Below are 110,138 nucleotides of genomic sequence, written 5' to 3'. Positions count from 1 at the left end.
GGTCGAGGATATCCATGGTGCGCGGATGCAGCTCGCCCGAATCCTTGTGCAGGAAGAACGGGATCGGCACGCCCCAGCTGCGCTGGCGGCTGATGCACCAGTCGGGACGATTGGCGATCATGTCGTGCAGCCGCGCCTTGCCGTTCTCGGGGTAGAAGCTGGTCTGTTCGATGGCTTCGAGCGCCGTCTGGCGCAGCGTCTTGGGCGCCTTGTCCTTGGTGAACACGCCTTCGCCTTCGTCCATGCGCACGAACCACTGCGCGGCCGCGCGGTAGATCACCGGCGTCTTGTGGCGCCAGCAGTGCGGGTAGCTGTGGGTGATGGTCTCGGTGGTCAGCAGGCGGTTGGCATCGCGCAGCGCGGCGATGATCACCGGCACGGCCTTCCAGATGTTCTGGCCGCCGAACAGCGGGAAGTCGGGCGCGTAGCTGCCGTTGCCCTGCACCGGGTTCAGGATGTCGTCGTACGCCACGCCGTGTGCAATGCAGGAGTTGAAGTCGTCCACGCCGTAGGCAGGCGACGAGTGCACGAGGCCCGTGCCGTCGGTGGCCGTGGCGTAGTCGGCCAGGTACACGGGCGACAGGCGCTGGTAGCCCGCATCCACGTCGTACAGCGGGTGCTCGAATTCGAGCCCGCCGAGCTTCTCGCCCTTGACCGTGGCCAGGACCTTGCCGTCGAGCGCATAGCGCGTCATGCACATCTCGACCAGCGAGTTGGCGAGGATCAGCAGGCCGCGCTCGGTGTCGACGAGCGAATACTCGATCTCGGGGTTCAGGTTGATCGCCTGGTTGGCCGGGATCGTCCACGCAGTGGTGGTCCAGATCACGGCGAAGATGTCGCCGAGGATCTGGTGGTCGGTTTCGAAGGCCGCGAGCACCTTCGCGCGGTCGTGCGCCTTGAAGGCGACATCGAGGGTCTGGCTCTTCTTGTCGGCGTACTCGATCTCGAACTCGGCCAGCGACGAGCCGCAGTCGAAGCACCAGTACACGGGCTTCAGGCCGCGATAGACGAAGCCGCGCTCGATCACGCGCTTGAAGGCGCGCAGCTCGCCGGCCTCGTTGGCGAAATCCATCGTCTTGTAGGGATGGTCCCATTCGCCCAGCACGCCGAGGCGCTGGAAGTCGGCCATCTGCTGGGCGATCTGTTCCGTGGCGTAGGCGCGGCTCTTGGCCTGCATCTCGTCGCGGCTCAGGTTGCGGCCGAACTGCTTCTCGATGGCGTTCTCGATCGGCAGGCCGTGGCAGTCCCAGCCCGGCACGTAGAGCGCGTCGTAGCCCTCGAGCTGGCGCGCCTTGGTGATCATGTCCTTCAGGATCTTGTTGACCGCGTGGCCCATGTGGATCTGGCCGTTGGCATAGGGCGGGCCGTCGTGCAGGATGAACTTGGGCGCGCCGTGACGCGCGTCGCGCAGGCGGTGGTAGCGACCTTCGTCGTTCCATTCCTTGACCCAGCCCGGCTCGCGCTTGGGCAGGTCGCCGCGCATCGGGAAGGGGGTATCGGGCAGGTTGAGGGTGGCGCGGTAGTCGGTGGGGGAGGGAGCGGCAGCGTCAGACATGTTGGGGTGCGAAACAGAGGGGCTTCGACAGGCTCAGCCCGAACTGCACGAAGCGGTCGGTGCGGAAGAAAAGCCGTTCGCCCTGAGCTTGTCGAAGGGCGGCAGCACGGTGCGTGCAGGGCTAAATTCGGTCGCGCGTGGTCTGGCGGTGGGTTTCGGCGTGGGTCGATGCGAAGAACGCACGTGCGTCGCGCCCATCCTTGGCGATGCCCGCAGTCAGGGCCTCGAGGCTGGTGTAGCGCAATTCGTCGTGCAGTTTGTGCAGCAGTTCCACGCGCACGATTTTACCGTAGGCCCCTTCGGACCCCAGATGCGAGGGCCACTCGAGGCAGTGCGTCTCGAGCAGCACCCGGCCCGCGTTGACGTCGTTGGCGTCGAGCGAGGGGCGCACGCCGAGGTTGGCCACGCCGGGCAGCGGCCGGTCGGCCAGTCCGTGGACCAGCACCGCGAAGATGCCGCTGGCGGCCGGTTTCCAGTGCTTGAAGCGCATGTTGAGCGTGCGAAAGCCGTCGTCCTGGCCCGGGGCCGAGGCGCCGAGCGCGCGGCCGAGCTTGCGGCCGTGGACCACGTGGCCCGAGATCGCGTAGGGGCGACCGAGCAGCATCTGGGCGTCGGCCATGCGGCCTTCGGCCAGTGCATCGCGCACGGCCGAACTCGAGACCCGCAGGCCGTGCACCTCGTAGCTGTTCATGCGCGCGACGTCGAAGCCGCGCGCCTCGCCGGCCGCATCGAGCATGGCGTAGTCGCCCGCCCGTTTGGCGCCGAAGCGGAAGTCGTCGCCCACCAGCACATAGCGCGCGCCCAGACCGTCGACCAGCACGTTCTGGATGAATTCCTCGGGCGACTGGCTCGCGAGCCGCTGGTCGAAGGGCAGCACGATGGTCTGCGTAACGCCGCAGGCGGCGAGCTCACCAAGCTTGTCGCGCAAGGTGCCGATGCGCGCCGGCGCCAGTTCGGGCTTCTTGGTCAGCGCGGCGAAATAGTCGCGCGGATGCGGCTCGAAAGTGAGCACGCAGCTCGGCAGGCCGCGCTGGCGCGCCTCAGTCTGCAGCAGCGCCAGCATGGCCTGGTGGCCGCGGTGGACGCCGTCGAAATTGCCGATCGTGAGGGCGCAGGCCGGAGCCACGCCCGGATGCCGGAAGCCGCGGAAAACCTGCATCTGTAGTATCTTTTTGATAGCGCCTTTTGCCCGTCGAATGGGCGGATCAGGCCGTTTTGTCACAAAGCCGGTATATTGTGACTCAGTGCGTCGCCGCAAGGGTCTCCGACCCGCTCCGTGTCGCTGGTCTTTTTCCGTGTTTCTTTCGTTTTCGAGGAGGCGTGTGGTGAAGGTCTTGAAGCTGTCGGCCCAGGGGCTGCCCCAGTCATGGATATCGCTCGAACAGGCGGTGATCCACTATGCGGCGGACGAAGTCCGCTGGGAGGTGGGCGCGCAGGTCGCTGTGTTCCGTGGCGGGCACAACGCCATCACCGGCGAGCAGTCGCAGATCGCGATCAACAGCATCATCGGCACCAAGGGCGTGCCGCGCATCAACCCCTTCCACCAGCGCCCGGGCCTGACCAACAGCAAGCTGTTTGCGCGCGACCGCAACGTCTGCGCCTATTGCGGCGGCCATTTCCACGAGGACGAGCTCACGCGCGAGCACATCATCCCGTTCGCCCAGAAGGGCATCGACAACTGGATGAACGTGGTCACGGCCTGCAAGCCCTGCAACCACCGCAAGAGCAGCCGCACGCCCGAGCAGGCGAACATGCCGCTGCTGTACGCGCCCTATGTGCCGAGCCTCTGGGAAGACTTCATCCTGCGCAACCGGCGCATCCTGACGGACCAGATGGAGTTCCTGATGGCGCACCTGCCACAGTCCTCCCGGTTGCACGACAGCTGAGCCGGCGCTTCAACGCTTCCAGCCGGGCGGCCGCTTCTCGATGAACGCCTGCACCCCTTCGAGCGCGCTCTCGTCCATCATGTTGCAGGCCATGGTCTGGCTCGCATCGGCCAGCGCGGCCTCGATGCCGGTCTCGAGCTGCCGATAGAACAGGGCCTTGCCGAGCGCCAGCGCCCGGCGCGGCTTGGCGACGATGCTGGCCACCAGCGCCTCGACCGCCGCGTCCAACTCCGTTGGGGCCGCGACGCGGTTGACGAGACCCTTGTCGCGCGCCTCGTCGGCACCGATGAACTCGCCGGTCACGAGCATCTCGAAGGCTTCCTTGCGCCCGAGGTTGCGCGACAGCGTGACGCTCGGCGTGGCGCAGAACAGGCCCACGTTGACGCCGCTGACTGCGAAGCGCGCCTCGCTCGAGGCCACCGCCAGATCGCACACCGCCACCAGCTGGCAGCCGGCGGCCGTCGCGATGCCATGCACGCGTGCGATCACGGGCACCGGAAGCCGCTGCAGCGACAGCATCATGGCGCCGCAGCGCGCGAAGAGCCGCTCGTAGTAGCCGAGCGAAGGTTCGGCGCGCATTTCCTTCAGGTCGTGGCCGGCACAGAAGGCCTTGCCGGTGGCCGCGATCACCACGGCGCGCACGGTGTCGTCGGCCGCGGTGGCGGCGATCGCCTGCTCGAGTGCTGCGAGCATATCTTCGGACAGCGCGTTGAACGCCGCCGGCCGGTTGAGCGTCAGCGTGACCACGCCGCGCGCATCGCGCACGCTGAGCACGCAGGGGGAGGGAGCGGTGATGTCGTTCATGGCCTCGTGCCTCGTCTCAATAGGTCAACTCGAGCACGGTCACATGCGCCTGCGCGGCGGGCCAGCTGAGGCCGGTGATGCGCTCGCCATTGAACTCGCCGGTCACGGCGCGCTGGGGCTCGGCCGCGGCGAGCCGCAGTCTCGACGACGACACGCCCGAACCTCGGGGCGGCACGCCCGGTGGCGGGCTCTGGCCGTCGAAGCGCATGGTGTCGCGCTGGGCGTCGAAATAGCCGCGAGGCCGCGTGAAGACCACGACCGCCTTGGCGTTGGAATCGGCCGGCGTGAGGCGCTCCGGGCGCAGGTTCACGACCAGGCTGCTGCGCGGGAACGGACTGCGGTAGATGTGCGTGGTGCCGTAGCCCGGTGCTGCGAGAACGAACTCGTAGGCCGTGTCGCCGCGCGCCCTGAAAGGGCCCCAGCGGCCGTCGGCGCCGATGTTCTTGCTGTGCACGGCCTCGCCGCGCCGTGCGCCCGTGGCCGGATCGACGGCATGCACCGTGACCTGTGCGCCGTTGAGCGCGATGTTCTCCGCCCCGATGGCGCGGCCGTCGAGCACGACCTGCGCCTCAGGCGCCACCGCCGCGCTGCGCGGCGCCTCGCCGGTAAGAAACTGCCAAGTGGCCGCGAAGGCCGCCGGCGAGAACGAGGTTTCGCGGTGATCGACGCGCGGCAGCACCACGTTGGTCGCGCCCTTGAGCGCGGGACCATCGAAGCCGATGTTCGTCGGCTGGCCCGGCGCGCCGATCCAGAGGCCATCGGGCTGCGCGTATTTGTCGTTGTTGTCGGAGCGCAGCGTGAGCCACTGGACGCCCGGCGTGACCTCTTCTCCGTTCGGCCCCTTCGGCGCATTGAGCTGCTGCATGAAGCCCGAGAGTCCCGAGAACTCGTTGTTCTCGCGCAGGCCCTTCACGGCCCAGATTCCGTGCGCGGGATTGCCGCCGAGCACCACGTGGCTCACCACGGCTGCGCCGCCGCCGTTCTGCACGTAGTTGCGGATGGTGTTGCCGCCGCGCGAATTGCCGATCAACACCACCTTGGCCGCGCCGGTGGCTTTCAGGACCCGCTCGACCTGGGCCTTGAGTAAGGTGGCCGAATCGGTGGTCGAACTGCGGCCCGGCTGCGCCACGGCATCGTCGTCGCGCGCGAGGGGGTAGGGCTGGTCGATCGCAAAGAGGCGCTCGCGCGGCCAGCCGTTCGATTCGAAGCGCCAGAGGGTGGTCTGCCACAGCGCGGCCGAGTCGCCGTTGCCGTGCATGAAGACGATCGGTGGGCGTTCGGCATGCGAAGGCGAGGGCGTAGTGGCGCAGGCGGTCAGCATGGCAGTGGCGACGAGCCCGAGGGCAAGGAGGGTGCGGCGGGATGGCATGTTTTGCGTTCCTGGCAGGTCCAAGTGAAAACGCCCGCCGGCGCAGGGCGGGCGGGCGTCGATGCTATGAGAGAAATACCTTCAGGCGAAGACCCCGGCCGTGTCCTGCATGCGCGCGGAGACTTCGCCCAAGTGGTGCAGCGAGTCGCCGAAGGTCATCTCGAGCTGGGTGAGCTTGCGGAAGTAGTGGCTGCCGATGTATTCGTCGGTCACGCCGATACCGCCATGCAGCTGCACCGCATTGGCCGCCACGAAGCGCATCGACACACCGAGCTGGTACTTCGCGCGCGCCATCGCCTGCCGGCGCTCGTCGGCTGGGGCTTCGAGCTTGAGCGTGGCGTAGTAGCTCATGGAGCGTGCGAGCTCGAGCTGCATCTTCATGTCGGCCAGCCGGTGGCGCAGCGCCTGGAAGCTCGCGATGACGACGCCGAACTGCTTGCGCTGGTTCATGTATTCGACCGTGAGCGCCACGGTCTTGTCCATGATGCCAACCGCTTCCGCGCAGGTGGCGGCGATGCCGACATCGACCGCGTATTCGAGCACCGGCAGGCCATCGGCCGCGATCAGCGTGGCATCGGCCTTGTCGAACACCACTTCGGCGGCGCGGCTGCCGTCCTGCGTGCCGTAGCCGCGCGCTTCGACGCCGCTCGCGCTGCGCTCGACCAGGAACAGGGCGATGCGACCGTCGGCCTGCGCCGGCACGATGTAGGCGTCGGCTTCGTCGCCCACGGGCACCACGCTCTTGGCGCCGCTCAGCGACCAGCCGTCACCGGCCTTCACGGCCTTGGCCTCGCACACGTCGAGGCGGTAGCGCGCCTTGCGCTCCTGGTAGGCCAGCACCACGATGGCCTGGCCGCCGGCGATACGCGGCAGCCAGTTGTCCTTGAGCTCCGCTGGGGCGTGGCCGCCGAGCACGGCGCCGGCGATCAGCGTCTGCACGAAGGGCTCCAGCACGATGCCGCGGCCCAGTTCTTCCATCACCACCATGCCGGCCACCGGGCCCATGCCCAGGCCGCCGTCGTCTTCGGGGATGTAGAGGCCGCCGAGGCCCAGCTCGGCGAGTTCGTCCCAGGCCTCGCGCGAGAAGCCGCCCTTGGCCTCGATGCCGCGGCGGCGTTCGAAGTCGTAGCCCTTGTCGACCCACTTGCGAACGGCGTCGCGCAGTTGTTCCTGGTCGTCGGTGAAATTGAAGTCCATATTCTTGTCTCCTCAGCCCAGCACCGTCTGGGCGACGATGTTGCGCTGAACTTCGTTGGAACCGCCGTAGATGGTGGTCTTGCGCATGTTGAAGAAGGTCGATGCGAGCGGCGCCAGGGCCGGGTTGCCGCCGGGGAAGTCGCCCTGCCAGCCGGCCTCCATCGCCTCTCGGATCAGCGGCAGCGAGTAGGCGCCGCCCGCGAGCATCATCAATTCGCTGTAGCGCTGCTGGATCTCGCTGCCGCGGATCTTGAGCAGGCCCGCGACGTCGAGCGAGTTCTTGCCCGACGTGGCGGCCGACAGCACACGCAGCACCATCATCTCGAGCGCGACGATGTCCACTTCGAGCTTGGCGATCTCGTCGCGGAAGCGCATGTCGTCGTAGACGCCTTCGCTCTTGGCGATGCGCTTCAGGCGCTCGAGTTCGCGCTTGGCGCGGTTCACGTCGGCGATGTTGGTGCGCTCGTGCGAGAGCAGGTGCTTGGCATAGGTCCAGCCCTTGTTCTCCTCGCCGATCAGGTTCTCCGCGGGCACCTCGACGTTGTCGAAGAACACCTCGTTCACTTCGTGGCTGCCGTCGAGCAGCTTGATCGGACGCACCGTCACGCCGGGCGACTTCATGTCGAGCAGCAGGAAGCTGATGCCGGTCTGGGGCTTGCCCTCGTTGCTGGTGCGCACGAGGTTGAACATCCAGTCGCCGTACTGGCCCAGCGTGGTCCAGGTCTTTTGTCCATTGACGATGTACTTGTCGCCCTGGCGCTCGGCCTTGGTCTTGACCGAGGCGAGGTCGGAACCCGAGCCCGGTTCGCTGTAGCCCTGGCTCCACCAGACCTCGCCGCTGGCGATGCCGGGCAGGAAGCGTTTCTGCTGCTCGGCATTGCCGAAAGCCATGATGACGGGCGCCACCATGACGGGGCCGAACGGGATGATGCGCGGCGCACCGGCCAGCGCGGTTTCTTCCTCGAACAGGTGGCGCTGGATGGCGGTCCAGCCCGGGCCGCCGAATTCCTTCGGCCAGCCGTAGCCGAGCCAGCCCTTCTTGCCGAGGATCTTGGCCCAGCCCTGCAGATCGTCGCGCGTGAGTTCGAGCGCGTTGTGCACCTTGTGCGAAATCTCTTTGGGAAGGTTCTCTTTGACCCATGCGCGAATTTCTTCGCGGAACTTCTGTTCTTCGGGCGTGAAGCTCAAATCCATGCGTGCCTCGCTGTGTTGAACGGTCGGCGCCATCGCGGCGATGGCGGCCTGTCTCCGGAACCCGGAGTTTTAGCACGGTCGTGCTGTGAACTGGTGTCCGCGCGGCGACAAGTTGTGTGCCGCGGGCGGTGAGCGCCGAACACAGATAATCCCGCCCTCCCATGAAGAACATCGTGATCCTGATCTCCGGCGGCGGCTCCAACATGGCGGCCATCGCGCGCGCCGCGGAACGCGACCGCTGGACCGAACGCTTCGGCGCCCGCGTGGCGGCGGTCGTGAGCAACAAGGCCGATGCGGGCGGGCTCGCGCTTGCCCGGGCGCACGGCATCGCCACTGCCGTCGTGCCGCACCAGGCATTCGCCAGCCGCGAGGCTTTCGACGCGGCCCTGGCCAGTGAGGTCGATGCGCATTCGCCGGCGCTGGTGGTGCTCGCGGGCTTCATGCGCATCCTGACGCCGGGCTTCGTCGACCGCTATGCCGGCCGGCTGGTCAACATCCATCCCTCGCTGCTGCCGGCGTTTCCGGGGCTCGACACGCACCAGCGCGCGATCGATGCCGGCTGCAAGGTGGCGGGCGTGACGGTGCACCAGGTCACGAGCGAACTCGACCACGGCCCGATCCTGGCGCAGGCGGCGGTGCCGGTGCTGCCCGGCGACACCGCCGGCGATCTGGCAGACCGCGTTCTGGCGCAGGAGCATCAGTTGTATCCACGCGCCATTGCCGGGTGGCTGGCAGATACATCGAGACGCATTCGTTAAGAATTGTTTATATTCGCGGTTTTCGGGAGCCCCACTTGAAAACCCCATCGCTACTGCTGGCCGCCACGGGCGCCATTCTGCTCACCGCCTGCGCCGCGCCCGGCTCTGCGACGGCGCCTGCGTCCGCAGCACCACCCGAGCCGGTCTTTCAATGCAACGCCGACGGGGCCCGCTTTGCGGTGGGCCAGCAGCTGTCGCCCCAACTGGAAGCCGCGGCCCGTGTGCGCGCAGGTGCCGGCACCTCGCGGGCGCTGAAGCCGGGTGAGGTGGTGACGATGGAACTCAACGGCGGACGCCTCAACCTCGATGTGGATGCGCGCGGCCGCGTGACCGACGTTCGCTGCGGCTGAAGCAGCGCAGCGCTCCGGGGCCGAGCCACTTAGGCGGGGGCGAAGCGGGGGCGGCGGACACCGTCGATTTCGACGGTCTCGCCGAACATCGCCGCGGGCCGGACCCAGAGCCCGCCGGCACCATAGAGCGCACGGTAGAGCGTCATCGGCTCCAGTGTCTCGCTGTGCCGGACGGTGCCCAGCACCTCGTATTCGCCGCCCTTGTAGTGGCGGTAGCGGCCCGGAGGCGTCTCGATCAGCGGGGGCAGGTTGTCGTCGTCGTGGGTCACTGCGTTGCTTTCTTTCTTCGGATGGTGGGCGATTCTCCATGGCACTCGGCCGGCTTTCGACGGCGCGGCTGAGACAATGGAGGCATGCACCCCAAAGCCCTGTTGGAGGCCGCCGCCGATCTGGTGGGCCTCGTCCTGAAATTCGATCACCCCGCCGACCAGGTCGTCTCGCGCTTCTTCCGCGACCACCGCGAACTCGGCCCGCGCGAACGCGCCACGCTCGCCGAGACGGTTTACACGGTGCTGCGCAAGAAGCTCCTGTTCGACCACCTCTCGCCTTCGGGCAGCGGCTCGAAGGAGCGCCGCATGGCGATCCTGGGTTTCCATGGCCCGCGTGATTTCCTGAAGAGCGCGCTCAACGACGTCGAGAAGCGCTGGCTCGACAACTGCGACGCCGTCAAGCCCGACGACCTGCTCGAGCGCCACCGCCACAACCTGCCCGAATGGCTGGTCACACCGCTGAAGGCCCAGGCGGGCGACGGCTTCTGGGCGTTGGCCGAAAGCCTGCAGCAGCCCGCGCCGCTCGACCTGCGGGTCAACGCCCTGACCGACAAGCGCGCGGAGGTGAAGGCGGAACTGGCCAAGGCCGGCGTTCCCTCGCAGGCCACGCCGTTCTCTCCCTGGGGGCTGCGCATCGACGGCAAGCCGGCCCTGACCAAGCTGGAGGCCTTTGCCCGCGGCGCCATCGAGGTGCAGGACGAAGGATCCCAGCTGCTGGCACTGCTGCTCGACGCCAAGCGCGGCGAGATGGTGGTCGACTTCTGCGCCGGCGCGGGCGGCAAGACGCTCGCGATCGGCGCCACGATGCGCAGCACCGGCCGGCTCTATGCTTTCGACACCTCGGCCCACCGGCTCGACGCACTCAAGCCCCGGCTGGCGCGCAGCAAGCTGTCCAACGTGCACCCCGCAGCCATCGCCCACGAGCGCGACGACCGTGTCAAGCGCTTGGCAGGCAAGATCGACCGCGTGCTGGTGGATGCGCCCTGCTCAGGGCTTGGCACGCTGCGCCGCAATCCCGACCTGAAATGGCGCCAGTCGCCAAAATCGGTCGAGGAACTGACGGCCAAGCAGACTGCCATCCTGCAGAGCGCCGCTCGCCTGGTGAAACCGGGCGGGCGGCTGGTCTACGCGACCTGCAGCGTGCTGCCTGAGGAAAACGAGGCCATTGCCGAGGCTTTCGGTGCCGCCAATCCCGATTTCGTGCCCCAGGACGCCGCCACGCTGCTGCAGGGATTGAAGGTCGAAGGGGCCGAGGGCCTCTGCGCCGGCGGGCCCGACGGCCATCGGTACCTTCGACTGTGGCCCCACCGCCACGCCACCGACGGTTTTTTTGCCGCCGTATGGAACCGTAAATAGGTGTTGCACTCCAAATCAGGGTAATTCTGCGCAATTGCAGAAGGACAAAAGGCCTCGTTTTGGCCTTGGCGCCTTAAAATTGCGTCTAACTGAATAGGCGGCACCTTCGTGCGGCCATGGAGCACCAAACTCAATGTGGATTCCTGACTCTGCCGTTGTGAGCGCGGCCATCGACTGGCTCGGACACGGCTTGTGGAACCTGACATGGTGGCAGATCGTGTTGTACACGCTCGTCACCACGCACATCACGATCGCCGCGGTCACGATCTTCCTGCACCGCACGCAGACCCACCGGGCCATGGACCTGGGGCCGATCCCTTCGCATTTCTTCCGCTTCTGGCTGTGGCTCGGCACCGGCATGGTGACCAAGCAGTGGGTGGCCATCCACCGCAAGCACCACGCCAAGTGCGAGACCGTGGACGATCCCCACAGCCCGCAGGTCAAGGGCATCGACGAAGTGCTCTGGCGCGGCGCCGAGCTGTACCGTGCCGAATCGAAGAACAAGGACACGGTCGAGCGCTACGGCCACGGCACGCCCGATGACTGGATCGAGCGCAACCTCTATACGCGCTACAGCTGGCAGGGTGTCGGCCTGATGCTCGTGCTCAACTTGGCGCTGTTCGGCGTGGTGGGCCTGTCCGTCTGGGCCGTCCAGATGCTCTGGATCCCGATCACTGCGGCCGGCATCATCAACGGCATCGGCCACTACTGGGGCTACCGCAACTTCGAGGCGCCCGACGCCAGCCGCAACGTGTTCCCGTGGGGCGTGATCATCGGCGGCGAAGAGCTGCACAACAATCACCACACCTATCCCACCGCGGCCAAGTTCTCGGTCAAGAAGTACGAGTTCGACATCGGCTGGGTCTACATCCAGATGATGCAGGCGATCGGCTGGGCCAAGGTCAAGAAGCTGCCGCCGAAAATGCAGCTCGGCGATATCCGCCCCGTGGCCGACGAGAAGACGCTCGAGGCGGTCATCGCCAACCGCTACGAAGTGATGGCCGGCTATGCGCGTGAAATGCGCCGTGTGACCAAGGCCGAACTCGCGGCGCTCAAGACCAAGGGCGGCGACATCTCGGTGCTCAAGGCGGCCAAGAACTGGCTCCATCGCGACGACGACAAGGTGCCGCCGTCAGCCCGCACCCACCTGGTCCAGGCGCGCGCCGCCCACCCGGTGATCGACAAGATGGTCACGATGCGCGAAGAGCTGCGCCAGCTGTGGCTCAACACCTCGCAGTCGCGCGAGCAACTGGCGGCCGACCTGGCAGCCTGGTGCCACAGGGCCGAAGCCAGCGGGATCGCGGGCCTGCGCGAGTTCTCGACCCGTCTGCGCTCTGCGCACGCCTGATCGCGCGGCACGGTTTTCGATACCGCCGTTGATCAAAGAAGCCGACCTTGGTCGGCTTTTTTTGCGCCCACAGCACACACAGGCAACAAAAAACCCGCTGGGTGAGCAGCGGGTTCTTCGTGAGGGGAGACCGGGCCGAATTACTTCAGCTTGATTTCCTTGTATTCGACGTGCTTGCGTGCCTTCGGGTCGAACTTCATGATCGACATCTTTTCAGGCATCGTCTTCTTGTTCTTGCTGGTCGTGTAGAAGTGGCCGGTACCCGCGGTGGATTCCAGCTTGATCTTTTCGCGTCCGCCTTTGCTCGTTGCCATGATTCAGCTCCTTAAGCTTGGCCGCGTGCACGCAGGTCTGCGAGCACGGCGTCAATGCCGTTCTTGTCGATCAGGCGCAGCGCGGCGCTCGAAACACGCAGGCGAACCCAACGGTTTTCAGTCTCGACCCAGAAACGGCGGTATTGCAGGTTCGGCAGGAACCGGCGCTTGGTTTTGTTGTTGGCGTGGGAAACGTTGTTTCCGACCATCGGGCCCTTGCCCGTGATATCGCATACGCGTGCCATGAGGACACTCTTTCTTGAACAGCTGGCACCGGCGCAATCAGGGCGATTGCAGACTCAGGTGTTTTGCAGCTTGACCTCGCCAGAAACGGGTGGCGGTACCCCGGCTTGCCGTAAAAATCACTACAGGCCCACAACAGCCCCTTCCGGGAGACTGTGGGCCTGATTCGGCAAAGCCTTGGATTATAGCCCTTTTGGGCTCAGCACCACCAGCGCGGCGCACGGCACCGCTCTCAGAGCGTGCCGTCCTGCTCCAGGAAGCGCTGGGCGTCGAGCGCGGCCATGCAGCCCGTGCCGGCGCTGGTGATGGCCTGGCGGTAGATGTTGTCCTGCACGTCGCCAGCGGCGAAGACGCCGGGGATGCTGGTCATCGTGGCAAAGCCCTGCAGGCCGGAGCGGGTCAGGATGTAGTTGTCCTTCATTTCCAGCTGGCCCTGGAAGATGTCGGTGTTGGGGTGGTGCCCGATCGCGATGAAGCAGCCCTTGAGGTCGATCTGCTCGGTCGCCCCGGTCTGCGTGTTCTTGATGCGGATGCCCGTCACGCCCGAGTCGTCGCCGAGCACCTGGTCGAGTTCGCTGTGCAGCTTGAGCACGATCTTGCCTTCGGCAACCTTTTCCTTGACCTTGTCGATCAGGATCGGCTCGGCGCGGAACTTGTCGCGGCGATGCACGAGCGTGACCTTGTTTGCGATGTTGGCGAGGTACAGCGCCTCTTCGACGGCCGTGTTGCCGCCGCCGATCACGCAGACCTCCTGCTCGCGGTAGAAGAAGCCGTCGCAGGTGGCGCAGGCGGAAACCCCGCGGCCCATGAACTTCTGCTCTGATTCGAGGCCCAGGTACTTCGCCGAGGCGCCCGTGGCGATGATCAGCGAGTCGCAGGTGTAGGTGCCGCTGTCGCCCGTGAGGGTAAAGGGGCGCTTGCTCAGGTCGACCTTGTTGATGTGGTCGAAGACGATCTGCGTCTTGAAGCGTTCGGCATGCTCCAGGAAGCGCTGCATCAGCTCGGGGCCCTGCACGCCGTGCACGTCGGCCGGCCAGTTGTCGACCTCGGTGGTGGTCATCAGCTGGCCGCCCTGGGCGATGCCCGTGATGAGAAGGGGCTGCAGGTTCGCGCGTGCTGCGTAGACCGCGGCGGTGTAGCCGGCAGGGCCGGAGCCCAGGATCAGGACCTTGGCGTGTTGGGTGGCGGACATAGGGTGATGAGTAGAAAACCTAGGATTTGCGCTGCGTCAGCGTGTACATTTTCAGGGTGGTACCGTTAGGTAGGGAGTATCACCGCCCGGTTCAACACCGGGTGCACGGTGTTTTCAATGGGCGCGATTGTAGTAATCCATCAATCTCACAAATAGCGATGGGGCTGCAGGCGCCGTATCAGGGATCGATCGATGTCAATGCTGTCCAATCTTGAGCTGCTCAGACGCGTTCCGCTGTTCGCTTCGCTGACACCTTCACAGTCAGCGAGCATTGCGGACACGATCATCAAGAAGCGCTTCAAGCGCGCGGAGATGATCGTTGAGCAGGGCAAGAAGTCCGATGCGCTCTACATCATCCTGACGGGTCGCGCGCGCGTGACCAGCGCCGACAACCGCGGCCGGGAAGTCATTCTCGCGACGCTGCACACCGGCGACCACATCGGCGAGATGAGCCTGATCGACGACGAGCCGCATTCGGCCACGGTGCGTGCCGAGGTCCAGTGCGACGTGCTCATGCTCGACCGGGAGGCCTTCGCACGCTGCCTGCCCGAGAACTCCTCGATGGCCTACAACATCATGCGCGGGCTGGTGCAGCGCCTGCGCCATGCCGACCGCAAGATCGAGTCGCTGGCGCTCATGGACGTCTACGGACGCGTGGCACGGTCGCTGCTCGAGTTCGCCACGGCAGACGGCGCCGGCAATCTCAAGGTGCGCGACAAGATCTCGCGCCAGGATCTCGCGAAAATGGTGGGTGCCTCGCGCGAGATGGTGAGCCGCGTGATGAAGGACCTGGAGGAGCGCGGCTTCGTCCAGACCCAGGACGACGGATCCATGATCGTCAAGGAGCGGCTGCTGTCGCTGGCGTGAGCCGCGGCCCGGCCGGGGCCTTTTGTTGTAGTGTTCAGCCATCCAGCTGCCGCTTGTCGGGCCGGGTGCCGCGTTTTTCATGACCTATTCGCTCAATACGCTTCAATCTTCTTCCGCCGACGAAGGGCAACCCGTGCGCATGCGCGCCCTGCGCTTCGCACACGAGATCACGCTGGTCGCGGGCTTCGCCGCGTTGCTGTTCTGGCTGCTGGCGATGCTGAGCTTCACGCCGTCCGATGCAGCCTGGTCCACATCGGGCACGGGGGGCGAGGTCAAGAACTGGGGCGGCCGCATCGGTGCCTGGCTGGCCGATGGCAGCTACTTCCTCGCGGGGTATTCGGTCTGGTGGTGTCTTGCGGCAGGCCTTCGCGCATGGCTGTCGTCGCTGGCCCATTGGCTGCGGGGCGGTGAACCCGCAGCCGGCGACCAGCCGGTGCGCGGCCGCTTCAACCGCAGCCGCATCGCGTTCTGGTTTGGCCTGCTGCTGCTGCTGTCCGCGAGCGCGGTGCTCGAATGGTCGCGGCTGTACCGGCTCGAATCCCATCTTCCGGGGTCGGGCGGCGGCGTGCTCGGCTACCTCGTCGGGCCCACCAGCGTGCGCTGGATGGGTTTCACCGGCTCGGCGCTGGTGGCCATCGCGGCGGGCGTGATCGGCTCGGCGCTGGTGTTCCGCTTCTCCTGGACCCAGATCGCCGAGCGCATCGGCGCGCGGGCCTATTCGCTTTTCGAGTGGCGCCGCGAGAAGCGCGAGCTCGCTGCCGACATCGCGATGGGCAAGCGGGCCGCGCGCGAACGCGAAGAGGCCGAAGACCTGCCGTTCTCGCGCACGGGCTCCGACGCGGACGAACCCGAGCCACTGGTCGGCGACGAAGAACTGCGCATCGAGCCGCGTCCGAAGCGCCGCGCGGCCTCGCCGCCGGTGCAGATCGAACCCGCGCTGGCCGAGGTGCCCAGGAGCGACCGCGTCGCCAAGGAGCGCCAGAAGCCGCTCTTCAAGGAACTGCCCGACAGCAAGCTGCCGCAGGTCGACCTGCTCGATGCCGCGCAGGTGCGCCAGGAAACGGTGTCCGCCGACACGCTCGAGATGACGTCGCGCATGATCGAGAAGAAGCTCAAGGACTTCGGCGTCGAGGTGCGCGTGGTGCTGGCCTCGCCGGGCCCCGTCATCACGCGCTACGAGATCGAGCCCGCCACGGGCGTCAAGGGCTCGCAGATCCTCGGCCTCGCCAAGGACCTTGCGCGTTCGCTCTCGCTGGTGTCGATCCGCGTGGTCGAAACGATCCCGGGCAAGAACTACATGGCGCTCGAGTTGCCCAACGCCAAGCGCCAGTCGATCAAGCTCAGCGAGATCCTCGGCTCGCAGGTCTACAACGAAGGCAAGTCGATGCTCACGATGGGCCTCGGCAAGGACATCATCGGCAACCCCGTGGTGGCCGACCTCGCGAAGATGCCGCACGTGCTCGTGGCCGGTACCACCGGTTCGGGCAAGTCGGTCGGCATCAACGCGATGATCCTGTCGCTGCTCTACAAGGCCGAGGCGCGCGACGTGCGCCTGCTCATGATCGACCCGAAGATGCTCGAGATGTCGGTCTATGAAGGCATTCCGCACCTGCTCGCGCCCGTGGTCACCGACATGCGCCAGGCCGCCCACGGCCTCAACTGGTGCGTGGCCGAGATGGAGCGCCGCTACAAGCTCATGAGCAAGCTCGGCGTGCGCAACCTGGCCGGCTACAACACCAAGATCGACGAGGCCAAGGCGCGCGAGGAGTTCATCTACAACCCGTTCAGCCTCACGCCCGACGATCCCGAGCCGCTCAAGCGCGAGCCGCACATCGTGGTCGTGATCGACGAGCTGGCCGACCTGATGATGGTCGTCGGCAAGAAGATCGAGGAGCTCATTGCCCGGCTGGCGCAGAAGGCACGCGCGGCGGGCATCCACCTGATCCTTGCCACGCAGCGGCCCAGCGTGGACGTTATCACCGGCCTCATCAAGGCGAACATTCCCACGCGCATCGCGTTTCAGGTGTCGAGCAAGATCGACAGCCGCACCATCCTCGACCAGATGGGGGCGGAGGCGCTGCTCGGCATGGGCGACATGCTCTACATGCCCAGCGGCACCGGCCTGCCGATTCGTGTGCATGGCGCCTTCGTGAGCGACGACGAAGTGCACCGCGTCGTGGCTTACCTGAAGAGCCAGGGCGAGCCCGACTACATCGAGGGTGTGCTCGAAGGCGGCACGGTGGACGGCGACGGCGACATGCTCGGCGACGGCGGCGATGCCGAGAAGGACCCGATGTACGACCAGGCGGTGGAGGTGGTGCTGAAGAACCGCAAGGCCAGCATCTCGCTCGTGCAACGCCACCTGAAGATCGGCTACAACCGCGCCGCGCGGCTCGTCGAGGACATGGAGAAAGCCGGCCTGGTGAGCGCAATGAGCGGCAGCGGGCAGCGCGAGATCCTGGTGCCGGCGCGCGCTGAATAGCCGGCAAAGGCCTGCTCGTCCCGCCGTTACGCGCTGACATGCCGGTTGCAAACTCCGCGCTAGCGTTGCAAAACTTCATCGAACCCCGCACATGGCGCCACGCGCCGCGGGGTATGGTCATGCCAACGCGGTTCGCGTGCTGAGGAATCCCAAATGAAAATTCGTCACTGGCTGTTGATCGGCCTTCTCTGTTCCGCCAATGCCTGGGCCGGCGGCCTCGAAAGCCTCGAGACCTTCGTCAAGACGGTGAAATCGGGCCGCGCCGATTTCACCCAGACCGTCACCGCACCGCCGCGCGACGGCCAGCCGGGCCGCGCCAAGACCTCGAACGGCACCTTCGAATTCCAGCGTCCCGGCAAGTTCAAGTTCGACTACCAGAAGCCTTTCGCCCAGACCATCGTGGCCGACGGCAAGACGCTCTGGCTCTACGACGCCGACCTCAATCAGGTCACGCAGCGCGCGCAGTCGCAGGCGCTGGGCTCCACGCCCGCTGCGCTGATCGCCGCGGCGCCCGACCTGCGTGCACTGCAGGCCGACTTCACGCTCGAAGCCGCGCCCGAACGCGACGGCCTCCAGTGGGTCAAGGCCACGCCCAAGAACAAGGACGGCCAGCTGCAGCACGTGCAGGTCGGCTTCCAGGGCGATGCGCTTGCCGCGCTCGAAATTCTCGACAGCTTCGGCCAGCGTTCGGTGCTCAAGTTCAGCAAGGTCGAGGTGAACCCGGCGCTCGCCGCGGACGTGTTCGACTTCAAGGCGCCCGCGGGGGCCGACGTTCTCAAGCAGTAGCAGTCGAAGCGCAACCCACCCATCCAGCAAGCAGGTTTGGCCACCTCGTCGCACCAACCCCTCGCCGAGCGCCTGCGTCCGAAGACGCTCGGCGAAGTGATCGGCCAGCAGCACCTGCTCGGCCCAGGCATGTCGCTGCGCATTGCGTTCGAATCGGGCCAGCCGCACTCGTGCATCCTCTGGGGGCCGCCCGGCACCGGCAAGACGACGATCGCGCGGCTCATGGCCGACGCCTTCGATGCGCAGTTCCTCAGCATCAGTGCCGTGCTCGGCGGCGTCAAGGACATCCGCGAGGCTGTCGATCGCGCCACGGCGGTGCGCGACGGTCTCGAGCAGCGACGCACCATCGTCTTCGTCGACGAGGTGCACCGCTTCAACAAGAGCCAGCAAGACGCCTTCCTGCCGCATGTGGAGTCGGGCCTTTTCACCTTCATCGGCGCCACCACCGAGAACCCGTCCTTCGAAGTCAACTCGGCACTGCTTTCGCGCGCCGCGGTGTACGTGCTGCAGCCGCTGACGGAGGCCGACCTCAAGCAGATCGTGGGCAAGGCACAGGCGATCGGGGCGGTGCCTGCGATCGAAGACGCCGCAGTCGACCGGCTGATCGCCTACGCCGACGGCGATGCGCGGCGCCTGCTCAACACGCTCGAGACGCTGGCTGTAGCGGCGCGCGCCGAGAAACTGGTCCAGATCAACGATGAATGGCTGTTGCGCGTGCTCGGCGAGCGCATGCGGCGTTACGACAAGGGCGGCGAGCAGTTCTACGACACCATCAGCGCGCTGCACAAGTCGGTGCGCGGCAGCGATCCCGATGCCTCGCTCTACTGGTTCGTGCGCATGCTCGACGGCGGCGCCGATCCGCGCTACATGGCGCGGCGGCTGATCCGCATGGCGAGCGAAGACATAGGCCTGGCCGACCCGCGCGCGCTCCGGCTGGCGCTCGACGCGGCCGAGGTCTACGAGCGGCTCGGCACGCCGGAGGGCGAACTCGCGCTGGCCGAATGCGTGGTCTATCTGGCGATCGCGCCCAAGTCGAACGCGGTCTACAGCGCGTACAACGCGGTGCGCGCGCTGGTCAAGAAAGACAGCACGCGCCCGGTGCCGATGCACCTGCGCAATGCGCCGACCAAGCTCATGAAAGAGCTCGACTATGGCAAGGGCTACCGCTATGCGCATGACGAGGAGGGTGGTTTCGCCGCCGGCGAGCGCTACCTGCCCGACGGCCTCGAGGGCCAGGTCTTCTACCAGCCCGTCGAGCGCGGCCTCGAGATCCGCATCGCAGAAAAGCTGCGCGAACTGCGCCGGCGCAACGCCGGGCGCGAAGACTGATACGCGTTCGTCAACGGCGCGCCGCGCCATGCATGACTTCACACGCATACAGCATGGCGTGAGCGGGTAAACCCCGTACGGCGTGCACCAGAACGAAGCTGGTGGATGCTTACAATCCCGCCCACAAATCAGCCAGCGGCACATGCTGGCTGGTTTTTTGCTTATCAGGCCAAGGCGCCCAACCGGTGCCACGGTGGGTGAACTGCATCCGCGACGGGTGCGACAAAAAGGGAACGCGTTATGGAAATATTGCTGCAGCAGATCATCAACGGTCTGGTCCTCGGCAGCATGTATGCCTTGATAGCCTTGGGCTACACCATGGTGTACGGCATCATCAACCTGATCAACTTTGCGCACGGCGAGGTGCTGATGGTGGGCGCGCTCACCAGCTGGACCATCATCGGCCTGATGCAGGAATCGATGCCCGGCGCGCCCGGCTGGCTCGTCCTGATCATCGCGCTGGTCATCGCCTGCGTGGTGGCCGCCACGCTGAATTTCGTGATCGAGAAGGTCGCCTACCGACCGCTTCGCAACAGCCCCAAGCTCGCGCCGCTGATCACCGCCATCGGCATGTCGATCCTGCTGCAGACGTTGGCCATGATCATCTGGAAGCCCACCAACAAGGCCTATCCCAACCTGCTGTCGACCGACCCCATCCATGTGGGCGGCGCGGTGATCTCGCCCACGCAGGTCATGATCCTCAGCGTCACGGCCTTCTCGCTCGTGGTGCTGATGTGGCTCGTCAACTACACCAAGCTCGGCCGCGCGATGCGCGCCACGGCCGAGAACCCGCGCGTCGCGGCGCTCATGGGCATCCGGCCCGACATGGTCATCTCGGCCACCTTCATCATCGGCGCGGTGCTCGCGGCCATCGCGGGCGTCATGTATGCGTCCAACTACGGCATTGCACAGCATTCGATGGGCTTCCTGCCCGGCCTCAAGGCCTTCACGGCGGCGGTGTTCGGAGGCATCGGCAACCTGGCCGGCGCGGTCGTCGGCGGCATCCTGCTGGGGCTGATCGAAGCCATCGGCTCGGGCTATATCGGTACGCTGACTGGCGGTGTGCTCGGCAGCCACTACAGCGACATCTTCGCCTTCATCGTGTTGATCGTCATGCTCACGCTGCGACCCTCGGGGCTGCTCGGCGAGCGCGTGGCGGACCGGGCCTGAGGAGCAGCACACCATGAAGAACAGCAAAAACCTCGCGCTCTACATCCTGGGCGTCGTCGCGGTGCTCGCACTGCCGATCCTCCTGCAAACCCAGGGCAATGCCTGGGTGCGCATCGCCGACATCGCGTTGCTCTACGTGCTGCTCGCGCTGGGCCTGAACATCGTGGTGGGCTATGCCGGCCTGCTCGACCTTGGCTACGTCGCCTTTTTTGCGGTCGGCGCGTACCTCTTCGCGCTGATGGGCTCGAGCCACCTGTCCGACACCTTCCCGTGGTTCAAGGCCATGTTCCCGAACGGGCTGCACACCTCGCTGCTCATCGTGATACCCCTGGCGCTGCTCGTGGCCGGCGTGCTCGGGGTGCTGCTCGGTGCGCCCACGCTGAAGCTGCGCGGCGACTACCTTGCCATCGTGACGCTGGGTTTCGGCGAGATCATCCGGGTGTTCCTGAACAACCTGGACCACCCGGTCAACATCACCAACGGCCCGAAGGGCATCACCTCGATCGACTCGATCAAGTTCTGGGGGCTCGACCTCGGCAAGTCGTTGAAGTTCGAGGGCTTCACGATCTCGTCGGTCACGCTGTACTACTACTTGTTCCTGGCCCTGGTCGTCGCCACCGTGATCATTTCGCATCGGTTGCAGGTGTCGCGCATCGGGCGCGCCTGGATGGCCATCCGCGAGGACGAGATCGCGGCCAAGGCCATGGGCATCAACACCCGCAACATGAAACTGCTGGCCTTCGGCATGGGCGCGAGCTTCGGTGGCGTGTCGGGCGCGATGTTCGCGTCGTTCCAGAGCTTCGTTTCCCCCGAATCGTTCAGCCTCATGGAGTCGGTGATGATCGTCGCCATGGTGGTGCTGGGCGGCATCGGCCACCTGCCGGGCGTGATCCTCGGCGCGGTGCTGCTGGCGGCACTGCCCGAGGTGCTGCGCTACGTGGCCGGTCCGCTGCAGACGATGACCGACGGGCGGCTCGATGCCTCCATCCTGCGCCAGCTGTTCATCGCGCTCGCGATGATCGGCATCATGCTCGTGCGGCCGCGCGGCTTGTGGCCCTCGCCCGAGCACGGCAAGACGCTGAAGAAGAAGGGCGGCGTGCCGGTCGATCCGGCGCACGCCACGGTGGCCCCCGGCTCGCTGCAGACGCATGCGCCCGGCATCGACACGCCAGCCGACGAACTGCCCGGCGATGCTTCGCGTCCCATGTCGATCAATCCCTGACCAAGGAGAAAAAGACATGACGACAGACACCATCCTCGAAGTCCGCGGCATCTCCAAGCGCTTCGGCGGCCTGCAGGCGCTTTCGGACGTGGGCATCACGATCAAGCGCGGCCAGGTCTACGGCCTGATCGGTCCCAATGGCGCCGGCAAGACGACCTTCTTCAACGTGATCACCGGGCTCTACACGCCCGACAGCGGCAGCTTCGAGCTGGCCGGCAAGCCCTACCAGCCCACGGCGGTGCACGAAGTCGCCAAGGCCGGCATTGCGCGCACCTTCCAGAACATCCGCCTGTTCGCCGAGATGACGGCGATCGAGAACGTGATGGTCGGGCGCCATATCCGCACCCATTCGGGTGTGTTCGGCGCCATGCTGCGCACCCGCTCGTTCAAGGCCGAGGAAAAGGCCATCGCCGAACGCGCGCAGCAGCTGCTCGACTATGTCGGCATCGGCAAGTTCGCCGACTACAAGGCGCGTACGCTGTCGTACGGCGACCAGCGCCGGCTGGAAATTGCACGCGCGCTGGCCACCGATCCGCAGCTCATCGCGCTCGACGAACCGGCCGCCGGCATGAACTCGACCGAGAAGGTGCTGCTGCGCGAGCTGATCGACCGCATCCGCAAGGATGACCGGACCATCCTGATCATCGAACACGACGTGAAGCTCATCATGGGCCTGTGCGACCGCGTCACCGTGCTCGACTACGGCAAGCAGATCGCCGAAGGCACGCCCTACGAAGTGCAGAAGAACGAAAAGGTCATCGAGGCCTATCTCGGGACGGGAGCCCACTGACATGAGCACGACTGCAAGCATGAGCGACGCCACGACCACCACGCCCTCGACCACGAGCGCCGCGGCGCAAGCCAAGGCGGCGGGCAAGACCCTGCTGAAGGTCTCGGGCCTGCGCGTGGGCTACGGCGGCATCCAGGCCGTGAAGGGAGTCGATTTCGAAGTCCGCGAGGGCGAGCTGGTCTCGCTGATCGGCTCGAACGGCGCCGGCAAGACCACGACCATGAAGGCCATCACGGGCACGCTGCCCGCGGGCGCCGGCAGCATCGAGTTCCTGGGCCGCAGCATCAAGGGCCGCGGCGCGTGGGACCTGGTCGGCGAGGGCCTGGTGATGGTGCCCGAAGGCCGCGGCGTCTTCACGCGCATGACGATCACCGAGAACCTCCAGATCGGCGCCTACATCCGCAACGACAAGGCCGAGATCGCCGCCGACATGGAGCGCGTGTTCGTCACCTTTCCGCGCCTGCGCGAGCGCAAGGACCAGCTCGCGGGCACCATGTCGGGCGGCGAGCAGCAGATGCTCGCCATGGGCCGCGCGCTCATGGCCAGGCCCAAGGTGCTGCTGCTCGACGAGCCCACCATGGGCCTGTCGCCGATCATGTGCGACAAGATCTTCGAGGTGGTGCAGACCGTCTCGGCGCAGGGCGTGACCATCCTGCTGGTCGAGCAGAACGCCAATCGCGCGCTGCAACTGGCCGACCGAGGCTACGTGATGGAGTCGGGGCTCATCACCATGGACGGTGATGCCAAGGCGCTGCTGCGCGACCCGCGCGTGCGCGCCGCGTACCTGGGCGAATAGACCGGTTCCAGCGCCAGGCGGCCGCCTCCGGGCGGCCGTTTTCTTTGGGGCGTCAGTCCACCTTTGCGCCGGTTGCCTTCACGACGCCTTCGTATTTCGAGAGTTCGCTCTTCATGAACGCCCCGAACTGCTCGGGCGTGTTGGCGACCGGTTCGGCCAGCAGCGAGGCGAAGCGGGTTTTCGTCTCGGGCGAATTGAGCGCGGCCACGAATGCCTGGTTGAGCTTGGCGAGCACATCCTGCGGCGTGCCGGCCGGTGCGACCAGGCCCCACCAGGTGTCGATCGAGAAGCCCTTGAGCGTGTCCGACACGGGCGGCACATCGGGCATCGCGCTGCTGCGCTGCAGGCTCGTGACAGCGATGGCCTTGAGCTTGCCCGAGCGGATGTTCGGTGCCGCCGTCGCGAGGTTGTCGAAGTTGAAATCGACCTGTCCCGAGAGCAGCGCCAGCTGCGCCGGATTGCCGCCGTTGTAAGGGATGTGCAGCGCGAAGATGCCGGCCTGCTTCTTGAACAGCTCGCCCGCGAGGTGCCCTGCGCTGCCGTTGCCGCCGCTGCCGTAGTTGAGCTTGGCAGGGTTGGCCTTGGCGTAGCGGATCAGGTCGGCCACGGAATTGATGTTCAGGCGCTTGGCGGTGTCGGCATTCATCACCAGCACGTTCGGCACCCGCACCATCTGCGTGACCGGTGCGAAATCGGTCGCCGCATTGAACGGCATCTTGCTGTAGAGCCACGGGTTGACCGCATGCGTGGCCGTGGCGGCGATGCCGATCGTGAGCCCGTCGGGCGCCGCCTTGGCCACCGCGTCGGCGCCGATGTTGCCGCCTGCACCCGGCTTGTTGTCGATGATGACCGTGCCCAGGCTGTCCTTCACGCGCTCGGCGAGCACGCGCGCCGTGATGTCGATCGGGCCGCCCGGTGCATAGGGCACCACGAGGCGGATGGGGCGCTGCTGTTGCGCCGTGGACTGGCCGGCGGCAAGGAGCGTGGCGGTTGCGCACAGCGCAAGGAGGAAGTGTCTCGTCTTCATTTTTTCTCGTTTCGGGTGATTCGAATTCCCCGGCAGACCAGGGCAGGGCAAGCCGAAGACGCTCAGGGCAGGGCCTTGTCGGCTTCGGTGGTGAACGCGTCGGCGAAGAACTCGTCCTCGGGGAGGCCGGCCATCCCGACGTAGTCGTGCTTGGCCGATTCGACCACGATCGGTGCGCCGCAGGCATACACCTGGTGGCCCGACAGGTCGGAGAAATCTTCGAGCACCGCGCGGTGGACGAAGCCGGTGCGGCCGGTCCAGTTGTCGTCGGGGGTCGCATTGGACACCACGGGCACGTAGCGCAGGTTCGGCATCTCGGCCAGCTGCGCGCGCATCCAATCGTCCATGTAGAGGTCCTCGGGCCGGCGGCCGCCCCAATACAGCGTGGCGGGCCGCTCGATGCGCTTGAACTTCATGTGCTCGAGCAGCGCCTTGATCGGCGCGAAGCCCGTGCCGGAGGCCAGCAGCACGATCGGCTTGTCGGAGTCCTCGCGCAGGAAGAAGCTGCCGTAGGGGCCTTCGATGCGAAGGATCTCCTTCTCCTTCATCGTATTGAACACGTGGTCGGTGAACTTGCCGCCCGGCAGGTGCCGCAGGTGCAGCTCGATCCCCGTGCCGGGTTCGGCCAGCGTGTGCGGCGCATTCGCCATCGAATAGCTGCGGCGCACGCCGTCGCGCAGGATGAACTCGACGTACTGGCCGGCATGGAACTGCAGCGGCTCGCCAGCCGGCAATTGCAGGCGGAGCTTCATCACGTCGTGCGACAGCTGCGTGAGCGCGAGCACGCGCACCGGCATCTTGCGGATCGGCAGCGCGCCGGCTTCCGTGACCTGGCGCGACTCGAGCACCACGTCGCTCTTCGGATGGGCGCAGCAGGTCAGCACGTAACCCGCAAGCTGCTCCTCGGCGCTCAGCGCCTTGCTCTGGTGCGGACCGAGCTCGACCTCGCCCGAGAGCTTGCGGCACTTGCACGAGCCGCAGGCGCCGTCCTTGCAGCCATACGGCAGGCCGATGCCCTGGCGGATGCCCGCAGCGAGAATGGTTTCGTCGCCATGCACCACGAAGTGACGCCCACTGGGCTCGACGGTGATGGAAAAGCCCGCATCGTGCGGCGCTGCAACAGTCATCGGTATTCTTCGGCTTCTTTCAGCCTGGGTCTGAAAAAGGGAAAGGAACCCGGATTTTGCCTTCAATCAATAGCCCTTCCGGCGCGCTGCCGGCGCGCTTCCGGCGTGAGCGCCTGCTGATCGTCGGTTGCGGCGACGTGGGCCAGCGCGTGGCGGGCCGCCTTGCTGGCCGCCTGCAGCTGGTAGCGCTCACTTCATCGGCCGACCGGGTGCCCGCGCTGCGTGCCGCGGGCATTCGACCGCTGCAGGGCAACCTCGACGACCCGGCGAGCCTGCGCCGCCTGGCCGGCATCGCCACCCGCGTGCTGCACCTGGCCCCGCCCGCGCGCGACGGCGGCGCGGCCTGGTGGCGCGACCTGCGGACCACCGCGCTCGTGCGTGCGCTGCGGCTGCGCACGGCGCCGGGGGCCCTCGTTTACGGCTCTACCAGCGGCGTGTATGGCGACTGCGGCGGCGCCCGCGTGAGCGAGACGCGCGCCGTGCAGCCCGACACGCCGCGCGCCCACCGTCGCGTGGACGCCGAACGCGCCGTGCGATGGCTCGGCCGCAGTGCGGGCGTGCGCGCGAGCATCCTGCGCATTCCCGGCATCTATGCGCCCGACCGCGTGGGCGGCACGCCGCGCCAGCGGCTCGAACGCGGCACGCCCGTGTTGCGGCGCGAGGACGACGTCTACACGAGCCACATCCACGCCGAGGACCTGGCGCGCGCCTGTGTGGCGGCGCTCTATCGTGGCCGGCCGCAGCGCGTGGTGCACACCGCCGACGACACCGAGCTGCGCATGGGCGACTACATCGACCTCGCGGCCGATCTCTACGGCCTGCCGCGCCCGCCGCGCGTGGCGCGCGACGAGGCCGAGCGGCAGCTGCCGGTGCAGCTCTTGAGCTTCATGGGGGAATCGCGCCGGCTCGACAACGCGCGGCTCAAGCGCGAGCTGCGGGTGCGGCTTGCGCATCCGACGGTGCATACCGGGCTGATTGCACGGGCGTCCGGGTGTAGTTGACCTCCACGGCAAGCGCTTCGTCTCCCGCGGGCGTGATGTTGAACATGCGGATGTTCAGGTGCTCCGGGTCGGGCTGCGACAGCTCGGTGCGCCAGCCCCAGCGCGGGCCTCCAGGGCCCTCGCCGTAGCTGCCCAGCGCGCCAAACCGTTCGACGTCGACGCGGCCAGTGCTGAACATGATCGATGTGCCGGTGCCGAAGCTCTCGCCCCAGGCGCACTCGAAGGCGTTGTCGTCGAGATGGTAGGCCCACAGTGCGACGCCCTCGAAAGGCGCGCCACTGCAATGGCCCTCGTATTCGTGCAGCAGGAACCTGCCGCGGCCGACCAGCCGGATACGCCCGCGCTGCACCGATTCCTCGGCCAGCTTTTCGGGCTCGTACCACAACCGGAAACGGCCTTCCCAATCGCCGACCATCGCAGCGAGACGGTGGTGCACGCCGCCGGGCGCAGCGGAACGTTCGAACATTTCCTTGCTCACGGAACCTCGCTTGGTTGGTGCCCGGGGCCGGAATCGAACCGGCACACCTTTCGGTGGGGGATTTTGAGTCCCCTGCGTCTACCAATTTCACCACCCGGGCACATCCGGAAGGAAGCCCAAAATTATGGCACAGTGCCTGCCATGAACTATCCGACGATCGAAGACGCCATCGGCAAGACGCCGTTGGTGGCATTGCAGCGCATCGACGCGGCCGAGAACGCCAGGCGCGGCAATGTGATTCTCGCCAAGCTCGAAGGCAACAACCCCGCAGGGTCGGTCAAGGACCGTCCGGCCCTCTCGATGATCAAGCGCGCCGAGGAGCGCGGCGAGATCAAGCCCGGCGACACGCTGATCGAGGCCACGTCGGGCAACACGGGCATCGCGCTGGCCATGGCCGCGGCCGTCAAGGGCTATCGCATGGTGCTGATCATGCCGGAAGACCTCTCCGTCGAGCGCGCCCAGACCATGAAGGCGTTCGGCGCCGAGCTGCTGCTCACGCCCAAGAGCGGCGGCATGGAATACGCGCGCGACCTCGCCGAGCAGATGGTCGCGCAGGGCAAGGGCCGGGTGCTCGACCAGTTCGCCAACCCCGACAACCCGCGCATCCACTACGAGACCACAGGCCCCGAGATCTGGGCCGACACCCAGGGCAAGGTCACCCATTTCGTGAGCGCGATGGGCACCACGGGCACCATCACCGGCGTCTCCCGTTTCCTGAAGGAAAAGAACCCCGCGGTGCGCATCGTCGGCGCGCAGCCGGCCGAGGGGTCGCGCATTCCGGGCATCCGCAAGTGGCCGACCGAATACCTGCCCAAGATCTACGACGCGAGCCGGGTCGACGAGGAAATCAGCGTGAGCCAGGACAACGCCGAAGAGTTGTGCCGGCGCCTCGCGCGCGAGGAGGGCATCTTCGGCGGCATCTCCGCGGCAGGCGCGCTATGGGTGGCGCTCGAGGTGGCCAAGACCGTCGAGAACGCCACCATCGTCTTCGTGGTGTGCGACCGCGGCGACCGCTATCTGTCCACCGGCGTGTTCCCGGCCTGAACCCGATGGTCCACCCCAAGTTCTGCCAGGCCTGCGCCACCCCGCTCGAATGGATCGCGCTGATGGAAGACGGCGGCCCGAAGGAGCGGCTGCGCTGCCCGTCGTGCGGCCACACGCACTGGAACAACCCGACGCCGGTGCTCGCGGCCATCGTCGAGTACCGCGGCCAGGTGCTGCTGGCTCGCAACGCCGCCTGGCCCGCGAAGATGTATGCGCTGATCACGGGCTTCATGGAAGCCGGCGAGACGCCTGAAGAAGGCATCTCGCGCGAGGTCAAGGAAGAAACCAACCTCGACGTCAGTGCGACGAAGCTCGTGGGCGCCTATGACTTCCAGCGCATGAACCAGATCATCATTGCCTACCACGTGGTGGCCGACGGCGAGGTGAAGCTCTCGCCCGAACTCGTGGACTACCGCCTCTACGACCTGCCGGCGCTCAAGTGCTGGCCTGCAGGCACCGGCTACGCGCTGGCCGACTGGCTGCGCACGCGCGGGCACGAGCCGGTGTTTTTTACCGCGGCCGAGAACGAAGAGCGGCGGCGCGGCCTCGTCCTGCCGCCCGAGGAGCCCAAGACCCATGCAGATTGATCGCGAACTCGACACGCGGGGCCTGAACTGCCCGCTGCCCATCCTCAAGGCCAAGAAGTCGCTCAACGACATGGCGAGCGGCCAGTTGCTCAAGGTCGTGTCGACCGACCCAGGTTCCCTGCGCGACTTCCAGGCCTTTGCGCGGCAGACCGGCAACGAGCTGGTCGAGCAGCAGACGGTCGGCAGCGACTTCATCCACGTGCTGAAGCGGCGCTGACCGCCAAAGAGAAGGGGCCCCGCGGGGCCCCTTTCCGTTTCAGAGCTCGAGGCTCTTGAGGTATTCGCGGAACTGGCCGCCGACCTCGGGGTGCGCGAGTGCCAGTTCCACCGAGGCCTGCAGGAAGCCTTCCTTGCTGCCGCAGTCGTAGCGCGTGCCCTTGTAGGCATAGGCGTAGACCGCTTCCTTCTTCATCAGCGCGGCGATGCCGTCGGTGAGCTGGATCTCGCCGCCCGCGCCCTTGGGCTGGTTGCGTATTTCGTCGAACACACCGGGCGTGAGGATGTAGCGCCCCGCCACGCCAAGGCGCGACGGCGCGTCCTCGGGCTTGGGCTTCTCGACCATGCGGTCGACCTTCACGAGGTCGTCGCCGATCGATTGGCCGGCCACGATGCCGTAGCGCTTGACGTGTTCCAGCGGCACTTCCTGCACGGCGAGCAGCGAAGCGCCGAGCTTTTCGAAGGCGGCCGTCATCTGCGCCAGCACCGGCTCGCCACCTGACGGGCCGACCATCAGGTCGTCGGCCAGCAGCACGGCGAAGGGCTCGTTGCCCACCAGGTGCTCGGCGCAGAGCACCGCATGGCCGAGGCCCAGCATGCGAGGCTGGCGCACGTAGGAGCAGGTCATGTCGTCGGGCATCACCGAGCGCGCGATGTCGAGCAGCGCGGTCTTGCCGCTGGCTTCTAGCTGGCTCTCCAGTTCGTAGGCGGTGTCGTAGTGGTCTTCGATGGCACGTTTGTTTCGGCCAGTTACGAAAATCATGTCGCGAATGCCCGCTGCGTAGGCTTCCTCAACCGCGTACTGGATGAGTGGCTTGTCGACAACCGGCAGCATTTCCTTTGGCTGCGCCTTGGTGGCGGGCAGGAAGCGGGTGCCGAACCCGGCAACGGGGAATACGGCCTTGCGGATGCGTGTCGAGGGTGTGGGCATGGACAGTTCGGGCGTTTGTTCGTTCGGTTGAAGAAGAAGGTTTACGGTCGAAAAGCGGCATCTAAATGCCGCCTTCTTATGCTAAACCCTGCCCGAATTGACATGTGTCAGCCGAGGCGCACAAGTTGGTCGCGCAAACGCTCCAATGTGGCGCTGAAATCGGCCAGCCGCTTGCGCTCCTGGTCGATCACCGCGGCCGGCGCCTTCGCCACGAAGGCCTCGTTGCCGAGCTTGCCGTTCACTTTCTGGACCTCGCCCTCGACGCGCGCGATCTCCTTGCCGATGCGCAGCTTCTCGGCGGCCTTGTCGATCTCCATGTGCAGGCACAGCCGCGCCGTGCCCACCACCGCCACGGGCGCAGCCTCGGCGGCCGCGGCCCACGCGGCCTCGTCGTCGAAGACCTTCACTTCCTTGAGCTTGGCGAGCGCCTGCAGCACTGGCGCCGCATCGCGCAGGAACGCCGCGCCCTCGGCATCGTCGGCCACCGCGTAGAGCGGCAGGCGCGTGGCGGGCGACACGTTCATCTCGCCGCGCAGCGTGCGGCAGGCGTCCACCAGCGCCTTGAGCCGCGCCACGTGCGCCTCGGCGGCCTCGTCGATCTTGGCGGGCTGGCTCTGCGGATAGGCCGCCACCATGATCGATTCGCCTTCGCGCCCGGCCACCGGCGCCACCTTCTGCCAGAGTTCCTCGGTGATGAACGGAATGATCGGATGCGCGAGCCGCAGCAGCGCCTCGAGCGTGCGGATCAGCGTGCGGCGCGTGGCGCGCTTCTGCGCATCGTCGCCGGTCTGGATCTGCACCTTCGCGATCTCGAGGTACCAGTCGCAGAACTCGTCCCAGGCGAACTGGTAGATCGCGTTGGCGACGTTGTCGAGCCGGTATTCCTCGAAGCCCTTGGCCACTTCGGCCTCGACGCGCTGCAGCTGCGACACGATCCAGAAGTCGGCGCGGCTGAACTTCAGGTAGCCGTGCGCCGGTCCGCCCACCGCGCATTCTTCCTTCGTGTGTTCGCACAGGCCGCAGTCCTGGCCTTCGCAGTTCATCAGCACGAAGCGCGTCGCGTTCCAGAGCTTGTTGCAGAAGTTGCGGTAGCCCTCGCAGCGCTTGCTGTCGAAGTTGATGTTGCGCCCGAGCGAGGCGAGCGAGGCAAAGGTGAAGCGCAGCGCGTCGGCACCAAAGGCCGGGATGCCGTCGGGAAACTCCTTCTGCGTGTTCTTGCGGACCGCCGGTGCGGTCTCGGGGCGGCGCAGGCCCTGCGTGCGCTTGTCGAGCAGCTCGGGCAGCGCGATGCCGTCGATCAGGTCGACCGGGTCGAGCACGTTGCCCTCGGACTTGCTCATCTTCTTGCCCTGCGCGTCGCGCACCAGGCCATGCATGTACACGTCGCGGAACGGCACCCTGCCCGTGAAGTGCTTCGTCATCATGATCATCCGGGCGACCCAGAAGAAGATGATGTCGTAGCCCGTGACCAGCACGCTCGAAGGCAGGTACAGGTCGAGCTCTGGCGTCTTCTCGGGCCAGCCGAGCGACGAGAAGGGCACCATCGCCGACGAATACCAGGTGTCGAGCACGTCCTCGTCGCGGCGGAGTTGCTTGCCCGGCGCCTTGGCCTGTGCCTCGGCCTCGTCGTGCGCCACGTACACGTTGCCGTCCTCGTCGTACCAGGCCGGGATCTGGTGGCCCCACCAGAGCTGGCGCGAAATGGTCCAGTCCTGGATGTTCTCCATCCAGTGGTTGTAGGTGTTGACCCAGTTCTCGGGCACGAAGCGCACTTCGCCCGACCTCACCACGTCGATGGCCTTCTGCGCGATCGACTGGCCGTCGGCGCCGGGCCGCGTCATCGCCACGTACCACTGGTCGGTGAGCATGGGCTCGACCACCGCACCCGAACGCGTGCAGCGCGGCACCATGAGCCGGTGCTTCTTGATCTCGACCATGAGCCCGAGCGCCTCGAGATCGGCCACCACGGCCTTGCGCGCCACGAAGCGGTCCATGCCGCGGTACTTCTCGGGCGCGTTCTCGTTGATGGTGGCGTCGAGCGTGAGGATGCCGATCACCTCGAGCTTGTGGCGCTGGCCGACGGCGTAGTCGTTGTAGTCGTGCGCGGGCGTGACCTTGACCACGCCGGTGCCGAATTCCTTGTCGACGTAGTCGTCGGCAATGACCGGAATGAGCCGCCCCACCAGCGGCAGCCGCACGCGCTGGCCGATCAGGTGCCGGTAGCGCTCGTCTTCCGGGTGCACCATCACGGCCGTGTCGCCGAGCATGGTCTCGGGCCGGGTGGTCGCCACGGTCAGCGTGCCGCTGCCGCCTTCGAGCGGGTAGGCGATGTGCCAGAGGAAGCCGTCTTCCTCTTCGCTTTCGACTTCGAGGTCGCTGACCGAGGTCTTGAGCACCGGGTCCCAGTTGCCCAGGCGCTTGCCGCGGTAGATCAGGCCTTCTTCATGGAGCGCGACGAAGGTCTGCGTGACCACCTTCGAGAGGTCGTCGTCCATCGTGAAGTACTCGCGGCTCCAGTCGACCGTGTCGCCCATCCGGCGCATCTGGCGGGTGATGGTGTTGCCGCTCTTTTCCTTCCACTCCCAGACCTTGGCGACGAAGTTCTTGCGCGCCTCTGCCGGCGTCGGGCCCATGTCGTGGCGGCTGATCTTCTGTTCCTGCAGCTGGCGCTCCACCACGATCTGCGTCGCGATGCCGGCATGGTCGGTGCCCGGCACCCAGAGCGTGTTGTCGCCCTTCATGCGGTGGTAGCGCGTCAGGCTGTCCATCACGGTCTGGTTGAAGGCATGGCCCATGTGCAGCGTGCCCGTCACGTTGGGCGGCGGCAGCTGGATCGCGAACGACTCGGCACCGTCCTTGGACTGCTGCGTGCCGCGGAAGCCGGCACGGGCGTAGCCGCGCTGCTCCCACTCCGGGCCCCAGTGCGCCTCGATGGCGGCGGGTTCGAAGGATTTGGACAGGCTCTCGAGGCCGGGCTGGGCAATGGGGGAGGTGGGTTCGCTCATGGCAAATGCAAAACGGCACCCTCGGGTGCCGCTGGTGACAGGGTGGGATTGCCGGCGATTTTACCGGCCGGCTACGCATCACGATGGCGCTGCGTTCCGCCCGCATTGCACGAGGGATGGCCGGCCTCGCCCAGGGCACCCGCGGAACCGGCTTCGCCGGGCCGCCGGGTGCGCCCCCCGGTGGGGGGAGGCGCCGCAGGCGCTTCGGGGGGCTTCCATTCCGGCAGCCACTGATAATTCCGGCATGCTGTTCCTGCTCTCCCCCGCGAAGTCGCTCGACTACGACACCCCCGTTCCCGCCGAGATCCCCGCCACCATTCCCCATTTCGAGGCCCCACGCGGCCCCTCTGCCGAGCTGGTCCGGCTGCTGCGCGAGAAGTCGCCGCAGCAGATCTCCGAACTGATGCACCTCTCGGACAAGCTCTCGGCCCTGAACGTGGCGCGCTACCAGGCCTGGTCCGGCAAGAGCACGCCGAAGAACGCGCGCCAGGCGGCCTTCGCCTTCGACGGCGACGTCTATGGCGGCCTCGATGCGCGTTCGTTCACTGCCGCGCAGCTGGCCTGGGCGCAGGCGCACGTCTGCATCCTCAGCGGCCTGTACGGCGTGCTGCGCCCGCTCGACCTGCTGCAGCCCTACCGCCTCGAAATGGGCACGCCGCTTGCCAACCGGCACGGCAAGGACCTGTATGCCTTCTGGGGCACGCGCATCGCGGAGCTTCTGAACGAGCGCCTTGTGGCGGACCGCACCCCGGTGGTGGTCAATGTGGCGTCGCAGGAGTACTTCCGCTCGGTCGACCTGAAGGCGCTCAAGGCGCGCGTGGTCGAATGCGTGTTCGAGGAATGGAAGACCGACCGCTACAAGATCGTGAGCTTCCATGCGAAGCGCGCGCGCGGGCTGCTCGCGCGCTGGGCCGTGCTGCACAAGGCCGCCACGCCGCGGGCGCTGGAAAAATTCGACCTCGAGGGTTATGGTTTCGACGCGCAGGCATCCCGTGCCGAGCGGCTCGTTTTCAGGAGGAAGACTTGAGATGTCACAGGCGATCAGTCCCGAGCTGAAGGAATGGCTGGTGTCGCAGCTTGCGGCAGGGCACTCGGTGCCCGCGCTGCGCGCGTCGATGCGCGAGGCCGGATGGCAGGACGCGGCCACCGACCTCGCACTCGCGCAGCTCGAGACGGGCTTTCCCTCGCTCGAAGCCGTGCAGCCGCCCCGGCGCACCGAAATGCCCGGCCCCGACCTCGAGGGCGCGCCGCTCTACATCGACGTGGGAGACCGCCGCGTGCAGGTGCTGCAGACACTGCAGCATCCGCGCGTCGTGGTCTTCGGCAACCTCGTGTCGCCCGAGGAGTGCGAGACCCTGATCGCCGCGGCGCGGGTGCGACTCGCGCGCTCGCTCACGGTCGAGACGCGCACCGGCGGCGAAGTGCTGAACATCGACCGCACCAGCGAGGGCATGTTCTTCGAGCGCGGCGAGAACGAATGCGTCGCGCGCCTCGAAGCGCGCATTGCCCGGCTGCTGCGCTGGCCGCTCGAATTCGGCGAGGGCCTGCAGATCCTGCGCTATGCGCCCGGCGCCCAGTACCGCCCGCATTTCGACTACTTCGACCCCGACGAGCCCGGCACGCCCACCATCCTCAAGCGCGGCGGCCAGCGCGTCGCCACGCTCGTCATGTACCTGCAGGAGCCCGAGCAGGGCGGCGCCACCACCTTCCCCGACGTGGGCCTCGAAGTGGCGCCCGTGCGCGGCACCGGCGTGTTCTTCAGCTACGACGCGCCCGACCCCGGCACGCGCACGCTGCATGGCGGCGCCCCCGTGCTCGCGGGCGAGAAATGGGTCGCGACCAAGTGGCTGCGCGAGCGCGAATTTCGGTAGGCGCATGAAAGTTCGCGCCAATGGCCTGCAGATCGAGGTCGACGACACCGGCGGCGAGGGCCGCCCCGTGGTGCTGCTCATCATGGGCCTCGGCATGCAGCTCATCGGCTGGCCGAACGAGTTCGTGCAGGGGCTCGTCGATGCGGGCTTTCGCGTGGTGCGCCACGACAACCGCGATGCCGGCCTGAGCGAGGGCTTCGACCATGCCGGCACCGGCAACGTGGTGTGGGAAACCATCCGCCACCGCCTCGGCCTGCAGGTGCGCTCGGCCTACACGCTGCAGGACATGGCGCGCGATTCGCTCGGCGTGCTCGATGCACTCGGCATCCCGCAGGCGCATGTCGTCGGCGCCTCGATGGGCGGCATGATCGCCCAGCACCTTGCGGCCGAGTGGCCCGAGCGCGTGACCCGCCTCGTGAGCATCATGAGCTCCAGCGGCGCGCGCGGCCTGCCGGGGCCGCGCAGCGACGTCGCGGCCATGCTTCTCAGGCGTCCGCTCGGCGGCGGCGAGGCCGACCTCGTTGCGCACAGCGTCCGGCTGCTCAGGCTCATCCAGAGCCCGACCTATCCGCAGAGCACCGAGGCGCTTTCCGAGCGCCTCACCTTCAGCATGCGGCGCGCCTACCGGCCGTCCGGCATCTTCCGGCAGATGCTCGCGATCGGTGCCGATGCCGGCCGGCCTCAGCTGCTTGCGCGCATCAAGTGCCCCACGCTGGTGCTGCACGGCGAGTCCGATGCGCTGGTGCCGACCGCCTGCGGCGTGGACACCGCCAAGCGCATCCCGGGTTCCCGGTTCATCGGCATTCCCGGCATGGGCCACGACCTGCCGCCCGAGGTGTGCGCCATCCTCGTCAACCATATCGCGCCGTTCCTGAATGTGGCGCTGGAGCACCCCACACCATGAGCCTCGACAACATCCCCCCCAACGCCGGTTCCGGCCCCAACACGCCCGAGCAGTCGCAGCTCGGCCGCGCCTCGGACTACGCCGACAAGTACGACCCCACGCTGCTGTTCCCGATTCCGCGGGCCACCCAGCGCGAAGCCATGGGCATCCAGGCCGGTGCGCTGCCGTTCTTCGGCGCCGACCTCTGGACCGCGTTCGAGGTCAGTTGGCTCAACCTGCGCGGCAAGCCGCAGCTCGCCATCGCGCACTTCACCATTCCCTGCGAGACGCCCAACATCATTGAGAGCAAATCGTTCAAGCTCTACCTGAACAGCTTCAACAGCAGCCCGTTCGCCAACCTCGAGGCGGTGCGCGACCGGCTGCGTGCCGATCTGTCCGAAGCGCTCTGGCGCGGCAGCGGCCAGGCCGCTGGCATCGGCGTGAAGCTGCTCGCGCCCGACATGTTCGACCGCGAGCCGGTGCACGAGCTCGACGGGCTCGACCTCGACCGCCTCGACATCGAGTGCACCCACTACCAGCCCGCGCCCGAGCTGCTGTCGAGCGACACCAGCCAGCCGCCCGTGAACGAGACGCTCACGAGCCGGCTGCTCAAGAGCAACTGTCTCGTCACCGGCCAGCCCGACTGGGGCAGCGTGCAGATCCGCTACAGCGGCCCCGCCATCGACCAGGCCGGGCTGCTCGCGTACATCGTGAGCTTTCGCAACCACAACGAGTTCCACGAGCCCTGCGTCGAGCGCATGTTCACCGACATCTGGAAGCGCTGCGGGCCGAACAAGCTCGCGGTGTACGCGCGCTACACGCGCCGCGGCGGGCTCGACATCAACCCATTCCGCACCAGCTCGCCGCAGGCATTGCCGGCGAACGTACGCACCGCGCGGCAGTAAACCCCGCGCGCATCCCGAGAGCCCGCTCGCCTTGTCCGCCGACCTCAAGTCGCTGCGCCTCTTCGCCGCCGTGGCCGACCACGGCAGCATCAGCGAAGGTGCCAAGCGCTGCCATATCGCGCTCGCCGCCGCGAGCAAGCGCATTTCCGACCTCGAGGCGCGCGCGAAGCTGCCGCTCCTGGTGCGGCATGCGCGCGGCGTCACGCTCACTTCGGCCGGCCACGGCCTCTTGCTGCATGCGCGCGCCGTGCTGTCGGCGCTCGACCGGCTCGGCGCCGAGTTCGACGACTTCCAGAACGGCGTGGCGGGCGTGGTCAGCATCACCGCCAACGCATCGGCCATTGCGCAGTTCCTGCCGGCGCAGATCGGCTCGTTCCTGCGGCTGCACCCGGTGCTCAAGATTGACCTGCAGGAGCGTGCGAGCACCGAGGTAGTGAAGGCCGTGCAGGCCGGCCTGGCCGACATCGGCGTGATCGAGGGCCAGACGCCCGCCGAAGGCCTGGAGTGCCTGCCCTACCGCAGCGATGAGTTGGCGGTGGTGGTCGCACGCGACCACCCGCTCGCGCGGCGCCGGCGCATCGGCGTGGACGAAGTGCTGCGCCACGACCATATCGTGGTGCGCGAAGGCACGGCGCTGCACCGGGTGATGGTGGCCGCCGCGCTCGAGGCGCAGGTGCCGCTCAAGGTGCGCATGCAGGTGGGCAGCTTCGACATGGTCTGCCGCATGGTCGAGCAGGGCGTCGGCATCGGCCTGCTGCCCTATGCGGCGATCCTCCCGCAGCTGCAGATCCTCAAGCTGCGCTGCCTCAAGCTCGATGCGCCCTGGGCCGCGCGCCGGCACCTGCTGTGCGTGCGCCGGCTGAACGAGCTGACCGTGGCCGCGCGCTCGGTGCTCGACCACCTCGGTCGGCCCGACTGACGCCGCGCCGACGCCGAGCCTTCGCGCCGCACGAAGGCTCGCGCTCGCCAAAAAAGAATTGTTCTCCCGCGGCCGCCGCGCAAAGATGCGTGCAAACCAAAGGAGACATGCACTTGAAGATCGTTCGCGTCAGCGCCACGCCACTGAACATTCCCGTCACCATCGACGTGGTCGGCCTCAACAAGCAGACATCGCTGTCGCTGTGCCTCACCGAGATCGAGACCGACACCGGCCTCGTCGGCCACGGCATGACCGCCATCACCGAGGAAGAGATCATTGCCGCCGCCGTGCGCGACGTGGCCGGCCCGGCGCTCATCGGCGAAGACCCGATGGCCACCGAGCGGCTCTGGGAGAAGCTCTACTGGCTGCTCTCGCCGCGCGGGCAGACCGGCTATGCGAGCCACACCATCGCCGCGCTCGACATCGCACTGTGGGACCTGAAGGGCAAGGCGCTCGGCCAGCCGCTGTGGCGCCTGTTCGGCGGCGCGCGCGCCAAGGTGCCGGTGTATGCCACCTTCGGCTTCGGCTTCTTCGAGCGCGACCAGCTTGCCGCCGCCGCGAAGCTGTGGGTGTCGCAGGGCTTCCAGCGCCTGAAGATGACCGTCGGCAACCACGCGCTCGCGCGCCGCGACGAGCCGCGCCCGCTCGACGAGGTGATCGCCGAGGACGTGCGCCGCGTCGCCGCCGTGCGCGAGGCCGTCGGCCCCGACGTGAAGCTCTACGTCGACGCCAACTGCGGCCTCGACCTGTTCCATGCGAGCGAACTCGCGCAGCGCATCGAGCCCTACGGCATCAGCTTCTTCGAGGAGCCGCTGACGCAGAACGACGTGCGCCAGATGGCGACGCTGCGCAGCCGCACGCGCATTCCGCTCGCCTGCGGCCAGAACGAAGGCCTGGCCTTCCGCTTCCGCGACCTGCTGGTGAACCAGGCCGCCGACGTGCTGCAGCCCAATGTGACGATCTCGGGTGGCTATTCGCAGTGCCTGAAGATCGCCGGCATGGCCGCGGCCTTCAACGTGCCGATCGACAACGGCGGCGCCTGGCCGTTCCACAACATGCACCTGCATGCGGGCGTGTCGAACGGCGGGCTGGTCGAATACCACTATGTGGCGGTGGAGATGCTCAAGCAGATCTTCGACGGCCTCCCGGTGCCCGAAAACGGCTGGCTGACGCTGCCCGAGGCACCGGGGCTCGGCTTCTCGCCCAATGCCGACCGCGTGCGCGAACTCGCCAAGCTGCCCACCTCCGGCGGCAAGGGCAAGGCATAGGAAGGACGCCCCCCGTTGCGCCTTCGGCGCTTCCCCCCACTGGTGGGCGCACCCGGCAGCCGGGCAAAGCCCGTTCCGCGGGTGCACTTGAATAGAGCCGCGCAGACGGCATTGACAGAAAACCTGGAGACATGATGAAAGCTAGAGAAATCACTCGCCCCGCCCGTCGCCACGCCTTGCGCACGGCCACGGCCCTCGGCCTTGCGACCTTGCTCGCGGCTCCCGCCGCCTGGGCCCAGAAGTACCCCGACAAGCCGATCCGGCTCGTGGTCGGCTATTCGGCCGGCGGCGGGGTCGATGCGGTCGCGCGGCTGCTCGGCACCCGGCTTGCCACCGTGCTCGGGCAGCAGGTGCTGGTCGACAACCGCACCGGCGCCACCGGCATGATCGCGGCCGAATTCGTCGCCAAGTCGGCACCCGACGGCTACACGCTCATGATGGGCGACAGCGCGCTGCTGGCCGCCAAGCTGCTGCAGCCCAGGGCCTCGGTCGATCCGCTCACCAGCTTCAGGCCGGTGGCGGGCGCGTTCGTCTCGCCGCTGATGATCGTCACGGGCAACGACTTTCCGGCCAAGACGCCGGCCGAATTCGTCAAGGAGCTCAAGGCCCGCCCGGGACACTACTCCTATGCCACCTCGGGCGTCGGGACGGTGCATCACCTGGGCTTCGAGATGCTCAAGCAGACCAGTGGCAGCAAGGTGGTGCACGTGCCGTACCGCGGCGCCGCGCAGATCGTGCCCGACGTGGTCGGCGGCCAGGTGCCGATCGGCGTGGTCAGCGCCACGGCCGGCATGGCGCAGGCCAAGGCCGGCAAGCTGCGCGCGATCGGCCTGATGAACACCGCGAAGCTCGAGGGCGCCGAAAGCGTGCCCGCAATGGCCGACGCGCTGCCGGGCTTCGACGTGGCGCCGCGCATCTTCGTGCTCGCGCCGGCCGGCACGCCCGACGAGGTCGTCGAGAAGCTGTCGGCCGCGGTCAAGGCCGTGCTCGACACGCCCGAAGCCGCTGCCGCGGCGACCGCCCAGGGCACGCTGCGCGCCTATGCCACGCCAGCGCAGCTCGGCAAGGACATGGCCGAGGAGACCAAGCGCTGGCAGCGCATCATTGCCGAGCAGGGCATCGTGGCCGAAGGCAAGTGATGATGGCCGTGCCCCACCTCGGCCTCATCGTGCCACCGGCCGCCGGCGCCGTGCCGGTGGACGGCCCGCTGCTCTACGGCGAGCGCATCCGCTTCAGCGCGCTGGGCCTCGGCCTCGGCGAGATCTCCACGCGCGGCTACACCGAGGTGATCGACACCGTGGTCGAGAAGGCCGTTGCGCTCAAGGCCGAGGGCGCGAGCGCGGTTTCGCTCATGGGCACCTCGCTGAGCTTCTTTCGCGGCGCGGCCTTCAACCGCGAACTGCAGGCCGAGATGGCCCGCGCCACCGGGCTGCCCTGCACGACCATGAGCAACGCCATCACCGGCGGGCTGCGCCACCTGGGCGTGCGCCGCGTGGCGGTGGCCACGGCCTACATCGACGAGGTCAACGCGCAGTTGCGGCGCTACCTCGACGACAGCGGCTTCGAGCCGCTCGCGCTCGAAGGGCTGGCGATCTCCGACGTGCAGGCCGTGGGCCAGGTGCCCACGCAGGTGCTCGTCGACCTGTGCCTGCGCGTGTTCGATGCGCAGCCCGGCGCGGACGGCATCCTGATCTCGTGCGGCGGCCTCGTCACGCTCGACGCGGTGCGCGAAGTCGAGGCGCGGTTGTCGGTGCCCGTGGTGTCGAGCTCGCCTGCGGGCTTCTGGGACCTCGTGCGCACGGCGGGGCTCGATGCGCGTTCGCCGGGGCAGGGGCGGCTGTTCGCCTGAAAGTCAGCCCAGCCATCGCGCCATGCGCGGCGTGGTCTCGAGTGCCCACACGCGCCCGCACAGCGCCTTCGCCTCCTCGGCGGTCACGCCTTCGCCGTACTGCGCCAGCCGCTGCATCTTGTCCTCGATCTCGGCGCGGCTCAGGCTGTTGCCCGGGTCGCCCTTGGGCTCGTCCAAGCGGCCGTGCAGCGTGCGGCCGTCGGTGGTGCGCACGCTGACCTTGCCGATCCAGCGCCCGGGATAGGCCGCATCGACCTCGGCGTCGAGTGCCATCGCCACCTTGTCGCGGAAGGCAGCCACCTCGTCGGCGAGAAAGTCGCGGTCGAACTCGCCGAGGCCTGCGCGGCCATGCACCGCGATCAACCCGAGCACCGTGCCCATCGAGAACTTGGCCTGGTGCACCGTGGCAGGCACCGCCACGCGCCCGAGCACGTCGATGGCGCCCTGGTGCACGTGCGCGGTCACGTGCGACACGTCGGCCGGGCGGAGCCCGTGCGCGGTCATCACCTGCAGCAGCGCGTCGGCTGCGGGATGCGTGTGGCGGCACGAGGCGTGGTACTTGAAAGAGGTCTCGGCCAGCGCCCAGCGCATGCCGAGCCGGTCGACGAGCCGCGCCGGATTGGCATCGCTCGACATGCCCGCCGCCAGGCCCTGTGCGCCTTCGAGGATCTTCTCGGCGCCCGTGAAACCGTCCTGCGCCAGGTAGGCGGACATCAGCCCGCTCGCGGCCGCATGCGCGCAGTGCAGTTGCTTGGAGTCCGCCGCGTCGCGCAAGAACTCCCAGAGGCCGGCCGACTGCGTGCCGGCCGAGCCGAAGGCGTGGAGCATCTGCGCGGGCGTGAGCGCGAGCAGGTTACCCACGGCCGCCGCGGCAGCGAGCGTGCCGGCCGTCGCAGTGGTGTGGAAGGTCTTGTAGTGCGAGCGCCCAAGGAACTCGCCCACGCGGATGCCCACCTCGTAGCCCGCGACCACCGCCGTGAGCAATTGCGCGCCGCTCGCGCCGAGGCTCTGCGCCACCGCGAGCGCGGGCGCGATCACCACCGCCGCCGGATGGAACACCGAGCCGTTGTGCACGTCGTCCTGCTCCACGAAGTGCGAGGCCGCGGCATTGACCAGCGCCGCGAACACCGGCGACGTCGTGCGGCGCGAGGTCAGCAGCTCGCTCGGCCCTTCGGCCGGTCCCATGGCCAGCGCGAAGCGCTCGATGCTGCGCACCGGCCGCGCGGCGCGTGCCGCGAGCACCGAGCCGAGCCAGTCGAGCACCAGGTCCTCGGTACGGCGCAGCACGGGCGCGGGAATGTCGGCAAGCTTCAGCTCTGCCGCGAAGGTCGCGAGCACCTGGCTGGGATGGTCGATGGTGGCGGAAGTCATGAAGGAGAGTCAAAAAGACCGCGGCAGCCCGAGCATGTGCTCGGCCACGTAGCTCAGGATCAGGTTGGTCGAGATCGGCGCCACCTGGTAGAGCCGGGTTTCGCGGAACTTGCGCTCGATGTCGTATTCGCAGGCGAAGCCGAAGCCGCCGTGGAACTGCAGGCAGGCGTTGGCCGCCTCCCAGCTCGCCTTGGCCGCGAGGTACTTCGCCATGTTGGCCTGGGCTCCGCAGGGCTCGCGCGCATCGAACAGTCGGCATGCTTCGTAGCGCATCAGGTTCGCGGCCTCGATCTCGATGAACGCCTCGGCGATCGGGAACTGAACGCCCTGGTTCTGGCCGATCGGGCGGCCGAACACCACGCGTTCCTTGGTGTAGGCGGTCACGCGGTCGATGAACCAATAGCCGTCGCCGATGCATTCGGCCGCGATCAGCGTGCGCTCGGCGTTGAGCCCGTCGAGGATGTACCTGAAACCCTGGCCTTCCTCGCCGATCAGGTTCTCGACCGGGATCTCGAGGTTCTCGAAGAACAGCTCGTTGGTCTCGTGGTTCACCATGTTCGGGATCGGGCGCACCGTCATGCCCTTTCCGATCGCCTCGCGCAGGTCGACGATGAAGATCGACATGCCTTCCGATTTCTTCTTCACCTCGGCGAGCGGCGTGGTGCGCGCCAGCAGGATCATCAGGTCCGAATGCTGGATGCGCGAGATCCAGACCTTCTGGCCGTTGATGACGTAGCGGTCGCCCTTGCGTACGGCGGTGGTCTTGATCTTCGTCGTGTCGGTGCCGGTGGTGGGCTCGGTCACGCCCATCGACTGCAGCCGCAGGTCGCCGCTCGCGATGCGCGGCAGGTAGGCGCGCTTCTGGGTCTCGCTGCCGTGGCGCAGCAGCGTGCCCATGTTGTACATCTGGCCGTGGCAAGCGCCCGAGTTGCCGCCCGAGCGGTTGATCTCTTCCATGATGACCGACGCCTCGGTGAGCCCGAGGCCGGAGCCACCGTATTCCTGCGGGATCAGCGCGGCCATCCAGCCGGCCTTGGTGAGCGCATCGACGAACTCGGCGGGATAGCCGCGCGCCTCGTCGACCCGGCGGAAGTACGCGTCGGGAAATTGCGCGCACAGCCCGCGCACCGCATCGCGGATGTCGGGAAAGTTCTTTTGGTCGTTGGCGTGGGTCATCGGCTTCGGTGTGGGTGGATGCTCCGAATCTATGCCGCTGCGCCCCTTCGTGGTTCAGCGATTGCGGAACCCAGCCTTCGGAAATTGCGAATGCCGGCGGTCGATTCGGACCTGTCCTGCATGCGCCCGCGCCGCCGTCCTCCAGCGCGGCAGCGGCCGTCTGGCGCATCGTTCATCGGCACTAAATACAGCGAACGCTGGCTGAAAAAGGAAACAACACCATGGCAGACGACCTGAGCAAACGCGGCCCGCAGGACCGCAGCCGCATCAACGTGAACGAGCCGCACGAGGTGCGCTACTGGACCCAGACGCTGGGCGTGACCGAGGCGCAGCTGCGCTCGGCCGTGGCGGCGGCGGGGGTCGAAGTGAAGGACGTCCGGGTCTACCTCGGCAAACCATAACCGTAGGCACGCTCCTACACCTGGCGCCGGGAGCGGGCACGATACTGCTTGCCTCTTCTTCGCTTCAGGACGCGCAACGTGAACGTGCCCCTTGCCGCGCCTCGCACCCCGGTGCGGGCCCACCCGAACATCGGCGCGGAGCCTTCTTCGGCTCCCCACGCGCGATGAAGGCCTCGCCCGGGGCCCGTAGCTGGATCGCCGCCGGCGTGCGCCACGAACTGCTGACGCGCGCGCTGCCCGCCTTGCGCCACGACATGGCCGCCCCCGTGTCGGTGATGCGCATGGCCCTCTTGATGCTCAAGCGCCAGGTCGGCGCGCCCACGATCGACGCCGCGGCGTGCGAGGAGCGCGTCGCGCTCATCGACCACCAGATGTCCGAACTCGTCGAAGGCATCCGCTCGCTGCGCGACTGGGAACTCGCCACCGCCGACGACGGCATCACGCGCAGTGCGCTGGTCGCCCAATGCGTCGGCCTGATGCGCGCAGCCTTCGACATGCACGGCATCACGCTCGACGTCGATCCGGCGCTTGCTTCAGGCACCGACGAGACGCGCTGGCCGCAGGGCGCGGCGCTGCGCTATCTGTTCCTGGGCGCGCTCGGCTACTTGCACGACGGCGAAACCGAGACCGGCGCGATCCGCATCGAAGCCCGCGGTGACGATGCGCTGTGCCTGGTCGGCACGCCGCGCGCATCGGGCGCCACCAGCCCGGTGCTCGATGCGCACCGCGCCCCGCGCGCGCTCGCCATCGACGCCATCGCGCTGCAGAGCCTGGCCGACGACCTCGGCTACACCGTCGCGCTGGAACGTGACAGCGTCTGCATCTCCCTCGCGGCCGGCTGAGTCTTTCTGCGCGCGGCGGCCTTGCCGTTGCTGCGACTCGCGCGAAGCTCCCGCGCCAAGCGCAGCCGGTTCAATCGCAGGAACGCGAGCAACCGCTGCTCCGGCGCATGGAGGCCGCGCGTGCGGCCGGCCGTCGCGGTGCGCGCGGACATCTGGCGCAGCACCTCGGCCGACGGATCGCCCTCGGCGCCCGCGAGCGCGCTGCCGAGTGCGAGCACGGCCGGATGCACGTACGCCTTCTTGCACACAGCCGGCGTGTTGCCGAGCTGCTTCGCGACCGCCGCCAGGATCTCCTTGGCCGTGTAGCGGCTGCCGTCGGCGGCCGCACGGCCGGGCTCGCAGGCAAGCCGCGTCAGCTCCAACGCCTGCACCGTGCCGTGCCAGGTGCGGAAGTCCTTGGCGGTGAAGCGCTCGCCGGGCGAGGCTTCGGCCAGGTAGTCGTTCACGTCGGTCGACGAGACGCTGTGCAGCGTGCCGTCCTCGTCCTGGTACTGGAACAGTGCCTGGCCGGGCAACTGCTGGCACTGGCGCACCACCTTCGCGACGCGCGGATCGTCGAGCTTCGCCTCATGCATCACGCCGCTCTTGCCGCGAAAGCGCAGATTCAGCGCTGCACCCTTCACCGCCACATGCCGGTTGCGCAGCGTGGTGAGCCCGTAGGAGCGGTTGCTTTGCGCGTATTCCTCGTTGCCCACGCGCAGCAACGTGGTGTCGAGCAGCCGCACCAGCGCCGCGAGCACGCGGTGCCGGCCCGGCGCACCATCGCCGCCGCCGTCCTGCAGGTCGCGTGCCACGCGCGCCCGGATGCGCGGCAGCGCGAGCGCGAAGGCTTCGAGCCGCTCGAACTTGGTCTCGTCCTTGTGGAGGCGCCAGTCGGGGTGGTAGCGATACTGCTTGCGCCCACGTGCGTCCATGCCGGTCGCCTGCAGATGGCCGTTCGGCAGCGGGCAGATCCACACGTCGGTGTAGGCCGGCGGAATCGCCAGCCGGCGGATGCGCGAGAGCTCGTCGGCGTCGCGCACCCAGCGACCTTCGGGATCGCGATAGCGGAAGTGGTCGCCATGCTTCAGGCGCTGGATGCCCGGCATGTCGGGGTTCACATAGACGAGGCCGTTGGCGATGGACGCGGCTGTGGGTGCCGGTTTCGAGGGCGGGGCGGTCGAGGAGGTCGGTTTGGAGCGGGCCGGCATGGGGGTTGCGTGGTGGCGTACCCAGCGCTTGTGCCTGCACCGACAATGGGCGCCTGTAGGACGCCGCAATCGCGACCGGTGCGATTGCGGCGCTTTCGTCTTCATTGGAGTTCCCGAAAAATGATGTCTGTTCCTCGACTGGCCGCCGTGTGCGCTGCGGCACTGTTCGCCGCCGGCTGCGCCGCACCCACCGCATCGACCGCGCCCGTGCCGCCCGCGCGCACGGCCGCGGCCGCACCGATCAAGGTGAAGGTTTTCGTGGCCGCCATGTTCGAGATCGGCCAGAACAGCGGCGACCGCGCGGGCGAGTTCCAGCACTGGTACGAGCGCTACTGGAAAGGCGCCGCGCCCATCGCCGTGCGCGGCGCGCTGCAGCCGGCCTACTGCAATGCCGACGGCGTCTGCGGTGCGGTGCTCGGCATGGGCAAGGTCAATTCATCGGCTTCGATGCAGGCCATCCTGCTCGATCCGCGCTTCGACTTCTCCGAGGCGTACTACGTGATCTCGGGCGTGGCCGGCACGCCGCCCGCGCGCGGCACCATCGGCGAAGTGAGCTGGGCCACCTGGCTCGTCGACTACGACCTCGGCCACCGCTGGGCGCCCGAGGAGAACAAGCCCGGCGAACCCACCTTCATGCCGCGCAAGGGCTACGAGGAATACCGCCGCTTCAAGCTCGACCCCGACCTAGTCGGCTGGGCCATGAAGCTCAGCGCGAACACACCACTCAAGGATTCCGACAGCGCGCGCAAGTACCGCCTGCGCTACCCCGATGCCGCCGCGCGGCGTGCGCCCTTCGTGGGCACCGGCACCCACATGACCGGCGACACCTTCTTCCACGGCCCCGGCATGTCGAAGCAGGCGCAGTACATCGCCAAGCTCTACGGCGCCGACGACTACGTCATCACCGAAATGGAAGCTGCCGCGATCACGCTGGTGATCCAGCGCAGCCACGGCACCGGCCGCGTGATGAGCCTGCGCGGCGCCGTCAACTTCGACCAGGGCAATCCGAACGAGACCACGCTGCAGCACCTCGACCCGGCGCCCGGCGAGACGGCCGGCGGTTTCGCCGAGACGGTCGAGAACATCGCGCTCGTGGGCACGCGCGTGGTCGACCACATCGTCGCGAACTGGCCGCGGTGGCAGCGCGGCGTGCCGAAGCCCTGAGCGCGCTCAAGGCGGCTGCAACGGCTGCAGGTGCCAGGTCACGTTGAAGTCGAACGGCGTCCATCGGCTCACCGTGACGCCCGCCTGGCGCAGCGCGCGGCCGGTCCAGGTGTTGCAGGTCTCGAACAGGTGATAGCCGCCTTCGGCCTCGTAGAACGCGTCGTCGTTGCCGTAGTGCGCACCAGCGATGGGCGTGGCGCGGCCTTCGGCCAGCGTCGCGCGCACGTAGCCGACAAGCCGCGCGTACTGTGCCTGCGAAAGCGGCAGGTGCCAGGCATTGCCTTGTAGCTGGGCACGCGTGAGATAGGTCACGTGGAGCAGCGCGCGGTTGCCGCCGAGCAGGGCGCCGAAGGCGCGCGGCACGGTGAGATCGGCCCAGGTCGGCGTGTGCAGGTAGAACTCGCGGTCGCCCCAGCCGATGGCGACGAACTCGGCCTCGGGCGCCACGGCCTTGAAGTGCGCCGGCGGAAAGAGCTGATCCCAGTCGATGGTGGCCGAGCGGATTGGGAAGACCAGGTCGGTGTGCACGCCGTTGCTCAGCACCCAGGCCTCGACCGCGGGCGGCTGCGTCGGCACGCGCGCAGCCGGGTTGGCGGGCCAGAACATCAGCGCGCAGGCCGCGGCCACGTAGAGCCCTGCAACCATCACCAGGCCCGACAGCAAGAACGCGACGCGCCGGAGCCAGCGTGCCATTGCAGGTCCGCTTCTCAGAACAGCGACGCGGTGGCCGACACGGCGGCACCGGCGGCGGTAACGGCGCGTGGCGTGGCACTGCCCGGCGCCGCCAGCGCCTCGGCGCTCCCGGCCTTGGCCAGCGCGCCCACGCGCACGCCCAGCAGGCGCAGTGGCCGTTCGAGCGGCACGCGCTTCAGGCACAGGCCGCCCGTGTGGCGGATCGTCTTCGCATCGTTCGTGAAGCGGTCGATGGTCTGGTCGCGCGTGGCGATCTTGAAGTCGTCGTAGCGCAGCTTGATGCCGATGGTCTTGCCGACGTAGCCCTTGCGCTGCAGGTCCTCGGCCACCTTCTCGCACAGGTGGGTGAAGATCGCGCCGAGCTCCGCGCGGTCGCGCACCGCGTGCAGGTCGCGCTCGAAGGTGGTCTCGCGGCTCATCGAGACCGGCTCGCTCTCGGTCACCACCGGCCGGTTGTCGCGGCCCCACGCGACCTCGTGCATCCAGGCACCGGTCGACTTGCCAAAGTTCTCGATCAGCCAGCCCCGCTCGCAGGCGGCGAGCTGGCCGATGGTCTCGATGCCCAGGCGCTTGAGCTTCTCGTCGGCCTTGGGCCCGATGCCGTTCACCTTGCGGCAGGGCAGTGGCCAGATGCGCGTCTGCAGGTCGTCCTCGAACACCACCGAGATCCCGTTGGGCTTGTTGAACTCGCTCGCCATCTTGGCGATGAGCTTGTTGGGCGCCACGCCGATCGAGCAGGTCAGCCCGGTGGCGTCGAAGATGGCTTTCTGGATCAGCCGCGCGAGCGTGCGGCCGCCCTCGCGCTGGCCGCCGGGCACGTCGGTGAAGTCCATGTACACCTCGTCGACACCGCGGTCCTCCATCAAGGGCGCGATTTCGGCAATGACCTTCTTGAAGGTGCGCGAGTATTTGCGGATCTCGTCGAAATCCACCGGCAGCAGGATCGCCTGCGGGCAGAGCTTGGCGGCCTTCATGAGGCCCATGGCCGAGCCGACGCCGAACTGCCGCGCCGGGTAGGTGGCGGTGGTGATCACGCCGCGGCCCACGTAGTTCTTGAGCCGCGCGAACGCCTCCACCGGAATGTCGGCCAGCGTGCCGCCGGGCGGCAGGTTGCGCATCGCCTCGTCGACGCTGCGGCGGCCGCCGCCGATCACCACCGGCAGGCCCCCGAGCTGCGGATAGCGCAGCAGCTCGACCGACGCGAAGAAGGCGTCCATGTCGAGGTGGGCGATGCGGCGAAGTGGCGGTGTTGGCGCGGGCGAGGAACTCACGGCCCCGATTGTCTCGCGGCCGGGGTGTCCTTGCAGGCGCTGCCGCCCGGCTGGCCTGCATGCCAGAATGCGGCCGACAACGGTTTTGACCCGACCGTCCGATGGCATGAACACACCCATGGCAACGAAAGGAATCCCCGGCATGGATGACGAAGTCGAAGGTATGACGATCGCCCTGACCCCGGTGCAGATGGCGGCGGTGCTCGGCGACCAGGAAGTGCCTGAATCCGCCAGCCTCAGCAACCGGCTCTGGGGCACGGTCGGTCTCGTGGGCGGCGTGGTCGAACTGGTCGGTGCCGGTGTGTTGTGCCTCGCGCCCGAACCCACCATGGTCAGCAAGGCCGGCTGCGTGGTGCTGGGCGTGCACGGCTTCGACACGCTCTCCACCTCGGGCCGTCAGGTCTGGACCGGCGTGCCGCAGCGCACCGCCACCGCCGTCACCGCGACCTCGGCCGCCGAGGCGCTGGGCGCATCGCGCGAGACGGCCGAGGGCATCGGCCTGGCGGTGGACGTGGCGGTGCCGCTGGCGGTGACCGCCGGCCTCGGCGCCGCGCGCATCGTCTCGGTGATGCGTGGCGGCCGCATCCGGCTGGTCCAGCACGAGGCCGCCGCGGGCACTCGGCTCGGCGGCCACACCATGGCCCGCCATGTGGGCCAGACCGATGCCCAGCTCCTGGCCCGCGTGCGAACCCCCACGCGCCCAGGACCCAGGGCCGTGTCGACCTTCAGCGATCTCGCCACCGCGGAGCGCGCCATCTCCGAGACGCTGCGCGCCAACTCGGCCGCCGTGAAGGCTTGGTCGCGCACCGCGGCCGCCGGCAGCAAGTCGCCGGAAATCGAGCATGTGGCGGGTTACGTGGTCGGGCGGGGCGTGCAGTTCGGCAGCACGGCGGTCAACGACCTCAGCGGCGTGCGGATCATCCTCAAGATGGAAAGCTATAACGGCAAGCCGTTCTACATCCTGACCGCTTATCCGATCTGAGGGCGGCCGTGGCTGTGCCGACGCGCTACAACCTGCTGGGCGACCTGACCGGCATCTACTTCGGCCAGGACGCCGATATCCTTTTCGGCGAAACGGCCGAGGAGATCATCGCGAGCCTGCGGGAGACCTGGACCGCTGACGAGGTGCATGCGTTGCGCATGCAAATCGTCGATTTCATGAACGCGCACCGCGACCCGGTCGAGCTGGAGCAGGTGTTCTCTCGGGATTTCTGCCGCTCGTACCGGCCGCCGGAATTCGGGAACACCGCCGAAGAATTCCTCAGGTCCGTGCTGCTTGCGTTGCCGCTTCGCGGCTGAGCGCGTAACGGCCTGACCGTCGGAGTCGTGCGGCTACAGCAAGCCCGCGGCCTCGCCCGTGGTCCACAGGTCGGCCCCGAGTTCCTTGGCGAGGGCCGCAATGAGCTGCTGGGTGCGCGCACGCAGCGGGACGATGCGGTCCCGAAGGCCTGCGCGCGGCAGCGTCACCGCGACACCAAAGTCGTCGGAGTCGGGATCGCTCTCGCGAATGTAGAGCGTGCCATTGCGTGCCCACACTTCAAGTTCCCAGCCTTGGTCCTGGTCGTCGTAGATCAGGCCTTCGTCCGTTCCGGCCAGCGCCTGCAGCACATGGTCCATGGCCGCAAAGGTGTCGTACCAGGGAAAGGACAGGCGCACGCCCGCCTCCTCGTTGTCGAAGCGCAGGTCGAGCCAGAAATACTGCCGCACCTGGTCCAGCTTCATGCCATGCCGGCGCGCGAGGTCGACGATGCGGCGGTAGTAGGCGGCGAGCTCCGCCTCGTGGCCGGGCAGCTCCGCGCTGCGCACCTGCAGCCGTTCCGCGCGCGGAAACGAAGGCAGCACTAGCGGCTCGGGCCGCTGGTAGGCCGCGGCCTGGAATTCTTCCGAAAGGTGAAAGGCGATCTCGGGCTCCAGCGCGGTGATCGGTTTGGCGTCGGCGAACCAGGATTCCACGTGCACGCTCCTGAAATGATCGAGCGGAGGATGTTAGCCGGACGGCGCCGTGGCATGCTGGCGTTCCCACCTCGAAAACTCTTCGACGAGCAGATGCCATGCACCGCTACGAACTCCTCGAGAACCTCACGAGCGTCTACTTCGGCCAGGATGCCGACGTGCTCTTCGGCGAGACCGGCGCCGAGATCATGGCCGAGTACAACCAGGACTCGACCCCCGGCGAGCGCAACGCGCTGCGCGCCGAGATCGCCGATTTCGTGCAGACCCATCCCGCGCTCGAAGCCGATTTCGCGCGGCTGTTCGAGCGCAACTGGTTGCCGCCCGACTTCGGTGCGACCGCACGCGAATTCCTCGACCACGTGCTCGCCGCGCTCGCGCCCTGAGAACGCTTGCCTCGGGCGCGCGCTCGCGCGATCATCCGTGGCATGCAAACCGTCGCATCCATCCTGTGGCGCCGGCTCGACGTACCGGGCCATGACGCCTGCCGTCTCGAGCGCAACGCCTCGGCATGGCAGCTCGACGGCGCCGCCGTGTTCCGCCTCGAGGACGGCCGCAACGGCCAGCTGCACTACCGCGTGCGCTGCGACCTGCACTGGCACACGCAGTGGGGCACCGTGCGCGGCTGGCTCGGTGGCGCGGCGGTCGACCTGGCGATCGCGCGCGATGCGCGCGGCCTCTGGAAGCTCAACGACGAGCCGGTGCCCGACCTGTCGCACTGCATCGACCTCGACCTCGGCTTCACGCCGGCCACCAACCTGCTGCAGCTGCGCCGGCTTCATCTGGCAGTGGGCGAAGGCGCCGACGCGCCGGCCGCCTGGGTCGACCTCGACGGCGGCGGCGGCCTCAGCGAGCTGATGCAGCGCTACGAGCGCACCGCCGACGATGCCTACGGCTACGAGGCGAAGCGCTTCGACTATGCGGCGACGCTGCAGGTGACCGGCGACGCCTTCGTGCGCGACTACCCCGGCCTCTGGATCGCAGAGGCCTGAGCGGTCGGTTAGTCGAACTGCGACCGGTCCCCAGCCACCAGTTCCCGGTTCCGCCGCCGGTCCGCCGCGATCTCGCGCGCAAAGTCGTCGCTGCTGCCCACGGCAGGGATGTTGTGCGCCTCGCGCAGCCGGCCTGCGAGCGGCGCGCCAACCAGCAGTCGATTGATCTCCGCATTGAGGCGCTGCACCATCGCCGCCGGGGTGCGCGCCGGCGCGAAGATGCCGAAGAGCGAATCGCGGTTCGCCCTCTCGAAGCCCAGTTCCGCTAGCGTGGGCACCTGCGGCAGCGCCTCGATGCGCGCGGGCGCGCCCACCGCGAGCGCGCGCAGCCGGCCGCTATCGATGTACTGCAGCTGCTGCGCGGCGACGTTGGTCGACAGCACCTCGAAGTGCCCCGCGAGCGCATCGTTGAGCTGCGGTCCGCCGCCCTGGTAGGGGACGTGCGTGATGTCGAGGCGGCCCTGCAGGCGCACCTGCGCCAGCACCATGTGGCCAACCGTCGCCACGCCCGAGGTGGCCCAGCGCAGCGCGCCGGGGTGGCTGCGCGCCGTGGCGACAAGGTCGTCGAAGCTGCGGCCCGCGAAGGCCGGCGTGCCGACCACCAGCACCGGCGTGCGCATGACGCTGGCCACGGGCGCGAAGCCGCGCAGCGGGTCGTAGGCCACGCGTGCGAGCAGTGGATGCAGGGTGAGCGGGCTGATGGCCGAGAAGGCGAGCGTGCAGCCGTCGGGTGCGGCGCGCGCGAGCGCATCCATGCCGACACTGCCGCCCGCACCGGCGCGGTTTTCGACCCGCACCGGCACGCCGAGGGCGTCCGCGAGCGGCTCGGCCAGCGCACGTGCCATGCCGTCGCTGACACCGCCGGGCGGGTACACCACGATCAGCCGGAGGGGCCGCAGCGGCCACGCCGGCGCAGCGGCCAGCACCAGGCGCGGCGCGGCGCAGGCGGCTGCGAGCAGCGCGCCCGCCTGTCGCACGAAATGCCGGCGCGACGGCGCGGGCGTGTTCATCATGACCGCGGGGCCTCGGCGGCGAGCCGGCGCAGCAGCGCGGCGAAGTGCTGCGCGGGCAGGCTGTCTTCGTCGGCGCGCGACACCAGCGTGAGCGGCGCATCGAGCTGGCCGCCATCGGCGAGGCGCGCATAGGCGATCGCATGCGCGTGCACACCGGCCATCGAGGCCGGCACCACCGAGAGGCCGACGCCGGCGGCCACGAGGTTGAGGTTGGTCATCATGCGGTCGACTTCGGCCACCACGCGTGGACGCAGGCCCTTGGCAAGGCACAGCGCGAGCAGATCGGCATAGAGGCCGGGCGCGCCGGGGCGGCGCACCAGGATGATGCCTTCCTCGCAGAGCCTGGCGAGCGGCAGCGGGCGCGCACCCTTGCCGCGCGCCAGCCGATGGTCGCTCGGCATCGCGACGAGCACCGGCTCGCGCAGCAGCGTCTCGAACATCAGCCCCTCGGGCCGCGCCACCGGCACGCGCAGCAGGCCGCAATGCAGCCGACCGGCGGCCAGCGCCTCGGTGAGCGCGGCGGCGTGGTCCTCGCGCAGTTGCAAATCGATGTCGGGGTGCGCGCGCCGAAACGCGCGCAGCGCGCCGGGCATGAAGCGGTGCGCCGCGGCCGAACTCGTGAAGCCGACCGACAACGTGCCTGCCTGGCCGCTCGCCACGCGCGCCATGCGCTGCTTCATGGCCTCCATGTCCTGCAGCATGCGCAGCGCCTCGGCCTGGAACAGCCGGCCGGCATCGGTGAGCGCCACGCCGCGCGGATGGCGGCGGAACAGCAGCATGCCCAGCTCGCGCTCGAGCGCCTTGATCTGCAGGCTCAGCGGCGGCTGCTGGATGCCGAGCTGCTCGGCGGCGCGCGTCATGTGGCCCGTCTCGGCCACGGCGGTGAAGTACTTCAGCGCGCGGATGTCCATGGGTTGTCTCTCATATATTTTTTATATTGAACCGGCGGCTTTATCTTATTTGACCCGAAGTCATACGTCGACTTATCGTCCGGCCGCCTGATCAAACAACAAGCGGTCCATCGAGACTGCATGCCGGAGACGAACCCATGCGCCCACCGCGCCCGCCCGCGTCGATGCCCAAGACGATGTTCCGCGCCTGCCGCCCGTACGGCGCTGCGCTTGCCGTGTCGCTGGCGCTGGCCGCTTGCGGCGGCGGGGGAGGCGGCAGCAGCAGCGGCTTCTTCCTGCCACCGCCGGCCGCAGGTGGTCACCCATCCGGCGAAGACCCGCCTGACAATCCGCCGCCGCCGCCCGTGGTGCCGGTGCTCTCGTGCGCCGAACTGGCCGGCAGGAGTGTGCCGGCTTCGGCCATCGGGCTGCCGACGGGGGGCGCCACCGTGACCAGCGCCACGCCCGTTGCGGCCGGTGATCCGGGCAACATGCTCGGCGACCATTGCCGTGTGCGCGGCACCATCGAGCCCGTGGACCCTGCAGCGCAGGCGATCCAGTTCGCGCTCAACCTGCCCGAGCAGTGGAACCGCAAGACCATCCACTTCGGCGGCGGCGGGTTCAACGGCGTGCTGATCGACGGCACCGAGGCGATCCGCTTCGGGCCTGCGGCCAAGCCCGCGCCGCTTGCGCTCGGCTACGCCACCTACGGCGGCGACTCCGGCCACCAGTCGAGCAGCATCACCGACGCGCGCTTCGCAGCCAACGACGAGCAGCTCGCCAACTACGGCGGACTTGCACTCAAGAAAACGCGCGACGTGGCCCAGGCGCTGGTGCTCGCACGCTACGGCGTCGAGCCGGAGAAAGCCTATTTCCTCGGAACCTCCACGGGAGGGCGCGACGCGCTCAGCCACATCCAGCGCTGGCCGCTCGACTACGACGGCGTGATCGCCAACGAGCCCGCGCTCAACTACACCGGCACTCGGCTGTCGAACGTGGCCGTGGGCCGTGCGCTCTACGCAAATGGCGGTGCCGGCTGGATGAACGTGGCCAAGACGCTGCTGGTGCAGAAGACAGTGCTCGATGCGTGCGACAGGCTCGACGGCGCGGCCGACGCCATCGTGAGCAACGTCGAGAGCTGCCGCCAGCTCAATGCGCCGATCCTCGCCTCGCTGCGCTGCAGCGGCGGCACCGACAACGGCGACGGCTGCCTGTCGGACGCGCAGCTCGCGACGGTCCGCACCATCGAATCGCCGCTCGAGTTCGCCGGCTACAGCCTGGCCAACGGCGTGCGGCGTGCCGGCGGCTATAACCTGCTCGAAGGCGCCCTCGTGGCCGGCCCGTACACCTCGCGCGACCTCGGCACGCGCAAGGTGCCGGGGAACCCGGCCACATCGGCCGATGCGAACATGTACGTCACGGGCGATCAGTGGGTGAAGTACTTCGTCACCCGCGTGGCCGACTTCGACACGCTGGCCTTCGATCCGCTCGACCCCGGCATGTACACCTCGCGCGTGGCCGAGGTGTCGCGGCTGTCCGACGCGACCGACCCGAACCTTGCGCCCTTCTTCGCGCGCGGCGGCAAGCTCATCATGCTGCACGGCCTGGCCGACGAGGTGATCAGCCCCAACTCCACGATCGACTACTACAAGCAGATGGTCGCCATGCTCGGGCAGGCCGCGGTGGACGAGAGCGTGCGCTTCTACACCGTGCCCGGCATGGGCCACGGCACCGGCGTGTTCATTCCCAACTGGGATTCGCTCGCCGCGCTCGAAGGCTGGGCCGAAAAAGGCCTGGCCCCCGAGACCGGCATCGCGGTGGATGCGGTGGCCGGCACCTACGGCCGCACCCGCCCGCTGTGCCGCTATCCGGCCTGGCCCAAGTACCGTGGCAGCGGCAGCCTCGATGCAGCCGTCAACTACAGCTGCGTCACCGAGGTGGGCGACCCGCTCGCCTGCCCGAACCTGCCCGCGGCACCCACCACCTACAAGGGCGGCAACAGCTTCGGTGAGGAACTCAGCGTGGCGATCGATCCTGCCACCATGGCCTACACCGTCACCGTCGATGCGAGCCTGCAGCGCGCGGCGGGCACCGTGCGCAGCGGCGCGCTGGTGTCGCAGGGGCAGTGCAGCTACACGAGCGGCGAAAGCGGCGCGGTGTTCTCGTTCGCGGCCGGCGGCGTGCTGCTGGGCGGCGTGAACGCGCCCGCTGGCGGCGGCTTCGCGCCGCTGCTTGCGTTCCGCGACACCTTCGAGAACGCGGCAACGCCCACGGTGTTCAATCCGGTCGCGAACATCTTCAATGCGGTGGGCGTGCAGCAGGGCGGTGCGGGCCCGGTGGCCTACGAAGGCGCGGTGCGCTTGCGCAATGCGGGCACTTTCCAGTACTGCCGCCATGCCGCCAGTTTCATCGTCTACGACGCTTCCTGCACCGACACAGAGAAGGGCTACATCAGCTACAACGCCGCACGCAACGCCTTCGACCTGCGCACCACCTCGCCCACGAGCGGCGCCACCACCACTGGCGGCACGCTCACGGGCTCGATGGTGATCGGCCTCGTCAACGGCGCCGCGCTGCCGCTGCATCTGGTGCGCGAATCGGCCGCGAATTTCGGCCTGCGCCTGTACGCGGCGCAGCAGAGCCTGGCCGCAGGCGCGGCCGATGGCAGCTACGCCATGGTCAGCGTGGCGGGGCAGGCCGGCGAAGCCACGCTGGCCGGCAGCAGTTTCAACCTGCGCGGGGCCGCAGCGGCGCTGCGCTACGACACGCCGGTGCCGGGCGTGGCCGAGGCCGATGCGGGCCGGCCCGGGCATCTCATCTTCAACAGCGGCGTCGTGGGATTCGTGACCGGTTCTGGCACGGATGCGGCGCTTGAACTCGGAGCAAGGCATTGATGAACACGAAACAGGCTTCCTCTCGGCGACATGCACGGCTGGCCTCGGCCGCCGGTCTCGCACTCGCGCTCATGAGCGGCGTGAGCTCCGCGCATGCCGCCCGCGCCACCGCGCCTGAGCCCGCTACGTGCCCGCAGCCCGTGCCCGAGGGCGCGCGCTGCTACACGGGCGCCGACGGCGCAGGCGCGTTCTACTGGATCGCGATCCCGAAGGACTGGAACCGCGGGGTGCTCGTGATGCATGCGCATGGCGGCCCCGAGACCGGCCCGCCCACCCTCGCGCGCAGCGAGAAGGACCTCCAGCGCTGGGCCGTCACGGTAAAGGCGGGCCACGCATGGGCCGGCTCCAGCTACCGCCGCGGCGGCTACGGCGTAACGATGGCCGCCGAGGACACCGAGCGGCTGCGCCGCATCGTCGTGCAGCACTTCGGTCCGCCGCGCCGCACGCTGCTGCACGGCCAGAGCTACGGCGCGGGCGTGGCCGCCAAGGCGGCCGAGCTCTATGCGCCCGCGGGCGGCGCCGTCAAGAGTCCGTACGACGGGTTGCTGCTGACCAGCGGCGTGCTCGGCGGCGGCAACAGCGCCTACGATTTCCGGCTCGACCTGCGCGTGGTCTACCAATACGTGTGCCGCAACCATCCGCGCCCCGACGAGCCGCAATACCCGCTCTGGCAAGGCCTGCCGATGGACGCGAAGCTCACGCGCAAGGACCTGGCCGAGCGCGTGCGCGAATGCACCGGCGTCGGCCTGCCGGCCGCACAGCGCACGCCCGAGCAGGCCGCGCGGCTCAAGACCATCCTGGCCGCGGTGAAGATTCCCGAGCGCGCGCTCGTCGGCCACCTGAACTGGGCGACCTGGCTGTTCCAGGACCTGGTGCAACTGCGGCTCGGTGGCCGCAACCCCTTCGGCAACGTCGGCGTGCGCTACGCCGCGCCGACCCCCGCCGAGGCCGACGCGCTGAACGCCGGCGTGATGCGTTATGCGGCCGATCCGCAGGCCAAGGGCGCGCTCGCGGCCGACAGCCAGCCGACGGGGCGCACTGGGCTGCCCACGCTGGGCCTGCATGCGATCGACGACCCGACCGCCTTCGTCGAGCTCGAAAGCGCCTACCGCCGCATCCGCGATGCCGCGGGCACCGGCGAGTTGCTGGTACAGAGCTTCAGCGCCGAGCGCGAGCACAGCTACCTGGCCGAGTCGCAGTACCCCGCGCTCTTCGATGCGCTGCTCGACTGGATCGACAAGGGCGAGAAGCCCACGCCCGAGCGGCTTGCCGCGCGCTGCACGGCACTCATGCCGCGTTACGACACCGACGGCAAGAACGGTTGCCGCATCCAGCCGGCATGGCAGCCGCCGCCGCTGGAAAGTCGGGTGCCGTCGCGCGCGCCCTGAATCTGCCGTCGTGCGCTCAATGGTCGTGATGCAGGTAGCTCGCCTGCCGCGGCAGGCGCAGGCTCACGAGAAAGGCCACCACCATCATCACGGTCACGTACCAGAAGAAGGCCGACTCGTGGCCCAGCGCCTTGAGGCCCAGCGCCACGTATTCGGCCGAGCCGCCGAAGATCGCATTGGCCACGGCATACGCCAGGCCGACGCCGAGGGCGCGCACTTCGGGCGGGAACATCTCGGCTTTCACGATGCCGCTGATCGAGGTGTAGAAGCTCACGATCGCGAGCGCGACGACGATCAGTACGAAGGCCACCACGGGGTTGGTGGTGTGCTGCAGCGCCGTGAGGATCGGCACCGTCGCGAGCGCGCCGAGGCCGCCGAACAGCAGCATGTTGTTGCGCCGCCCGATGCGATCGGACAGCGCGCCGAACACCGGCTGCATGCACATGTAGACGAACAGTGCGCCGGTCATTACGTAGCTTGCGGTCTTGATCGGCAGGTGCACCGTGTTCACCAGGTACTTCTGCATGTACGTGGTGAAGGTGTAGAAGATCAGCGAACCGCCGGCGGTGTAGCCCAGCACGGTCAAGAAGGCCGGCATGTGGTGCTTGAAGAGCCCGGCCATGGTGCCGGCCTCCTTGTTGGCCTTGGCCTCGGCGCTCTGCGTTTCGTGCAGCGTGCGGCGCAGCAGCAGAGCCACCACCGCGGCCACGGCGCCGATCACGAACGGAATGCGCCAGCCCCACGCCTTGAGCTCGGCCTCGGTGAGCAGCTGTTCGAGCACCACGATGACGAGCACCGCGAGCAGCTGCCCACCGATGAGCGTGACGTACTGGAACGACGAGAAGAAGCCGCGCTGGCCACGCAGCGCCACCTCGCTCATGTAGGTGGCGGTGGTGCCGTACTCGCCCCCGACCGACAGCCCCTGGAACAGGCGGCACACCAGCAGCAGGAACGGCGCCCAGGCGCCGATCTGCGCGTAGGTCGGCAGGAAGGCGATGACGAGCGAGCCGGCGCACATCATCGTGACCGAGATCAGCATCGATGTCTTGCGCCCGACCTTGTCGGCGATGCGGCCGAACAGCCAGCCGCCGATCGGCCGCATGAGGAAGCCGGCCGCGAACACGCCGGCCGTGTTGAGCAACTGAACGGTGGGATCCGACTGGGGGAAGAAGGCCGACGCGAAGTACAGCGCCGAGAAGGCGTAGACGTAGAAGTCGAACCACTCGACGAGGTTGCCCGACGAGGCCGCCATGATCGAGAAGATGCGGTGGCGCTTCTCTTCGGGCGTGTAGTGGGGTGGAGACAGGGTGGATGCGGCGGACGCCGAAAGGCCTCCGGCGCCGGGCTGAGCTACGGTCATGATGGTTTCTGCCGCCTCGAGGGCGATGTTGTTGGAACCGTCATTCTCGGCACGCCTTTTGGGGCGTGCTTGTCAGCCGTTGCCGCAAGCCTGCAGCCGATGGGGGCTTAGAACGTCCCCGGCAGCAGGATCCCCGAATCCACCGTGTCGATGTCGGTACGGCCGCAGAAGGCCATCGTGAGGTCGAGCTCGCGGTGGATGATCTGCAGCGCGCGCGTCACGCCCGCCTCGCCGTACGCGCCCAGGGCATAGAGAAAGCTGCGGCCGATCAGCGTGCCGCGAGCGCCCAGGGCGCGCGCCTTGAGCACGTCCTGGCCGCTGCGGATGCCGCCGTCCATCCAGACCTCGATTTCGCGGCCCACGGCATCGACGATGGCGGGCAGCGCGGCGATGGAAGACGGCGCGCCGTCGAGCTGGCGACCGCCGTGGTTCGATACGATGAGCGCATCGGCGCCGCTCGCGGCCGCCAGGCGTGCGTCTTCCACGTCCATGATGCCCTTGAGGATCAGCTTGCCGCCCCAGCGCTTCTTGATCCATTCCACGTCGGCCCAGCTCAGCGCCGGGTCGAACTGCTCGGCGGTCCACGACGACAGCGACGACAGGTCCTTCACGCCCTTGGCATGGCCGGCGATGTTGCCGAAGGTGCGGCGCTTCGTGCCGAGCATGCCCATGCACCACCGCGGCTTGGTCGCAAGGTTGATCAGGTTCTTCAGCGTGGGCTTGGGCGGCGCGGTCAGGCCGTTCTTGATGTCCTTGTGGCGCTGGCCGAGGATCTGCAGGTCGAGCGTGAGCTGCAGCGCCGACACGTTGGCGGCGCGGGCGCGCTCGATCAGGCGCTCGATGAAGTCGCGGTCCTTCATCACGTAGAGCTGGAACCAGAACGGATGGCGCCCGGTGTGTTCGGCAATGTCCTCGAGCGAGCAGATGCTCATGGTCGACAGCGTGAACGGAACGCCGAAGGCCTTGGCCGCGCGCGCGCCGAGGATCTCGCCGTCGGCATGCTGCATGCCCGTGAGGCCGGTCGGCGCAATGGCCACGGGCATGGCGACGTCCTGGCCGACCATGGTGGTGCGCGTGCTGCGGCCCTCCATGTTCACCGCCACGCGCTGGCGCAACTTGATGCTCTGAAAGTCGCTTTCGTTGGCGCGGTAGGTGCCTTCGGTCCACGCGCCGGAATCGGCGTAGTCGTAGAACATCTTCGGCACGCGTCGCTTGGCGATCACCCGCAGGTCTTCGATGGTGGTGATCTTGGAAAGGTCGGGCAAGGGGTGTCTCCTCGGTATCGCTTGTAGGGGTCGGCCGGTGCGGCGTTGGCGCGCCATTATGGACAGCAGGCAGGCTGCGCCCGCGCCGAGTGTGGCGCGCCGCGGCGCGGCCGATCTGAAAAATACCCGCGGCGGTGCTGAAAAGAATTCAGGGCTGTGCGCCGTCGCGCAGCGCCTGCCGCAGCCATTCGACGAACGTCGCGCACTCCCAGCGCTCCATCGCGCCCGGGCGCCAGCACAGGAAGTACGCATTGGGCGACGGCACGCTGCGCGCCGAAAGCCGCACCAGCCGCCCGCTCTCGAGCCAGGCGCGGCCGAGCCGCAGGTGCATCAGCACGACGCCGAAGTCCTCGGCGGCCGCGTCGAGGGCCAGGCCCAGGTCGTTGAACTGATGGCCCGTGGCCGGCTCGGGCAGTCCGATGTCGCAGGCCTTGAACCAGATGCGCCACGACTCGAGCGGCGTGCGCAGCAGCTGGGCCCGCGCGATCTCGGCCTCGCTCGCAAAGCCCTCTTCGAATGGCCCGTGGCGTGCCAGGTAGGCCGGGCTGCAGGCCGGCGACACATCGTCGGCCAGCAGTTGGCAGAACTCACGGTCATGAAAGGGTCCGCTGCCGAAGCGCAGTTCGAGGTCGGCTTCCTCGGCAGTCTGGTTGCGCACCGGCATGGTGACCTGCAGCATCAGTTCGATGTTCGGATAGGCATCGCGAAACTGTGCCAGCCGCGGCAGCAGCATCTGGCGCGAGAAGGTGGGCGTGACGGCCACGCGCAGCCGCCGCAGCTGCGATGCGGGCTCGCGCCCGGGCACCTGCTGCAGCGCGGCGATGGCCTCGCGCACGCGGGCAAGGTAGGCGAGGCCGTCGGTGCTGAGGCCGAAATCGCCGCCGGAAAAGAACTTGAGTCCGAGCTGCAGTTCGAGCTGCCGGATGCGGTGGCTCACCGCGCTCGGCGTGACGCTGAGCTCCTCGGCGGCAAGGTTCACGCTGCGCAGCCGCGCGACGGCCTCGAAAGCGAGCAGACCCTGGGTCGACGGAAGGCGCGTGGTGGAAACCATGGGGCGATGTTAGCCAAGCCCCACGCGGGCCCCCCGGTGCTACGAACCGGTCAGCGCGAACGCCACGCCGTGCGTCAGCGCCGGGTCGATCTGGCCAGGGTTGCCGGCCGCATCGACTTTCAACGTGATGGCGCTCGGCCCTTCGCCGCGCGAGCGGCCGGGCTCGGCGTGCAGCGCGATGTCGAAACCCTGCAGGCGCACACGGCCATCACCGGCCATCGCATCGGGGCCGAGCAGCATGCGGTAGCGCGCCAGGCTTTCCTCGACGTCGTGCACGGCGACCTGCACCGCGGCAATGCCGCGCACACCGTTGGCATGGCGGCGCACGTCGCCTTCGGGCACGCGCAGCGCCCGCGGCGTGATGTCGGCGCAGAGAAAAGGCAGGTCGTGCCGCACCTGCCGCGCCGAGCTCCAGGCGATGCGCACGCCATCGGGCCGCTGCCGGGCACCGGGCACGGCGGTCAGTTCGGCCAGCCCGCGTTCGCGCGCGGCGGCCACGGCGGCATCGATGTCCTCTGGCCAGAGCGCGAAGTCGACCAGGCCCTCACCGGCCGCATCGAGCACGCGCCACCAGCGCTCTTCGGGCGAAGGCGCCGAGTAGGCGATCAGCTCGAGGTAGCTGCCGTCGTCGAACACCGCGAGCGCATTCGCGGTGTTGCGCCCCGGATGCCTGCCGCCGGCAATGACGTTGAAGCCGGCGAGCCGGTAGTCGGCCACCGCCTCGTCGAGCGATTCGACCGCGATCACCACATGGTCCAGCGCCATGGGCATCGTCATTCCTCCAGCTTCAGCTTGGTCTCGCGCACGAAGGCGGTCCAGCGCTCGAACTCGGCGCGCGCATGGCGGTCGACGCCCGGCCCATCGGTGGCCATCACTTCGAAGCCCGCCTGCGTGAGCCTGTTCTTCACCTCGGGCGCCTGCAGCGCGGCGCGGAAACCTTCGGTGAGCGGGCCCAGCTTGTCGGCCGGCGTGGCCGCGGGCGCGAAGATGCCGATCCACGAATAGGCCTGGAAGCCCGGAAAGCCCGACTCGGCCACGGTGGGCACGTCCGGCAGGTCGGGCAGGCGCTCGGTGCCCGTGACGGCCAGCGGCTTGATCTTGCCTGCGGCGATCTGGCCCTTGAGCGCGGCGTAGCTCAGCAGCGTGAGCTGCGAGACGTTGCCCACCACCGCCTGAACGGCCGGCCCGCCGCCGCCGTAGGGCACGTGCAGCACATAGACGCCGGCGCGGCGCTTGATGTCTTCCATGACCAGGTGATTCATGGAGCCGACGCCGGTCGATGCGTAGCTGAAGCGCGACGGTTCTTTTTTCGCCGCGTCGATGAAGCCGCGCAGGTCCTTGGCCGGCACCGAGGCCGAGGCGCCGATCACCAGCGGGAAGCGCACCGCCAGCGTGACGCCGGTGAAGTCCTTGAAGGTGTCGTAGGGCAGGCGCGACTTGGCGATGGGGTTGATGGCGTGCGTGTCGAAGGCCACCAGCACGGTGTTGCCGTTGGGCGCCGACTTGGCCACGTGGCTGGTCGCCAGCTGGCTCGCGGCGCCGGGCCGGTTCTCGACCACCACCGGGCGGCCCAGGCGCTTTTCGAGCTCGGGCTGCATGATGCGCGCCGCGATGTCGGTGCTGCCGCCAGGCGGAAAGGTGACCACCATGTGCAGCGGCGCGTCGGACGGCTGGGCCGCGGCGGCGCCCGCCAGGCTCAGGGCGGCCGCGGCCAGCAGGGCGCGGCGGCGATGGATCGGGAACTGCATCTTGTTGGCCTTTCGATGTGAGTGACTGCTGTTGGACGCTCGATTCTTGCTCAACCCATCCACTGGCTGACCGGCACGGCGGTGTCTTGCAACGGCTGCGAGAGCACGTCGACCAGCGCCGGACCGTCATGCGCCAGCGCCGCCTTGAGCGCGGCCTCCAGCTCGCTCGGGTCTTCCACGCGCCAGGCCTTCACGCCGAAGGCCTCGGCCACGCGCGCATGGTCGGTGCGGTTGAAGTCGACCGAGTAGTAGCGCTCGTCGTAGCCGGTCTTCTGGCTGGCCTTGATCCAGCCGAACACCGCGTTGGAGAACACGATCATCTTCAACGGCACGCCGCGTCGCACGATGGTTTCCATCTCGCCGCAGGTGAAGCCGAAGCTGCCGTCGCCCATCACGGAGACCACCATGGCGTCGGGCCGGCCGAACGCCGCGCCGACGCCTGCGGCCATCGAGAAGCCGAGCGCACCGTGGGCGCGGTTGGTGATGAAGTGGCGCCCGGCCTGCGGTGCGTCGAAGTAGGCGGCGAAATACGGGCACGGCGTGCCGGGGTCGGCCACCACCACGGCATTGGCGGGCAGCAGCCGGTTCAGTGCATCGACCACCCGCTCGGGCTTGATCGGGCGATCGGTCGATCGGGCCAGCCCGGCAAAGAAGGCCTGCTTCTGCGCGCGGCTGCGCGCCACGATCGCGCGGCCGTCTGCGGCATCGGCCGGCCGGTGCGCGATGCGCTCGCCCACCGCCGCGGCCAGCGCGGCCAGGCCCAGGCGTGCGTCGCCGACCAGTGCCACGTCGGTGCGGTAGTTGGTGGCGATGGTGCCGGGGTCGATGTCCAGGTGCAGGATCGCTACCTCGCGTGCCGGCATCTTCCAGTGTTCGGTGGTGGTCGAGCCCGCGCGCGCGCCGACGAACAGCACCAGGTCGGCCTCGGCGATGACATCGCGCGTGGCCTCGACGCCGCCGTTGGTGCCGATCACGCCCGCATTCAGCGGATGGCTGCTCGGCAGGCTGCCGCTGCCGCTGATGGTGATGCAGACGGGCGCGTTCAGCTGCGTGGCCAGCGCCTCCAGCGCGGCATGGCCGCCCGAGATGACCACGCCGCCGCCGCACACGATGACCGGGCAGCGCGCCGCCACCAGCTTGTCGGCCGCGCGTTCGACCTCGGCCGGGTCGGGCGCGAAGCGGTAGGCGGGGTAGCGGTCGTGCCCCGGCTGCGCCCAGACCTCAGCCGGATCGATGGCGTGCTTCTGCACGTCGTAGGGCAGGCAGATGTGCGTGGCGCCGGGCCGGCCGGTGACCATGGCGCGGAAGGCGCTGCGCACCGCATGCGGGATCTGGTCGACGCGGTCGATCGTGGTGTTCCACTTGGTCAGCGGCTGGTAGAGCGCCTGCTGGTCGAGTTCGGTCAGCGGGAACTTGCCGCGCGCGCCGACCGACACGTCCGAGGTGATGCCCAGCACCGGAATGGCCGATTCGTTGGCTTCCACCAGTCCAGGCAGCAGGTAGGTCGCGCCGCCGCCGCTCGGACCTTCGCAGATGCCGGGCTTGCCGGTGACGCGGGCATAGGCGTCGGCCATGTAGGCGGCGCTGCGCTCGTCGCGCGTGAGCACGTGGTCCATGCCGTGGTCGAGGCGCGCCAGCGCGTCGTAGAAGGGCAGGCTGGTGTCGCCGCACAGTCCGAAGATGTGCTTGACGCCGTTGAGTTGCAGCATGCGCACCAGCGCGTCCGCGCCGTTCATGGATGACATTCGATAAGCTCCAGCGGGGTGGACCTGTGGGGGTCCAGTTAAGAACGCATTTCAGTATACTTAAAAACATGCACAAGACAAGCGGCAGCCCGGTGGTCGCGCCCGGCCCCGTCACACCCATCTCCAAGCTGCGGCGCGAACGGGGCTCGGGCGTCTTCGAGGCGCTGCGCGACATGGCGATCTCCTACCAGCTCAAGCCGGGCGAGCGCCTCAGCGAGATCGAGCTGGCCGAGCGGCTGGGCGTGAGCCGAACGCCCGTGCGCGAGGCGCTGGCCCGGCTGGTGAACGACGGCTTCCTGCTGCCCGCCACGCGCGGCTTCGTGCGCCGTCCGCTCGATGTGCAGGAGACGCTCGATCTGTACGAGGCGCGGGTGGCCGTCGAAAGCGCCTGCCTGTCGCTGGCGATCCTGCGCGCCACCGACGAGGACATCGCCCAGGCCCGGACCTACCTGGCTGCGAGCCAGAAGGCGCCGCCCGATGCGCCGGTGGAGCAGTTGGTGGAGCTCGACGAGGGCTTCCATCTGCGCATTGCCGACATGGCACGCAACCAGGAGTTGCGCCGCATGCTGGGCGTGCTGAACGAGCGCATCCGCTTCATCCGCTGGATCGACATGGAGAACGTGGGGCGCAACGCCACGCAGAAGGAGCACCAGCAGATCCTGAAGGCGCTGGCCGCGCGCGACGAAACCGCGGCGCAGCGCGTGCTCAAGGAGCACATCGGGCTGCGCAAGGAGCAGATCGTCGACGCCATCGCCAAGGGCCTGACGCGGATCTACCTGCCCGCCGAGCCGCGGGCTTGAACGACGTCAGAGCGGCGTCAGAACGCGGCGTGCTCGGCCGGCCGCGGCCGCCATGCCGGGCGGCGTGGCGCGGCAATGCTGCCGCCTTCGATCGCGCCGGCGATCGAGCGCGCCACCGCCTCGGCGGGCACCGCGATGCGGCGCCGCGTGACCATGCGCTCGAACGCACTGCAGGCCGCGATGTGGTCGGCCAGCGTGATGTTCGCCGCACTCACGTCGGGGCGCACCACCGTCACGCGAATGCGCCCGGCATGCTCCTGCCGCAGGCCTTCGGAAACCGCGTCGATCGCGTACTGCGTGCCGCAGTAGACGGCCGAGTTCGGCGACACGCCCTCGGCCGGCACCGGCGCCACGTTGACGATGTGGCCCGCGCCCTGTTCCTGCATCGTCGGCAGCACCGCCGCCATGCCGAGCAGCACGCCGCGCAGGTTGACGTCGATCATCAGCTCCCACTCGTCGACCTTGCGCGTCCACAGCGGCGCGAGCGGCATCACGCCAGCGGCATTGACCAGCACGTCGATGCGGTCGTGCTGCTCGAGCGCGAATTCGGCAAAAGATTCGACGTCGGGGCGCCACGTCACGTCGAGCCGCTGCCAGCTCGCGGTGCCGCCTTCGGCCGCGATCTGCCCGGCCAGCGCCTCGAGCCGCTCGGTGCGGCGGGCGCCGAGCACCACCTTGGCGCCGCGGCGTGCCAGCAGGCGCGCAGTGGCTTCGCCGATGGCGCCGCTCGCGCCGGTGATGAGGACGACTTTCTCTCGGATTGCGCTCATGTGAAACTCCTCTGCGGTCTGTCTGAAGCATGGCGCAGGGGCTGCGCCGGCCATGCAGGGAAGTTTCGTGCCGACACTGCGGCGGGCGGTAGACGAATCGAACGGCGTTCTTGCCTGATCCTGCAATCCGCGCGGGAATAAGGGACCGGTTCAGCCCTTGCCGAGTGCGGGCCGCCCGAACAGGCTCGACGCATTGCTGACCGGCCCGAGCTCGGCGGTGGCCGCCAGCAGCGCGGGCGCGAGTTCGTGCATGCGGTCGCTGCCCAGGCGGGTGCGCGGCCCCGCGATGCTGATGACGCCGATCACTTCCTTGCGGCGGAACACCGGCGCGGCCATGGCCGACATGCCGGGCGCGAAGACCTCGTCGATCATCGCGTAGCCGCGCACCCGCGCCGCGTGCAGGTAGCCGAGCAGCGCACGGATCGTCGTGGGCGCCTTCGGACCGTATTCGGCCGGCGTGCCGAAGCCCTGGCGCGAGACCAGTTCGAGCGCGCGCTCGTCGCTCAGCGTCATCAGCCAGGCATGGCCCGACGAGGTGCACGACAGGCGCGCGTCCATGCCCATGTCGGGGTCGTAGCGCAGCCCCGCCTGGCGCAGGCCCTGCGACTTGGCGACCCAGGTCAGGCGATCCTCGTCGACGATCGACAGGCGGACCAGCTCGCCCGAAGCCTGCCCGAGCCGCTCCAGCAGCGGCTCGGCCACGTTCACGATGCCCGCGCCGCTCAGGAAACCGAGCCCGAGCGAGACCACCTTGGTGGTCAGCACATAGTCGCCCTGCTTGCGCGCCTGCCGAACGTAGCCGCGTCGCTGCAGCTCCGCGAGCAAGCGGTGGCAGGCGCTCGGCGGAATGTCGAGCTCGGACGCGAGCAGCGTCAGCGGCAGCCCCTGCGGATGGTGCGAGAGATGCTCCAGCACGGAGAGGCCACGGTCGAGGGAGATGCTCATGCGCCGCATTATGAAATAGGTTTCCAGTCTGGAAAGCCTTTGGCGGCCGGGCCGAAGAATCGGCCGCATGCGTCCCATCGTCTACATCCTCAACGGCCCCAACCTCAACCTGCTCGGCGTGCGCGAGCCGCACCTGTACGGCAGCACGACGCTGGCGCAGGTGGAGCAGCTCTGCCGCCGCGTGGCGGACGAACTGGGCCTCGGCTGCGAATTTCGCCAGAGCAACCACGAAGGCGTGCTCGTCGACTGGGTACAGGAAGCGCGCGAGCGTGCCGCGGCGGTCGTCATCAATCCGGCGGGGCTGTCGTTCCGCTCGATCCCGCTGCTCGATGCGCTCAAGACGCTGGACCAGCCGATCGCCGAAGTCCACGTGACCAACATCCATCGGCGCGACGCGCTCTATCAGAATTCGCTGGTCTCGCTGGCGGCCACCGGCGTGATCTGCGGCTTCGGGCCCTTCGGCTACGAGCTCGCGCTCCGGGCGCTGGCCCAGCGGCTGGCGCCGGAGCCCGCGGCGGCCACCGCGGCCTGAGCCCGCCTTCGCCTTCGTTCATCATTCCAATCGCCAAGAGAAAACAGGAGACAAAACCATGAACCGTTCCATCGACCGCCGCACGCTGCTGGGCGCGGGTGCCGCACTGGCCGCCGGTGCCGCCGTGCCGGCCTGGGCCCAGGGCCAGCCCACGCTGCGCTTCGCCGCCGTGTTCTCCGACAAGGACATCCGCGCCGACATGATGAAGCAGTTCGCCAAGGACATCGAGGCCGACTTCAAGGTCGAGATGTTCCTCAACTCGACGCTGTTCCGCCAGGGCACCGAACTCGTGGCGCTGCAGCGCGACAACCTCGAGATGGGCAACATCGCGCCGCAGGACATCTCCAAGCAGGTGCCCGCATGGTCGCTGCTCACCTCGGCCTACCTGTTCCGCGATGCCAACCACCTGAACAGCTTCTTCGCGAGCGACCTCGGCACGCAGATGAAGAAGATGGTCGAAGACCAGCTCAAGGTGAAGATCCTCGGGCCGACCTTCTTCGGCACGCGCCACGTCGGCATCAAGCCCAAGAAGCGCATCAACGCGCCCGCCGACCTGGCCGGCATCAAGCTGCGCATGCCGCCCGGCGACACCTGGCAGATGCTGGGCCGCTCGCTCGGTGCCAACCCCACGCCCATGGCCTACGCCGAGACCTACACCGGCCTGCAGACCGGCGCAATCGACGGCCAGGACAACCCGCTGCCGAACGTGCAGAACATGAAGTTCTACGAGGTCATGTCGCAGATCGTGCTGACCTCGCACCTCGTGGCTTTCGACGTGCTGGCCGTCAACATGAAGACCTGGCAGGGCATGGCGCCCGCGAAGCAGCAGGCCTTCCAGGCCGCCGCCGACAAGGCCATCGCCTGGAGCACCGCCGAGCACCAGAAGCGCGAGGCTGAACTGGCCGAGAGCTTCCGCAAGCAGGGGCTCGAGGTGTATGCGCCCGACATCGCCGCCTTCCGTGCACATGCGCAGAAGGCGTACCTCGCCTCGGCCGACGCCAAGAGCTGGCCGGCCGGCATGCTCGACAAGATCAACGCCATGAAGTGAAGGCGGCTGCTGCAATGCTCGGCCGCATCCTCCATCTGCTGCACCGCTTCGCCGAGGCGGTTGCGGCCACGCTTCTGGCGGTGATCTTCGTCGCCTTCATCGTGCAGATCGCTGCGCGCTACATCTTCGACTGGCCCGTGGGCTGGACCACCGAGCTCTCGCTCGCGGCCTGGCTCTGGCTGGTGCTGTGGGGCGCGGCCTTCGTGCTGAAGGACGAGGAAGAGATCCGCATCGACATCGTCGCCGGCATCGCCAGCCGGCGCGTGCGGCGCGTCGCCGGCGCCGTGGCCTCGCTCGGCGTGATCGTGCTGTTCGGCATGTCGCTGCCCGCGTCGTACGACTACGTGAGCTTCATGAAGGTCGAGAAGAGCTCGTACCTCGGCATTCGCATGGACTGGCTCTATGCGATCTACCTCGTCTTCGTCGTGGCCGTCATCGCCCGCAACCTTCGCCTGCTCGTGCGCGGACCCGCGCGCACCGCGCCTGCCGATCCATCCGCTTCTCCCTCCGCATTGTGAATTTCACCAGTCCCCTCTCGCTGGCGCTCTACGCGATCGTGGCGCTCAGCCTGCTCGGCGTGCCCGTCGGCCACGCGATGATCGCCGGCTCGGTGCTGTACCTGTACCTCAAGGGCATGGACATGGGCGCCGCGGCCGAGCAGCTGCTCAACGGCACCTACTCGAGCTTTCTGCTGCTCGCGATTCCCCTCTTCATCCTCGCGGCCACCATCATGAGCTCGGGCAGCATCCTCGACCGGCTGCTGCGCTTCTGCAATGCGCTCGTGGGCCGCTTTCCGGGCGGACTCGCGCAGGTCAACGTGCTGCAGAGCATTGTGTTCGCGAGCATGTCGGGCTCGGCGCTGGCCGATGCCGCGGGCTCCGGCAAGCTGATGCAGGCCATGATGACCCGCGACGGCAAGTACACGCCGGGCTTCGCCGCCGCGCTGAGCGCGGTTTCGGCGGTGATCGGCCCCATCCTGCCGCCCTCGATCCCGCTGGTGCTCTATGCGCTGGTGTCGGGCACCTCGATCGGCTATCTCTTCATCGGCGGCGTGCTGCCCGGCCTGCTGCTCGGCGCGGTGCAGATGGCACTGATCTACGTGCTCGCGCGGCGCCGCGGCTTTCCGGTGGAGCCGAGGGTGCCGCTGCGCGAGATGCCGCGCATCACGCGCGAAGCGCTGCCGGCGCTGATGCTGCCGGTGATCCTGCTCGGCTGCCTCTACAGCGGCGTGACCACGCCCACCGAGGCCGCCGGCATCGCCGCCGCCTATGCGCTGCTGATCTCCGTCGGGCTCTACCGCAGCATGCGCTGGGCCGACCTGTACCAGTCGCTGCTGTCGAGCGCGCGCATGAGCGTCTCGATCGGCATGCTGATCGCGGGTGCGCTGGTGTTCAACTACGTGATCACGTCGGAGAACATTCCCGCCACGCTGAGCACCGCGATGAAGGGCTTGAGCCTTTCGCCGATGGCCTTTCTGCTGCTCGTCAACCTGATCCTGCTGGTGCTCGGCGCCTTCCTCGAAGGCTCGACCATCATCCTGATCATCCTGCCCGTGCTGCTGCCGACCGCGGTGTCGCTGGGCATCGACCCGGTGCACTTCGGCGTGATGGCGGTGCTGAACATCATGATCGGCCTCGTCACGCCGCCTTACGGGCTGCTGCTGTTCATGATGAGCAAGATCGCCAATGTCTCGATGGCGGTGCTGGTGCGGGAAGCCTTTCCGTTCCTGCTGGTCATGTTCGGCGCACTGGCGCTGGTGACGGTGTGGCCCGACCTGGTGCTGTTCCTGCCGCGTCTGGCGGGGTATTCGGGCTAGCAGGCGACGGGGACGCCCTGCGTCCAACAGGGCACAGCGGTCGTCGACGTGACGCTCCGTTGCTCGGATACGATCCGTGCCGACGCGCTCTTTTCACAGCGCCACGGTTCGACGACATGATCACCGCCCTCTACTACTTTCTGATGCTCCTGCTTGGATTCGCCTGGTACAAATACGGGCAGAAACAGCTCCGCAAGGGGCGCTGGAACGAGAACGGCGAACGCAACGAAGGGGTCGCGGGGCCGGTGGGCTTGCTGATGGCCGCTGCGCTGGCCTGCTACTTCCTGTTCGAGTTCGCACGCGCGCTGGTCAGGGGTGAAGTGCCATGCGTCGGCAAGGCCTGCAAGATGCAGGTCTACACCTTGGCAACGAATGCTGGCGACTACTGGGCCAACATGTTCTTCCTTGCCTGGTTGGTGCTCGGTTTGGGCTATGCGGTGTACGTCACGCTCAAGATCTGGTTTCGGGACTAGGCGCCATGGACGTTCTCAAGACCTTCGGCCTCTTCATCGTCACCGCGCTGGCCGAAATCGTCGGCTGCTACCTGCCTTACCTTTGGCTCAAGCAAGGCCGCTCGGCCTGGCTGCTGGTGCCGGCGGCACTGAGCCTGGCGCTTTTCGCGTGGCTGCTGTCGCTCCATCCGACGGCCGCGGGCCGCGTGTATGCGGCGTACGGCGGGGTCTACATCGGCGTCGCCATCCTGTGGCTCTGGGCCGTGGACAAGGTAACGCCGTCCACGAGCGACTGGGTCGGCGTGGCGGTGTGCTTCATCGGCATGGCGATCATCATGTTCGGACCGCGCGGCGCGGGGCGCTGAGGCGGCGGATTCAGTCCATCCGCACCTCGCGCCTGAAGCGCGCCTGCCGTCGGGCGATGGCGTCGTGCGGCACCACGAGCACGTCGCTCGCGGCCCCGCGAAGCACGCGCTGCGCCACGCTGCCGCAGAGAAAGTCCACGAGCGCTGCACGCCTGCGCTTGCCGACCACCAGCAGGTCTGCGCGGGTGTACTGCTGCTGCACGGCCAACTGGCGCGCGGGGTCGCCGCGCCCGACAGACGAGACTACGCGGTTGCGGCGCGCACTCGACGCGTCCGACAGCCGCAGCAGCCGCTCGCGCGCATGGCGTGCGCAGGTCTCGCGGTAGTGCTCGATGATGCGCGTCGACACGTCGGCGTAGCGCAGCTTGCCTTCGTACGCGGGGCTGAAGGCGTGGAACATCTCGACCTCGGCCGCGCCATCGAAGGCGCAGGCCATGTCGACCAGCGCGCCCGCGTCTCGCCGCAGATCGACCGCGACGAGGATGCGCGCGTAGCCGCCCGCCGCCGCAGCAGCAGCGAGCCGGCTCACCAGCACGGGCTTGGCCGCGCTGCGCAGCAGGCGCTCCGCGGGCTGGCCGTGGAAGAACGACGCAGGTGAACGGTCGACCTCGTCGCCGATCACGATCAGGTCGCACCAGCGCGCCTCTTCCGCGGCGGCATCGAACCGTCCGCTGGCATCGTCGACCTTCTTCACGAGGATGCCGAAGCCCTCGGCCGTCTCGAGGCAGAGCGCGCCAAGGCGTTGGGCCGCGTCGGCATCGGCCGGCGCCGCGAAGGCCGCGGGCGCATACATGATCTTCAGCAGAGCGCCGTGCGCCTGCGCAAGGAAGGCCGCGCGCGCCACGGTGCGCAGGCCGCGCACGGACAGGTCCGTCAGCGCGAGGATGGATTGGATGTTCATCGGTGCTCTTTCCGCATGGCAAGGCCGCCGCGGCCGCACCCGCCTGCATGGAGGCGATGCGGCCGCGAACAGCGGGAGAAATCAGCTTGGAAAAAAGCGCGGCATGCCCGCAGAAAGGGGCGCGCCACCGCGCGGGGCGGGTGCCCGGCGGTCGATGTGAATGCTGAAAAAGAGAAGGGGGAGGCTGACCGCCGGGCTCAGGGATGTGCGAGGGTCTGGTGCGACCCCGCCATCATCCGCACGGTGAAGACCGTGCGCGATGTGTCGCGGATGGGAGCTTGGCGTTGCATGGCGCCGAGTGTAGGAAAGCCCGCGCGCAAAGGCAATGAGAGGCCTCACGTTCTCTGCCAGATTGCGCGGGCGATCCGCGCGTGCTCAGTAAGGCGGTGCCTTGCGCGAGCGCTGCGCGCGTGCCGCTTCGGTCCACCATGCGAGGTCGTCGGCAAAGCGGCCGAAGGCGCGGTCCAGCGACTCGCCCGCGCTGCCCGTGGGCTTGGCTGCCGCATCGAGCGTCTGCGAGATCGGCCCGACGGCGAGCGTGCTCGACACCACGACCATGCCCATTTCCGACAGGATCGAATGCCAGGCCGTGCCCGAGCGCACGCCCGAGAAACGCCCCGCCGAGTAGCTCGCGATGGCCGCGGGGCGCCAGAACCATTCCTCGAGGAAGTGGTCGGTGAGGTTCTTCAGGCCCGGTTGCGGTCCCCAGTTGTATTCGCCTGTGACGAAGACGAAGGCGTCGGCGGCCTTGATCTTCTGTGCCAGGGCTTCCATGGCCGGCGGTGCGCTGCCCTTGGGATATTCCTTGTACATGCGGTCGAGCATCGGCAGCCCGACGGCCTGGGCGTCGACGAGTTCGGCGTCGGCACCGCGCGCACGCAGCCCGGCGACCAGGTAGTCGGCCAGCCGGATGCCCATGCGGTCCGAGCGGTACGAGCCATAGAGAACCAGGATCCTGTCGGTCATGCGTCGTCGCTCCATGCGTTGCGGGCCACGGCGGCCCACGGCAAAGGCTACCCCATCGGTGCGGGCAGTGGGTAGCCTGGCATTATTTGGTAGCAGCATCTTTGCCATCGCGTCGCTACCATTGCCGGCGATGAACCAGCCGCCCGCCTTTCTCCCCGCTGCTGCTTCGGCGCTGCCGATGCTCCTTGCCTTGTCGATGGCCGCCGGCCCGGCGCTGGCGGCAACGCCATCGGCCCAGGTGTTCGTCGCGGTGCAGAAGCCCGAGGCGGTCGATCCGGACTGGCGCGTGCGCCTTTGCGCGCTGCTGCCCCAGCCCTGCGTCGCGCAGGCGCTGGGGCTGTACAAGCCGCGTGGCGGCGCCGCAGGCGACTATGCGGTGGTCTCGGTCGAGCCGCTTGCCATTGCGCGTGTGCAGCGCGGCGGCAGCGGCAAAGGCGCGGGCGGCTGGCAGCTGCAGCGGCTGCACGACTTCAGCGGCTATGCCGAAGCCATCCGCAAGGACTCTGGCAACCCGATGTCGGGGGCAGACCTGTCGCTCTCGCCCGCGCTCTATCCCGTGGCCGAGGGCCAGTGGGCCGTGGCCGTGGTGCAGACAATGTCGGAGTCGTATTCGGGCGGCGGCGCCGCGTTCAGCAAGGCCGATTTCGTGCCGCTCGAAGGCACGCGCATGGTGGCCGAGGGCATTCCTTTTTCGTGCACGAAGATGGTCCGCGCCTGCTTCAGCGAGAAGGAATACAAGCAGTCGAAGCACTGCCACGACGAGAGCAGCGGCAGCCTTCGCATCACCTACGGCGAACCGGCGCGGCCCGGCGAGCCCTACCGCTGGCAATACACATGGCTGCAGAGCGACTGGCCGGCGCATGCGCCCGCGAACGCCGCCACCACCTCGCGCCTGCACTTTGCCGCCACCACGACCGAGCGGGTCGGGTTCTGCGGCGGGCCGCAGTAGCCGAGACTAGCGCCGCGGTACCGTCACCGCGCCCACGTAGAGCGTGCGGCCCGCGCCGAGGCCGGCCAGCACCAGCGCAATGCCGAGCCCGACGAAGAGCCAGGCCGACGCGCGGAAGCTGCCGGTCCAGCCGTGCAGCAGGCCTGCGACGAGCGGACCGAGCGCGGCCACCATGTAGCCCACGCCCTGCGCCATGCCCGAGAGATGGGCCGCGACGTGCGAATCACGCGAGCGCAGCACGATCATCGTGAGCGCGAGCGCGAAGGTGCCGCCTTGCGAGATGCCCAACAGCACGCCCCAGAGCCACACGCCGCCGAGCGGCGCGATGAGCATTGCGAGCATGGCCGCCACGGTCAGCAGCGAGAGCACCGCCGCGAGCGCGCGCTGGTTGCGCAGCCGCACCGCGAGCGCGGGCACGACGAGGCAGGTCACCACCTGCGTCATGACCGAGAGCGACACCACGTAGCCGGCCACTTCGCTGCCGAGCCCGCGCTCGCGCAGGATCGGCGCGAGCCAGCCCATCACGATGTACGCGAGCGCCGACTGCAAGCCCATGAAGAAGGTGACCTGCCAGGCCAGCGGGTCGCGCCAGAGGCCGCGCACCGCGAAGCCCGATTCGCTCGCCACCGGTTCCAGCGGCAGTGCCTGCGGCGCCCAGAGCAGCGTGACCAGCAACGCGGGCACCGCCCACATCGCAAGTGCGCCGGTCCAGCCGCCGCCGAGCGCATGCTCGAGCGGCACCGTCAGGCCCGCGGCACTGGCCGCACCGCCGCAGACTGCCATGGTGTAGAGGCCCATCATCAGCGCCGCGTGCCGCGCGAAGTCGCGCTTGACCAGGCCCGACAGCAGCACGTTCGCCACCGCGATGCCGCTGCCCGCAATGGCCGATGCGACGAACAGCAGCGGGATGCTGCCGATGCCGCGCAGCGCGGTGCCCACCAAGATCAGCAGCATGCAGCCGAGCAGCGTGCGCTCGGTGCCGAAGCGCCGGCCGAGCCAGGGCGCGAGCGGCGCGAACGCGCCGAGGCAGACGATGGGCAGCGTGGTCAACAGGCTCGCGGCCGTGGCCGAAAGGCCCGTGGCCTGGATGATCTCGGGCAGCACCACCGAGAGGCTCGCAAACACCGGGCGCAGGTTGAAGGCGATCAGTACGACGCTGGCGCCGAGCAGGATGCGGCGCGCCAGGCTCGGTGCGGGCGTGGCGCGCGGTGCGGGCAGGCTGTCGGCCTCGGCGTCGATCAGCAACTCCCTCGCCGCCACCGGTTGCATGGGGGCCGTGCTCATGGATGCGGCGCTCATTCCGCCTCCCGCGCGAGCGCGTCGATCATCGGCGACAGGAAGGTGCGCACCGCCTCGGCCGCGCGGTCGGGATCGCGGCTCGCGATGGCATCGACGATCGCGCCGTGCGCCGCGCTGTCGGGCTCGGGCAGGGCGGTGTGCATCGTGCTGGCGATGGTCTCCTTGATGTAGCCGCCGATGAAGCGGCAGGTCTCGGCCAGCGCAAGATTGCCCGAGATGTCGACGATCGCGAGGTGGAAGGCGAGGTCGCGCTCGACGAAGGCCGCGCCGCCGTCGCCGGCATCGGGCACGCCACGTTTGGCGAGCAGGGCCTTGAGGTTGCGCAGGTCCTTGGCGGTATGGCGCACGGCCGCGAGGCGCGCGGCCTCGACCTCGAGCGCTCGGCGCACCTCGAACTGGTCGCGCAGGCTCGCGCGACGCAGCTTCTGCAGGCTGGCCGACGGATCGAACCCCGAGCGCACGTAGGTGCCGGAGCCCTGCCGCACTTCGAGCAGGCCGCGCGAGACCAGCGTCTTGACCGCTTCGCGCACGGTGCCGCGGCTCACGCCGAGCAACTGCGCGAGCTGCGGTTCGATCGGGATGCGCGAGCCGACCGGCCAGCGGCCGGCCGCGATCTCGGCGCGGATGCTGTTGGCCGCGCTGTCGGCCAGGGAAGTGCGAGGTGCCTGCAGGAGCATGGATGCGAAGAAGAGAAAGGGGGCGAACGACCCGGTGGGTCATTGAATCATTGGATGAATTCTGGCCGAGCCGGAATGCCGCAGTCGGCGGCAGGGCAATTGTTAACGCCGGCTTGCGCTCTTGGCGAGCACGCCGGCGCCGCGCACCTCGAGTCGGCGCCGGTCGACCACCTTGCCCGTGGCGTCCACCAGTTCGATCACGTGGCGGCCCGGCCAGGGCAGCCATTGCGCACTGTTGCCGCGCGCGAACGGCTTGCCGTCGAGGTGCCACTGCACGCCGCGGCCTTCGGACTCGAAGCGCACGCGCTGATGCAACGGCGGGATGTCGGGGTCGAGCGCGATGATGGTGCCGTCGGCCGGCGCGGTGATGCGCGCAGGCACTGCGCCCGCGGGTGCGCCGGTGCTGCCGGTGTCGAGTGCGAAGAGCGGCTGTTCGGTGCCCTGCACGAACCATTCGCTGCGTGCGGCTTCGAGCGCATTGCCGTCTTCGCCCGCGCCGAAAGCCACCTGCGCCGCGACCACGCCGGCCGGCGGGCGCGGCGCGCGGCTCGGTTCGCGCGCATGCAGGAAGCGCATCAGCTCGGCCCACACCGGCGCCGCGCCGGTGGTGCCGCTCACGTCCCACATCGCCGCGCCGCTCGCATTGCCGACCCACACGCCGACCGTGTAGCGCTCGGACCAGCCCACGGCCCAGTTGTCGCGCATGTCCTTGCTGGTGCCGGTCTTGACCGCGGTCCAGAAGCGTGTGGAAAGCAGGCTGTCGGGCCCGAAGGTGCGCATGCGTGCATTCGGATCGGACAGGATGTCACCGACGATGAAGGCCGCACGCGGATCGAACACCGGCGCAACGGGCTTGCGCACGGCGGCAGGCGCGCGCGCGACCAGCGTCGTCGGCCCGTGGCGCCCGCCGTTGGCGAGTGCGCGGTAGGCATTGGCCAGCGACAGCAGCGACACCTCGGCGCTGCCGAGTGCGAGGCTGTAGCCGTAGTAGTCGCCGCTCTCGCGCAGCGGCAGGCCTGCGGCGCGCAGCTGGCGCGCGAAGGATTCGGGCGACACCATCACCAGGGTGCGCACGGCCGGCACGTTGAGCGATGCGGCCAGCGCGGTGCGCACCGACACCGGCCCCTTGAACCGGCGGTCGTAGTTCTGCGGAATGTAGAGCCCGCTGGCGGTGCCGATCTGCGCCGATGAATCGTCGATCAGCGACGCGGCCGTGATGCGCCGCTCGGCGATGGCCTGCGCATAGAGCAGCGGCTTGAGCGTGGAGCCCGGCTGGCGCAGCGCGGTGACCGCATCCACTTCGGCCGCCTGGCTCAGCGGCCCCGACGAGCCGACCCACGCCAGCACTTCGCCGCTCGCGTTGTCGAGCACCACGAGCGCGCCGTCTTCCACATGGCGGCCGCGCAGCTCCTTCAGGTGGCGCTGCAGCGTCTCGAGCGCAAAGCGCTGCAGCGGCGCGCGCAACGTGGTCCGCACGCTGGCGTCGTCCTCGCGCCCGGTCGCGGCGGACTCGCGCAAGTCCCTCAGCGCGCGGCGTGCGGCATGCGGCGCGATGCCCTCGCTCGCATCGAAGGCGCGCCGCTGCACCGCGGCGCTGGTGAACATGTCGAGCGCCTCGCAGTCGATCTTTTCGCCCGGCGCCATGGCTCGCATGACGTCGCAGGCGCGCTGCGCCACGACCGCCGGCTTGGCATTGGGCGCGCGCACCAGCGCGGCGGCCACGCTGGCCTCGCGCGCATCGAGCCCGCTCGGCGCCTTGCCGAACAGCGTGCGCGAGAGTGCATCGATGCCCACGATCTCGCCGCGGAACGGCACGCTGTTGAGGTAGGCCTCGAGGATCTGGTCTTTGCGCCAGCTGCGTTCCAGCTGCGCGGCTGCCACCGTCTGGCCGATCTTCTGCGACAGGGTGCGGCCGCTGTTGGCGCGGCGCAGGTCCTCGTCGAGCAGGCCGGCGAGCTGCATCGTGATGGTCGATGCGCCGCGCGTGCGCGTGTTCCAGAGATTGCCCCAGGCCGCCGACGAGACCGCGCGCCAGTCGACGCCGCTGTGCTCGTAGAAGCGCCGGTCCTCGCTCAGCACCATGGCCGTGCGCAGCGCGGGCGACACGTCGGCCAGCGCGATCCACTGGCCGCGCCGCACGCTGGCGTCGGTGCGCACGCGCTGCAGCAACTCGCCGTGGCGGTCGAGCACCGCCGTGTCCGACGGCCGGAAGCCGCGCTTCACCTCGTCGAAGCGCATCACCGCCGCGGCGGTGGGTACCGCGTGCGCGCATGCCACGGCAGCCACCAGCGCCATGGCGAGGCGGCGGTGTCGGGCGAGGAGGGGCGGGCGGTACGGCATGGAAAAAGAAGCGTGCGAGCAAGGCGCTGCGCGCCATTCTCGGCCAAACGCCCGACGATCCCGCCACGGGAACTGCACCTACCCCGAAACAGGCGCGCCGCTGCCTTCGCCTGGGCGGCCAAATGTCCAAAGTCGCAACACGCACCACATCCGGTAACGAACTTCACGTGCGAGCCTCACAGCGGATACCGCGTCGAGACGGAGGTGGACTTCAATGCGGATTCGGTTTGCCGCAGCGCAGGCCGGCTTCCCACAACGCCAAGGAGAAAATCATGAACAAGACATTGCCCCTTCTGCTGGTCGCATCGGCCGTGCTGGCCGGCTGCGTCGTCGCCCCCGCCTACGACCGTCCGCCGCCGCCGCGCCCGGCCCATGGCGATCGGGACCGCGACCGCGACGGTGTGCCCAACCGCTATGACCGCGACCGCGACAACGACGGCGTGCCGAACCGCTACGACCGCCGGCCGAACAATCCGAACCGCTGAGGCGGCTCAGGCGGGCCGGCGTGCCAACAATGCCCAGACGCCGGCCGCGCTCAGCAGCGAACCGCCCGCAAGGTTGAAGCGCCTCTGCGCACGCGGCGAGGCCAGCAACCTGCGCGCCGATCCCGCGAACACCGCATAGAGCGTGGCGTTCAGCGCCGCCATCGCCACGAAGGTGATCGCCAGCACCCACAGCTGGCGCGTCACGTCGGCTGCGGGGCTCAGGAACTGCGGCAGGAAGGCCACGAAGAACACGATGCCCTTGGGATTGAGTGCCGTCACGAGGTAGGTGTTGGCGAACAGCCGCCAACGCGAATCGGGCGCGGCCGGGGCCGCGATGTCAGTGTTGCCGATGCCGGCGCGCAGCAGCTTGATGCCGAGATAGAGCAGGTACAACCCGCCCGCCCATTTCACCACCGTGAACCAGAACGCAGAGGCCGCCAGCAGGGCGCCGAGGCCGAGCAGCGACACCACCAGCGCAGTGGAGTCGCCCAGTGCCACCGCCGCGACCAGCGGCACGTTGGCGCGCCGGCCGTGCGACATGGAGTAGCTGATGACCGTGAGGATGGTTGGCCCCGGGATGACCAGCAGCACGGCCGAGGCGGCGACGAAGGCGAGCCAGAGTTCGATGGGCATGGGTGTTTTTCTCCAGTGAAGAACGTTCAGGTGCCGAAGCGCGCCGCCGACCTGGCCTTCGCGCGCTCGGCCTCGATGGCCCGGTCGCGCGGCTCGGCGCTCGTGACCAGCGCGCCGATCAGCCGTCCGGCGCTCGCGGCCACCTCGTCGACTGCGCGCTCGAAGGCCTGCTCGTTGGCCTTCGACGGCACGCTGAAGCCGCTGAGCTTGCGCACGAACTGCAGTGCGGCGGCGCGGATCTCCTGCTCGGTGGCGGGCGGCTCGAAGTTGTACAGGGTCTTGATGCTTCTACACATGGGTGATTCGCTCCAGTCCTGAAGGGGCGGCGGCGCTAGCCGAGGCGAAGGATCGCGTCGGCCACCGCCTCGATGCCCGCCTCCGTGAGATCGGGCGCCGCGACCTGCCGGCGCTGCGGCCATTGCGCGAAGTGCCGCGCCTGCGAGCGCTCGTAGTGCGGATCGTAGTGAAGCGCCATCAGTTCGGCAAACAGCGGCGCGAGCGCGCCTTCGAACGCCCATTGCTGCCAGCGCTCGACCACGGCCTTGCCCTGCATCTCCTTGAGCTTGCCCAATTGGGCGGCGAGCGCCTCGCGGTCGTCGCCGAGGTAGGCGTAGTCGCGCAGCAGGTAATCGAGGCGCGCCGCGGCATCGGCCTGCACCTCGATGCAGGCGGCCGCGCGCATCTGGGCGACCAGCGGGATGGGCACCGACAGCCTGCCGATGCGCGCGCTCTCGCCTTCCACGTACACCGTGCGCGCGAGGTCGAGCGTCTCGAAGCAGGTGGCGATGCGGGTCTCGAACTGCTTCTGCGAAGGTTGCGGCACGCCGGGCAGCGCGCCGAGCAGCGAGCCCTTGTGGCTCGCATGGTGCTCCAGGTCGAGCACCTGCGCACCGCGCGCGGCCAGCGCCTGCAGAACGCGCGTCTTGGCGCTTCCGGTGGCGCCGCAGATCACCTGCAGCTGCAGTTGGGGCACGGCGGCCTCGATCTGCGCGAGCACGTGGTGGCGGTAGCTCTTGTAGCCGCCCGCGAGCTGCTGCGCGTCCCAGCCGACCAGGCGCAGCCAGGTGACCATCGAGCCGCTGCGCAGCCCGCCGCGCCAGCAATACACCAGCGGGCGCCAGCTGGGGGGCTGCTCGCCGAAGCGTTCGCGCAGGTGCCGCGCAAGGTTGGCCGCCACCATCGCGCCGCCCACGCGCCGCGCCTCGAAGGCGCCGGTCTGCTTGTAGATGGTGCCGACGATGCGGCGCTCCTCGTCGTCGAGCACCGGGCAATTGATGGCGCCGGGAATGTGGTCGAGCGCGAACTCCGAGGGCGAGCGCGCGTCGATGATGGTGTCGAAGCGCGGCAGGTCGGCCACGCGCGTCGGCTGGTGGCGGGGGTTGGGATGGTCAGGCATGGGCATGTCCCAGGGTAGCGCGCAACCGGCCGCTCGCGAGATCGACCAGCGCCACCAGCGCGAACATGGCGATCAGTACCGTCATGGCTTGCTGCTGCTGAAAGATCGACAGGTGGAAATAGAGCAGCTGGCCGAGCCCGCCGCCGCCGACGAAGCCGAGCACGGCCGCCATCCGGATGTTCATTTCCCAACGATACAGCGCATAGGCCACCCACTGCGGCACCACCAGCGGCAGGCTGCCGTAGCCGAAGGCGGCCACGGCGCCGGCGCCGCCGAGGGCGAGCGCCTGTTCGGGTTCGCGCGGCGCGTTCTCGAGGCTTTCGGCGAACAGGCGGCCGAGCACGCCCGCGGTGTGCAGCGCCAGCGCGAGCGCGCCCGCGAACGGCCCGATGCCCGCGGCCAGCACCATGAGCGCGGCCCACACGAGTTCGGGCACGCTGCGCAGCAGGTTGAGCACGAAGCGCGTTGCGTGGCGCAGCACCGCGCCCGCACGGCCCGCGGCCGCCAGCGCGAGCACCGCACCGGCCGCGGCCGCGAGCACCGTGCCGAGCGCCGAGACGGCCAGTGTCTGCAGCGCGCCCCAGCCGACCTTGGCGAGAAAGCCGCGCGACAGGTCGGGCGGAAAGAACTCGCGCACGAAGCGGCCCATGAAGCGCAGCGATTCGCCGCTCGCGAGCGCGCTGTAGTCGACGCCGAGGTAGACGAAGCTCGCCACCACCGCCACGAGGATCGAGAGCGCGGCCACGCGGCAGCGCACGCACACCGGTGCCTTCATGCCAGCAGCCTCCGCAGCGCATGGCTCAGCGCATCGGCCAGCAGCACGAGAAGCAGGAACACCAGCAGGATGCTGCTGGCTTCGCCGCCGTTGAGCATCTTCATCGACTGGTCCATCAACTGGCCGAGCCCGCCGGCACCGACGAAACCCATCACCACCGAGGCGCGCACCGCGCATTCCCAGCGGTACACGGTGTACGACGCCAGCTCCTGCGCGGTGTTGGGCAACAGGCCGTAGCACAGCGCCGCGATGCGCCCGCTGCCGCCTTCGAGCAGCGCGCGCGCGGGGCGCGTGTCGGTCGATTCGAGGATCTCTGCGTAGACCTTGCCGAGCATGCCGCCGTAGGTGATGGCGAGCGCGAGCACGCCCGCACCCGGGCCGAGGCCGAGCGCGCGCACGAAGAGCAGGGCCCAGACGATCTCGGGAATGGCGCGCAGCACCATCAGCACCAGCCGGCCCGATTGCCGCAGCACCGCGCCCAGCTTGCGGCCGGGCCCGGGGCCGATGCGCGAAACCGACAGCGCGCGCGTGGTCGCAAAGGCCAGCGGCACGGCGATGACGAACGCCAATGCGGTGCCGGCCGTGGCCATGGCCAGGGTCTCGAGCGTGGCGCGGCCCAGCAGCACCAGGAAAGAGGGCGCGGTTTCGGGCGGCAGGAAGCCCGCGAGAAAGCCACCGACCACCGAGAGGTTGCCCGGCGCGAACAGCGCGGAGGGATTGAACTCGGCCAGTTGCAGCATGGGCCAGGCGATGGCGAGCGCGAGCAGCGTCCAGCCCAGGCGCGCGCGCGCCTGCGGATCGCGCGTGGGTAAAAACGCTGCGCTCACGGACAGTCCGGCGGCACGAAGGCCGGCTCGCGCAGCGCATTCACGGCCTGCGGCGCCTGCGCGGCGGCGCGCGCGGCCTGCAGCCCGCCTTCGCTCGCATAGAGCGCGTCGAGCATGGCGGCGTCGACGTCGCCCGCGGGCAGATCGAACATCACGCGGCCATCGCGCATGCCGACGATGCGCGGAAACCGGCGCAGCGCCAGGTCCACCGCATGCAGCGACGCGACCAGCGTGGCGCCGGTGGCCTCGGCCTGTGCGACCAGTTCATGCACGGTGGCCTCGGCCAGCGTCGGGTCGAGCGCGGAGACCGGCTCGTCGGCCAGCAACAGCGCGGGCCGCTGGTAGAGCACGCGGGCCACGCCCACGCGCTGCAGCTGGCCGCCCGAGAGGCGATCGCAGCGTTCGAACAGCCGGTCTTCGAGCGCGAGGCGCGACAGCACCGCATGCGCGCCCGCGATGTCCGAAGGGCGCAGCAGCGAAGCGATCGCCCGCGCGGTCGACCACTGGCCGAGCCGGCCCGACAGCACGGCCGTGACCACGCGCAACCGCGGCGCGATCGGCGGCGCCTGGTGCACGGTGCCGATGCGCGCGCGCAGTTTGCGCAGCGCGGCGGCGTCGAGCTGCCAGGGCGATGCGTCGAGCAGCCGCACGCTGCCTTCGGTCGGGCGCAGCGCGGCGCCGAGCACGCGCAGCAGCGTGGTCTTGCCGGCGCCCGACGGGCCGATCACGGCCATGCGCTCGCCGGCGCGTGCGGCGAGCGACACCCCGGCCAGCGCGCGCTGGCCATTCGGATGCACCATGCCGACGGCGTCTATCGAGAAGCTCACGCGAAGCGGCCTTCCGTGCGTTGGCTGCTGCCGCTTACTTGATCAGGCCCGCCGACTTGCCCGCTGCCTCGATGCCGTCGTAGTTCGACGACTTGGTGGGCACGAACTTGCTTGCGCGCTGCAGCGCCATGATCTCCTTGTGCGACGGGTTCGAGGGGTCGAGCTTGAGGAAGGCGTCGGTGATCTTCTGGGTGAGGGCGGGATCGAGCCCGGGGCGCACGGTCCAGTTGTAGTCGTAGTAGGTGGGGGTGGTGGCGAGCACGCGCACCTTGGCGGCGTTCGGGTTCTTCGTCTCGACCAGCTTGTCCCAGACCGAGGCGTTCAGCACGCCGGCCTCGGCGCGCGCGGCGGCCACGAAGGCGACGGTGGCGTCGTGCGCGCCCGAGAAGGCGACGGTCTTGAAGTCTTTCTCGGGGTTGATGCCGGCCTGCATCAGGAAGTAGCGCGGCATCAGGCTGCCCGAGGTGGAGGAGGGCGCACCGAACGCGAAGGTCTTGCCTTTCAGGTCGGCCAGCGTCTTGGCGGTGCTGTCGATCGGCACGATGAACTTGCTCGTGAACACCTCGTCCTCGGCGCGCTGCACGATCGGAACCGCGCCGCCCTGCGTGCGGATGCGCGCCTGCACGAAGGTGAAGCCGCCGAGCCAGGCGAGGTCGATCTTGTTCGTCGCGAGGCCCTCGACCACGGCGGCATAGTCCGTCACGGGCGTGAACTGCACCTGGAGCCCGGTTTCCTTCTTCAGGTAGTCGCCGAGCGGCGTGAACTTGCGCTGCAGTTCGGTCGGCGCTTCGTCTGGAATGGCGGACACGCGCAGCACCTTGCCCTGGGCCGAGGCACCGAGGGCGGCGACGGTGAGCGAAAGCGCAAGGGCAATGCGAAGAAAGGGCTTCATGGGGGAAATGGACGCAACAGGGCGCCTGGAGAACGCGGAGCCCTCGATTGTAGAAACCCGCAGGCGGCGCCCGGGGCGCGCCGCTTCGATAATGCGGCATGACCGACACACCGACGACGTCCCCTCTCAATCCGCTTGCGCCGCTGCGGCTCACGAGCTTCTCGCACGGCGGCGGCTGCGGCTGCAAGATCGCGCCGGGCGTGCTCTCCGAGATCCTGAAGAACAGCGGCGCCGGGCTGATCCCGCAGGAGCTGATGGTGGGCATCGAGACCGCCGACGACGCGGCCGTCTACCGGCTCAACGATCGCCAGGCGCTGATTGCGACCACCGACTTCTTCATGCCCATCGTCGACGATCCCTACGAGTTCGGCCGCATCGCCGCGACCAACGCGATCAGCGACGTCTACGCCATGGGCGGCCGGCCGATCATGGCGCTGGCGCTGGTGGCCATGCCGGTCGACCAATTGCCGCTGGCGGTGATCGGCGAGATCGTGCGCGGCGGCCAGGACGTGTGCCGCGCGGCGGGCATCCCGATCGCGGGCGGCCACACCATCGATTCGGTCGAGCCGATCTACGGCCTCGTCGCGATGGGGCTGGTCGATCCGGCACACGTCAAGCGCAATGCCGCGGCCCGGGCGGGCGACGTGCTGGTGCTCGGCAAGCCGCTCGGTGTGGGCGTGCTGTCGGCGGCGCTCAAGAAGGAGCAGCTGCCGCTCGCGGGCTACCGCCAGCTCATCGACAACGCCACCCGGCTCAACACGCCGGGCATGGCGCTGGCACCGATGCCGGGCGTGCACGCAATGACCGATGTCACCGGCTTCGGCCTGGCCGGCCACACGCTCGAACTGGCGCGCGGCGCGGGGCTCACCGCCGTCATCGACTGGGCGCAGGTGCCGCTGCTCGACGGCGTGGCCGCGATGGTGGCCGAAGGCTTCGTGACCGGCGCCTCGGGCCGCAACTGGGACGGCTATGGCGCCGGGGTCGAACTGGCGCCCGGCCTGCCCGCCACCGCGCAGGCGCTGCTGACCGATCCGCAGACCTCGGGCGGGCTGCTCGTGAGCTGCGCGCCAGAGGCCGTCGACGCGGTGCTCGGCGTGTTCCGCGACGAAGGCTTCGCGCAGGCCGCGGTCATCGGACACATGGCGCAGGGGCCCGCCGGCCTGCGCGTTGCATGATGCGCACGCGGCGCTTGTTCCTCTTCATGGCGGCCGTCGCCGCGGTGGCCGCTTTCGGCCCGCAGGCGCAGGCGGCCGACGTGGTGCGCTGCACCGATGCGGGCGGACGCATCATCTACACCGATGGCCCGTGCCCGCCCGGCAGCCAGCTGTCGCGTCAGGTGCCGATCAGCGAGCCGCTCTCGGTCGTGCCTGCGCCCGGTTCGGCCGGCGAAGCACGCCGGCCGGCGGCCACGCCGCCAGCGCCACCACAAGCACCGCCGGCACCTCCGGCAAGCCCGCCGGCCGCTGCCGCACCGCAGGGGCCGGCGATCATTCCGCGCTACGCCGACGAGCGCACCCCGCCGCCGCCGCCCGAGCCGCCGCTCTACGGCTGGGGGCCCGATCCGTACTACGACGGCGGGCGCCCGATCGTGCGTCCTCCGAGGCCGCCACGGCCGGTGGATCCGGGCCCGCCGCCGGGCAAGCGGCCCTGCGCAAACCTCGCAGGCATCCAGCGCGGCAACTGCTGAAGAGCACGCAGCGTTGACGACGCCCGCCTGGACCGTCTACTGCGACGGCAGCGCCATGCCGAACCCGGGCCGCATGGGCGCCGGCGCCGTCATCACCGCGCCCGACGGCACCCGCCATGCGCTGTCGCAGGCGAGCCATGCGGTCGGCTGCAACAACGAGGCCGAACTGCGCGCGCTCACGCTCGCGCTGGGCGAACTGAAGGCGCTGGGCGCGACCGCCGTGCGGGCCTATACCGACAACAGCATCCTCGTGGAGCAACTCGGCGGCGCCGCAGCGCGCCCGATCGTGCGCCTGGCGGCGCTCTACGAAGCGGCCCGTGCACTGCTCGCCTCGTTCGAGGAAGCGAGCCTGCAGTGGGTGCCGAGACACCGCAACCACGAAGCCGATGCGCTGGCGCGCGCTTCGCTGGGGTTCGGCCCCAAGCCGCCGCCCAAGGCAGGCAAGAAGGCCAGGCGGCGCTAGACGCGGTGGGCGAGGGCCTATCATGCGCGTCCGTCGCCGCGCACTCGTTTGCCGCGGCCCTCGACTTGAAAGACGCATTCACCGATGACCGATACCGCCGCCCTGCCGCCCCTTCCCGACCACCTCTCCACCGATCCGCGCAGCCCGCACCATGTGCCGGCCGTGTTCGAGCACGACATCGGCATCCGCTTCAACGACAAGGAGCGTGGCGACGTGGAGGAATACTGCATCAGCGAAGGCTGGATCAAGGTGCCCGCGGGCAAGACGGTGGACCGCAAGGGCAAGCCGCTGCTGATCAAGCTCAAGGGCCGTGTCGAGGCGTTCTACCGCTGAGTGCCGTCGATCGCGTCCCGAGAGGGTTGTTTCGGAATTTCGGAAATATTTTCTCGTTTATTGCAATGAACGCCATTGTTTCGGATTTTCAGAAATTCTCACCGTTCAGGTCGCCAGGAACATAGAATTTCGGTTTTTCAGAAACCAGGTGTGCTGATCCGTCGCACGCCGCATGACTGGAAGACCAAATGACCGGAACGCGTGAAGAAGCGGTGCTTGTCGATGCAGCTGGAGCGCTTGGCCCGTACGTGAAGGCCGTGCGCAAGGGGCAGCGGTTGCGCATCGACGATGCTGCAGGCCTCGTTGGCGTCTCGGTGGACACGCTGTCGCGGCTGGAGAACGGCGTTGGCGCCGTTCGGCTCGACAAGCTGCTCGTCGTGCTCGATGGCCTGGGCCTGGCCATGCTCGTGGGCCCCAAGGAGGCGCTGGCCGGCATGGTGCCAGACCCCGAAGCGCTGCGCGATGAACGCGGCTGAGGGCGCCGTGCTTCGGCTGCTGGTCAGCCATGGCAATGAAGAGCGGGTGGGCGAACTCACCTTCACGCCTCGTGAAGACCGATGGAGCTTCTCTTACGACGAGACCTGGCGACGGAAGAAGCTTTTCCAGCTTTCGCCGGCCCTGCCGTGGCAAGCGCCCGAAGGCGGCTACGACTCGAACGCCATCCGGCGCTTCATCGTCAACCTGTTTCCCGAGGGGGCGCCGCTGCGCGCGGCCATCGAACAGCTGCACATCACCCCGGGGAATGCTTTCGCGCTGTTGCGCAGCATGGGCGGCGAGACCACGGGCGCGCTGGAGTTTCATGCCCCCGATCAAGCGCCGCCCGCGCGCGTGCAAGCCCGGGCGCTGCCGCGCGCGGAGCTCCACGAACGGATCGTCCAGGCGGAGCCAGGTGATCTCGCGGTCTGGGACGGCAGGCTGCGCATGTCCATCGCCGGCTACCAGGACAAGCTCGTCGTCTTCGCGGCCCACGATCCGGGACTGGACCCGGATGCGGCGATGTGGCTGCCCGAACCGCCGCTTGCATCGACCTACATCCTGAAGCCGCAGCCCCGCACCGATCGCACGCCCCACCTGGTGGTCAACGAGCACTACTGCATGCGCCTGGCGGCCAGCTACACGGATGCGGTGGCGCACGTCTCGGTCATGCGATTGCCCACCCCGGTCCTGGTCGTCGAACGCTTCGACCGCCGACGCACGGCAGAAGGAAGCCGCGACGAAGTTCGCAAGCTGCACGTGATCGACGCGTGCCAGGCCTGCGACATGTCGGTGGATGCGAAGTACGAACGCCATCTCGGCCATGCCGGCGAACTGGCCAGCTACCGCGACGGCATGAGCCTGCGCAGGCTCTTCGGCATCGAGAAGTTCCTGCGGCGGCCGGCGAGGGCGAAGCTGGAGATGCTGCGCTGGGTGCTCTTCCAATGGGTCATCGGCAACGCCGACGCCCACGGAAAGAACTTCTCCTTCTTCGTGCACGGCGAATTGCTCGAGCCGTCGCCCTGGTACGACCTCGTCAGCGTCGAACGGTATCCCCACCTGGACCACAGCTATGCCATGGCCGTGGGCGATGCGTTCGGCTGGGACGAACTCACGCCTTTCAATCTGGCGTACTTCGCGCATCAGTGCGGCATCGGCAGGACGCTCCTGCAGCGCGAGGCCGCGCGGCTTGCCCGTGCGATGTCGAATGCGGGATCGGTGCTCGACGCGCAGGGCTACACCGACGAGGAAAGGGATTTCCTGCTGCCGATCTGCGAGATGGTGCAGGAACGCAGCCGAGCCCTGGTGGAGCGCGCGAAGGCGGCGGCCGTCTTCGCCGCCGGCCACTTCTAGGTACCTGCTACTTCACCGCCTCCACCTTCACCCGCGCATTCGGCGTCTCGCCGAACATCTCGGGCGCGTACATCGCCTCGACGCGGCTCGGCGGCAGCGCGAAGTCGCCGACGTTGTTGAGGCGCACGGTGTACTCGACCTTGACCACGCCCTTGGGCAGGTACTCGTAGTAGCTGCGGAAGGCCTCGAAGCTGCGCTCCTCGAAGGCCGGCCAGCCGGCGCCCGACTTGCGCTCGCCCTGCGTGGCGATCTGCGAGTCGCGGCCCAGGCCCGAGCCCAGGATGGTGGCGCCGCCCGGGATCGGGTCGCTCACCACGACCCAGGTCATGTCGGCGCTGGCGTTCACCTCGAGCGTCACGCGCAGCACGTCGCCGCGCGTGTACTTGCCCGCCACGGCCTGCTCGACCGGCGTGATCGTCTTCTTGAGCGCGTAGCCGGCTGCGAACGGCGCCTTCAGCTGCACCGCCGCGATCGACTGCATCGTGAGCCACGGCTTGCCGCTGCCCTGCTGCAGCACCAGCAGGGTGTCGCGCACCGGCGCGCCCGATGGCGAGGCCGCCCACGGCAGGAACATCGTGTTGTTCTTCAGGTTGCCCGGCGAGGCGGGCGCGCCGAAGAAGGTGGTCTGGTTCGGCGCGCCGGCCGCGTCGGTGGCCTTCACGCGCTCGACCTTGCCCCAGTCGACCTGGGCCTTCGCGTTGCCGAGCGTGGCAGCCGTGATGCCGGCCACCGGCGTGCTCTCGAACAGCTTCGAGAACTTCTCGAGCGCGAGCCCGCCCCAAAGGTTGGCGGTGGTGGTGTGCCAGGCGCCGTTCTGCTGGCGGCCGATGAAGCCGTTGGCGAGCTTGCCGATGTCGTCGCGCCACGCCGGGTCGTCCATCACGCTGAGCAGCAGGCGCGCCGTGTTGACGTCGCCATTGGTCATGAGCCACCACCAGTAGTCGTCGCGCTCGGTGCTGAAGACCAGCTTGGTGCCCTGGTAGGACAGCCGCGCCTTGAGCACGTTGTTGGCCTCGTCGAGACGCTGCTGGCGTTGCGGCGCATCGGGCATGCGCTTCAAGATGTCGAGCCAGTCGATCACCGCGCTCGTGGGCCACTGGTTCGGCGCGATGGTGATGCTGCCGAGCATGCTGGGCTTGGCCGCACCGTAGCGCGACAGCGCCTCGAGCGCGGCGAGTTTGCGCACGTCGAGGTCCTTGCGCGGGCTCCAGAACTCGCGCTGGATGCGGCCTTCGACGAAGGCGATGAGGCCCGCCTGCATCGGCGCACGCTGTTCGTCGGCGAGCGCGAAGGCGGGGTTCAGCGCCGCGGCCTCGTGCGTGGCCGCCAGCAGGTACGACGTGAGGATGTCGCTGCCGCGGTTCGATTCGCCGTCGCGCGGCGGAAAGTAGCTCGCGAGGCCGTCGCTGTCGAGATAGGTCGGAAGCTGCGCCAGCACGCCCTGCCACATCTTCGCGTCGCGCAGGCCGACGGCCTTGCTGGTCTTCTGCTCGAGGCAGGTGAAGGCATAGTTGGCGAACCAGTCGCGCACGCCCGGCAGGCCCTCGGCGAGCTTCGGCTGCAGTGCGAGCTTGAGCCCGCCGCGGCCCGCGAGTGCGTCGGCCGGCGGTGCCACGTCGATGGTGAACGGTCCGTCGAGCTGCACCAGCGTGGCCTGCTGCACCGTGAGCGGCACCGAGGGCACGATGCGCTGGCGCACCTTGAGCGCGTCGCGCGCATCGCCGAGCGTGTCCCTGGCCTCGATCTCCCACAGGATGGCCTCGGCTCGCGTCTGGGCGAGCTGTGCGGGCGCGGTCACGGTCCATGCCAGTTCGCGGGCTTCGCCGGCCGGGATGTCGACGGTCTGCGGCGCCAGCGTGAGCAACGTGGCGCGCGGCGTGGCCTCGACCTTCATCGGCTTTTGCGTGGTGTTGCGCAGCGTGACCTGGGCGCGGAACTCGTCGTCCTCGCGCACCAGCGGCGGCAGGCCGCTGATGATCTGCAGGTCTTGCGTGGCCTGGATGCTGGCCTGGCCAGTGCCGAAGAGCCCGGTGCCCGCATCGGCAACCGCGACGATCCTGAAGGTGGTGAGCGCATCGTTGAGCGGCACCGTCACCACGGCCTGGCCGTTGGCATCGAGCACCAGCTTCGGGTTCCACAGCAGCAGGGTGTCGAGCAGTTCGCGCGTCTGGCCCTTGCCGCCGCCGCCGCCCGCGGGCACCGCCTTGCGGCCGTAATGCCGCCGGCCGACGATCTCCATCTGCGCGGTCGACGTGGCGACGCCCCAGCTGCGCCGCTGCAGCATGGCATCGAGCAGGTTCCAGCTGTCGTTGGGCATCAGCTCGAGCAGCGCCTGGTCGACCGCGGCGAGCGCCACTTCGGCACCGGCCGCGGGCTTGCCGTCGGGAAGCTTGGCGGTGATGGTGACCTGCGCCTTGCCGCGCACCGGGTAGGCCGGCTTGTCGCTGGCCACCGTCACCTCGATCTGGTGTGCGCGCGCGCCGACGCGGATCTCGGCCATGCCGAGGCGGTAGGCCGGCTTGCTGAGGTCGACCATCGCGGTCGGCGCGACGTATTCCTTGCCTTCGTACCAGAAGGCGGTCCACCACTCGCGCGGGGCCTTGAAGCCCCAGGTGAAGAAGCTGTACCACGGCACCTCGCGCAGCCGGCCGCGCAGCGCGAGCACGCTGACGTAGGCGTTCGGCCCCCATTCGGGCTTGACCTGCAGGCTCACGGTCGGGTCCTTGCCGTCGAGCTTGACCACGTGGGTCTCGATGATGCCTTCGCGCTCCACCGACACCAGCGCGGTGGCAAAGCGGAACGGGCTGCGTACCTGGAACTTGGCGGTCTCGCCGGGCTGGTAGCTCTTCTTCTCGGGCAGCACGTCGATGCGGTCGTTGTCCTCGCCGCCGAACCAGAGTTCGCCCTGCTTGGTCACGTAGACCGAGCTGGCGGCGCGCGCATCGCGGCCGTCGCTGTCGGTGGCGCTGGCGATCAGCTCGACCTCGCCGGTTTCCTTGAGCTCCGATTCGCACAGGAGCAGGCCGCGCGCGTCGCTCTTGCCGCTGCAGACGGTGCCGATCTCCTTGATGTCGGTCTTGTTGTCGTAGGTGTAGAAGCCGCCCACCATGCGCTTGCGGCTGGTGGTGGTGGTGCGCGCCACCGCGCGCACATTGAGCGTCACGCCGGCCTGGGGCTTGCCCGAGAGGTCGAGCGCGAGCGCCTGGTACTTGAGCTTCTGGCCGGTCGAGACCCAGCCCTCGGTCTTGATGCCCGCAATCACCGAGGCGGGCCACAGCGTCTGCGTGCTGCGCAGGGTCTGCACCTCGCCGTTCGGGTCGGCGTAGGTGGCTTCGAGCAGCAGCTCGCGCGCGGCCCGTACCTTGGGCACCTTGTCGATCGTGACCTGGCCGGCGCCGTCCTTGTTGAGCGTGAGCGGCAGCTTGTCGGCGATCACGCGCGTGTCGCTGGCGGCGTTCGGGTCTTCCTCGCCCGATGCGCTGGTGTCGGCACCGGTGGCCGCCTGCGACCCCTCAGGCTGCACGCGCGGCGGCTGGAAGCTGAAGGCCTCGTGGTCGGCAAAGCCGAGGCTCTTGCCGCGCACCATGGCCGAGACACGCACCGGCAGGTTGGCGGCCGCGCCGCCGGCCACGTAGTTGATCTGCACTTCGGCCGGCACCGAGGTCGCGTTCACGAGCGGTTTCTTTTCGACCGGTGCGATGCGGCCTTCGAGCACCGGGAGGCGGAACTCCTCGACGCGGAACTGGCCGGTCGAGAAGCTGCGGCCATCGCCGTCGCTCTCGCCGTTGCCATCGCCTTTGCCGTCGCCGGCCTGCAGCGCGACCTGGTAGACGCCGAGCTTGGCGGCGGGCGGGATCGCGAAGATGTTCTCGGCGCTCAGGCCGCCGGTCGGCGTCTTGCGCCAGGCCAGCGGCTGCGTGAAGCGTTGGCCGCTGCCGGTGTGGGTGACGACCAGCGTGGCGGGCTGGTCTGCATCTTTCTCAGGCAGACCGAAGCCCTTGCTGGTTTGCGTGCGCAGCAGGTGCTTCATCGACACCGTCTCGCCGGCGCGCAGCAGGGTGCGGTCAAAGATGGTGTGGGCCACGCGGTCGGGTTCGGCCTGCAGGCTCGTGGGCACGTTGAAGCGCCAGGGCTCGATGCCGCGCTGCCAGTCGCTCCAGGTGAAGGCGAGGTCCTCGACGCCCTTGTCGTCCTTGGCGCGGGCGCTGACGAACCAGGCGTCGCTGTTGTAGTCGCCGGGGCTGTTGCAGCTGGGCGCGTCGGGCGACACGCCCGCGAGCTTCACGATGCCGTTGATATCGGTGGTGCCCGAGGCGACCGCGACACCGCGGCAGTCGGACACGCGCACTTCGGCATTCGGCACCACCTTGCCCTTGTCGAGCGTGGTGACCCAGGCCATCGAATTCTCGCGGCCGAGCTTGAAGTGCACGGCCAGGTTGGTGGCCAGCGCAGTGGTGCGCACGTACATCGTGCGGCCGGCGCCGTAGCGCTCGTCGAGCAGCGAATCGCCGAGCTTCTGCGAGGCGATCTCGAGCACGTGGAAGCCCGGGGTCAGCGGGATGCCGATGACCTCGAAGGGGCGCGGGTCGCCGCTCTCGGCCTTGGGCATGTCGAGCGTCTTCACGCCCGACTGGCCGGCCAGCAGCGAGAGCATGCGCGTCTGCACGTGGCTGCGCTCGTTGCGCTCGATGACCGGCGGCAGCGTGCCCTTGACGTCCTTGCGTGCCTGCTCGCGGCTCACGGTGTAGTCGTCGTAGCGGCGCACCTTGCGGAACCACGCAATGATCTCGGCGTCGGTCTTCGGGTTGATGTCGCTCACCTTGCCGGGCGTGAGCGCCTGCACCATGAGCGCGGGCTCCACGCGCCGCACCGTCACCGGCATCATCGCGGGCATGTCGGGCTCGGCGAGCCGCTCGACCACGCCGAACGGCGAGGCCGCGAACTTGGCCAGCGGCGGCATTGCGCCGGTCGACACCTTCAGCGGAAAGCTGCCGGGCGATGCGAGTGCGCGGCCCGAGGCGTCCTCGAACTTGGCTGGCAGCTCGATCGTGAAGGCGGTGTCCTCGGGGAACGGCGCGCTGAAGCTCGCCGCGCTGACCACGTCGTCGTCGCTCGGCGAACCGCCCTCGTCCCCGAGCTTGGCCGGCGCCGGCTTGGCGCCGCCCTTGAGCTGGATCTGCGCGGCCATCTTGCGCGTGACCGGCGCGTTGAACTGCAACTGCATCGGTCGCAGCGGCAGGCAGGCGGCCTGGGCGTTCTCGCGCTCGCAGCTGAACGACACCGCGAACGGCTCGCGCACCTGGAAGCCCAGCCGGCGCTCCACGTTGTTGGCCACACCCGACGGCGTGGCCACGCCCTTGCCGTACACGAGCTGCACCTTGCTGCCCGGCGTGAGCGTGCGGTTGCACTGCAGCGCCACGAAACGCAGCGGCTCCTTCTCGGCCGCCTTGTCGCGGCCGAAGGCCTTGAGCAGGGCGGTGCGCTGTGCGCCCTCGAGCAGCCGCACGGGAATGCGCTCGCCGAGGTCTTCCGCCGCGCACCAGACGTTCTGGCGCACGCTCTCCACGGTGGCCGCGCCATTGAGTTCGAGCACGAACATCTGCTGTTCGTCGATGCGGCCATAGGTGCCCGGCATGACGTTGCGCACGAACGGCCCGCCGCTATTGAATTGATAGCGTTCGGGGCCGGTCAGCTCTCCGCCCGAGGCGGGCTTGAAGGTCGCGATGCGCGTCACCGTGCAGCGCACGCCCGGCGGCAGGTCGTTCTCGAAGTCGTAGACCCATTGCTTCGCATCGGTCCAGCGGCCGGTGCCCTTGCCGGCCTGCGCGTCGGTGCAGCTCACCGCGAGTGGTGCCGGCGCCTTGGGGTCGCCGAAATCGATAGCGGCCTGGTCGAACTTGGCGACCACCTGGCGCACCCGCGACACCTCGCCCTGGGGCGTGAGGCTGGTGATCTGGAGGGCGATGGCGGGACCGCCCCACAGGGCGGCGGTGGCCAGGAGCCATGCTGGAATGATTCTTTTCAATTGTTTCTCCACCTGAAGCAGCGCGCAGCGTAGCCGATTTGCGAGGCGGGCCGGCCGTGCCGGACGCGAGTACGGTGTTGCGTTCAGGCGATGCGCCGTGCGGCAGATTGCGGTCGATGCCTTGAAGCCCCGCCTCCAGGTAGCGCTCACGACAGCGAGCAACCTGCACGGGCTTGATGTCGAGCTGATCGGCGATTCTTCGTTCTGCAGCCCCTGCGCAGCCAGCAGCAAGATGCGCGCGCAGTAGAGCGCCGGAGGCGGCACGTCTCGCACCCCTGTGATATACAACGGAAGAGCGATCAGGTGACCAACGTACGTCTGAACTGGATAAGACCATGAATGCACTGACGAAGCCGCAGAAACTGCATTCGCAGATCAGCGCACAAGAGCGCGCACGTCGTCAGGCGAGTATCGACAACGCACGCGGCAGCGTGCGCTACGAGGGCTTCATCCTGTCGCCCGAGATCGAGGAGATCAACCGCCGATTCATCGACGGTGAATTGACTGGCGACCAGCACATCGAAGCCATCAAGGCCGCTGTGCTGCATGGATGATCGTCAGCGGGTAGAGCGGAACGAAGGCGCGCTCACTTTTGGGCGAATAGCGGAACTTGATCGCACGCCAGTAGAAGGCAAATTCGACGCGGCACACCTGAAAGAGATCCACCGCCGCATCTTCCAAGACCTGCCACACCATGCACCGGGTGAGTACCGCCCGGATGCCCCGGGTGGTTGGGTCAAGGGGCGTTCGCTTGAGGCTTCGCGCAGCCGCTATCCCGTCCACTATGCGCCGCGTAGCCAGGTTGATGCCCGTGTCGAAAAAGTGCTGGCCGAATTCGGCGGCCCTGACAGGCTGCGGGGCCTGAACGCAGAGCAGTTTTCCAGCCACATGGCCAAGCTGTACGGCGACCTTGACCACCTGCACCCGTTCAAGGAGGGCAATAGCCGCACGCTGCGCGCCTTCACGGCGCAGATCGCCCGCGAAGCTGGCGTCGAATTCAGTTGGGGAACCACCGACGTCGACGCGGCCAGCCGCGATCGGCTCTACATCGCCCGCGACAAGGAAGTGATGCAGCGTGCTTTTCCCGGCCTGGATCAAGATCGCGCACTGAGGACCAGCAATCCGGCCGAGACTCGGGCCTATGTAATGTTCGTAGCGCCGTTCAGGAAGTCCGATGGGCTGGAAAAGCTCATCAAGGAAGCGGCCTATAGGGCCGAGGACTTGGACGCGGCCAAGTCATTCCGCGAGGAATCGCAGGAGGACGCACAAAAAAAGAATCCTGCCTTGGCAGGCAGTTTCGCCAAGTTGGCCGCCATCGAGCGCAAGGCCGAAGCGGACGGAATCACCGTCCAGCAGCGCAGCGCCGTGGTGGCGCATGCGCGCGAGATCTTGGCCATCAACATTGAGCGCGGCGAGCGACCCGCGCAGACCATCAAAGAGGTTCAGGAAAGCGAGAAGGGCGTCGACCGCGGGGCGCCCGAGAGATAGACCTGTCCGGCTTGTTCGCGCCTGGATGGCTGCTCAATCGACCGGCTCGATGTACATCAGCGTGGTCACCGTTCTGGAAATCCAGCGGGGATCAGCCTGCTGGCCCTTCGCGGCGGCGAGCGGCAAGCAGCCATCTTGAATCGCTGGCTCGAGGAGATGGTTCCGCCCGCCTTCGATGGGCGCATTCTTTCGGTCGACCGCATGATTGCGCGCCGCGCGGCACAGCTGCCGTGGGCGCATGTTCGCAATTACCACGATCCTCTTAACGCGGCAACGGGCGTGGTGCACGGTGCTGCGATCGCGACGCGCAACGTCAAGCATTTCGCGGCCGCGGGCGCGAAGTTGATTGATCCTGGAAGTAGGGTGCTGACCACCGGCGATGCCGGCGGCCGAGGGGCGAGCATGATGTCTTCATACAATTGGCTACGTCGTGCGTGCGCCGCGCAGACCGCCACCGAGACCTCGCCGCCGACCGATGAAACGTTACTGGGAAATAGACGCCTTGCGCGGGCTGATGCTCGTGCTGATGACCGTCACGCACCTGCCCACGCGCGTGACCGATCCGCTGGGCCAGCCCTTCGGCTTCGTCTCGGCGGCCGAGGGCTTCGTGCTGCTGTCGGCTTTCGTCGCCGGCTTGGTCTACAGCCGGATCGGCCACGTGCGCGGCGTCGAGCCGATGCGCCAGGCCTTCTGGCGCCGCGTGCTCAAGGTGTACCTGTGCCAGGCGGCGATCCTGCTGTTCCTGTTCACCGTGATCACCGCGCTGGGGCTGCACATCGACCAGCCCGCGGTCAAGAACCTGGTGTCGTACTACCTCGCCGAGCCGGGCAAGGGCTTCGTCTTCGGGCTGCTGCTGATCTACGAGCCGGCGCTGCTCGACATCCTGCCGATGTACATCTTCTTCATGCTGCTGAGCCCCTGGGTGCTGGCGTTCGCGATGCGCCACGGCTGGACCGCGGTGATGGTGGTGAGCGTCGTGATCTGGTCGCTGGCGCAGTTCGGCCTCAGCGAGCGCATCTACGAACTGGCGGTGCGCTGGCTGGGGCTGCCGGTGCCGTTCCACGAGATGGGCGCCTTCAACAGCTATGCCTGGCAGTTCCTGTGGTTCGCGGGGCTGTGCATGGGCGCCAGCCGCAACATGCCCGATGCCCGGCCGCTGCATTTTCCGGCCTGGATCTGGGCGCCGGCGCTCGCGATCGCGCTCTACGGCTTCTGGTGGCGCCACCACGGCATCAACGGCCAGGCGCCGTTCGGCGGCGACGTCGAATTGAACCTGCTGTTCGACAAATGGCAGCTCGGGCCGCTGCGGCTCGTCAACCTGCTGGCGCTCGGCGTCCTGGCGGTGCGATTCGGGCCCTGGCTCATGCGCCGGATTCCGCGCCTGCATTGGCTCGAGGCCATGGGCTCGGCCTCGCTGCCGGTGTTCTGCGCGCACCTGGTGGCGGTGCTGCTGGTGCTGGCCTTCTATGGCGACAGCCAGACCGCGCGGCCCTGGTGGGGCGACGGGCTGCTGCTGCTGGCGGTGTTCGGGGGCATGTACGCGGTGGCGCGGGTCTCGCGCGGCGCCGACGTGCCGCCGCCGGCCGACGAGGTGGCTACAGAGCCCGCTCGGGCCTGACCCCCTTGCGCGGCGCTACGGCGCGACTCAAAGGTGCGCAGCGATGATCGAACGCCAGAGCCGGTAGCCCTCGTCCGTCAGGTGCAGCCGGTCGCCGAGGAACAGCTCGGGCCGCGGGCGGCCGTCGGTGCCGATCATCGGCGTGTAGATGTCGATGTATTCGCTGTTGGGCAGCCGGTTCAGGTAGGCCGCGATCACGTTGTTGGTCTCGCGCACCTGCGGCAGCAGGTGCTCGCGCGAAGGGCTCGGCTTGACCGAAATGAAGCTGATGCGTGTGTCGGGCAGCTCGGCGCGCACCGTGTTGGCAAAGTGCGCAAAGCTCTCGAGCACCTGCAGCGGCGTGCGGCCTTCGGCCAGGTCGTTGTCGCCGGCATACACCAGCACCTGGCGCGGGCGGTAGCGAACCACCAGGTCGCGCGCAAACAGGCTGCAGTCGGCCAGGGTCGAACCGCCGAAGCCGCGGTTGACGATCTGCGGCAGCTGGCTGAAGTCCTGCGACAGGTTCTTCCACATGCGCACGGTCGAGCTGCCCACGAACACCACGCCGCCGGGCGTGGGAAAGCGCTGCTGGTCGGCCCGCGCGAAGGCCGCGAGCTCGTTGTGCCAGCGGGCCTTGGCGGCCAGGTAGTCGGAGGCGTTCTCAACCGTGGTGGAACCGTCGGCTTCGTAGGGGAAGGCGGCCGACGCGGTCTGGGCCTGGGCGGCGAACACGGTGGCGGCGGCGAGCGCCAGGGCCGCCAGCGCGGATTTCATCATCGAGGGCATGGCAAACACGGGGGCAGGGGAGTCGGTCAGGTCGTCTTTTCGATCAGCGCGCCCTTGAACAGCACGGGGCCGGTGGGGCCGCGCTCGCTCGGCACGCCGCCTTTGGGCTCGAGGCTGATCGCGAGCGCGGGCACGCGAACATCGGATTCTGACGCAGGCAGCCGCAGCGCCGGCGCATGGTCGAGCACGCCGAGCGAGCGCGGCGCGCCACCGGGCGGCAGCGCCCAGAGCTGCAGCGACTTGTCGGCGCCCTCGTCGTAGCTGCCCACGCGCTGCAGCACGAGCTGCCGCTTCTTCGGGTCGAAGGTGACGAGCATCGAAGCGGCGGCGTTGTCGTCGGACAGCACGGCGACGTACTGGATGGCCGGCGCATTCTGCAGCTGCTCGCGCAGGTTCACGCCGACCACCACCGCCATCACCGTGGCGAGCGCGCCGGCCGCAGCAGCGCCACGCCAGAGCGCAAGGCTGCGCAGCCATCCGCCCTGTGCGGGCGGCGGCGCCTGGCGCTGCCGCGCAAGGGCCTGCTGCGCCTGCTCGGCCTCGATCATGTTGCGGATGCGGGTCCAGACTGCGGCGTCGGGCACGACCGGGCGCTGCAGCTCGGTCATGCTCGCGAGCCGGCTTTGCCATACGAGCGCCGCGGCGCGCACTGGCGCCTGTTCGCGCGCCAGGGTCTCGAAGCGCCGGCGGGCGCCGCCGCGCAGGGTGCCGAGCGCATGGCTCGCGGCCAGCAGGTCGAGCAGTTCGGGGTGGGCGATGAGGTTCATGTCAGTGGCGCCCGGCCGCCCGAAGGCACTGACGCGCCCCCTCGGGGGGCAGCGGACCGCGAGAAGCGGGGGAGCGTGGGGGTAGTTTCATGGCGGGGCTGCTTTCGTGGCGGCTACGCGAAGCGCGCCATGCAGATGCGCAGCTTTTCCAGCCCGCGGCGGATCCAGGTCTTGACCGTGCCGAGCGGCAGCTTGAGCTGCTCGGCCAGCTCGCCATGGCTCAGCTCGCGCAGGTAGGCCAGGCTCACGACCTCGCGCTGGCGGGCCTCGAGCTGGCTCAGGCACTGGTGCAGCGCCCAGGCCTGTTCGCTCGCATCGGCGGTGTCGGCGGGGTTCGGCGCATCGGATTCGAGCGTCTCGGCCATCAGCTCGTCGAACTCCTGCGTCAGCTGGGCGCGGTCGGCAGTGCGGCGGCGCAGCAGGTCGAGCGAGCGGCTGCGCACGATCAGGCCCAGCCAGGCGAGCGGCGGGCTCAGCGTGCCGCGGTAGTCGGCAGCGGCGCGCCAGACCGTCATGAACGATTCCTGCAGCACGTCCTCGGCCCATTCGCGCTGCCGCACCACGCGCATTGCCAGACCCATGAGGCGCGGCGAGGTACGGTCGTAGAGCTCGCGCAGGGCGGCCTCGTCGCGGCGGCCGATGCGGTCGATCAATGCGATCAGCTCGGCGTCTGGGCTGGGTACTGTCATGCGCGGATTGTGGGGCATGGGCGTGCATCACCCAGGTACGGCGGCGGGGCGCGCGCGGATTCAGCTTGTCCATGTGAATCCAGTTGGCCGCGGCCTGCGTAGAGGCAGCGAGACCGCACGCGGCGCGCCGCGCCCGTGCTCGGTCTTCCGGGCGTTCATCACCCTGTCCAAACCTCCACACAAGGAACCGACCATGACCTTCCGCACCCTGACGGCCCTCGCTGCCGCCGCCGGCCTTGCCGCCTGTTCCGGCATGGGCCCCAGCCAGCCCACGATGATGTATTCGCAAGCCAGCCTGCCCGACGCGGTGAAGGTGCCGGCCGGTCACGCCGTGTTCATGGAGACCGTGGGCGCCGGCGACATTACCTACGAATGCCGCGCCAAGGCCAACATGCCCGGCCAGCACGAATGGGTGTTCGTCGGCCCCGACGCCCGCCTGATGGACCGTGCCGGCAAGCAGGTCGGCAAGTACTACGGCCCACCGGCCACCTGGGAAAGCATGGACGGCTCCAAGCTCACGGCCACCCAGGTGGCGGTGGCGCCCAACGGCACTGGCAACATCCCGCACCAGCTCGTGAAGGCGAACCCCGCCATGGGCGCGGGCGCGATGCAGGGCGTGAGCTACATCCAGCGCGTGGCAACCCGGGGCGGCGTGGCGCCGGCCATGGCCTGCGGCGCGTCGAACATGGGTCAGAAGCAGATCGTCAAGTACCAGGCGGACTACATCTTCTACCGCGCGGGCTGAAGCCCCCGCCGGGCCTCGCTTGCCGCGCTAGGAAACATTTCGGACACGTATACTCCGCCCCCAAACGAGGAGCGGGGCGCACCAGCGCGTGCGAACGAGGAATGAAGAAAATTGCGATCGTGCGCACGCCCTGCGTGGGCGCGCCGTAGCGGGCGGGCATCGTGCGCGCGACCGCCACCCACACCACCACTGCCGCCGGCGAATCGCCGGCGCTGCCGCCGCCTTTCTGGCATCGGCTCAACAGCTTCTTCGCGTTTCCGTTCCAGCTGCGGCCGCTGGGCTACGGGCTGCTCCTCGCGTTCAGCAGCATGCTTTTTCAGCTGGTTCCGATCCTGCCCTCCGCGCTGTCGCTGCTCGTCATCGAGCTTGGCATCGTGCTGGCGGCCAGCCGCTACGGCTTCAAGGTCACGGCGCTCGGCGCGCAGGGCATCTGGCGCTCGGCCGACTTTCCGCGCGCACTCGACCCCGACTGGACCCATCTGCCATGGAAGCTGTTCGCCATCTCGCTGGTGCAGGGCGCGGTGATCGGCTGGCTCGCCTGGTTCGAGCCGGTGCTCGGCACCGTGGCGCTGTTCGTCGTGTCGTTCACCTTTCCGGCCGCGGTGATCGTGCTGGTGCAGTCGGCCAGCTTCTTCCAGGCCATGAATCCCGGCCACATCATGGATGCGATGCGCATCATCGGCTGGCCGTACGCGCTGCTGTGCTTCTTCCTGTTCTTGCTGAGCTCGGGTGCGCAGATCGCGATCGGTTTGCTGCTGCCGGTGATCGATGGCTTGATCGTGCTGCCGATCGCCAATTTCGCGTTCATCTATTTCGGCTGGGTGATGGCGAGCCTGCTCGGCTACGTGATGTACCAGCACCACGATGCCTTCGGCATTGACCTGCTGCCCGGCGGTGGACGCGACGACGGCGCGCCGGCAGACCGCCGCACGCCCGAGCAGATCGCCGCGCAGCGCACCGACGCCGAGGTGGCGCAATTGGTGACCGATGGCGACCTGCCCGGCGCGCTCGGCGTGGCCTACGAAGCGCAGCGCACGGCAGCGGCCGACGACCTGGCGGCGCACCGGCGCTACCACCGCGTGCTGCTGCTCGTGCCCGACAAGGCGGCCACGCTGCTCGACCATGCGCGGCGCTTCATCGCGCTGCTGATGCGGCGCGACCTGGCCTCCGAGGCGCTGAAGGTCTTCAAGGCTTGCCGCGAGAAGGACAAGGGTTTTGCGCTCGACGACTCCGTCACGGTGATGACGCTGGCCCGCGCCGAATGGCGCAACGGCGATGCACACGGCGCGCTCGCGCTGCTGTCGGGTTTCGACCGGCGCTTCCGCGGCGACGCGGCGATCCCGCAGGCCTACGAACTCGCGGCGCGGGTGCTGGTGCAGGGGCTCGGCCGCACCGACATGGCGCAGCCGATCCTCGCGACGCTCGAATCGCGCTATCCGGAGAGTGCCGAGACGCAGGAAGTGCGCTGGCTGCTGCGGCCTGTCGCCTGAGGGTTCGGCGGCCGGGGTCTACGCGCGCTCGAGCGCGCGCGTCACCATGTCGTTGGGTGCCAGCCGCAGCAGGTGCGGCAGCCAGTCACGCGCCATCTCGCGCTCGCCCGCATGCAGCAGCCCGTTGGCGCAGACCGAAAGCGTGTCGGCCAGTTCGGGGTGTGCGGGCGCGGTCTTCAGCAGCACGCGGCACAGCGTGTCGGCATCCTCGAACTGCCCCGCACGCGTGAAGCGGCGCGCGAGCCGGGCCATGTCGTCGGGCCGCAGGCGCATCCCCGGCTTGGCCTGGTCGAGGTAGCTGCGGTAGCTGGCGTGCTGCAGCGCCAGCGTGTCGGGGTCGGTGGCGGGCAGGCGGAAGATGCGGCGCGCGGCCTGGTGGAAGTCGTCGCTCGCGGGCTGCAGCCGCGCCGTGTTGAACCAGGCGCGCAGCGTGTCGGCGTCGCGCGGGCGCAATTGTGCGGCGGCGCGCCATGCCGCGGTGGCGGCATCGAACTTCATCTCGGCGCCCAGCCGCCGCGCCGCGGCCACGTGGCGCGCGAAGTCCTTGCCGTCGTCGTCGCCATTCCGCGCCGTTTCGGCGGCCACCGCGTCGGGCGACTTGACGCGGCCGAGCGCCATGGCCCCGGCCATCAGCGCCGCCCCGGTCAGAAGGCCGCCGAGGTGCGCCATGTAGGCAATGCCCTGGCCGCCAACCCAATGCTGCAGCAGCTCGTTCGCGACCCAGGCCGGCAGCAGCAGCAGGGCCGGCGCGGTGACGTAGTTGAAATAGAAGAACAGCTGGTAGAAGAAGCGGATGCGCCGCAGCCGGTACATCACCGCGTACATGCCCATGAGCGCCGAGATCGCGCCCGAGGCGCCCACGCCGTGGTTGAGCTGCCCCGCATAGGCCCAGCCGGCCAGCGCGGAGGCGCCGACCGCGCCGAGCAGGTAGAAGGCCAGGTAGGTGCCGCGCCCCAGCGCCAGCTCGACCGAGAAGCCGAACAGGAAGAGGAACAGCATGTTGCCCAGCAGGTGCCCGGTGCTGCCGTGCAGGAACGCGGCCGTGAGCCAGGTCCAGGGCTTGGCGGCGGCGCCTTCGGCATAGTCCTGGGCCCAGCGCGTGGTGAACGGCGCGGGCCGCATCGCCTGGTACTGCGCGCGCTCGTGCTTCCATTCATCGAAGCGCGGGTTCGCGGGCGTGATGACCTCGTCGGCCCGCAGCTTGCGCAGGAACTCGCGGTCGTTTTGCAGGGCCGCGAGCAATTGCGCGTGGGCTTCGTCGTGCGGCAGCATGCGCCGGGCGAGCTTGCCGCGCTCAGGCTCGGTGTTTTCGAGCCATGCCACGAAGGGCGGCAGCTCCAGCGCGGGCAGCACGCTGTTCACGTAGTAGTGGGCCGCACGCTGCTCGGCTTTTTCCTCGCTGCGCTGCGGCCCCCAGAACACGGCCATGTTCACGAGGATCAGCAGCACCGTCATCCACGGCGGATGGCGCCAGCTCGGCCGGTTCTCGAGCGGGATGGCGTAGAACAAGCGCCGCCCCTGACGCTCAGGCCAGTCGTTTTCTGTGGCGCGCGATCTGCGCCTTGACCTGCGCCGGCGCGGTGCCGCCGAGGATGTTGCGCGCATTGAGCGAGCCGCGCAGGCTCAGCACGTCGTACACGTCCTTCTCGATTGCCGGGTTGAACTGCTGCAGCACGGCCAGCGGCAGTTCCGCCAGATCGACCTTGTGCGAGGTGGCGGCCTTGACCGCATGGGCCACGATCTCGTGCGCGTCGCGGAAGGGCAGGCCCTTCTTCACGAGGTAGTCGGCCAGGTCGGTGGCGGTGGCGTAGCCGCGCAGCGCGGCGGCCTCCATGGCCTCGGGCTTCACGGTGATGCCGCCGATCATCTCGGCAAAGATGCGCAGCGTGTCCTTGAGCGTGTCGACGGTGTCGAACAGCGGCTCCTTGTCTTCCTGGTTGTCCTTGTTGTAGGCGAGCGGCTGGCCCTTCATGAGCGTGATCAGCGCCATCAGGTGGCCGACCACGCGGCCGGTCTTGCCGCGCGCGAGCTCGGGCACGTCGGGGTTCTTCTTCTGCGGCATGATCGAACTGCCGGTCGTGAAGCGGTCGGCGATCTGGATGAAGCCGAAGTTCTGGCTCATCCAGAGGATGAGTTCCTCGCTCATGCGGCTGATGTGCACCATGCACAGGCTGGCCGCGGCGGTGAACTCGATCGCGAAGTCGCGGTCGCTCACGGCGTCCAGGCTGTTCTGGCACACGCCGTCCATCTGGAGCGTGCGGGCGACCAGCTCGCGGTCGAGCGGGTAGCTGGTGCCGGCCAGGGCGGCGGCGCCCAGCGGCAGGCGGTTCACGCGCTTGCGCACGTCCTGCAGCCGCTCGGCGTCGCGGCTGAACATTTCCACGTAGGCCAGCATGTGGTGGCCGAAGCTCACGGGCTGGGCCACCTGCAGGTGGGTGAAGCCCGGCAGGATCACCTCGACGTTCTTCTCGGCGATGTCGACCAGCGCCAGCTGCAGCGCCACCAGCAGTTCGGCGATCAGGTCGATCTCGCCGCGCAGCCACAGGCGCACGTCGGTCGCGACCTGGTCGTTGCGGCTGCGGCCGGTGTGCAGGCGCTTGCCGGCGTCGCCCACCAGCTGGGTCAGGCGGGCCTCGATGTTGAGGTGCACGTCCTCGAGGTCGAGTTTCCACTCGAAGGCGCCCGATTCGATTTCATCGCGGATCTGCGCCATCCCACGCGCGATCTCGGCGTGGTCCTGCTTGCTGATGATGTCCTGGGCAGCGAGCATGCCGGCGTGCGCCAGCGAACCTTCGATGTCGGCCTGCCACAGCCGCTTGTCGAAGAACACGCTGGCGGTATAGCGCTTCACGAGGTCGCTCATGGGTTCGGAGAACAGGGCCGACCAGGCTTCGGATTTCTTGTCGAGTTGGTTTTGAGTCATGGGAGGCCTGCCAGAGGCAATAATGGTTGGTTACCCAACGTATCAGTGATGCGCAACCCGGCGATTTTATCGGCCACCTCCGCGTCCAAGCCGCCGGCTTCGCCGGAAAGAGGGCGTTCGACCTCGCGCAGCGGCCGCGGGCTCTTCGACGCCTGCCAGATCGGCGTGGTGCTGCGCACGGTGCTTTTCGTCGAGGCGCTGGTGGCGACGGCCGCGCTTTTCGTGTCGTCGTCGCCGTCCGAATGGCTGGTGCAGACCGCCACCAGCACGGGTGGCGCGCTGCCGGCCACGCTGCTCTGGCTGGTGGCGGCCTGCGGGCTCAAGTCGCCGCTCGGGCGGTTGCCGGAACAGGCCCAATATGTGGCGGGCGCCGCGCTCGGCGCCGTCTCCGCGCTTTACGGGTGCGGCCTGCTGCGGCTCACCGGCGTGCTCGGCGCCGCGCCATGGCTCGCGAGCGCGGTGGCGGGTGCCTTCATCGCCGTGCTCGTCATGGCGGCGATGGTGCTGCGTGCGCGCGGCCAGACGCCGGCCGCCACCACCGCACGGCTCGAGGAGCTGCAGTCGCGCATCCGGCCGCACTTCCTGTTCAACACGCTCAACAGCGCCATCGCGCTGGTGCGCGAGGAACCTGCCAAGGCCGAGGCCATGCTCGAGGACCTGGCCGAGCTGTTTCGCCAGGCGCTGGCCGATCCGGGCGAATCGGGCACGCTGGCCGACGAGATCGCGCTGGCCGAGCGCTACCTGGCGATCGAGCAGGTGCGTTTCGGCGACCGGCTGCGCATCCGCTGGGACCTCGATGCCGCCGCCAGCAGCGCGCGCCTGCCGCCCCTGCTGCTGCAGCCACTGGTCGAAAACGCCATCAAGCACGGCGTGGAGCCCAGCCCCGATGGCGCCAGGCTGCGCATCCGCACCGAGCGCCGCGGCGACGTGGTGGTGATCGAGGTGGTCAACAGCCTGCCGCCGCTGCGCTGGGCCGACGAGCCGCTGCCGCGCGGGCATGGCATTGCGCTGGCCAACGTGCGCGACCGGCTGCGCCTGCTGCACGACATGCAGATGCAGTTCAGCGCCGGCATGGACCAGAAGAACTACCGCGTGCGCATTGCCATTCCTGCCGAACCATGACCCTCAAGACCCTGATCGTCGACGACGAAGCCCTGGCGCGATCGCGCCTTCGCACCCTGTTGCGCGACTGCCGCTCGCCCGCGGCCGAGGTGGTGGCCGAGGCGGCGCAGGGCGCCGAGGCGCAGCAGCACCTGGCGCAACTGCCGCTCGACCTGGTGCTGCTCGACGTGCACATGCCCGGTATCGACGGCATCGAGGTGGCGCGCGCGTTGCGCCAGCGTGACGACGCGCCGGCCGTGGTGTTCGTCACAGCGCATGCGGCGCATGCGGTCACGGCCTTCGATCTCGATGCGGTCGACTACCTGACCAAGCCGGTGCGCGCCGAGCGCCTGCAGCAGGCGCTGCAGAAGGCCGAGCGCTTTCTGAAGGAGCGGGGTGCGTTGCGGGCCAGCGCGTTGCAGGAGAGCCTGCTGATCCAGGACCGCGGCCGCACCGAGCGGGTGCCGCTCGCCGAGGTGCTCTATTTGAAGTCGGAACACAAGTACCTCACGGTGCGCACCGCCACGCGCAGCCACATCCTCGACGGCTCGCTCAACGAGTTCGAGGAGCGCTACCCCGAGCGCTTCCTGCGCGTGCACCGCAATGCGCTGGTGGCCCGCGCGGCCATCCGCGCGCTCGAGAAATACGACGACGGCGAAGACGCCGAAGGCTGGGCGCTGCGGCTCGAGGCCGTTCCCGAGCCGGTCGCCGTGTCGCGGCGGCAACTGCCTGCCGTGCGCGATGTCCTGAAGGAAAAAACACGATGACCGACAACCACAACCCGGCCGCCGACGCGTTGCCGAAAGCCCCGTCTCGGCCGCAGCCCGCCGAACAGCCGCCCGAGCTGCCGCCCGACCCCGAGGCGAAGCCTCCGGCCGGCGCGCTGCCGCCCGAACTGCTGCCCGAGCCGGAACCCAACCGGCTGATGCTGCACATGCCGGTCGACGTGCGCAGTGCCTCGCTGGTCGTGCTCGCGGTGCTTGCCAGCGTGTTCGCGCTGCGCTGGGCCGCGGCGGTGTTCATTCCGCTGATGCTGAGCCTGCTGCTGAGCTATGCGCTGTCGCCGCTGGTCGACCGGCTCGAGCACTGGAAGCTGCCGCGCTGGATCGGCGCCACCGTGATCCTGCTGGGGCTCTTCGGGGGGCTGGGCTGGACCGGCTATTCGCTTTCGGGCAGCGCCTCGCAGCTGGTCGATTCGCTGCCGGTCGCGGCGCAGAAGCTGCGCCAGGTCGCACGCACCTCCAACAGGAGCGCCAACACCAACCCGCTCGACAACGTGCAGCAGGCGGCGTCGCAGCTCGAGCGCGCCGCCGAGGAGAACTCGCGCGCGCTGGCCCGGCGCGGCGTGGCGCGCGTGGTGGTCGAGCGGCCGCCCTTCAACGTGCGCGACTACCTCTGGAGCGGCACCGTGGGGCTGCTCTCGGCCGCGGGGCAGTTCACGCTCGTGGCCTTCCTGACCTTCTTCGCGCTGTGCTCGGGCAACACCTTCCGGCGCAAGCTGATCAAGATCACCGGACCGAGCCTGCAGAAGAAGAAGATCACGGTGCACGTGCTGGACGACATCACGCGCAACATCGAGCGCTACCTGCTGGTTCAGATTGCCACGAGCGCGCTCGTGGGCGTGGCAACCGGGCTCTCTTTCTGGGCGCTGGGGCTCGAGAACGCGGCCGTCTGGGGCATCGTGGCCGCGGTGACGAACCTCATCCCCTACATCGGCTCGGTGATCGTCATGGGCGCGGCCGGCCTGGTCGCGTTTCTGCAGTTCAACACCATCGAGATGGCGCTCGCGGTGGCCGGCACCTCGCTGTTGATCCACACCGTCGTCGGCAACCTGCTGGTGCCCTGGCTCACGAGCCGCACCAGCCGCATGAACCCGGTGGCCGTGTTCGTCGGCGTGATCTTCTGGGGCTGGCTCTGGGGCATCTGGGGCCTGCTGCTGGGGATTCCGATCACGATGGTGATCAAGTCGATCTGCGACCGGGTCGAGGACCTGCAGCCGATCGGGGAGCTGCTCGGCGACTAGGACCTCATTCCGGCATCACGCCCATCGGCACGCCGCCGCGCGCACGCCCCAGGGTGGCCACGACCAGCGCCGCCACCAGCACCAGCACCCCGCTGAGCACCATCGCGCTCGCGATGCCGTAGCCGTCGACCATCACGCCGCCCATCAGCGCGCCCGCGGCGATCGCCACCTGGAAGCCCGTCACCAGCAGGGCCTGGCCGGCTTCCTGCGCGTCGGGCACCGCTTCCATCATCCAGCCGGTGAGCGCCACCGGGATCAGGCCGAAGGCCACGCCCCAGATCACCACCACGACCGCGCCGGCCACCATGCCGGTGCCGATCTGGGTCGACAACAGCAGCGCCGTGGCGAGCATCAGTGCCGCCAGCAGGGTGGTGCCGCGCACGCTGCGCGCCACCAGGCTGCCGCCGAGGAAGGTGCCGACGAAGCCGACCGCGCCGTAGACCAGCAGCAGCGTCGAGACGGCATGCGCGGGCAGGCCGAACACCTGCTGCAGCAGCGGCTTCAGGTAGGTGTAGGCCGCGAAGTGGCCGGCGATGAAGAACAGCACCGTGAGCAGCCCGACCTGCGCCATGCGGCGCGTGAGCGGCGTGAGCAGGTCGCGCGCGCCGATGGCACGCTGCGGCGGAATGGCCGGCAGCAGCCACAGCTGCACCAGCAGCACGGCGGCGGCCAGCGCGCCGGTCACGGCGAACGAGGCGCGCCAGCCGAACATCGTGCCGAGCCACGAGCCCGCGGGCACGCCGAGCACCGTGGCCGCCGACACGCCGGCCAGCACCAGCGACATGGCGCGCGCCTTCGAGGCCGCGGGCACCAGCTGCGTGGCGGCCGCGGGCGCAAAGGTCCAGAAGCCGCCCACCGCCAGGCCGAGCATCAGCCGCGCGACCAGCATGGTCGCGAAGTTGGGCGCGAACGCGGCAAGCAGGTTCGACGCGATCAGCAGAACCGTGAGCGCGATCAGCACGGTGCGCCGGTCGAGCCGGCCCGAGGCCACGATCAGCGCCGGACCGGCCAGCGCGGCAAGCACGCCGGGCATGGTGATCATCAGGCCCGCCGTGCCGTCGGACACGCCGAGTCCGCGACCGATGTCCGTCAGCAGGCCGATCGGCATGAACTCGGTCGATACCATCGCGAAGGTGCCGACGGCAATGGAGCCGACCGCGAGCCACGCGGAGCGGCTCGCCACCGCTGTCGTCGCGGGCTCGGGCGCGAGGTCGTCGATGCAGGGATTGCTGCTGGGCGGATTCATCATGAAGGGCGGTCCTCGAATCGCATCGGCCGGGCGCGTGCCGGCGCCGATGGCGTGTTGTTGTGAAGGGCCGCCCAGTGTCGGAGCCGGCGGGCCTTGCACAAAGGGGCCTGCCGGCAGTAGTCAGTTTCCTGGGGACGAACAATGGGCCTTTTTCATCCCTCGCGCTCCACCGGCTCCGCTGGCTCCGACAGCATGGTCCCGCGGCAGAGGGGCGAGCCGCAGCGGCAGGGGTACTGGTCGGGCGTCGAGCCGTCGTCGGCGCTCAATGCGTAGTCGATGAAGAGTTCTTCGCCTTCGTCCACCGGCACCAGCGTCTGGAACTTCAGCAGCAGTTCGCCGGCCTCGTCGTATTCCTCGACGGCCTCGCAATTGGGATCGCAGGCATGGTTCAGGTGGCGCGTGCCGTTGCCGCCCTTGGCGCCGTCGATGGTTTCGTCGTTGGAGAGCTTGAAGAGGTA

General features: G+C 68.7%; 109 protein-coding genes and 1 tRNA gene (2 of these 110 only partly in view). 57 read left to right on the top strand and 53 right to left on the bottom strand.

The window, feature by feature from the left end; all coding sequences use genetic code 11:
• Together ileS and AC3A6J_RS03415 are read right to left on the bottom strand one after the other, a co-directional pair.
• On the bottom strand, positions 1-1,555 hold the 5' portion of the coding sequence (gene ileS / locus AC3A6J_RS03420) for an isoleucine--tRNA ligase (RefSeq protein ID WP_487858488.1). Its footprint begins 1,301 nt before the window's first position; only the first 1,555 of its 2,856 coding nucleotides appear in the window; it begins with the start codon at positions 1,553-1,555; its stop codon lies off the left edge, out of view.
• 121 nt (positions 1,556-1,676) lie between these two features.
• Entirely contained in the window at positions 1,677-2,714 is a 1,038-nt protein-coding gene (locus AC3A6J_RS03415; RefSeq protein ID WP_487858487.1) for a bifunctional riboflavin kinase/FAD synthetase, read from the bottom strand.
• A gap of 166 nt (positions 2,715-2,880) precedes the next feature.
• Between AC3A6J_RS03415 and AC3A6J_RS03410 the strand changes: the two genes are divergently transcribed.
• Entirely contained in the window at positions 2,881-3,441 is a 561-nt protein-coding gene (locus AC3A6J_RS03410; protein ID WP_487858486.1) for an HNH endonuclease, read from the top strand.
• Positions 3,442-3,450: 9 nt separating this feature from the next.
• Here AC3A6J_RS03410 and AC3A6J_RS03405 read toward each other — a convergent pair whose 3' ends face one another.
• The 4 genes from AC3A6J_RS03405 to AC3A6J_RS03390 all read right to left on the bottom strand — a co-directional run bounded on the left by AC3A6J_RS03405 (position 3,451) and on the right by AC3A6J_RS03390 (position 8,005).
• The gene (locus AC3A6J_RS03405; protein WP_487858485.1) at positions 3,451-4,245 is read right to left on the bottom strand and encodes an enoyl-CoA hydratase; all 795 of its coding nucleotides are present in this window, start codon (positions 4,243-4,245) and stop codon (positions 3,451-3,453) included.
• Positions 4,246-4,261: 16 nt separating this feature from the next.
• Positions 4,262-5,614, bottom strand: a complete 1,353-nt coding sequence (locus AC3A6J_RS03400; RefSeq protein ID WP_487858484.1) for an alpha/beta fold hydrolase — start codon at positions 5,612-5,614, stop codon at positions 4,262-4,264.
• A gap of 81 nt (positions 5,615-5,695) precedes the next feature.
• Positions 5,696-6,811: an acyl-CoA dehydrogenase family protein gene (locus AC3A6J_RS03395; RefSeq protein WP_487858483.1), complete on the bottom strand. Its 1,116-nt coding sequence runs from the start codon at positions 6,809-6,811 to the stop codon at positions 5,696-5,698.
• Positions 6,812-6,823: 12 nt separating this feature from the next.
• Complete coding sequence (locus AC3A6J_RS03390) at positions 6,824-8,005, bottom strand: acyl-CoA dehydrogenase family protein (protein ID WP_487858482.1); 1,182 nt, start codon at positions 8,003-8,005, stop codon at positions 6,824-6,826.
• Between the two features lie 161 nt (positions 8,006-8,166).
• Between AC3A6J_RS03390 and purN the strand changes: the two genes are divergently transcribed.
• The gene (purN, locus tag AC3A6J_RS03385) at positions 8,167-8,763 is read left to right on the top strand and encodes a phosphoribosylglycinamide formyltransferase (RefSeq protein WP_487858481.1); all 597 of its coding nucleotides are present in this window, start codon (positions 8,167-8,169) and stop codon (positions 8,761-8,763) included.
• Positions 8,764-8,798: 35 nt separating this feature from the next.
• Positions 8,799-9,113, top strand: coding sequence for an I78 family peptidase inhibitor (locus AC3A6J_RS03380; RefSeq protein ID WP_487858480.1), 315 nt, complete (start codon positions 8,799-8,801; stop codon positions 9,111-9,113).
• Positions 9,114-9,142: 29 nt separating this feature from the next.
• Here the strand turns inward: AC3A6J_RS03380 and AC3A6J_RS03375 are convergent, their stop codons facing one another.
• Positions 9,143-9,382 (bottom strand): DUF1653 domain-containing protein, encoded by a 240-nt coding sequence (locus tag AC3A6J_RS03375; RefSeq protein ID WP_487858632.1) that lies wholly within the window; start codon positions 9,380-9,382, stop codon positions 9,143-9,145.
• Positions 9,383-9,466: 84 nt separating this feature from the next.
• Here AC3A6J_RS03375 and AC3A6J_RS03370 point away from each other — a divergent pair, with 84 nt between their 5' ends.
• Positions 9,467-10,738, top strand: a complete 1,272-nt coding sequence (locus AC3A6J_RS03370; RefSeq protein WP_487858479.1) for an RsmB/NOP family class I SAM-dependent RNA methyltransferase — start codon at positions 9,467-9,469, stop codon at positions 10,736-10,738.
• Between the two features lie 133 nt (positions 10,739-10,871).
• Complete coding sequence (locus tag AC3A6J_RS03365) at positions 10,872-12,086, top strand: DesA family fatty acid desaturase (protein WP_487858478.1); 1,215 nt, start codon at positions 10,872-10,874, stop codon at positions 12,084-12,086.
• Between the two features lie 140 nt (positions 12,087-12,226).
• On the opposite strand, the gene rpmG is transcribed toward AC3A6J_RS03365, so the two are convergent.
• The 3 genes from rpmG to trxB all read right to left on the bottom strand — a co-directional run bounded on the left by rpmG (position 12,227) and on the right by trxB (position 13,835).
• Positions 12,227-12,400, bottom strand: a complete 174-nt coding sequence (gene rpmG / locus AC3A6J_RS03360) for a 50S ribosomal protein L33 (RefSeq protein WP_007830291.1) — start codon at positions 12,398-12,400, stop codon at positions 12,227-12,229.
• Between the two features lie 11 nt (positions 12,401-12,411).
• Positions 12,412-12,645 carry a large ribosomal subunit protein bL28 gene (gene rpmB, locus AC3A6J_RS03355; protein ID WP_487858477.1) on the bottom strand — a complete coding sequence of 78 codons (234 nt, stop codon included), beginning with the start codon at positions 12,643-12,645 and terminating at the stop codon, positions 12,412-12,414.
• Between the two features lie 230 nt (positions 12,646-12,875).
• Positions 12,876-13,835: a thioredoxin-disulfide reductase gene (gene trxB, locus AC3A6J_RS03350; RefSeq protein ID WP_487858476.1), complete on the bottom strand. Its 960-nt coding sequence runs from the start codon at positions 13,833-13,835 to the stop codon at positions 12,876-12,878.
• A gap of 192 nt (positions 13,836-14,027) precedes the next feature.
• Here trxB and AC3A6J_RS03345 point away from each other — a divergent pair, with 192 nt between their 5' ends.
• The 8 genes from AC3A6J_RS03345 (at position 14,028) to AC3A6J_RS03310 (ending at position 23,277) form a co-directional block, all read left to right on the top strand.
• Entirely contained in the window at positions 14,028-14,702 is a 675-nt protein-coding gene (locus AC3A6J_RS03345) for a Crp/Fnr family transcriptional regulator (RefSeq protein WP_487858475.1), read from the top strand.
• A 79-nt stretch (positions 14,703-14,781) separates the two neighbouring features.
• Positions 14,782-17,184 carry a DNA translocase FtsK gene (locus AC3A6J_RS03340; protein ID WP_487858474.1) on the top strand — a complete coding sequence of 801 codons (2,403 nt, stop codon included), beginning with the start codon at positions 14,782-14,784 and terminating at the stop codon, positions 17,182-17,184.
• A gap of 153 nt (positions 17,185-17,337) precedes the next feature.
• On the top strand, positions 17,338-17,970 hold the full coding sequence (gene lolA, locus AC3A6J_RS03335; RefSeq protein WP_487858473.1) for an outer membrane lipoprotein periplasmic chaperone LolA: 633 nt from the start codon (positions 17,338-17,340) through the stop codon (positions 17,968-17,970).
• 36 nt (positions 17,971-18,006) lie between these two features.
• Positions 18,007-19,299 carry a replication-associated recombination protein A gene (locus AC3A6J_RS03330; protein ID WP_487858472.1) on the top strand — a complete coding sequence of 431 codons (1,293 nt, stop codon included), beginning with the start codon at positions 18,007-18,009 and terminating at the stop codon, positions 19,297-19,299.
• Between the two features lie 240 nt (positions 19,300-19,539).
• Positions 19,540-20,469, top strand: coding sequence for a branched-chain amino acid ABC transporter permease (locus AC3A6J_RS03325; protein ID WP_487858471.1), 930 nt, complete (start codon positions 19,540-19,542; stop codon positions 20,467-20,469).
• Positions 20,470-20,482: 13 nt separating this feature from the next.
• Positions 20,483-21,691 (top strand): branched-chain amino acid ABC transporter permease, encoded by a 1,209-nt coding sequence (locus AC3A6J_RS03320; protein ID WP_487858470.1) that lies wholly within the window; start codon positions 20,483-20,485, stop codon positions 21,689-21,691.
• Between the two features lie 16 nt (positions 21,692-21,707).
• On the top strand, positions 21,708-22,481 hold the full coding sequence (locus AC3A6J_RS03315) for an ABC transporter ATP-binding protein (protein WP_487858469.1): 774 nt from the start codon (positions 21,708-21,710) through the stop codon (positions 22,479-22,481).
• A 19-nt stretch (positions 22,482-22,500) separates the two neighbouring features.
• Complete coding sequence (locus AC3A6J_RS03310; protein ID WP_487858631.1) at positions 22,501-23,277, top strand: ABC transporter ATP-binding protein; 777 nt, start codon at positions 22,501-22,503, stop codon at positions 23,275-23,277.
• Positions 23,278-23,329: 52 nt separating this feature from the next.
• On the opposite strand, the gene AC3A6J_RS03305 is transcribed toward AC3A6J_RS03310, so the two are convergent.
• Positions 23,330-24,304 carry a Bug family tripartite tricarboxylate transporter substrate binding protein gene (locus AC3A6J_RS03305; protein WP_487858468.1) on the bottom strand — a complete coding sequence of 325 codons (975 nt, stop codon included), beginning with the start codon at positions 24,302-24,304 and terminating at the stop codon, positions 23,330-23,332.
• 62 nt (positions 24,305-24,366) lie between these two features.
• Positions 24,367-25,431 carry a CDP-6-deoxy-delta-3,4-glucoseen reductase gene (locus tag AC3A6J_RS03300; protein WP_487858467.1) on the bottom strand — a complete coding sequence of 355 codons (1,065 nt, stop codon included), beginning with the start codon at positions 25,429-25,431 and terminating at the stop codon, positions 24,367-24,369.
• 56 nt (positions 25,432-25,487) lie between these two features.
• On the opposite strand from AC3A6J_RS03300, the gene AC3A6J_RS03295 reads away from it, so the two are divergent.
• Positions 25,488-26,432, top strand: a complete 945-nt coding sequence (locus AC3A6J_RS03295) for an NAD-dependent epimerase/dehydratase family protein (protein ID WP_487858466.1) — start codon at positions 25,488-25,490, stop codon at positions 26,430-26,432.
• Here AC3A6J_RS03295 and AC3A6J_RS03290 read toward each other — a convergent pair.
• Positions 26,353-26,898, bottom strand: coding sequence for a DUF1579 family protein (locus AC3A6J_RS03290; protein WP_487858465.1), 546 nt, complete (start codon positions 26,896-26,898; stop codon positions 26,353-26,355). The two genes, AC3A6J_RS03295 and AC3A6J_RS03290, sit on opposite strands and share 80 nt — an antisense overlap.
• Positions 26,899-26,925: 27 nt before the next feature.
• Positions 26,926-27,010, bottom strand: a tRNA-Leu gene (locus AC3A6J_RS03285).
• A gap of 41 nt (positions 27,011-27,051) precedes the next feature.
• Here AC3A6J_RS03285 and cysM point away from each other — a divergent pair.
• From cysM to AC3A6J_RS03270, 3 genes are read left to right on the top strand one after another with little or no spacing between them, the layout of a single operon-like run.
• Positions 27,052-27,954 (top strand): cysteine synthase CysM, encoded by a 903-nt coding sequence (gene cysM, locus AC3A6J_RS03280; RefSeq protein ID WP_487858464.1) that lies wholly within the window; start codon positions 27,052-27,054, stop codon positions 27,952-27,954.
• A 5-nt stretch (positions 27,955-27,959) separates the two neighbouring features.
• The gene (locus AC3A6J_RS03275) at positions 27,960-28,541 is read left to right on the top strand and encodes an NUDIX hydrolase (protein ID WP_487858463.1); all 582 of its coding nucleotides are present in this window, start codon (positions 27,960-27,962) and stop codon (positions 28,539-28,541) included.
• Positions 28,531-28,758 (top strand): sulfurtransferase TusA family protein, encoded by a 228-nt coding sequence (locus AC3A6J_RS03270; RefSeq protein ID WP_487858462.1) that lies wholly within the window; start codon positions 28,531-28,533, stop codon positions 28,756-28,758. The genes AC3A6J_RS03275 and AC3A6J_RS03270 overlap by 11 nt, the downstream gene beginning before the upstream one ends.
• A 39-nt stretch (positions 28,759-28,797) precedes the next feature.
• On the opposite strand, the gene galU is transcribed toward AC3A6J_RS03270, so the two are convergent.
• Together galU and AC3A6J_RS03260 are read right to left on the bottom strand one after the other, a co-directional pair.
• Complete coding sequence (gene galU / locus AC3A6J_RS03265; RefSeq protein WP_487858461.1) at positions 28,798-29,688, bottom strand: UTP--glucose-1-phosphate uridylyltransferase GalU; 891 nt, start codon at positions 29,686-29,688, stop codon at positions 28,798-28,800.
• Between the two features lie 107 nt (positions 29,689-29,795).
• Positions 29,796-32,693, bottom strand: a complete 2,898-nt coding sequence (locus tag AC3A6J_RS03260; RefSeq protein WP_487858460.1) for a valine--tRNA ligase — start codon at positions 32,691-32,693, stop codon at positions 29,796-29,798.
• Positions 32,694-32,937: 244 nt separating this feature from the next.
• On the opposite strand from AC3A6J_RS03260, the gene yaaA reads away from it, so the two are divergent.
• The 8 genes from yaaA (at position 32,938) to AC3A6J_RS03220 (ending at position 40,388) form a co-directional block, all read left to right on the top strand.
• Positions 32,938-33,720, top strand: a complete 783-nt coding sequence (gene yaaA, locus AC3A6J_RS03255) for a peroxide stress protein YaaA (protein WP_487858459.1) — start codon at positions 32,938-32,940, stop codon at positions 33,718-33,720.
• A gap of 1 nt (position 33,721) precedes the next feature.
• Positions 33,722-34,564 (top strand): 2OG-Fe(II) oxygenase, encoded by an 843-nt coding sequence (locus AC3A6J_RS03250; RefSeq protein ID WP_487858458.1) that lies wholly within the window; start codon positions 33,722-33,724, stop codon positions 34,562-34,564.
• Between the two features lie 4 nt (positions 34,565-34,568).
• A complete protein-coding gene (locus tag AC3A6J_RS03245) occupies positions 34,569-35,468 on the top strand; it encodes an alpha/beta fold hydrolase (protein WP_487858457.1) in 900 nt (299 codons plus the stop codon).
• Positions 35,465-36,352 (top strand): NADPH-dependent 7-cyano-7-deazaguanine reductase QueF, encoded by an 888-nt coding sequence (gene queF / locus AC3A6J_RS03240; protein WP_487858456.1) that lies wholly within the window; start codon positions 35,465-35,467, stop codon positions 36,350-36,352. Before AC3A6J_RS03245 ends, queF begins: the two co-directional genes overlap by 4 nt.
• A 31-nt stretch (positions 36,353-36,383) precedes the next feature.
• Positions 36,384-37,271, top strand: coding sequence for a LysR family transcriptional regulator (locus tag AC3A6J_RS03235; protein WP_487858455.1), 888 nt, complete (start codon positions 36,384-36,386; stop codon positions 37,269-37,271).
• A gap of 113 nt (positions 37,272-37,384) precedes the next feature.
• Positions 37,385-38,539 carry a mandelate racemase/muconate lactonizing enzyme family protein gene (locus tag AC3A6J_RS03230; RefSeq protein ID WP_487858454.1) on the top strand — a complete coding sequence of 385 codons (1,155 nt, stop codon included), beginning with the start codon at positions 37,385-37,387 and terminating at the stop codon, positions 38,537-38,539.
• A gap of 134 nt (positions 38,540-38,673) precedes the next feature.
• The gene (locus tag AC3A6J_RS03225) at positions 38,674-39,678 is read left to right on the top strand and encodes a Bug family tripartite tricarboxylate transporter substrate binding protein (protein WP_487858453.1); all 1,005 of its coding nucleotides are present in this window, start codon (positions 38,674-38,676) and stop codon (positions 39,676-39,678) included.
• Positions 39,679-39,680: 2 nt separating this feature from the next.
• Positions 39,681-40,388: an arylmalonate decarboxylase gene (locus AC3A6J_RS03220; RefSeq protein ID WP_487858452.1), complete on the top strand. Its 708-nt coding sequence runs from the start codon at positions 39,681-39,683 to the stop codon at positions 40,386-40,388.
• A gap of 3 nt (positions 40,389-40,391) precedes the next feature.
• Here the strand turns inward: AC3A6J_RS03220 and AC3A6J_RS03215 are convergent, their stop codons facing one another.
• Together AC3A6J_RS03215 and AC3A6J_RS03210 are read right to left on the bottom strand one after the other, a co-directional pair.
• Positions 40,392-41,759: an MmgE/PrpD family protein gene (locus AC3A6J_RS03215; RefSeq protein ID WP_487858451.1), complete on the bottom strand. Its 1,368-nt coding sequence runs from the start codon at positions 41,757-41,759 to the stop codon at positions 40,392-40,394.
• 9 nt (positions 41,760-41,768) lie between these two features.
• The gene (locus AC3A6J_RS03210) at positions 41,769-42,935 is read right to left on the bottom strand and encodes an acyl-CoA dehydrogenase family protein (protein WP_487858450.1); all 1,167 of its coding nucleotides are present in this window, start codon (positions 42,933-42,935) and stop codon (positions 41,769-41,771) included.
• A 221-nt stretch (positions 42,936-43,156) separates the two neighbouring features.
• Here AC3A6J_RS03210 and AC3A6J_RS03205 point away from each other — a divergent pair, with 221 nt between their 5' ends.
• Entirely contained in the window at positions 43,157-43,336 is a 180-nt protein-coding gene (locus tag AC3A6J_RS03205) for a DUF3606 domain-containing protein (protein WP_337295628.1), read from the top strand.
• A gap of 164 nt (positions 43,337-43,500) precedes the next feature.
• Entirely contained in the window at positions 43,501-44,178 is a 678-nt protein-coding gene (locus AC3A6J_RS03200; protein WP_487858449.1) for a hypothetical protein, read from the top strand.
• On the opposite strand, the gene AC3A6J_RS03195 is transcribed toward AC3A6J_RS03200, so the two are convergent.
• Positions 44,124-45,368 carry a DNA topoisomerase IB gene (locus tag AC3A6J_RS03195; RefSeq protein WP_487858448.1) on the bottom strand — a complete coding sequence of 415 codons (1,245 nt, stop codon included), beginning with the start codon at positions 45,366-45,368 and terminating at the stop codon, positions 44,124-44,126. The genes AC3A6J_RS03200 and AC3A6J_RS03195 overlap by 55 nt on opposite strands.
• A 120-nt stretch (positions 45,369-45,488) precedes the next feature.
• Between AC3A6J_RS03195 and AC3A6J_RS03190 the strand changes: the two genes are divergently transcribed.
• The gene (locus AC3A6J_RS03190; protein WP_487858447.1) at positions 45,489-46,532 is read left to right on the top strand and encodes a purine-nucleoside phosphorylase; all 1,044 of its coding nucleotides are present in this window, start codon (positions 45,489-45,491) and stop codon (positions 46,530-46,532) included.
• A 6-nt stretch (positions 46,533-46,538) separates the two neighbouring features.
• Here AC3A6J_RS03190 and AC3A6J_RS03185 read toward each other — a convergent pair whose 3' ends face one another.
• Positions 46,539-47,225, bottom strand: coding sequence for a TIGR02117 family protein (locus tag AC3A6J_RS03185; RefSeq protein ID WP_487858446.1), 687 nt, complete (start codon positions 47,223-47,225; stop codon positions 46,539-46,541).
• Between the two features lie 14 nt (positions 47,226-47,239).
• Positions 47,240-48,496, bottom strand: a complete 1,257-nt coding sequence (locus AC3A6J_RS03180) for a Y-family DNA polymerase (RefSeq protein WP_487858445.1) — start codon at positions 48,494-48,496, stop codon at positions 47,240-47,242.
• A gap of 142 nt (positions 48,497-48,638) precedes the next feature.
• Between AC3A6J_RS03180 and AC3A6J_RS03175 the strand changes: the two genes are divergently transcribed.
• Together AC3A6J_RS03175 and AC3A6J_RS03170 are read left to right on the top strand one after the other, a co-directional pair.
• Complete coding sequence (locus tag AC3A6J_RS03175; protein WP_487858444.1) at positions 48,639-49,478, top strand: RNase A-like domain-containing protein; 840 nt, start codon at positions 48,639-48,641, stop codon at positions 49,476-49,478.
• 14 nt (positions 49,479-49,492) lie between these two features.
• Positions 49,493-49,795: a contact-dependent growth inhibition system immunity protein gene (locus AC3A6J_RS03170; RefSeq protein WP_487858443.1), complete on the top strand. Its 303-nt coding sequence runs from the start codon at positions 49,493-49,495 to the stop codon at positions 49,793-49,795.
• Positions 49,796-49,828: 33 nt separating this feature from the next.
• On the opposite strand, the gene AC3A6J_RS03165 is transcribed toward AC3A6J_RS03170, so the two are convergent.
• Positions 49,829-50,449, bottom strand: coding sequence for a hypothetical protein (locus AC3A6J_RS03165; RefSeq protein ID WP_487858442.1), 621 nt, complete (start codon positions 50,447-50,449; stop codon positions 49,829-49,831).
• A 98-nt stretch (positions 50,450-50,547) separates the two neighbouring features.
• Between AC3A6J_RS03165 and AC3A6J_RS03160 the strand changes: the two genes are divergently transcribed.
• Both AC3A6J_RS03160 and AC3A6J_RS03155 read left to right on the top strand, forming a co-directional pair.
• On the top strand, positions 50,548-50,832 hold the full coding sequence (locus tag AC3A6J_RS03160; protein ID WP_487858441.1) for a contact-dependent growth inhibition system immunity protein: 285 nt from the start codon (positions 50,548-50,550) through the stop codon (positions 50,830-50,832).
• 42 nt (positions 50,833-50,874) lie between these two features.
• Positions 50,875-51,438, top strand: a complete 564-nt coding sequence (locus AC3A6J_RS03155; RefSeq protein ID WP_487858440.1) for a putative glycolipid-binding domain-containing protein — start codon at positions 50,875-50,877, stop codon at positions 51,436-51,438.
• An 8-nt stretch (positions 51,439-51,446) separates the two neighbouring features.
• On the opposite strand, the gene AC3A6J_RS03150 is transcribed toward AC3A6J_RS03155, so the two are convergent.
• Together AC3A6J_RS03150 and AC3A6J_RS03145 are read right to left on the bottom strand one after the other, a co-directional pair.
• A complete protein-coding gene (locus AC3A6J_RS03150; RefSeq protein ID WP_487858439.1) occupies positions 51,447-52,451 on the bottom strand; it encodes a Bug family tripartite tricarboxylate transporter substrate binding protein in 1,005 nt (334 codons plus the stop codon).
• Complete coding sequence (locus tag AC3A6J_RS03145) at positions 52,448-53,362, bottom strand: LysR family transcriptional regulator (protein ID WP_487858438.1); 915 nt, start codon at positions 53,360-53,362, stop codon at positions 52,448-52,450. The genes AC3A6J_RS03150 and AC3A6J_RS03145 overlap by 4 nt, the downstream gene beginning before the upstream one ends.
• A 137-nt stretch (positions 53,363-53,499) precedes the next feature.
• On the opposite strand from AC3A6J_RS03145, the gene AC3A6J_RS03140 reads away from it, so the two are divergent.
• Positions 53,500-56,235, top strand: coding sequence for a tannase/feruloyl esterase family alpha/beta hydrolase (locus tag AC3A6J_RS03140; protein ID WP_487858437.1), 2,736 nt, complete (start codon positions 53,500-53,502; stop codon positions 56,233-56,235).
• A complete protein-coding gene (locus AC3A6J_RS03135; RefSeq protein WP_487858436.1) occupies positions 56,235-57,623 on the top strand; it encodes an alpha/beta hydrolase in 1,389 nt (462 codons plus the stop codon). The genes AC3A6J_RS03140 and AC3A6J_RS03135 overlap by 1 nt, the downstream gene beginning before the upstream one ends.
• Before the next feature lie 16 nt (positions 57,624-57,639).
• Here AC3A6J_RS03135 and AC3A6J_RS03130 read toward each other — a convergent pair whose 3' ends face one another.
• The 6 genes from AC3A6J_RS03130 to AC3A6J_RS03105 form a co-directional block, all read right to left on the bottom strand.
• Positions 57,640-58,983, bottom strand: a complete 1,344-nt coding sequence (locus AC3A6J_RS03130; protein ID WP_487858435.1) for an MFS family transporter — start codon at positions 58,981-58,983, stop codon at positions 57,640-57,642.
• A 107-nt stretch (positions 58,984-59,090) separates the two neighbouring features.
• The gene (locus AC3A6J_RS03125; protein ID WP_487858434.1) at positions 59,091-60,248 is read right to left on the bottom strand and encodes an alpha-hydroxy acid oxidase; all 1,158 of its coding nucleotides are present in this window, start codon (positions 60,246-60,248) and stop codon (positions 59,091-59,093) included.
• A 148-nt stretch (positions 60,249-60,396) separates the two neighbouring features.
• Positions 60,397-61,299, bottom strand: coding sequence for a LysR substrate-binding domain-containing protein (locus AC3A6J_RS03120; protein ID WP_487858433.1), 903 nt, complete (start codon positions 61,297-61,299; stop codon positions 60,397-60,399).
• Between the two features lie 39 nt (positions 61,300-61,338).
• Positions 61,339-62,070 carry a VOC family protein gene (locus AC3A6J_RS03115; RefSeq protein ID WP_487858432.1) on the bottom strand — a complete coding sequence of 244 codons (732 nt, stop codon included), beginning with the start codon at positions 62,068-62,070 and terminating at the stop codon, positions 61,339-61,341.
• 2 nt (positions 62,071-62,072) lie between these two features.
• On the bottom strand, positions 62,073-63,047 hold the full coding sequence (locus tag AC3A6J_RS03110) for a tripartite tricarboxylate transporter substrate binding protein (protein WP_487858431.1): 975 nt from the start codon (positions 63,045-63,047) through the stop codon (positions 62,073-62,075).
• A gap of 50 nt (positions 63,048-63,097) precedes the next feature.
• On the bottom strand, positions 63,098-64,792 hold the full coding sequence (locus AC3A6J_RS03105; RefSeq protein ID WP_487858430.1) for a thiamine pyrophosphate-binding protein: 1,695 nt from the start codon (positions 64,790-64,792) through the stop codon (positions 63,098-63,100).
• 68 nt (positions 64,793-64,860) lie between these two features.
• On the opposite strand from AC3A6J_RS03105, the gene AC3A6J_RS03100 reads away from it, so the two are divergent.
• A complete protein-coding gene (locus tag AC3A6J_RS03100; RefSeq protein ID WP_487858429.1) occupies positions 64,861-65,592 on the top strand; it encodes a GntR family transcriptional regulator in 732 nt (243 codons plus the stop codon).
• A 17-nt stretch (positions 65,593-65,609) separates the two neighbouring features.
• On the opposite strand, the gene AC3A6J_RS03095 is transcribed toward AC3A6J_RS03100, so the two are convergent.
• Both AC3A6J_RS03095 and AC3A6J_RS03090 read right to left on the bottom strand, forming a co-directional pair.
• Positions 65,610-66,362 carry an SDR family oxidoreductase gene (locus AC3A6J_RS03095; RefSeq protein WP_487858428.1) on the bottom strand — a complete coding sequence of 251 codons (753 nt, stop codon included), beginning with the start codon at positions 66,360-66,362 and terminating at the stop codon, positions 65,610-65,612.
• Positions 66,363-66,512: 150 nt separating this feature from the next.
• The gene (locus AC3A6J_RS03090) at positions 66,513-67,307 is read right to left on the bottom strand and encodes an IclR family transcriptional regulator (protein ID WP_487858427.1); all 795 of its coding nucleotides are present in this window, start codon (positions 67,305-67,307) and stop codon (positions 66,513-66,515) included.
• 67 nt (positions 67,308-67,374) lie between these two features.
• Here AC3A6J_RS03090 and AC3A6J_RS03085 point away from each other — a divergent pair, with 67 nt between their 5' ends.
• The 6 genes from AC3A6J_RS03085 to AC3A6J_RS03060 all read left to right on the top strand — a co-directional run bounded on the left by AC3A6J_RS03085 (position 67,375) and on the right by AC3A6J_RS03060 (position 71,520).
• Positions 67,375-67,839, top strand: coding sequence for a type II 3-dehydroquinate dehydratase (locus AC3A6J_RS03085; protein ID WP_487858426.1), 465 nt, complete (start codon positions 67,375-67,377; stop codon positions 67,837-67,839).
• A 58-nt stretch (positions 67,840-67,897) separates the two neighbouring features.
• Positions 67,898-68,887: a TRAP transporter substrate-binding protein DctP gene (gene dctP / locus AC3A6J_RS03080; protein ID WP_487858425.1), complete on the top strand. Its 990-nt coding sequence runs from the start codon at positions 67,898-67,900 to the stop codon at positions 68,885-68,887.
• A gap of 14 nt (positions 68,888-68,901) precedes the next feature.
• Complete coding sequence (locus tag AC3A6J_RS03075) at positions 68,902-69,405, top strand: TRAP transporter small permease (protein ID WP_487858424.1); 504 nt, start codon at positions 68,902-68,904, stop codon at positions 69,403-69,405.
• Positions 69,402-70,703, top strand: a complete 1,302-nt coding sequence (locus AC3A6J_RS03070) for a TRAP transporter large permease (protein WP_487858423.1) — start codon at positions 69,402-69,404, stop codon at positions 70,701-70,703. Before AC3A6J_RS03075 ends, AC3A6J_RS03070 begins: the two co-directional genes overlap by 4 nt.
• Before the next feature lie 116 nt (positions 70,704-70,819).
• A complete protein-coding gene (locus AC3A6J_RS03065; RefSeq protein ID WP_487858422.1) occupies positions 70,820-71,176 on the top strand; it encodes a hypothetical protein in 357 nt (118 codons plus the stop codon).
• Positions 71,177-71,181: 5 nt separating this feature from the next.
• A complete protein-coding gene (locus AC3A6J_RS03060; protein WP_487858421.1) occupies positions 71,182-71,520 on the top strand; it encodes a YnfA family protein in 339 nt (112 codons plus the stop codon).
• A 10-nt stretch (positions 71,521-71,530) separates the two neighbouring features.
• Here the strand turns inward: AC3A6J_RS03060 and AC3A6J_RS03055 are convergent, their stop codons facing one another.
• Positions 71,531-72,421 (bottom strand): universal stress protein, encoded by an 891-nt coding sequence (locus AC3A6J_RS03055; protein WP_487858420.1) that lies wholly within the window; start codon positions 72,419-72,421, stop codon positions 71,531-71,533.
• 375 nt (positions 72,422-72,796) lie between these two features.
• On the bottom strand, positions 72,797-73,387 hold the full coding sequence (locus AC3A6J_RS03050; RefSeq protein ID WP_487858419.1) for an NADPH-dependent FMN reductase: 591 nt from the start codon (positions 73,385-73,387) through the stop codon (positions 72,797-72,799).
• Positions 73,388-73,517: 130 nt separating this feature from the next.
• On the opposite strand from AC3A6J_RS03050, the gene AC3A6J_RS03045 reads away from it, so the two are divergent.
• Positions 73,518-74,336 (top strand): hypothetical protein, encoded by an 819-nt coding sequence (locus AC3A6J_RS03045; protein ID WP_487858418.1) that lies wholly within the window; start codon positions 73,518-73,520, stop codon positions 74,334-74,336.
• A 6-nt stretch (positions 74,337-74,342) separates the two neighbouring features.
• On the opposite strand, the gene AC3A6J_RS03040 is transcribed toward AC3A6J_RS03045, so the two are convergent.
• From AC3A6J_RS03040 to pbpC, 3 genes are all read right to left on the bottom strand, one after another.
• Entirely contained in the window at positions 74,343-75,620 is a 1,278-nt protein-coding gene (locus AC3A6J_RS03040; protein ID WP_487858417.1) for a CynX/NimT family MFS transporter, read from the bottom strand.
• An 11-nt stretch (positions 75,621-75,631) separates the two neighbouring features.
• Complete coding sequence (locus AC3A6J_RS03035) at positions 75,632-76,312, bottom strand: FadR/GntR family transcriptional regulator (protein ID WP_487858416.1); 681 nt, start codon at positions 76,310-76,312, stop codon at positions 75,632-75,634.
• A 102-nt stretch (positions 76,313-76,414) separates the two neighbouring features.
• Complete coding sequence (gene pbpC / locus AC3A6J_RS03030; protein WP_487858415.1) at positions 76,415-78,607, bottom strand: penicillin-binding protein 1C; 2,193 nt, start codon at positions 78,605-78,607, stop codon at positions 76,415-76,417.
• 317 nt (positions 78,608-78,924) lie between these two features.
• Here pbpC and AC3A6J_RS03025 point away from each other — a divergent pair, with 317 nt between their 5' ends.
• Positions 78,925-79,137 carry a thrombospondin type 3 repeat-containing protein gene (locus tag AC3A6J_RS03025; protein WP_487858414.1) on the top strand — a complete coding sequence of 71 codons (213 nt, stop codon included), beginning with the start codon at positions 78,925-78,927 and terminating at the stop codon, positions 79,135-79,137.
• Positions 79,138-79,143: 6 nt separating this feature from the next.
• Here AC3A6J_RS03025 and AC3A6J_RS03020 read toward each other — a convergent pair whose 3' ends face one another.
• Genes AC3A6J_RS03020 through AC3A6J_RS02990 form a run of 7 tightly spaced genes read right to left on the bottom strand, consistent with a single transcriptional unit; the run spans position 79,144 to position 84,487 of the window.
• The gene (locus AC3A6J_RS03020) at positions 79,144-79,770 is read right to left on the bottom strand and encodes a LysE family translocator (RefSeq protein ID WP_487858413.1); all 627 of its coding nucleotides are present in this window, start codon (positions 79,768-79,770) and stop codon (positions 79,144-79,146) included.
• Between the two features lie 26 nt (positions 79,771-79,796).
• The gene (locus AC3A6J_RS03015; RefSeq protein WP_487858412.1) at positions 79,797-80,066 is read right to left on the bottom strand and encodes a DUF2277 domain-containing protein; all 270 of its coding nucleotides are present in this window, start codon (positions 80,064-80,066) and stop codon (positions 79,797-79,799) included.
• 35 nt (positions 80,067-80,101) lie between these two features.
• Positions 80,102-81,166 carry a tRNA 2-selenouridine(34) synthase MnmH gene (gene mnmH / locus AC3A6J_RS03010; protein WP_487858411.1) on the bottom strand — a complete coding sequence of 355 codons (1,065 nt, stop codon included), beginning with the start codon at positions 81,164-81,166 and terminating at the stop codon, positions 80,102-80,104.
• Positions 81,159-81,941, bottom strand: a complete 783-nt coding sequence (phnE, locus tag AC3A6J_RS03005) for a phosphonate ABC transporter, permease protein PhnE (RefSeq protein WP_487858410.1) — start codon at positions 81,939-81,941, stop codon at positions 81,159-81,161. The genes mnmH and phnE overlap by 8 nt, the downstream gene beginning before the upstream one ends.
• Positions 81,938-82,768, bottom strand: coding sequence for a PhnE/PtxC family ABC transporter permease (locus AC3A6J_RS03000; RefSeq protein ID WP_487858409.1), 831 nt, complete (start codon positions 82,766-82,768; stop codon positions 81,938-81,940). Before AC3A6J_RS03000 ends, phnE begins: the two co-directional genes overlap by 4 nt.
• The gene (locus AC3A6J_RS02995; RefSeq protein ID WP_487858408.1) at positions 82,765-83,595 is read right to left on the bottom strand and encodes a phosphonate ABC transporter ATP-binding protein; all 831 of its coding nucleotides are present in this window, start codon (positions 83,593-83,595) and stop codon (positions 82,765-82,767) included. The genes AC3A6J_RS03000 and AC3A6J_RS02995 overlap by 4 nt, the downstream gene beginning before the upstream one ends.
• Positions 83,596-83,629: 34 nt before the next feature.
• Complete coding sequence (locus AC3A6J_RS02990) at positions 83,630-84,487, bottom strand: putative selenate ABC transporter substrate-binding protein (RefSeq protein ID WP_487858407.1); 858 nt, start codon at positions 84,485-84,487, stop codon at positions 83,630-83,632.
• A gap of 98 nt (positions 84,488-84,585) precedes the next feature.
• On the opposite strand from AC3A6J_RS02990, the gene selD reads away from it, so the two are divergent.
• The 6 genes from selD (at position 84,586) to AC3A6J_RS02960 (ending at position 88,797) form a co-directional block, all read left to right on the top strand.
• A complete protein-coding gene (gene selD, locus AC3A6J_RS02985; protein ID WP_487858406.1) occupies positions 84,586-85,662 on the top strand; it encodes a selenide, water dikinase SelD in 1,077 nt (358 codons plus the stop codon).
• Positions 85,659-86,174, top strand: a complete 516-nt coding sequence (locus AC3A6J_RS02980; protein ID WP_487858405.1) for a DUF4124 domain-containing protein — start codon at positions 85,659-85,661, stop codon at positions 86,172-86,174. Before selD ends, AC3A6J_RS02980 begins: the two co-directional genes overlap by 4 nt.
• Before the next feature lie 13 nt (positions 86,175-86,187).
• Positions 86,188-86,637 (top strand): ribonuclease HI family protein, encoded by a 450-nt coding sequence (locus tag AC3A6J_RS02975; protein WP_487858404.1) that lies wholly within the window; start codon positions 86,188-86,190, stop codon positions 86,635-86,637.
• Between the two features lie 84 nt (positions 86,638-86,721).
• Positions 86,722-86,970 carry a DUF3297 family protein gene (locus tag AC3A6J_RS02970; RefSeq protein ID WP_487858403.1) on the top strand — a complete coding sequence of 83 codons (249 nt, stop codon included), beginning with the start codon at positions 86,722-86,724 and terminating at the stop codon, positions 86,968-86,970.
• 188 nt (positions 86,971-87,158) lie between these two features.
• Positions 87,159-87,446: a helix-turn-helix domain-containing protein gene (locus AC3A6J_RS02965; RefSeq protein ID WP_487858402.1), complete on the top strand. Its 288-nt coding sequence runs from the start codon at positions 87,159-87,161 to the stop codon at positions 87,444-87,446.
• Positions 87,433-88,797: a HipA domain-containing protein gene (locus AC3A6J_RS02960; RefSeq protein ID WP_487858401.1), complete on the top strand. Its 1,365-nt coding sequence runs from the start codon at positions 87,433-87,435 to the stop codon at positions 88,795-88,797. The genes AC3A6J_RS02965 and AC3A6J_RS02960 overlap by 14 nt, the downstream gene beginning before the upstream one ends.
• Before the next feature lie 7 nt (positions 88,798-88,804).
• Here AC3A6J_RS02960 and AC3A6J_RS02955 read toward each other — a convergent pair whose 3' ends face one another.
• A complete protein-coding gene (locus AC3A6J_RS02955) occupies positions 88,805-94,822 on the bottom strand; it encodes an alpha-2-macroglobulin family protein (protein ID WP_487858400.1) in 6,018 nt (2,005 codons plus the stop codon).
• Positions 94,823-95,157: 335 nt separating this feature from the next.
• Between AC3A6J_RS02955 and AC3A6J_RS02950 the strand changes: the two genes are divergently transcribed.
• Both AC3A6J_RS02950 and AC3A6J_RS02945 read left to right on the top strand, forming a co-directional pair.
• Entirely contained in the window at positions 95,158-95,376 is a 219-nt protein-coding gene (locus AC3A6J_RS02950) for an antitoxin VbhA family protein (protein ID WP_487858399.1), read from the top strand.
• Positions 95,369-96,310, top strand: coding sequence for a Fic family protein (locus AC3A6J_RS02945; protein WP_487858398.1), 942 nt, complete (start codon positions 95,369-95,371; stop codon positions 96,308-96,310). The genes AC3A6J_RS02950 and AC3A6J_RS02945 overlap by 8 nt, the downstream gene beginning before the upstream one ends.
• A 33-nt stretch (positions 96,311-96,343) precedes the next feature.
• On the opposite strand, the gene AC3A6J_RS02940 is transcribed toward AC3A6J_RS02945, so the two are convergent.
• The gene (locus tag AC3A6J_RS02940; RefSeq protein WP_487858397.1) at positions 96,344-96,631 is read right to left on the bottom strand and encodes a hypothetical protein; all 288 of its coding nucleotides are present in this window, start codon (positions 96,629-96,631) and stop codon (positions 96,344-96,346) included.
• 154 nt (positions 96,632-96,785) lie between these two features.
• Here AC3A6J_RS02940 and opgC point away from each other — a divergent pair, with 154 nt between their 5' ends.
• Positions 96,786-97,928 (top strand): OpgC domain-containing protein, encoded by a 1,143-nt coding sequence (opgC, locus tag AC3A6J_RS02935; RefSeq protein WP_487858396.1) that lies wholly within the window; start codon positions 96,786-96,788, stop codon positions 97,926-97,928.
• A gap of 27 nt (positions 97,929-97,955) precedes the next feature.
• Here the strand turns inward: opgC and AC3A6J_RS02930 are convergent, their stop codons facing one another.
• From AC3A6J_RS02930 to AC3A6J_RS02920, 3 genes are all read right to left on the bottom strand, one after another.
• Positions 97,956-98,681, bottom strand: a complete 726-nt coding sequence (locus tag AC3A6J_RS02930) for an SGNH/GDSL hydrolase family protein (RefSeq protein ID WP_487858630.1) — start codon at positions 98,679-98,681, stop codon at positions 97,956-97,958.
• Positions 98,682-98,719: 38 nt separating this feature from the next.
• Positions 98,720-99,460 carry an anti-sigma factor gene (locus AC3A6J_RS02925; RefSeq protein WP_487858395.1) on the bottom strand — a complete coding sequence of 247 codons (741 nt, stop codon included), beginning with the start codon at positions 99,458-99,460 and terminating at the stop codon, positions 98,720-98,722.
• A 113-nt stretch (positions 99,461-99,573) separates the two neighbouring features.
• Positions 99,574-100,149: an RNA polymerase sigma factor gene (locus AC3A6J_RS02920; protein ID WP_487858394.1), complete on the bottom strand. Its 576-nt coding sequence runs from the start codon at positions 100,147-100,149 to the stop codon at positions 99,574-99,576.
• A gap of 193 nt (positions 100,150-100,342) precedes the next feature.
• Here AC3A6J_RS02920 and AC3A6J_RS02915 point away from each other — a divergent pair, with 193 nt between their 5' ends.
• The gene (locus AC3A6J_RS02915) at positions 100,343-100,894 is read left to right on the top strand and encodes a DUF3455 domain-containing protein (RefSeq protein ID WP_487858393.1); all 552 of its coding nucleotides are present in this window, start codon (positions 100,343-100,345) and stop codon (positions 100,892-100,894) included.
• Positions 100,895-101,055: 161 nt separating this feature from the next.
• The gene (locus AC3A6J_RS02910; protein WP_487858392.1) at positions 101,056-102,384 is read left to right on the top strand and encodes a tetratricopeptide repeat protein; all 1,329 of its coding nucleotides are present in this window, start codon (positions 101,056-101,058) and stop codon (positions 102,382-102,384) included.
• 18 nt (positions 102,385-102,402) lie between these two features.
• Here the strand turns inward: AC3A6J_RS02910 and AC3A6J_RS02905 are convergent, their stop codons facing one another.
• Complete coding sequence (locus AC3A6J_RS02905; protein WP_487858391.1) at positions 102,403-103,893, bottom strand: rhomboid family intramembrane serine protease; 1,491 nt, start codon at positions 103,891-103,893, stop codon at positions 102,403-102,405.
• Between the two features lie 16 nt (positions 103,894-103,909).
• Positions 103,910-105,307 carry an argininosuccinate lyase gene (gene argH, locus AC3A6J_RS02900; RefSeq protein WP_487858390.1) on the bottom strand — a complete coding sequence of 466 codons (1,398 nt, stop codon included), beginning with the start codon at positions 105,305-105,307 and terminating at the stop codon, positions 103,910-103,912.
• A 48-nt stretch (positions 105,308-105,355) separates the two neighbouring features.
• Here argH and AC3A6J_RS02895 point away from each other — a divergent pair, with 48 nt between their 5' ends.
• From AC3A6J_RS02895 to AC3A6J_RS02885, 3 genes are read left to right on the top strand one after another with little or no spacing between them, the layout of a single operon-like run.
• A complete protein-coding gene (locus tag AC3A6J_RS02895) occupies positions 105,356-106,429 on the top strand; it encodes a sensor histidine kinase (RefSeq protein WP_487858389.1) in 1,074 nt (357 codons plus the stop codon).
• A complete protein-coding gene (locus tag AC3A6J_RS02890) occupies positions 106,426-107,175 on the top strand; it encodes a LytR/AlgR family response regulator transcription factor (RefSeq protein ID WP_487858388.1) in 750 nt (249 codons plus the stop codon). Before AC3A6J_RS02895 ends, AC3A6J_RS02890 begins: the two co-directional genes overlap by 4 nt.
• Positions 107,172-108,431 carry an AI-2E family transporter gene (locus tag AC3A6J_RS02885; protein ID WP_487858387.1) on the top strand — a complete coding sequence of 420 codons (1,260 nt, stop codon included), beginning with the start codon at positions 107,172-107,174 and terminating at the stop codon, positions 108,429-108,431. The genes AC3A6J_RS02890 and AC3A6J_RS02885 overlap by 4 nt, the downstream gene beginning before the upstream one ends.
• 4 nt (positions 108,432-108,435) lie before the next feature.
• Here the strand turns inward: AC3A6J_RS02885 and AC3A6J_RS02880 are convergent, their stop codons facing one another.
• Together AC3A6J_RS02880 and AC3A6J_RS02875 are read right to left on the bottom strand one after the other, a co-directional pair.
• Positions 108,436-109,680 carry an MFS transporter gene (locus AC3A6J_RS02880; protein ID WP_487858386.1) on the bottom strand — a complete coding sequence of 415 codons (1,245 nt, stop codon included), beginning with the start codon at positions 109,678-109,680 and terminating at the stop codon, positions 108,436-108,438.
• 152 nt (positions 109,681-109,832) lie between these two features.
• Positions 109,833-110,138 carry the 3' portion of an SET domain-containing protein gene (locus AC3A6J_RS02875; RefSeq protein WP_487858385.1) on the bottom strand. 180 nt of this gene lie beyond the right edge of the window, so the window shows 306 of its 486 coding nt (coding positions 181-486); its start codon lies beyond the right edge, outside the window; its stop codon occupies positions 109,833-109,835.

The sequence above is a fragment of the Variovorax sp. Soil_C_39 genome (assembly GCF_057656815.1).
The sequence above is the reverse complement of the archived record's forward strand: the minus strand, read 5'-3'. Positions and strand labels throughout refer to the sequence as shown.

Excerpts from the sequence above, each read along its gene's own strand:
- AC3A6J_RS03415 (WP_487858487.1), bottom strand. The coding sequence starts at position 2,714 with ATGCAGGTTTTCCGCGGCTTCCGGCATCCGGGCGTGGCTCCGGCCTGC.
- AC3A6J_RS03405 (WP_487858485.1), bottom strand. The coding sequence starts at position 4,245 with ATGAACGACATCACCGCTCCCTCCCCCTGCGTGCTCAGCGTGCGCGAT.
- AC3A6J_RS03400 (WP_487858484.1), bottom strand. The coding sequence starts at position 5,614 with ATGCCATCCCGCCGCACCCTCCTTGCCCTCGGGCTCGTCGCCACTGCC.
- AC3A6J_RS03395 (WP_487858483.1), bottom strand. The coding sequence starts at position 6,811 with ATGGACTTCAATTTCACCGACGACCAGGAACAACTGCGCGACGCCGTT.
- AC3A6J_RS03390 (WP_487858482.1), bottom strand. The coding sequence starts at position 8,005 with ATGGATTTGAGCTTCACGCCCGAAGAACAGAAGTTCCGCGAAGAAATT.
- purN (WP_487858481.1), top strand. The coding sequence starts at position 8,167 with ATGAAGAACATCGTGATCCTGATCTCCGGCGGCGGCTCCAACATGGCG.
- AC3A6J_RS03370 (WP_487858479.1), top strand. The coding sequence starts at position 9,467 with ATGCACCCCAAAGCCCTGTTGGAGGCCGCCGCCGATCTGGTGGGCCTC.
- AC3A6J_RS03365 (WP_487858478.1), top strand. The coding sequence starts at position 10,872 with ATGTGGATTCCTGACTCTGCCGTTGTGAGCGCGGCCATCGACTGGCTC.
- rpmG (WP_007830291.1), bottom strand. The coding sequence starts at position 12,400 with ATGGCAACGAGCAAAGGCGGACGCGAAAAGATCAAGCTGGAATCCACC.
- rpmB (WP_487858477.1), bottom strand. The coding sequence starts at position 12,645 with ATGGCACGCGTATGCGATATCACGGGCAAGGGCCCGATGGTCGGAAAC.
- trxB (WP_487858476.1), bottom strand. The coding sequence starts at position 13,835 with ATGTCCGCCACCCAACACGCCAAGGTCCTGATCCTGGGCTCCGGCCCT.
- AC3A6J_RS03345 (WP_487858475.1), top strand. The coding sequence starts at position 14,028 with ATGTCAATGCTGTCCAATCTTGAGCTGCTCAGACGCGTTCCGCTGTTC.
- AC3A6J_RS03340 (WP_487858474.1), top strand. The coding sequence starts at position 14,782 with ATGACCTATTCGCTCAATACGCTTCAATCTTCTTCCGCCGACGAAGGG.
- lolA (WP_487858473.1), top strand. The coding sequence starts at position 17,338 with ATGAAAATTCGTCACTGGCTGTTGATCGGCCTTCTCTGTTCCGCCAAT.
- AC3A6J_RS03325 (WP_487858471.1), top strand. The coding sequence starts at position 19,540 with ATGGAAATATTGCTGCAGCAGATCATCAACGGTCTGGTCCTCGGCAGC.
- AC3A6J_RS03320 (WP_487858470.1), top strand. The coding sequence starts at position 20,483 with ATGAAGAACAGCAAAAACCTCGCGCTCTACATCCTGGGCGTCGTCGCG.
- AC3A6J_RS03315 (WP_487858469.1), top strand. The coding sequence starts at position 21,708 with ATGACGACAGACACCATCCTCGAAGTCCGCGGCATCTCCAAGCGCTTC.
- AC3A6J_RS03310 (WP_487858631.1), top strand. The coding sequence starts at position 22,501 with ATGAGCGACGCCACGACCACCACGCCCTCGACCACGAGCGCCGCGGCG.
- AC3A6J_RS03305 (WP_487858468.1), bottom strand. The coding sequence starts at position 24,304 with ATGAAGACGAGACACTTCCTCCTTGCGCTGTGCGCAACCGCCACGCTC.
- AC3A6J_RS03300 (WP_487858467.1), bottom strand. The coding sequence starts at position 25,431 with ATGACTGTTGCAGCGCCGCACGATGCGGGCTTTTCCATCACCGTCGAG.
- AC3A6J_RS03290 (WP_487858465.1), bottom strand. The coding sequence starts at position 26,898 with ATGTTCGAACGTTCCGCTGCGCCCGGCGGCGTGCACCACCGTCTCGCT.
- cysM (WP_487858464.1), top strand. The coding sequence starts at position 27,052 with ATGAACTATCCGACGATCGAAGACGCCATCGGCAAGACGCCGTTGGTG.
- AC3A6J_RS03275 (WP_487858463.1), top strand. The coding sequence starts at position 27,960 with ATGGTCCACCCCAAGTTCTGCCAGGCCTGCGCCACCCCGCTCGAATGG.
- AC3A6J_RS03270 (WP_487858462.1), top strand. The coding sequence starts at position 28,531 with ATGCAGATTGATCGCGAACTCGACACGCGGGGCCTGAACTGCCCGCTG.
- galU (WP_487858461.1), bottom strand. The coding sequence starts at position 29,688 with ATGCCCACACCCTCGACACGCATCCGCAAGGCCGTATTCCCCGTTGCC.
- AC3A6J_RS03260 (WP_487858460.1), bottom strand. The coding sequence starts at position 32,693 with ATGAGCGAACCCACCTCCCCCATTGCCCAGCCCGGCCTCGAGAGCCTG.
- yaaA (WP_487858459.1), top strand. The coding sequence starts at position 32,938 with ATGCTGTTCCTGCTCTCCCCCGCGAAGTCGCTCGACTACGACACCCCC.
- AC3A6J_RS03250 (WP_487858458.1), top strand. The coding sequence starts at position 33,722 with ATGTCACAGGCGATCAGTCCCGAGCTGAAGGAATGGCTGGTGTCGCAG.
- AC3A6J_RS03245 (WP_487858457.1), top strand. The coding sequence starts at position 34,569 with ATGAAAGTTCGCGCCAATGGCCTGCAGATCGAGGTCGACGACACCGGC.
- queF (WP_487858456.1), top strand. The coding sequence starts at position 35,465 with ATGAGCCTCGACAACATCCCCCCCAACGCCGGTTCCGGCCCCAACACG.
- AC3A6J_RS03225 (WP_487858453.1), top strand. The coding sequence starts at position 38,674 with ATGAAAGCTAGAGAAATCACTCGCCCCGCCCGTCGCCACGCCTTGCGC.
- AC3A6J_RS03220 (WP_487858452.1), top strand. The coding sequence starts at position 39,681 with ATGGCCGTGCCCCACCTCGGCCTCATCGTGCCACCGGCCGCCGGCGCC.
- AC3A6J_RS03215 (WP_487858451.1), bottom strand. The coding sequence starts at position 41,759 with ATGACTTCCGCCACCATCGACCATCCCAGCCAGGTGCTCGCGACCTTC.
- AC3A6J_RS03210 (WP_487858450.1), bottom strand. The coding sequence starts at position 42,935 with ATGACCCACGCCAACGACCAAAAGAACTTTCCCGACATCCGCGATGCG.
- AC3A6J_RS03205 (WP_337295628.1), top strand. The coding sequence starts at position 43,157 with ATGGCAGACGACCTGAGCAAACGCGGCCCGCAGGACCGCAGCCGCATC.
- AC3A6J_RS03200 (WP_487858449.1), top strand. The coding sequence starts at position 43,501 with ATGAAGGCCTCGCCCGGGGCCCGTAGCTGGATCGCCGCCGGCGTGCGC.
- AC3A6J_RS03195 (WP_487858448.1), bottom strand. The coding sequence starts at position 45,368 with ATGCCGGCCCGCTCCAAACCGACCTCCTCGACCGCCCCGCCCTCGAAA.
- AC3A6J_RS03190 (WP_487858447.1), top strand. The coding sequence starts at position 45,489 with ATGATGTCTGTTCCTCGACTGGCCGCCGTGTGCGCTGCGGCACTGTTC.
- AC3A6J_RS03185 (WP_487858446.1), bottom strand. The coding sequence starts at position 47,225 with ATGGCACGCTGGCTCCGGCGCGTCGCGTTCTTGCTGTCGGGCCTGGTG.
- AC3A6J_RS03175 (WP_487858444.1), top strand. The coding sequence starts at position 48,639 with ATGGATGACGAAGTCGAAGGTATGACGATCGCCCTGACCCCGGTGCAG.
- AC3A6J_RS03160 (WP_487858441.1), top strand. The coding sequence starts at position 50,548 with ATGCACCGCTACGAACTCCTCGAGAACCTCACGAGCGTCTACTTCGGC.
- AC3A6J_RS03155 (WP_487858440.1), top strand. The coding sequence starts at position 50,875 with ATGCAAACCGTCGCATCCATCCTGTGGCGCCGGCTCGACGTACCGGGC.
- AC3A6J_RS03150 (WP_487858439.1), bottom strand. The coding sequence starts at position 52,451 with ATGATGAACACGCCCGCGCCGTCGCGCCGGCATTTCGTGCGACAGGCG.
- AC3A6J_RS03145 (WP_487858438.1), bottom strand. The coding sequence starts at position 53,362 with ATGGACATCCGCGCGCTGAAGTACTTCACCGCCGTGGCCGAGACGGGC.
- AC3A6J_RS03140 (WP_487858437.1), top strand. The coding sequence starts at position 53,500 with ATGCGCCCACCGCGCCCGCCCGCGTCGATGCCCAAGACGATGTTCCGC.
- AC3A6J_RS03135 (WP_487858436.1), top strand. The coding sequence starts at position 56,235 with ATGAACACGAAACAGGCTTCCTCTCGGCGACATGCACGGCTGGCCTCG.
- AC3A6J_RS03130 (WP_487858435.1), bottom strand. The coding sequence starts at position 58,983 with ATGACCGTAGCTCAGCCCGGCGCCGGAGGCCTTTCGGCGTCCGCCGCA.
- AC3A6J_RS03120 (WP_487858433.1), bottom strand. The coding sequence starts at position 61,299 with ATGGTTTCCACCACGCGCCTTCCGTCGACCCAGGGTCTGCTCGCTTTC.
- AC3A6J_RS03115 (WP_487858432.1), bottom strand. The coding sequence starts at position 62,070 with ATGCCCATGGCGCTGGACCATGTGGTGATCGCGGTCGAATCGCTCGAC.
- AC3A6J_RS03110 (WP_487858431.1), bottom strand. The coding sequence starts at position 63,047 with ATGCAGTTCCCGATCCATCGCCGCCGCGCCCTGCTGGCCGCGGCCGCC.
- AC3A6J_RS03105 (WP_487858430.1), bottom strand. The coding sequence starts at position 64,792 with ATGTCATCCATGAACGGCGCGGACGCGCTGGTGCGCATGCTGCAACTC.
- AC3A6J_RS03100 (WP_487858429.1), top strand. The coding sequence starts at position 64,861 with ATGCACAAGACAAGCGGCAGCCCGGTGGTCGCGCCCGGCCCCGTCACA.
- AC3A6J_RS03095 (WP_487858428.1), bottom strand. The coding sequence starts at position 66,362 with ATGAGCGCAATCCGAGAGAAAGTCGTCCTCATCACCGGCGCGAGCGGC.
- AC3A6J_RS03090 (WP_487858427.1), bottom strand. The coding sequence starts at position 67,307 with ATGAGCATCTCCCTCGACCGTGGCCTCTCCGTGCTGGAGCATCTCTCG.
- AC3A6J_RS03085 (WP_487858426.1), top strand. The coding sequence starts at position 67,375 with ATGCGTCCCATCGTCTACATCCTCAACGGCCCCAACCTCAACCTGCTC.
- dctP (WP_487858425.1), top strand. The coding sequence starts at position 67,898 with ATGAACCGTTCCATCGACCGCCGCACGCTGCTGGGCGCGGGTGCCGCA.
- AC3A6J_RS03075 (WP_487858424.1), top strand. The coding sequence starts at position 68,902 with ATGCTCGGCCGCATCCTCCATCTGCTGCACCGCTTCGCCGAGGCGGTT.
- AC3A6J_RS03065 (WP_487858422.1), top strand. The coding sequence starts at position 70,820 with ATGATCACCGCCCTCTACTACTTTCTGATGCTCCTGCTTGGATTCGCC.
- AC3A6J_RS03060 (WP_487858421.1), top strand. The coding sequence starts at position 71,182 with ATGGACGTTCTCAAGACCTTCGGCCTCTTCATCGTCACCGCGCTGGCC.
- AC3A6J_RS03055 (WP_487858420.1), bottom strand. The coding sequence starts at position 72,421 with ATGAACATCCAATCCATCCTCGCGCTGACGGACCTGTCCGTGCGCGGC.
- AC3A6J_RS03050 (WP_487858419.1), bottom strand. The coding sequence starts at position 73,387 with ATGACCGACAGGATCCTGGTTCTCTATGGCTCGTACCGCTCGGACCGC.
- AC3A6J_RS03045 (WP_487858418.1), top strand. The coding sequence starts at position 73,518 with ATGAACCAGCCGCCCGCCTTTCTCCCCGCTGCTGCTTCGGCGCTGCCG.
- AC3A6J_RS03040 (WP_487858417.1), bottom strand. The coding sequence starts at position 75,620 with ATGAGCACGGCCCCCATGCAACCGGTGGCGGCGAGGGAGTTGCTGATC.
- AC3A6J_RS03035 (WP_487858416.1), bottom strand. The coding sequence starts at position 76,312 with ATGCTCCTGCAGGCACCTCGCACTTCCCTGGCCGACAGCGCGGCCAAC.
- pbpC (WP_487858415.1), bottom strand. The coding sequence starts at position 78,607 with ATGGCGCTGGTGGCTGCCGTGGCATGCGCGCACGCGGTACCCACCGCC.
- AC3A6J_RS03025 (WP_487858414.1), top strand. The coding sequence starts at position 78,925 with ATGAACAAGACATTGCCCCTTCTGCTGGTCGCATCGGCCGTGCTGGCC.
- AC3A6J_RS03020 (WP_487858413.1), bottom strand. The coding sequence starts at position 79,770 with ATGCCCATCGAACTCTGGCTCGCCTTCGTCGCCGCCTCGGCCGTGCTG.
- AC3A6J_RS03015 (WP_487858412.1), bottom strand. The coding sequence starts at position 80,066 with ATGTGTAGAAGCATCAAGACCCTGTACAACTTCGAGCCGCCCGCCACC.
- mnmH (WP_487858411.1), bottom strand. The coding sequence starts at position 81,166 with ATGCCTGACCATCCCAACCCCCGCCACCAGCCGACGCGCGTGGCCGAC.
- phnE (WP_487858410.1), bottom strand. The coding sequence starts at position 81,941 with ATGAAGGCACCGGTGTGCGTGCGCTGCCGCGTGGCCGCGCTCTCGATC.
- AC3A6J_RS02990 (WP_487858407.1), bottom strand. The coding sequence starts at position 84,487 with ATGAAGCCCTTTCTTCGCATTGCCCTTGCGCTTTCGCTCACCGTCGCC.
- selD (WP_487858406.1), top strand. The coding sequence starts at position 84,586 with ATGACCGACACACCGACGACGTCCCCTCTCAATCCGCTTGCGCCGCTG.
- AC3A6J_RS02980 (WP_487858405.1), top strand. The coding sequence starts at position 85,659 with ATGATGCGCACGCGGCGCTTGTTCCTCTTCATGGCGGCCGTCGCCGCG.
- AC3A6J_RS02970 (WP_487858403.1), top strand. The coding sequence starts at position 86,722 with ATGACCGATACCGCCGCCCTGCCGCCCCTTCCCGACCACCTCTCCACC.
- AC3A6J_RS02965 (WP_487858402.1), top strand. The coding sequence starts at position 87,159 with ATGACCGGAACGCGTGAAGAAGCGGTGCTTGTCGATGCAGCTGGAGCG.
- AC3A6J_RS02960 (WP_487858401.1), top strand. The coding sequence starts at position 87,433 with ATGAACGCGGCTGAGGGCGCCGTGCTTCGGCTGCTGGTCAGCCATGGC.
- AC3A6J_RS02950 (WP_487858399.1), top strand. The coding sequence starts at position 95,158 with ATGAATGCACTGACGAAGCCGCAGAAACTGCATTCGCAGATCAGCGCA.
- AC3A6J_RS02945 (WP_487858398.1), top strand. The coding sequence starts at position 95,369 with ATGGATGATCGTCAGCGGGTAGAGCGGAACGAAGGCGCGCTCACTTTT.
- AC3A6J_RS02940 (WP_487858397.1), bottom strand. The coding sequence starts at position 96,631 with ATGCTTGACGTTGCGCGTCGCGATCGCAGCACCGTGCACCACGCCCGT.
- opgC (WP_487858396.1), top strand. The coding sequence starts at position 96,786 with ATGAAACGTTACTGGGAAATAGACGCCTTGCGCGGGCTGATGCTCGTG.
- AC3A6J_RS02930 (WP_487858630.1), bottom strand. The coding sequence starts at position 98,681 with ATGAAATCCGCGCTGGCGGCCCTGGCGCTCGCCGCCGCCACCGTGTTC.
- AC3A6J_RS02925 (WP_487858395.1), bottom strand. The coding sequence starts at position 99,460 with ATGAACCTCATCGCCCACCCCGAACTGCTCGACCTGCTGGCCGCGAGC.
- AC3A6J_RS02920 (WP_487858394.1), bottom strand. The coding sequence starts at position 100,149 with ATGACAGTACCCAGCCCAGACGCCGAGCTGATCGCATTGATCGACCGC.
- AC3A6J_RS02915 (WP_487858393.1), top strand. The coding sequence starts at position 100,343 with ATGACCTTCCGCACCCTGACGGCCCTCGCTGCCGCCGCCGGCCTTGCC.
- argH (WP_487858390.1), bottom strand. The coding sequence starts at position 105,307 with ATGACTCAAAACCAACTCGACAAGAAATCCGAAGCCTGGTCGGCCCTG.
- AC3A6J_RS02895 (WP_487858389.1), top strand. The coding sequence starts at position 105,356 with ATGCGCAACCCGGCGATTTTATCGGCCACCTCCGCGTCCAAGCCGCCG.
- AC3A6J_RS02890 (WP_487858388.1), top strand. The coding sequence starts at position 106,426 with ATGACCCTCAAGACCCTGATCGTCGACGACGAAGCCCTGGCGCGATCG.
- AC3A6J_RS02885 (WP_487858387.1), top strand. The coding sequence starts at position 107,172 with ATGACCGACAACCACAACCCGGCCGCCGACGCGTTGCCGAAAGCCCCG.
- AC3A6J_RS02880 (WP_487858386.1), bottom strand. The coding sequence starts at position 109,680 with ATGATGAATCCGCCCAGCAGCAATCCCTGCATCGACGACCTCGCGCCC.